Here is a 115,343-nt window from a genome sequence, read left to right on the forward strand (position 1 = left end):
TTTTTAAGGACGACAGAATTTTTATGGCAAGAAGGGCATACGGCACATTCAACGGCTCAGGAGGCTATTGAAGAAACTGAACGTATGCTGGATGTATATGCTGACTTTGCAGAGAATTACATGGCTATGCCGGTAATTAAAGGTTTAAAGACAGCCAATGAACGTTTTGCGGGTGCTTTAGATACTTATTGCATTGAAGCCTTAATGCAGGACGGAAAAGCCCTGCAGGCTGGCACTTCGCATTTTCTCGGACAAAACTTTGCGAAAGCATTTGATGTTAAATTTACCAGCAAAGAGGGTAAAGTTGAACATGTCTGGGCTACTTCATGGGGTGTTTCTACCCGTTTAATTGGTGCCTTGATCATGGCCCACAGTGATGACGCCGGACTGGTTCTACCTCCGAAGCTTGCACCCATCCAGGTGGTGATTGTTCCAATCTACAAAAGTGAGGATGACCTTAAAAACATCACTGCTTTTGTGGATGAGTTAATGCCAAAGCTTAAACGCATGGGCATTTCGGTTAAATATGACGACCGTGATACCCAACGTCCGGGATTCAAATTTGCCGAATATGAATTAAAAGGTGTACCCATCCGTATGGCTATCGGTGGCAGGGACATGGAAAACAAAACGGTAGAGATTGCCAGAAGAGATACCCGTGAAAAATTTACGGTTATTCAGGACGGCCTGGAAATCTACATCCCTCAGCTTTTGGAAGATATTCAGAACAACATTTATAACAAGGCTTTAAACTTCAGAGCAGATCGTATTACTGAGGCAAATTCATACGATGAATTGAAAACGCTTTTAGATGGTAAAGGTGGATTTATTTCTGCACATTGGGATGGCACATCAGAAACTGAATTAAAAATAAAAGAAGAAACTAAGGCTACAATCAGATGTATTCCGTTAGATAATAAACAAGAAGAAGGTATTTGCATATATTCGGGAAAGCCTTCAACACAACGTGTATTGTTTGCCCGCGCTTATTAATTAATATAAAGCAGCTTGCTGTTTATTAAACATTTTTACTATGAAATTTGCAACAAAAGCTATTCATGCCGGTCAGTCACCAGATCCAAGTACAGGAGCAGTAATGACCCCCATTTATCAAACTTCTACCTACTGGCAAAAATCGCCGGGGGATAACCAAGGATTTGAATATTCGCGTGGTACTAATCCCACCAGGAAAGCGCTTGAAAGCTGTCTTGCTGCCTTAGAGAATGCTAAATACGGACTTGCCTTCTCCAGTGGAATGGGCGCTACAGATGCTGTTTTAAGGTTGTTAAGGCCTGGTGATGAAGTGATTACTGGTAATGACTTGTATGGCGGTTCATACCGTATTTTTACCAAGGTTTATGAGAATTATGGTATTAAGTTCCATTTCCTGGACTTATCAAATCCTGAGAACATTTTACCATATGTAAACGATAAAACAAAGTTAGTCTGGATCGAAACCCCTACCAACCCAACAATGCAGATTGTTGATATTGAAGGGGTCGCGAAAATAACAAAACAACACAATATTTTACTTGCAGTAGATAATACTTTTGCTTCACCATACCTACAAAATCCAATGGATTTAGGGGCGGATATCGTGATGCACTCGGTAACAAAATATATCGGCGGCCACTCTGATGTAGTGATGGGTGCTTTAATGGTAAATGACGACCAGTTATATAAAGATCTTTGGTTTGTATACAATGCCTGTGGTGCTACTCCAGGGCCACAAGATGCATTTTTAGTGTTAAGGGGAATTAAAACCCTGCACCTGAGAATGAAAGCACATTGTGAAAACGGTGAAAAGGTTGCTCATTTCCTGAAAAACCATCCTAAGATTGATAAAATCTACTGGCCAGGATTTGAAGATCACCCTAACCATGATATTGCCAAAAAACAAATGCGTGGTTTTGGTGGAATGGTTTCCATTACGTTGAAGGATGCTGACTTGGCTGAAACATACCGTATAGCTTCTTCCTTCAAAGTATTCACTTTGGCAGAGTCGCTGGGCGGGGTAGAATCATTGATCAACCACCCAACTTCCATGACTCATGGATCGATTCCTAAGGAAGAGCGTGAAAAAGTAGGCGTAACGGAAAACCTGCTTCGCCTGAGTGTAGGCGTTGAGGATATTGATGACTTATTAGCAGATTTGGAACAGGCACTTAAATAACCTTTCTTTTGGATTTTTTAGAACTTAAAGATTTTCTGGATTTTAAAGTTACCCAATACAACCGGCCCTCGTTTATCGAAAACGATCCGGTTTGTATTCCTCATCGGTTTTTGATTAAACAGGATATTGAAATTGCCGCATTTTTTGCGGCAATTTTAGCTTGGGGGCAACGAAAAACCATCATCAACAAGTGCACAGACTTGCTGCAAAGAATGGATAATGCGCCATACCAGTTTATGTTAAACCATAGCGATCAGGACCTCAAAGGTTTGCTTGGTTTCAAACACCGGACCTTTAACGATACAGACCTTTTATACTTCGTTGAATTCTTTAAAAACCACTACCAAAACGCTGCGAGTCTGGAAACCGCTTTTATTCCTCCGGGATTTTCACAAACTGGCGAATTCAGGGAAGAGTTTCTAACAGAACAACCATCATTATCGCAGGAAAAGCAATATGCTTCTTCGGCATGTTTTATCCAGGATTTATCCAGGCCACCGCTTGAAATTGAGCAATCACTTAATTATTTCAGGTCATATTTCTTCAGTTTACCGGATTTCCCATCCAGGACGATCAAACATGTGTCGTCTCCCTTGCAGAAGTCCACTTGTAAGCGCTTAAATATGTTTTTGAGGTGGATGGTTAGGAAAGATGATTGCGGCGTTGATTTCGGCCTCTGGCGTACCATTAAACCATCAGCTTTGATTTGCCCCTGTGATGTGCATGTAGACAGGGTAGCCCGCAAGCTTGAGCTGATTTCCAGGAAACAAACGGATTGGCAAACTGCACTTGAACTGACCACCGCGTTAAGGAAGTTTGATACTGAAGATCCTGTCAAATATGACTTTGCTTTATTTGGGCTGGGCGTAGAAGAGAAATTTTGATAAATTTATCTATTTATATTCCATGGTGAGTTTTAAAGCTGAAATAGAGAAGTTTGAGCAGATGGGAGAGAAGACTGGCTGGACTTATATTTTCGTCCCCCAGGTTATTGCCAATCAGATCAAACCAGACTGCCGAAAAAGCTTCAGGATAAAGGGTAATTTAGACCAGGTTCACGTGGAAGGGCTGTCGTTGGTGCCTATGGGTGGGGGCGACTTTATACTTGCCTTAAAATCCTCCTTAAGGAAGCAATTAAAAAAGAAGGAAGGGTCAGTGCTGCAGGTTGAATTGCAAGAGGACCTTGATTTTAAAATTGTGATGCCTCCTGAAATGGAGATGTGCCTGGAAGAAGAGCCTCATTTATTGAAGAACTTTTTGCGGATGCCTAAATCGCACCAGAACTATTACATCACCTGGTACAATTCTGCTAAAACGGAACCTACAAAGATCAAGCGGTTAACGATGCTCGTTAAAGCCATGGATCATCAAATGGATTTTGGAGAAATGCTCCGCAGTAGCAAGTCAGATAAACCTCAATAGCACAAGGAAGAAATCCGATGACAGCAGTTAAATTTTAAGGGAGTTAATTTTTTTTGTAATCCCTGAAAAAGCTACTGAATTTCATCTGAATGACGCCTAAAAAAGCTTCTCGGAATATTTTAGTACTCATTTTGGAAACACCTTCTGTACGGTCAGTAAAAATAATAGGGACTTCAACCACCTTAAAACCGTAACGGATGGCCGTAAATTTCATTTCTATCTGGAAGGCATAACCAACGAACTTAATTTTATCAAGCGGAATGGTTTCCAATACAATTCTGCGGTAACATTTAAAACCTGCAGTGGCATCCTGGATGTCAATCCTGGTGATCAAACGGACGTACATTGATGCAAAATACGACATCAACACCCGGCTCATTGGCCAGTTCACTACATTCACGCCATTTACATACCTTGAGCCAATGGCCACATCGGCACCATTCACACAGGCAGTTCTTAATTTAATCAAATCATCCGGATTATGCGAGAAATCCGCATCCATTTCAAATATGAATGCATAATTGTGATTTAAAGCCCACTTAAAGCCATGGATATAAGCCGTTCCCAGGCCCAATTTCCCTACCCGTTGTTCAATATGCAATCGACCGGAAAACTCGGTCTGCAAAGCCTTAACGATATCAGCAGTGCCATCGGGAGAACCGTCATCTATAATTAGAATTTCAAAAGAAAAATCAAGAGAAAACACCTTTCTGATGATCTTTTCTATATTTTCCTTTTCATTGTAGGTTGGGATGATAACTAAGCTGTCTGACACGTATGAAGGTTATGAATGTTTATAACGGTACGAAAGTATTCATTATTATTAAAAAACCCGCAGGATAGGAATCCTGCGGGTTAAATATTGTTAAATTTTAGTTAGGAGGTAGCAGTCATTGTTTTTTGTAACCATTTGGTCAGGAAGAACAAAATGATGGAAGCAATACCAGCCATGAATACAAATAACATGAAGAAATCATTCAGGTCATGCATTTGATACCCAGCAAAACTTGTCACTTTGGTTCCATCAGGATATAAAGCGCTCAATTTTCCGGCAAGTACATTGGACCCGGCATTCGCCAGAAACCATACAGCCATCAATAAGGAAGCAAATTTAACCGGTGATAACTTATTCACCAGGGATAAGCCAATCGGTGATAAACACAGTTCTCCCCAGGTGTGGAAAGCATACATCCCGATTAACCAGATCATACTCACTTTAATACCGGGACCAATATCTTTCACACCTACAGCAATCACAAAGTAACCTATTGCCAACAGCAATAAACCTAGGGCCATTTTAGTAGGAGCCGAGGGTTCTCTTTTCCCAAGTTTAATCCATAACCATGCAAAAATAGGGGCAAAGATGATGACGAAGATAGAGTTCAATGACTGGAACCAACTTGCAGGTACCGTAAAGAAGCCAAGATCACGCTGTGTTTGTTCTTCTGCAAAGAAGGTCAAAGAAGCACCGGCTTGTTCAAAAGCACTCCAGAAAAATACCACGAAAAATGCGACAATAAAGATCACGGAGATTTTCTTTTTCTCTACCACAGTCAGTTTCTTATCACCAAAGATCAAGAAGCCCATTCCTACCATTGCTAATATTAATAAATAGCTCAGGTAGCTGTACACCTTTGCATCGATATAAAGCATCCCTACACAAATCGCCACAAAAGCCGCTAGTGCAAGGTAAACGAACACGGGATTGGGTTTTTTAGCATCGGGATGCAGAGGAGACAAGCCTAGGGGTTGACCATCTGGATGGCGTACATATTTATCCTTTAGATAGATGAAAACGATCACACCAATGGCCATTGCAATAGATGCACAAAGGAACGCCCATTTAAAGTCTGCAGGATCTCCCGTATCACCAAAATAACCGCAGATAAATGGCCCTAAAGCACCACCAACGTTGATCCCCATGTAGAAAATGGTATAAGCTGAATCAATTCTTCTGTCGCCTGGCGCATATAACTGTCCGACCATGGAAGAAATGTTTGGCTTAAAAAAACCGTTTCCGGCAATCATTAAACCTAAACCAGTAAAAAAGAGAAAGGCAGAGAGCTGTAAATTGGTTTGATACATGGAAGCACAGGCAAACATGATCAAGTTACCCAACGACATTAATACACCGCCTGTGATAATGGACCTGCGGTTTCCCCAAAACCTGTCGGCAACAAAACCACCAATTAATGGCGTTAAATAAACCAGACCTGTATAACTACCATAAAGATTGGAAGCAAAAGCTTTATCGAAAAGCAAAGCTTTAGTCATAAAGAGAACTAAAATGGCTCGCATGCCATAGTAGTTGAAACGTTCCCACATTTCGGTGGCAAACAAAACATATAATCCTTTAGGGTGTCCCTTCGAAGAAGCGTCTAGCTCTTCCGGCTTAAGGATTTCAGATTGATCCATATAAATTTATATTATGTATTGATGTTTAAATTATGCGTGTTTGTTAATAATCCCCCTCAACCATTTTAACATGGCAAATATCACCAGTCCGGCTAAAATACAGGCAATACAATTGACCCAGAAGAAGTTTGCTTTTTGTTCATAAGTATCCCATAAAGAGGCTAATACGCCGGAGAGCTTATTACCAATGGACGTAGCCAGAAACCAGCCACCCATCATTAACGAAGTCAAGCGAGCAGGAGCTACTTTTGATACCAGTGAAAGGCCAATTGGAGAAAGGAACAGCTCGCCAATGGTAATTACTGCATAAGAAGCGATCAGCCACCATGCTGAAGATTTCTCCATCGTAATATCTGTCGAATAGATGGCGAAGGCCATGATCGAAGTGGATAACCCGGTGATCAACAAACCATAACCTATTTTTGCAGGTGTAGATGGTTCCTTGCCTCTTCTTCGCAGAAAACTGAAAAATGAAATGACCACTGGCGTCAGTAATATGATAAAGAAAGGATTTACAGATTGAAAAATTTCTGTAGAAATTAATTTTATAGGTTCCTTCTCCTCGGGCCAATCTGCTTTCGGCAGATTTTGGAAATACGGGTCAGGAGCGACTTCCATTATATTTTCGCCATTATCATCCTTTATGATTTTAAAAAAAGGATCATATTTAGGAAAGCTATCCGGTGCAGTGGTTAATTCCATCACCATCCCAAAAGGCTGTACAAAACTTGCTGTTTGATCATTGATCTGGCGGTCGGTATAGGTATCAGCATAATTAGTTAAAGCGGAAGAATTTTGCTTAAACACAGCCCAAAACACCACTACCACAGCGAAAATAGCCAGAAGGGCACCGATACGGGATTTATCTTCTTTATTAGATTTAACCAGGAGGTTGATATAAAAAGAGATCACCGGGATACAGGCAACGATAAATGCATCGGTAGAGTCTGAACCGAAAATATTACCCGGAATAAACCAGCCTATAATTCCAAAAACAAACATAGGAACGATGACCAGCCACATTACTTTACTAACTGACATGTCTTCAGGGTTGGCAGGTTTCATTACATCAGCATGCTTAATGTGCTTAGAACCAGCAATAAACCAGACAATACCTAGTAACATTCCAACGCCGGCAGCGCCAAAAGCATAACCCCATCCATATTCATTACGCATATAGGCCGCAACGAAATTACAGATGAAGGCCCCCAGGTTGATCCCCATGTAGAAGATGTTGTAACCTGAATCTTTCAGTGATTTGTTTTCCGTTGAGGAATATAAATTACCTAATAGGGTGGATATGTTGGGCTTAAAAAATCCGTTACCGATCACAATCAATATCACGGCAATCCAAAACATTTCAATGGAAGGGAACGCGAGGCAAAAATAGCCTGCAGACATGAGGACTCCACCCAGAATGATCGACTTTCGATAACCCAATATCCTGTCGGCAATTAAACCACCAATAAAGGGGGTTAAATAAACCAGCCCTAAATAAGTTCCAACGATATCTGCAGCTTCTTTGTTATCAAAGCCAAATCCGCCTTTAGGGTCCTTTAAGTAAAGCAGAAGGATGCCGAGCATTAAATAGTAACCGAAACGTTCCCACATCTCGGTAAAAAATAAAACGGGCAAGCCTTTGGGATGCCTCGCTTTGTTCGATTCAGTCATCAATTAGTTAGTTTGCGTGTATTGTCAAAGTTATGTAACCGCGCAAGTTACTTATCGGTGAGCAAAGTATCAAATTTTTTCTATCACCATCGCACTCGCACCACCACCGCCGTTACAAATACCCGCAACGCCAATCTTTCCACCATTCTGCGACAGTACAGAAAGTAAGGTTACCAGGATCCTCGCGCCAGATGCACCTAGGGGATGACCTAAAGCAACTGCTCCGCCATTTAGGTTAACCTTTTCATTATCAATATTTAATAGTTTATTGTTTGCTAAGGAAACCACAGAAAACGCCTCGTTTATTTCAAAATAATCCACGTCTTTGATGTCTATGCCAGCTCTGTTCAAGGCTAAAGGGATAGCTTTTGCCGGAGCCGTAGTAAACCATTCTGGTTCTTGTTGCGCATCGGCGTAGGCAATAATTCGGGCCAAGGGTGTTAAGCCTAATTCAGCGGCCTTGTCAGCACTCATTAATACCAATGCTGCGGCACCATCATTCAGTGTTGAAGCATTTGCTGCGGTAACCGTTCCATCTTTCTTAAACACAGGCTTTAAACCAACAATTTTATCAAACTTAACCGTGGCAGGTTCATCATCGACACTGATTAAAGTAACTATACCTTTTCGATCAGTCGACTCCACAGGAACTATTTCCTCCTTAAACTTACCGTTCTGCTGGGCATGCTGCGCTCTTTTATAAGAAGAAATGGCATGGGCATCCTGATCCTCTCTGCTGATGTTACAGGTTGCTGCACAAAGTTCCGCTGCAGAACCCATGTGGTAATCATTGTAAACATCCCACAATCCATCCTTCAATAGACCATCCGTTATTTCGCCATTTCCTAAACGGTAACCTGTACGTGCCTTAGCCAGGTAATAAGGAACATTGCTCATGCTTTCCATGCCGCCGGCTACAACAATATCATTTTCACCTAAAGCGATACTTTGTGCAGCAAACATAATGGCTTTAGTACCAGAGGCACATACTTTGTTAACTGTGGTAGCTGGTATATCTGGAAGCCCTGCGTATTTTGCAGCCTGGGTTGCTGGCGCCTGCCCCAGGTTGGCAGACAAAACATTACCCATATATAATTCCTGAACCTGTTCAGGCTTGATTCCTGCTTTTTCAATGGCTGCTTTTATGGCAATACCGCCTAATTGTGTGGCTGAAAAGCCAGCCAGAGAGCCACCAAAACTACCTATCGGAGTTCGGAGTGCTGAAATGATCACTACTTCTTTCATCGTACTTTATTTGTTTTTCACTGGTTTCAATTGTTGATTTATGATTTGGTTGAAACAAAGTTAAAGAAGATTATGCGAAGACGGCTATGCTATATTTTCCTTTACATTACTTCTTTTTTTGTCATTCCTTTTCACTAATTTAAAGTAATATTCCTTTATTCAAATAAATAAACAAACAGGTCGAGGTGTGGTTGCTTCATAACTGCCCAAATAATGTCTGATTCGAAACCTTAAAAGGTAGACAATTGGTTTTCACAACATTGAATAACAAACTAAATATTGATGAAAATGACAGGGCGTTGAATGAACTAAGCATCTGTGCTGTACCTACGTTTATACACAAAAAGGTAGATACACCGTACATCCATGGTAGATCCACCCTAGATCCAATATCAACTTACCATCACTTCATTACCACTAGAATTGTAGTCATATGAAAAAGCTTTTAATGTTAATGACAGGACTAATGTGCAGTTATTATGCCTTTAGTCAGGATGGCGGGAAGTTTAATGGATTAGACATGAATTTAGGCAATCTTTCCCGCTTATCGGATGCTAAAACAAGGTCTATTAGTCCTGAGAATTTTACTGGAGAAAAGGGGAAAGGTGGAATGGCAGACCCGGTAAAGAGTAAAGGCCAAAGGAATGTCGCGAATGCAGCAAACGAGGCAAGGGATTTGGGCATAGGATGGAAGGTCAATCCATTTATCATTGTTAACAGTGGTGAAACGATTACCATTGCAGAAATGGAAGGGCCGGGAGCCATTCAGCAAATCTGGATGACGCCAACGGGAAACTGGCAGTTCTCCATTTTGCGTTTTTATTGGGATGATGAAACAGAACCCTCTATAGAAGCACCCGTTGGCGCATTTTTTGGGATGGGATGGGGCGAATATGCCCACTTAAATTCTTTGGCAGTGAGCGTGAACCCGGGCAGCGCCTTTAACTGTTATTGGAAAATGCCCTTCCGGAAAAAGTGCAAAATCACTATTGAAAATATAAACAGTAAGGAGCCGATGAGGCTCTATTACCAGGTCAATTATACTTTGACTTCTGTGCCGGATGATGAGGCTTATTTTCATGCGCAATACCGAAGGTCAAATCCTAATACAACTTCTTTACATACGATCATTGATGGCATAAAAGGTAAAGGTCATTATGTAGGGACTTATATGGGGATCGGCGTAAACAACAATGGCTGGTGGGGCGAAGGGGAAATTAAATTCTTTATGGACGGAGACAAAACGTTTCCTACAGTAGCAGGTACTGGAACTGAAGATTATTTCCTTGGTTCGTATAACTTTGACCGCGAAGGCAAATATACCTTATACAGTACCCCTTATGCTGGTTTGCATCAGATCGTCCGCCCTGATGGTAATTACAAGGCACAGCAAAGATTTGGTATGTACAGGTGGCATATCATGGACCCGGTACGTTTTGATAAAGATTTGCGGATTACCATTCAGGATTTGGGCTGGCGGGACGCAGGAAGGTACCTCCCTCAAAAATCTGATATCATCACCGTGGCATACTGGTACCAGCAGGAACCGCATGCAAGGTTTCCGAAGTTGCCTGCAAAAGATGACCTGGAGGTTTACTAAATAAAAACCGGATTTATTTTTTTGTTACTTTGACCTTTTTAGCATCCTTAGCGGAAGTTGCCTCCTCAGGTTTGGCGCCTTTTGGTTCTTTATCCGCTGTTTCCTTTTTTTCGGTTGGATTTTTCTTTGTTTTCATCTGTATACGATTTTTTGGTTAACTGATGGAGCCATCCTGAAATGGCTCCATCAATTTTCAATTAGTCTTTTTTTTGTTTAGGAACTTTAGCACCTTCTTTTCTTGCTTCTGAAAGTCCGATGGCTACTGCTTGTTTTTTAGAGGTGACTTTCTTTCCGGTTCCGGTTTTTAAGGTGCCTCTCTTTTCTTCATGCAATGCTTCTTCGACTTTTTGAGAAGCTTTTTCTGAATACTTTGCCATAGCGATGTGTTTAAATTCTTACTGAATTAACTCATCAACTATAAAAAAAGTTTTAAATATTATAGTTTCTCTGGAAGCTCCCTGATCCAGATGTTTCTAAAGCTTATAGGTTCACTTTTATCACCATGTGATTGTAATTTGATAGGGGATGGTCCATGTGCTTGTCTGTATGATGCCTGTCCAATATATTGTGTAGGCCCTTTCAATTTGAAGTTGTTTTGAATAATAACACCATTGAACAATACTGTAACCTTTGCCGGAGTTTTTACAGAGCTATCTGCGTTAAATGTTGGTGCTGTCCAGATCACGTCATAGGTTTGCCATTCTCCCGGTTTTTTTGCTGCATTAAATAAGGGGGTAGTTTGCTTATAAATACTGCCTGCCATTCCGTTGGTATAGGTTTTATTGTTATATGAATCCAGGATCTGTAATTCATAGCCCAGATCACCTTTGCCTATAGAGGCCAGGAAAAGGCCACTGTTGCCTCTCGACTGCCCTTCGCCAGTAATGTTTGCGGGAATTTGCCATTCCAGGTGCAGCTGATAATTAGTGAAAGCCTGTTTAGTTTCAATGTTCCCGGTTTTTTTATCGACGGTAAATACGCCATTTTGAACCTTCCATTTCGCAGGTTTCGTTCGGTCATCAGCCATCACCCACTGGTCGAGATTTTTCCCGTCGAAAAGAATAATAGCATCCGATGGAGCGGATATATTGGTTTTTCCGGGAGCAACTACCTTAGGTACGGGTGTATAAAATTCAGTATCCTCTGGTTTGGCTTCTACTTGTGCAATGGCAAAGCCTGAACCAACCAGGAGCAGGGTTGTGGTTAATAATGCTGTTTGAATTTTCATTGATGTATAGTTTGTGTTCGGTTATACTGATCTTCTAATATAGTTATTCGTTCAATTAATTGAAATTATTCACCGTTTAATGTTGATATAAATTATGCGATTAACAATAATTCAGCGGAAATAATTTTCCAGCCCATTTTGTGATTCCTTGCAAATTATATGTAAGTTTAAGACAAGTTACACTAACCAATAACCCTTTTCTGTATGAACAAATTTTTACCACCAAGAAATTGGTATGTCTCCCTGGGCATGCTACAATTTAGCATATTACAGAGGATAGTCCTTTGTAGTGTTGTTCTACTCTTTTTTAGTTTTTCTTCTTTTGCGCAGACTGCAATACGTGGTGTAGTTACCGATAGTGACCAAAACACTTTACCTGGTGCTACTGTAACAGTTACCGGTACGAAGCTGACTGTTTTGACTGATGCAGAAGGAAAATTCGCCATCAGTGTGCCGGAAACCGCATCACAGCTGACCATCAGTTATGTGGGATTACAATCTCAAACGGTTCCCATAAATGGCAGGACCACAATAAATATTACTTTAGCGGAAGCGCAGGACTTGGAACTAATTACAATCATTGGCTATGGTTCTGTTAAAAAAAGTGACCTTACTGGTGCGGCAACAACAGTTTCTTCAAAGGATTTTAACAAGGGGCCACTTATCTCACCCGACCAGTTGATCCAGGGAAAGGTGGCTGGTGTTCAAATGATCAACAACAGTGGCCAGCCCGGTGGCTCTACGACTGTAAGAATAAGGGGTAATACAGCGATTACAGGTACAGGTCAGCCCTTGTATGTGGTTGATGGTGTTGCCTTACCAGGTGGATCGGCAAGACCATCTGAAAGTGGCGGTATCGGTACAGTTCCTGGTGGAAACCCGCTTAACTTTATCAACCCGGCAGACATCGAGTCTATGGAAGTTCTGAAAGATGCTTCCGCAACTGCAATTTATGGTTCCAGGGCAGCTTATGGGGTTGTTTTGATCACAACAAAAAGAGGCAAAAGTGGTGAAACAAAATTAGACGTCACTGCCTCAGCCGGCGTAAGTAACCTGGCCCGCCGGGTAGACATCCTTAACGGAGACGAATACCGTGCAGCCTTAACTAAGTATGGCTTGACAGCCGGTGACTATGGATCGAGTGTCGATGCGCTTGATGAAATTACCCGTACTGCTTATAATCAGAATTATTCTGTCGGTTTAAGTGGTGGCACAGATGGCAATACTTACCGTGCTTCTTTAGGTTACCAGGACCAGCAGGGTGTTATTCGGAAAACTGATTTTACAAAATATAGCGGATCCTTTAATGGTAATTTTAAATTTCTAGAAAGTAAAAAGCTAGGTTTGGATGTTAGCCTCATCAGTAGCCAATATTTAGAAAATATTGCACCCATTACAACGGATGCCGGTTTTACAGGAAGTTTGATCAGTCAGGCTTTATCCTGGAATCCAACACGTCCTTTAAGAAATTCAGACGGATCATTGTTTATTGAACAAGGGTCTACCATTAACCCGCTGGTGATGTCAGAGGCTATTAGTGACAAATCGAAAGTGAGTACAATATTAGGAACTTTTTCTCCTTATTACAAAATTGCGCCATGGTTGGAATACCGCATGCTGGTAAGTTTAAATTATAGCTCAGGAGTGAGAAGATCTTCTGCTCGTAGCTTTTTAAATTTACCAAATATCCAAGCAAACGGAGACTTTTTAGGTGGTTACGCGAATATAGGACAAAGCGAATTACTTACCCATCAGTTTACGAATACATTAAACTTCAATAAAGAAATTGTTAGTAAATTGAATCTAAATGCGATTCTTGGTTATGAATACACCAATTATGTAAGCAAAGGACTGAATAGTAATTCGAAAGGTTTTGGAGACATTGCAGTAGATTATACAGATGCGATGGCCGCTACAGCTCCTGCAAACCGGGTGATTAATTCGTATAATAACCCTACGACAGAGTTACAGTCTTATTTTGCAAGGGCAATCTTTAATTATGATAACAAGTACATTTTAACTGCTACTTTTAGAGCGGATGGTTCTACACGTTTTGGAGAAGATAACAGATATGGTTATTTTCCTTCTTTTGCAGCAGCCTGGAATATTAAAAATGAAAGTTTCCTAAGTGATGTCGCCTGGCTAAACCAGTTAAAGATCCGCGCCGGCTATGGTAAGACCGGTAATCAGGAATTTCCTTCAGGAGCATCACAGTCCAGGTATAATATTACTTATTCTAATGGACAGCAGTCGCTGGTTAGTGTTAATAATGCCAATCCAAAACTGAAATGGCAGGCAGATGAGCAGACAAATATTGGTGCTGATTTCACCTTGTTTGGAAATAAGATCAGTGGATCGATGGATTATTTTAAGAAAACCACTACTGATTTATTGTTTCCTCAAATACCATTGGTTCCTGCAAATGCCGGGGTTACAATTACATGGGTGAACTTACCGGGCCAAATTGTTAACAAAGGTTTCGAGTTTTCTTTGAATGCGAATGTTATTGAAAAGGAAGACATGTCCTTAAACTTAGGAGGTAATGCAACTTTCATTAAAAATGAAGTGAAGGATATTATCGGAATAATAAAGACGGGTGCCTTAAGCGGACAAGGATTAAGTGGTGTGACTTTAGAGGTGATTCAAAATGGTTTGCCTTTGTTTGCGATGATGACCAGAGAGTACAATGGGTTAGATCCACAAGGTTTCTCTATGTACACTGATGAAGGATTTACCAATTATTATTTAGGTAATCCCAACCCAAGCGTCATCTTAGGTTTTAGTACCAGTTTCAGATATAAAAAAGCGACGCTAACGGCCAACTTTAATGGTTCACTGGGTCAGGATATATACAATAATACTGCTAACTCTGTATTGCCAATTGCTAACCTGGGAACAGGAAGAAATGTTGCGGCAGAACTGTTGAATTCTCCAGTTCAAGAATCTTTAGCTAATCCAATTGCTTCTTCTTCCAGGTACATTGAGAAGGGTGATTATCTTAAGCTAGCTAATGCGACCTTAAATTATAGCCTGGGAAATATAGGGAGCTCTATAAAAGGACTAAACTTATTTGTTAACGGACAGAATCTCTTTGTAATTACGAAGTATAAAGGTTTTGACCCTGAAGTAAACGTTGATAAAAATATCAATGGCGTACCATCAGCAGGTATTGAATACGTTTCATATCCTGCTGCAAGAACGTTCAATTTCGGCGTAAACTTTTCTCTTTAATTTTTAATACTAACAGACATGAAAAAGAATTATATTATAGCTTTTGTAGCCTTTGCATTATCGCTAACAAGCTGTACAAAATTAGACGAGGACTTAAACGGGCAGATTGGTAATCAGGGGATAACAGCCGGGAACGTTCCTGCTTTGTTAAATGCAAGTTATACAGCCATGCGCAACCCATACCAGGGTCCATGGGGTTGGTGGTCTTTACAAGAGTTCACTTCTGACGAAGCCATTGTTCCAACAAGAGCAGGGGATTGGGATGATAACGGCGCGTGGAGAGCTTTGTTTTTGCATAAATTTGGACCAGATCATTCCCGTATTTCAGATACCTTCAGAGATTTGAATAGTGTGAGTTTTGTAACCACTAATGTGTTGAATTTTAATCCAACGCCAGAACAGGCAGCGCAGGCAAGATTCCTTCGTGCCTTTGCCCAATTTTCCATATTGGATGGCTGGGGGCAGGTACCTTTTCGTGAACCCGGAGAGGATATTACCCAACCTTCGAAAGTTAGGCAAGCACCGGAACAAATCGATTACCTGATCAAAGAGTTAACGGAAGTGATACCACTGTTACCTGACGGACCAATTTATAATGCGAATAAAGATGCAGCACGTGTATTATTAATGAAGTGTTACCTTAATAAAGGAGCTTTCTTAAACCGTACTGCTCCAACTTTTGATGCCGCTGATATGGCTCAAGTGATCGCATTGGCTGATGTGATCATTAACTCCGGAAAATTTTCTCTGACCGACCGGTATTTTGATAATTTTGCTCCAACAAATCATATTTTATCCAAAGAGAATATTTTTACAGCTCAAAACATCGGAGGATCTGATGCTGGTGGTCTGAAAGATATTTGGGTGCCAGGCTTGCATTATAACCAAAATCCTAGTGGTTACAATGGTTTTTCCACACTTTCCGATTTCTATGGTAAGTTTGAAGCTGCTGATGAACGCAGGGGTGGGTCATATGAAGGAATGACGAATGTTTCAGGTATTAATGTTGGCTTTTTAATTGGCCAGCAGTTCAATGGGGCTGGGGTTCCCTTGAAAGACCGTAAAGGTAACAACCTGATTTTTACGCCTGAAGTAAGTATTATTGAACGGGATCCTAATCACCTGGAAGTGGCGGGTATACGTGTGGTGAAGTATCCTATAGACTATGCAAACTCAGCAACAAATCTTCCTGAAAACGACTGGGTATACTATCGGTATTCAGATGTTTTAATGATGAAGGCAGAGGCGTTATTAAGAACTGCAGGAGCAGGCCCTGCCTTAACTATTGTCAATAGCATCAGGGTTTCCAGAGGAGCAACACCATTTGCGACGCTTACGCTGGATAACTTGTTGGATGAGCGTGGAAGGGAATTTTTCTGGGAAGGCGTGAGAAGACAGGATTTAATTCGTTTCGGCAAATTTCTTGAACCTTGGCAGGAAAAACCTACCGATGATCCTAAATATTTACTCTTCCCGATCCCGGATAATCAATTGGGGAATCCTAACTTTATACAAAATCCAGGATTTTAATTAGGGGTAATGCATCGTTGGAAACGTTAAAAGACGCCAATTATGATAACATAAAAAAGGGTTAACTAAAGCCAATCTGCTTTAGTTAACCCTTTTTTATGTTATCTTCTTATTTACTTGTTTTTAAATCCTTATTTACCGGATATCCTTTATCGATCCAGTCGGCCTTCAGACTCGTTGGCAAATTAAGAATCTTAGTTTTTTTATAACCTAAATCCTGTAAGAGTTGATAAGCAGGCCGAACGTTAGGACAATTTTCAAATGGGCAACAGCCACAATAGATAACTACCATGCGGTCTTTTGAGACGCTTTTTACCGCGTTTTTCAGCTTCGCCAACCCAGACTGATCTCTTGCGGCACCTAAATTTACTGATCCCGGAATATTACTCACGAAACCAATATTGTAGAGTGGGGGCTTTTTTGCATTTGGATTTTTTAATAGCGCCATCATTGCAGAGGGTTCAATAAGCTGGCTTTTTTCCCAAACTGGTTTTTTTCCGAAAGTTTGCCCTGTAACCGTACCGCTGAATAAAATACCTGAACAGAACAGGATGAAGAAACACTTGAAATATTGATTCATTGGATAAGAATTGACTGTTAATTTTATGATTAGCAATAAAGGTACAATATTCTTCCAAATTAGCAGGTTTTACAAAGTGCGTTGTGGAACCGCACTAAAACTTGTTCTTTCTGCTATTAAAAGATTAGTAATAAACCATTTAAAGAAATCACAGTGATGGATTGTTGTCAATTTCTGCGAGTAACTGTTCAAGGTCCAGGGGTTTGGTGTACATATCCAGCGACCCGTCACTTTTCTTTGGCCACAATTCTTTGGGTCTGTCCCAATACAATTCCACGCCATTACCATCAGGGTCTTTGAGGTATAAAGCTTCCGACACACCATGATCAGACGCCCCGGTAAAGGGGTATTGCGCCCTGCTTAACCTGTCGAAAATGATAGCGAGGTCTTTCCTGGTGGGGTAAACTATAGCGGTATGATAAAGCCCCACAGATTTTACGGGTGCTGGAGGCGCATTTTTGCTGTACCAGACGTTTAAACCAATGTGATGGTGATAACCTCCGGCTGAGATAAAAACAGCATCACTGCCATAAGTGGTTGTGATTTCAAAACCGAGCAAACCACTGTAAAAATCAAGCGAACGCTGCAAGTCAGCTACTTTAAGATGAACATGGCCAATCCGGGTTTGTTCGGGGATTTTATAATTTTCCATTTAAATTTATAGTAAAATACGAAATATGTTATCTACACTTATGACAGCAATATATCTCATGTCAGCAATTGAGCTCCTCATGATCGTTACATCTCCTTGAAAAACAGTTATATCCTAAAGAAAATATCAAATAAATGCTGTTATTTAAGAAATCAACAATGAAAGAAGATGATGGTTTTACTAAAATTCTTAATTATCGTCACTAATGGTTAAATTTATAAAGTGATTAACTAAAAATCATGATATGGAAAACCGATGGCCCGCCTTATCCTACGAGCAAGGAAAGTCCACTTATGAAACCTTGCATTTGTGGACACAAATTGTTGGGAAAATCAGAATGGCAAGTCTTCCCTGGGTTAACCATTCCTGGCATGTAGCCTTGTATATTACCCCAGTTGGTTTAACTACCCAAAGCTTGCCCTATAAAGAAAGGAATTTCCAGATCGACTTTGACTTTAAAATTCATCAGCTAAAGATCATCACCAGTAGAGGGGAGGAGCGGCAATTTGGTTTAGATGGACTTTCTGTTGCTGATTTTTATTTGAATTTAATGTCGGTCTTGAAAGAATTGAATATCTATATCCGGATCAGAACGATTCCCGCTGAAATTGCAGATCCCATTCCCTTTGAATTAGATTTTAAACATGCAACCTATAATCAACAACAGGTAAGCGACCTGCATCAGGCATTATTGAGTATACAAGATGTATTCATGCAGTTTCGTAGTGAATTTAAAGGGAAATGTAGTCCTTTTCATTTATTTTGGGGAAGCTTCGATGTTGCCCTTTCTTTTTTCTCGGGTCGTGCCGCACCCAAACATCCCGGAGGCATAATAGGTTTGCCCGACTGGGTGGCAGAGGAAGCTTATTGTAAAGAAGTAAGCAGCTTTGGCTTTTGGCCCGGCAATGATATGCTTCCCGAGCCCGTGTTTTATAGCTATCTGTACCCGGAGCCTGAGGGATATAAAACAGCAAATGTCAGGCCCTATGACGCATACTATCATAAAACGCTCGGAGAATTCATTTTACCCTATGCAGCCGTACAGTCCGCAGTATCGCCAAAGTTTAAATTGCTTGAATTCCTGCACAATTCATTCCGCACGGGGATCATTTTGGCAAACTGGGATAGAGATTCTTTCTAAATTTCGTCTTTTCAAACAATCTTAACCTCGCTCTTGTTAAATTTATATGATTTGAAGCTTTACTAAGCTCCTGGAACCATTTAATGAAGAAGCATGGAACAATTTAAAATCGAAATCGCAAACGAAGGTTTAGGTTACTTTTATGATATTAAATCATTAGGAAACCGACTGTATGAAATCTATGATCGGGAGGTGAAGGTAGGTATCATAGAAATTGATGGTGAAGACCATGAACACTGCAGGACTGTTGATTGTGAGATAGACCTGCCTTTAATGAATGCCATCAGGGAAGGAATTGTTTTACATGAACATATGAATCAGCGCCCTAAATAAAGAGAGCTCCTGCTGTGCATGCATCAGGAGCTCTTTTGTATTGCTGATATAAATGATGTTTCTATTTAGCTGAAGCTCCTGCAGCAGCTACTTCATGATCCTGCTCGACAGAGCCACCGGATACCCCTACGGCGCCAATAATTTTTCCACTGCTATCTTTCAGTAATACACCACCGGGAAAGGTGATCAATCCTAGGTTCGAATGCTCAATCTGGTAGAGTGGTCCTCCTGGTTGAGAAAGTTTCCCGATTTCTCCAGAATCCATGTCAAAAAAACGTGCTGTTTTAGCTTTTTTTATGGAGATATCAATTGAGCCTAACCAGGCATTGTCCATTCTGTGAAATGACACCAGGTTGGCACCTTCATCTACGATGGCGATATTCATCGGTACGCCAATTTCCTGTGCCTTTGCTTTTGCAGCTACTGCTATTTTCTCTGCTAATTCTAATGTCATGCTCATAATTGTGATCTTTAATATTTTTAACCAAACATACTTCGAATTGTTTGAAAATACCTGCATCAAAATAATGTTGCCATTGCATCACCTAAACTTTGGCCTTTTTCTGAAAGCTATAAATCAGGTAAAATAATGCAGGCAAAATGAAAAGGCTGCCCAGAAGTAGGGCCCAGCCAAGGGATTCCATGGTTTTATGATAGCCCTGGTGTTCAAGCAGCGAAAGATACCCGCCATTTTTTAAAATGACAATGTTAGGGAAGTGGTTAAATGTTACAGCGAGCAAGATCATAGTCACCTGGAAGCCCGCAAGTATCCTGATGATGATGGTTTTACCAAGGTATATCAAATACCACAAGGCAATTAAAGAAAGTGTAGCCAGACCCACCACAAGGATACCCGTTATATTCCCAAATATCCATTTCCCCAAAGGGATGCCTTGCACGTAAGCAGCAAGAAAAACCAGGCCGCCGCAGATAACCGCCGCTATATTCAGCGTCAAAGCCTTTTTAATGAACTGCTGTTTTTCCTGCTCATTATCTGTTTCTCCGATTAAATAGATGGCTGCAAGAAATCCACAGATGCAGACTGTGAAAAAGCCGACTGCCACAGCGAACCAGTGGAGCCAGCTAAAAACAAAAGCCGATAGAAAATCCCTGGCGGTGGTGTCGATTTCTCCCGAAACGGCACTTCCAGCAATGATGCCCAGGAACAGTGGCGTAATGAAACTGGAATAAGCAAATATCCGGTTGTAAATTTCCTGCATATCATCCACCACCGCATCATAGTGCCTGAAGGCAAAAGCAGTGCCTCTTGCCACAATACCCAAAAGCATGATCACCAATGGGATGTGAAGGTGGATAGACATGGTGGAATAAATAACAGGAAAGCCGACAAATAGGATCACGATGGCAATGATCAGCCACATATGGTTGGACTCCCAAATAGGACCAATGGCCCTATATAATGTTTTACGGGTTTGTGTTTTGTTTTTCTTTGCGGTAAAAAGTTCAATAATTCCAGCCCCAAAATCTGCACCACCCAGGAGCAGATAAAATAGAATAGAGAGCCACAGAAATACAATTACAACGTACGTCATTTATTAACCATTTTAATTTGTCTGTAAAGCATAAAGGTTACCACAAAAGCAAGGGAAATATAGACTGCGGTAAATAGGTAAAAGGAGTAAACGATGCCAGGCATGGGTGTAACGGCATCTGCAGTTCTCATTATTCCATGAATGATCCAGGGTTGCCTGCCCACTTCTGTAACAGTCCAGCCCGCTTCAACGGCTATGAAACCCATCGGGGTGGCTATCACAAAAAGCTTCAGCAGCCACCTTTTTTCGAGCCATTCTTTTTTTCTCCATAGACTGAAAAAATAAATAATGGCAAGCGTCATCATGAGCATGCCTAAAATGATCATGATCTGGAACGCATAGTGGGTAACGGCTATAGGTGGATGATTTTCCGGTGGTGCACTGTCCAGACCCTTCACTTCTGCATTGAAATCGCCGAAAGCGAGAAAGCTGAGCATCCCTGGGATTTCAATGGCATAATCCACTTTTTTGTTTTTTTCATCAGGAATGCCACCCAAAATAAAGGGTGCAGATTTCTGCGTATGAAAATGTGCCTCCATCGCCGCTAGTTTTATTGGCTGACGTTTGGCAACATCTTTAGCAGAAATATCACCACTTAAGGGTTGTATGAGGGCAGCAACGGCACCAAATACGGCTGCTATTTTAAAAGCCCTCCGATGAAATTGTACGTTTTTACCTTTTAATATCATCAATGCATGGACCCCGGCAACTGCGAAACCAGTGGCTACGAATGCTGCAATAGACATGTGCAGCGCTTGTGAAAACCAAGCATCATTAAACATGGCAGCAATGGGGTCAACGTTTAAGTATTTTCCGTTTACATAATCAAAGCCAGCCGGACTGTTCATCCAGGCATTTGCCGCCACTACTAAAATACCCGATAAAAGTCCACTCACACCAACCACTACCCCGGTAAACCAGTGAAACCAGGGATTAAACCTATCCCAACCATAGAGGAAAAAACCCAACGCAATCGCTTCAATAAAAAAAGCCGTCCCTTCCAGGGAAAATGGCATACCAAAAATGGGCCCTGCATGTTCCATGAATTCAGGCCATAACAAGCCCAGTTCAAAAGATAATACGGTACCCGAAACAGCTCCTGTAGCAAAGAAAATGGCAACACCGCGGCTCCAGGCTTTCGTTATCGTCTTATAAACAACATCATTGGTTTTTAACCAGTAATAATGAGCCACAGCCATAAAAAAGGGCATGACCATACCTATACAGGCAAAAATGATATGGAACCCCAGGGAGAGTGCCATTTGTGAACGGGCAGCTAGAAAATCATCCATACTGATTTTTTCTGGTGAACGATAAAGCCAATTTAAGTAAAGATATCATAGCTTGGATGTTGAGCAACGATTTTAATTGGTTACTTTATTGAACTCTAAATCCTGGAAATCAAAACTGAAATCCGTTAAAGGTGAAATAGCTTCCATTTTATAACCTGCAGGTTTCGCATGATGGTCTAAAGTAAAGGTTACAAAAGCATCTGCTTCCAGGCTTCTTTCATTCCATTTCACGATGTAGGTGTTTCCTTTGTAAAAGAACATCTTGCCTTGTAGTTTAGGCGAATTTTTAGAGGTATAATATAATCCGCCATCTTTTTCTGAAATCGTAACATCTCCAAACCATTTATCCCTATAGAGGCCTTTTACGTCTGGCAAAGTGGTTTTTATGGACGTTAGTTTCTGCTGGGCTTCAATGTCGGCCCAGATTTTACTGGTCATTTCTTTGGCGTCTTTCTCCGAGACAAGTCTTCGATCATTATACATTTTAATACGGTCTATTCCTTTGATGCCAAAATAACCGTCTTTAATGGAATTAGTGATGGCCGTAAAAGCAGCACCAGACTGTTGGTTGGTCAGCACAATAATGCCTAGTTTTAATTCTGGTAAAATAGTTACCTGGGTAACGATGCCCGCTAAACCACCGGTATGAGATGCCTGGAAATAGCCTTTTACATCACTTAAGAACCAGCCTAAACCGTAACTGCTAAAATGAGTATGATATGGAGAGCCACCCTTGATGATGGTTTGAGGGCTCCACATTTCCTGATGAACTTCCTTACTGAAAAGTGATCTATCAAGCTTTTCGCCATATTTCCCCTCATTAATTTGCGCGATCACCCATTTACTCATATCGGTAATATTGGAATAAATGCCGCCGGCAGGGTTGGCCAGTTCTGTAAAACTTAATCCGACGGTAACCAGCGAACGGTCATCAATTGGCGCATGTCCGTCGATAATATTAGTTTTATCTTTTAAACGGTACCATGAAACTGCAGACTTTTTCATCTCCAGTGGCTTCATGATCCTGTTTTCTACGAAATCTTCAAAAGACATTTTTGAAACCCGGGTAACTATATCTCCTGCTACGATATACAATAAATTATCGTAATCGTATTTAGACCTAAACGATGAAACCGGTTTAAGGTACCTTAAATTGTGTATCAATTGAGATTTCGTCACTTTGCTCGAGTCTGGCCAGATCATTAAATCTCCCGCCCCCAAACCCAGGCCGCTTCTGTGTGTCAATAAATCACGGATGGTAAATTCCTGGGTAACATAGGGGTCATATAATTTAAATTCAGGAATGACATCGGTAACCCTGGTATCCCAGGTAATCTTCTTTTCATCTACCAGCATACCGAGAGCGGCAGCAGTGAAGGCTTTGGTGTTGGAGGCTACACCAAACAAAGTGTTTTCATCTACTTTTGCCCTGCCTTTAATAGAGCGGATGCCATATCCTTTCGCGTGAATCAGCTTCCCATCTTTCACAATTCCTACGGCGATGCCCGGAACATTAAAAGTGTCTAATGTTTTATTGACCAGGCTGTCTATTTGAGGAGAGGTCAGTACCTGGGCCTTTAGCGAATAACCTAAAAGTAAGAAGGCAGAAAAAATAAAGTAAAATATCGGTTTCATAACAGCGGAATAGGAGTGATAATGAGCTATAAAATGCAGGTGCAATATCAGAAAAAAATGATCATCCTATCGCTCCGTCCTGCTAAAAAAAGCTGTTTAATATTCCAGCTGTAATTCCTTTTTTTGAGGCGACAAGCTATAAAATTTCTTGATCCTCATCAGGTTCCAAAGGGTATAAGAATGATTTCTGCCTAGATTAAGGTGTTCATGAACCAATTGATTTACATATCCCTTTTGAATGAAGTCTGGCAAACCCTGGGTTAAATCCATCAATTCTGATTTAAGCTGATTTCTAAACCATAAACTCATTGGAACACTAAAGCCTCTTTTTGGCCGGTCGAACAATTGTTTAGGAACATGTTTGGCAAGGATATCCTTTAGGATCGATTTCTTGACGCCGCCTTTTAAGAGAAGGTCATTGGGGATAGCCCTGGATATTTCCATTAAATTGGCATCCAGAAGAGGAACCCTCAATTCCAATGAAAACCGCATGGAGGCACGGTCAGATTTTGTCAGCATTTCATCAGGAAGGTTCCATAAGATATCAATGTTCGATAGATCCTTTTCGTTTTCGATTTTAAAATCAGGTGCGATATCTAAAATATCCTGTATGTTGATGTCTTCCTTTCCATAAATTTCGCGGAGAAAATCTTTGTCAATTGCCTGACCGATATCCCATGGTTTGAGCGAAGTAGCGTATACCTGGTAAAAATTCAAAAGAGAAGGATTGCTAATCGGATAAACCATTTTTAAGGCCTTTTCATTTTTGGAAAGCTTAAGCCCTTCAACTAATAGTTGTCGCATTAACTTCGGCTGATTCTTGAAAAGATGGTAATAACGTGTTGCAAAGGAATAACGTTCATAACCTAAAAAGAGTTCGTCTCCACCATCCCCGGATAAAGCAACGGTAATGCCATGTTCCCGTGCTTTTTTGCATAATATGCTCAATGGCAGGGACGCAAAATCGCCAAAGGGCTCATCAAAGTAATAGTCAAAATCATTAACCAGTTCCAGTAAATCGTCCGGACTAAAGGTTAAAGTATGGTGATCTGTTTTTAAGTGTTTGGCAACCTCCCTTGCATAACCACTTTCATCAAATCCTTTCTCCTTAAAAGCCATAGCATAGGTCTTGATGGGTGTTTTGGAGTTCTTCTGTGCCAGGGCTGCAATGAGGGAGCTGTCGATGCCGCCACTTAAAAAACAGCCAACATTTACATCTGCCACCATCTGCATTTTCACCGCCCGTTGTAAAACCTGTTCTACCGTATCCAGGGCGTTTTCATAACGGGTAATATGGTAATGCTGGTGTGTTGATTTGTCGATGGGAGACCAATATTTAGTGATGCGCAGCTGTGCATCTTTATATTCAAGGTAACTTCCAGGCTCCAGCTTAAATACATTTTCATAAGCAGAAGCGGGTGCAGTAATATAACCCAGTACTAAAAACTGCAGTAAAGCTTTTTCGTTTTTTCTGGCTAGAATCGTGTTTGGAAAGACCTTAAGCTCACTTCCGAAAGCGAAAATATCGTCTTTATGGTAATAGTACAGTGGTTTAATACCAATTTTATCCCTGGCTATAAAAAAAGACCGGGTACTGGTATTATAAATGCAAAAAGCAAACATGCCGTTGAATTTCAACAGACATTTATTGCCCCAGCAATCAAAGGCTTTAATGATCACTTCTGTATCGGAATTTGAATCAAAAGAATAGCCATTGCTAATGAGTTCTTGTTTTATGGCCTGGAAGTTATAGATTTCACCATTAAAAGTAATGATCAGGTCTTTGTAAAACATGGGCTGATGACCGCCTTCAGATAAATCAACAATTGCCAAACGCCTGTGAACCAGACAAATGTTTTCTTGTTCATAAACCCCAAAACTGTCCGGTCCTCTATGCGTTAATACTTCCCTGGCCTTTTTAATTTCCGGCAAATTGACTGCCCCTGCGATACCACACATATGCTCTTTATTTTAAATAAACGGTTCGTGCTTTTTATAAATAAAAGTACTTTAAAATACAGTAAACTAAAATTTTAAATTAAAAATTATAGCTAATGTTGAAAATTAGCTTGCTTCAGACAAGTTATGATCACTTGATATTACTTAATATGATAATTTAGATAATTACTGATACAATCTCCAGTGGGGCAGAAATAATGTTGAAAAAATTCTTTTTTCGTACAAAACAATTTGATTTATAGGTGGTTGTAAAAAGTCAAATGTATATCGTGCAAGGAACTAGAAAAATTTTTAGCGTTAATTTTTAAAACATAGTCAATGAAGACACCTGATCAGTCCCCAATGGATGAACAAAATAAAGTTATCCTGGTAAAGTAAGAACAGAAGATATTCCTGGCGAAGAAACAAAAAGGCGTAATGACCTTGATGTATAACAAATCTCGATGTATAACATCAGTAATCCATAAAAGAAAGGCTTCAGCAAAATTGAAGTCTTTCTTTTTATTCCAATAGCAGTTCCTTTAATAGTATATAAATGCCCATGACCAACACAAACCACCCAAAACCTTTCTTCAGTTTCTGCCCGTCAAATTTCTTATTTAGATATCCGCCAACAAATACCCCTGCAATTGCTATGGCGGTTATAGTCAGCAAAAAAGGCCAGTCGATCTTAAAATGACCTAAATCGCCGGTAAAACCAATCAGGGAGTTTAAAGAAATAATCAGTAATGAGGTTCCTATTGCTTGTTTCATGGAGAGCCCTACCAGCAGTACTAATGTAGGGATCAGCAAAAAACCACCTCCCGCACCCAAAAAGCCGGTGGTCAAACCTACAGCGACGCCATAGCCAAACAGCCTAGGGATATTAATTTTTTGAACATTTGCAGGCTCAATTTTCTTATTCGCATTGCTGATCATGGCTATTGAAGCTGCAATCATGAGCAATGCAAAAAGAACCATGGTTAATATGTGCTCCGTAAGTATGAAATCACCGATGGTGATCAAGTTTTCAGGAATTCGAGGAATGATAAACTTACGGATGAGGAAGACCGTTGTGATGGAGGAAGTGCCGAAAAGTAAAGCTGTTTTTATACTGGTAAAGCCTTTTCTATAATTATCGAAAGCGCCCATTAAGCTGGTTGAACCGACAATGAAAAGGGAGTAGGAGGTAGCGAGCAGCGGACTGATGCCAAACAGGTAAACCAGCACAGGAACGGTGAGGATAGACCCTCCGGCGCCGATTAATCCTAATGAAATACCAATTAATGCCGAAGCTAGATATGCAAAAAATTCCATGTTGAATAATTAAATAAAAAGATGATGCAGGGTGATTTATGATAAGGATCGGTAACAAGCTTGTTAAATCCCGGCAGCAACACTTTTGAAGTTAGCAATGTTTTGATTTTAAAAGCAAAGAAGGCCTGTTTTTTATTAAAAATAGCCTACTTCTCCTAATAAGTAAGGCTATAGAAAACTTGTAATCAGGCTGCGTTATAAATAAGAACTTAATCTACATTATATGTATTTATATAAATCTAAGTCACTAAAAAGATGTGCTTCGGCTGTGTTTTTAGTGACTTCTTGCTTTTTATTACCATTAGAATTAAAAGCCCAGGCTGCTTCTGCAGCACCATCAGCAGAAATCACTGCCATGGAAAAACAAATTCAAACACGTGCAGCAGCTGTAGAGAAAAAACTGATTGGCTGGAGAAGAGACATTCACCAACACCCGGAATTAGGCGACTTTGAAACCAGGACTGCTGCATTGGTCGCCAAGCACTTAAAAAGTCTCGGTATTGATGTAACTACCGGCATTGCCCACACAGGCGTCGTTGGCATCCTCAAAGGCGGTAAACCGGGCAAGGTTGTCGCACTGCGTGCGGATATGGATGCGCTGCCGATTAAGGAACCTGCGGGTTTACCCTTTGCTTCCAAAGCCACCGGTCAGTCGCAAGGAAAAGAAGTAAGTTTGATGCATGCCTGTGGACATGATGCGCATACTGCCATGTTGATGGCTACTGCAGAGGTCTTATCCGGTATGAAAAAAGACATCCCCGGCACGGTAATGTTTATTTTTCAACCTGCAGAGGAAGGCTCCCATACCCCCGGCGCTACCACCTGGGGGGCTAAAATGATGCTGGAAGAGGGCATCTTTAAGAAAAATAAACCGGATGCTGTTTTTGGTATACATGTCATGATGGGCAAAAGTGGAGAGATCTTTTATAAAAGCGGCGCTACGACTGCAAGCAGCGATGTCCTAAATATTGTGGTAAAGGGTAAAGGTGGTCACGGCGGCATGCCATGGAGCACCCTTGACCCTGTGCCAGTAGCGGCTTCCATTGTTTTAGGGCTACAAACGGTGGTCAGCAGAAAGGCAGATCTTACTGCTTCGCCTGCGATCGTTAGCATCGGCTCCATTCAAGGTGGTTCAAGCCAGAATATTATACCTGATTCTGTAGAAATGACCGGTACCATTCGTGCTTATGACGAAAAACTTCAGAAAAAGCTGCATCAGGACATTACCCAAATGGTTACTGGTACGGCCGAAGGTGCAGGTGAAACAGCAAAAGTGACCATAACCCCAAATTACCCCGTGACCATAAATGATGACGGTCTTTCTTCTGAAATGTTGCCTGTTCTACAACGAGTTACGGGCAATAAAGTGAGCGAGGCGCTATTACAAGGTGCTTCTGAAGACTTTTCTTATTACGCCAACCAGGTTCCTGGTTTGTATGTTTTCTTAGGCGTCACTAAAAAAGGTGAGGATCCTGCCACAGCAGCACCAAATCATAACCCTGGATTCTTTGTGGAGGAAAGTGCCCTCGTTGTCGGTGTACGTGCCATGTCATCCATGGCCCTGAACTTTCTGGCTGCTCCCGACACGGAAAAAAAAGCCAGTAGCGCTGCTGGAAAATAAATAAATGAAGTTAATTGCCAATGACATTACCCGTATCGACAGCTCACTGGCAATTAACTTCATTGTTCTTTACTTAGGCGTTCATAAGAGCCACCTGTTTAGCCATAAGCGTTTGACTGCCCTCCATCAACGGCAATCGTTTGTCCGTTCACATAGGAACAATCATCACTCAATAAAAATACAACCAGCCTGGCAACTTCCTCAGGTAGGCCGAGTCTTTTGGTGGGGTTGCCCTGTGCAAAATCATCTTCTGCTTTTTTAGGATCTGCAGGATTCATTTCCCTGAAGGCTTCCGCTACCATAGGTGTTAAAATAGCACCAGGAGCAATGGCATTAGTGACGATGCCATCACGCGCATATTCTAAAGCGGCATTTTTTGTCATTCCGACTACTGCATGTTTACTGGCCACATAAGGTGCCTGGTTCATTACACCTCTGATACCACCAACAGATGCGGCGTTTACAATTCTACCATATTGCTGTTGCTGCATCACCGGAATAATATAACGCATACCATAATAAACCCCCATCAGGTTAATGTCAATTACCTTTTTGAAAACAGCTAAATCATAGTCAGCAGTTAAAGCCTGCCGCCCTTCAATACCTGCATTATTATAAAACCCATCGATCCTTCCATAGGCTTTCACCGTTTCATCCACGTAATTTTTTACTGCAGCTTCTTCAGAAACATCTGCCACTAATGTAAGAACTTCAGTGCCGGGTACTTCCTGCTGTATTTTTTCTTTAGCTTCCGCTAACGCTTCCGCATTGTAATCTACAAGGGAAAGTAAAGCACCGTTTTTCGCCGCTTCAATGGCGGTTGCCAATCCAAGGCCTAAGGCAGCACCTGTAATGATAATAACTCTCTTTTCAAGTTTGTTCATAAATTTGGACTTAACTGTTATGTATGTTTTTGTTTTATAAAGATAACAAAATAAGGAGCGCCTACCTTGTGTATAAAACTGTTATAAACAAAACAAAAGAAAGCATCAGGTGTTTTTTAAAACAATTCGACTGCCTTTTCTAATCTGACATAGCCTAGTTTTTATGTGCAGCTGAGTTCAATTTGTGCCTAATTCGGGGAAATATATGATGGATACTGATTATAAAAAAGTCGTTGTTGTAGGTGGCGGTTTCGCTGGAATGAATTTTATTAAACGCTTGTCGGGCGAAAGCAGATTCCAGGTCACGCTGGTCGATTCCAACAACTATAATTTTTTCCCTCCTTTACTCTATCAGGTTGCAACAGCATTTATTGAGCCCTCAAATATCAGCTATCCCTACCGCAGGATGTTCCAGCAGAAAAAGAACCTTCGTTTTCATTTAGGTTCTTTGCTTCGGATCCATCCGGAAAACAATACCATCGAAACAGATACGGGTACATTGGAGTACGATTACCTGGTGATCGCCGTCGGCACAGAAGCCAATTACTTTGGTATGGAGCAGGTACGGGCAAATGCCCTGCCGATGAAAACCATCAGTGATGCGCTTAACCTCCGCAACCATATCCTGCTTTCTATGGAATGTGCAGTACGGACTAAAGATCCTGCCGAAAAAGAAAAGAATCTTACTGTTGTCGTTGCGGGCGGCGGTCCCTCCGGTGTGGAGATTGCGGGAATGCTGGCAGAACTGGGACGAAATGTAGCTGCTAAAGAGTACCCCGAAATACCAAACTTACAGACCTATATCCACCTGGTTGATTCATCGCCGACATTGCTGGGGCCCATGAGTAAAATGGCACAAGAGGAAGCCCTGGAGGTATTAGGAAATCTAGGCGTACACATCAGACTGAACACCTTGGTAAAGGATTACGTGGATGACCGCGTATTATTGGGTGATGGTACCGCTATTGATGCAAATACACTGATTTGGACAACAGGCGTAATCGGAAGAGAGTTGCCGGGCATACCTGCTGATGTAATCGGAAGGGGCAGGAGGGTAATGGTGGATGAATTTAATCGCGTGAATAACACCAACAATATCTTTGCACTCGGCGATATTGCACTGCAAACCACAGATGTAAATTACCCCAATGGCCATCCTCAGCTGGCACAAGTAGCCATTCAACAGGGAAGATTGCTGGCTGACAACCTCGAAAAGCTCTTCCAAAATGAAGCGCTAAAGCCTTTTAAATATCACGATAAAGGAACCATGGCCATTATTGCCAAATACAAAGCAGTTGCTGACCTTCCCAATTTTTCTTTTAAGGGGTTTTTTGCCTGGCTCATCTGGTTGTTTATCCATATCATTCCGATTGCCGGTTTCAGAAATAAAGTTAAATTAGCATTTAGCTGGCTTTGGTCGTTTATTACCAATAATCCTACACTGCGGTTAATCATCAGGCCCAGGGCACAAGATTAGTATTTTTAGAAATTAATGTTACTTTCGTTGTAGAAAGTACAATGACCAGGAATATTCCCCCAAAAGAATTTTATACGCTTATTAAACAACTGTTGCGTTGGACCATATTCGTTGTGCCTGTATCTATCGTTATTGGCAGTGTCATTGCCTTTTTCTTATGGCTGCTTCATGCAGCAACACAATTTCGTTTTAATCATTACTGGCTTTTGTATTTCCTGCCACTTGCCGGCTTGCTGATACATTTTATTTACCATTATTTTGGTCAGCCGGCAGCAAAGGGCAATGACCTGATCCTGGAACAAATTCATGTTTCGGAAGGGAAGATTCCTAAAAGGATGGCACCAATCATATTGTTTACGACCATCATTACCCATTTATTTGGTGGCTCAGCAGGCAGGGAGGGAACAGCGGTGCAAATTGGCGGAAGTATCGCTTCGATGTATGGTCGCTGGTTCAAGTTAAAAGGTATCGATATGCGGATGATTTTAACTGCTGGTGTGGCTGCAGGTTTTGGTGCTGTATTCGGAACCCCTGTAACAGGTGCAATTTTTGCCATTGAAGTGATCACCATCGGCCGTATTAAGTACGATGCGCTCTTGCCAGCTTTGCTAGCGGCGGTGGTAGGTGACCTCACTATAAATGCATGGCAGGTGTCTCATACCCAATACCAGGTTGCGGCCTTATCGCATTTCGACATCCTGCTGGTCGGTAAAGTTATGGTTGCTTCTGTCGTTTTCGGACTGGCCAGTTATCTTTTTATAAAGATGATATCGGAAGTTAAAGGCTTTTGCAGCAGCATATTCAGTCATAAATGGATGGCGCCTGTTTTCGGGGGGGTCATCATCATTGGGTTAACCTTGCTGATTGGCAAACCTGATTACCTTGGTTTAGGTGTTGATGCACCATATCCCGGTGCTGTGACCATCAACTCCGCGTTTGAAGGCGGAGCTGATACCTGGAGTTGGTTATGGAAGACGGTTTATACCGCCATCACCCTTGGCACGGGTTTTAAAGGAGGTGAAGTAACACCTTTATTTTATATCGGTGCTACTTTAGGAAATACCCTGGCGGCAATTTTAAATGCACCCCTAAGTCTATTTGCTGCCCTGGGCTTTATTGCGGTATTTGCTGGTGCAACCAACACCCCTCTGGCTTGTACCATGATGGGTGTAGAGCTATTTGGTGCTGAACATGTGCTTTTGTTTGCCATTGCTTGTTTTACCGCTTACTTGTTTAGTGGGCATTCCGGAATTTATGGCTCACAGCGAATCACAGTATCAAGATCCAGGTATATCCACCGGAAGTTAAGGAAGTACAAGCTTCCCTTTAAGAAAAGGTATTGATGGGAATACCTGCCGTTCCACTGCACATCCGCTATCCTATTAATAATTTACTAACTTAAGGCCGGTCATAAATAAACGTTTAAAATGGAAGATTACAAAACTATAGAAAGCTCTCAGACTACATTAACAGAATTGATGATTCCTTCTTACTCAAATTTTGGGGGTAAAATACATGGTGGAACAATTTTAAACTTAATGGACAAAGTAGCTTACGTATGTGCAGCCAAGCATTCGGGTGGTTATTGCATTACAGCATCGGTTGATGTGGTGAATTTTCTTGCACCGGTAGAAGTAGGTGAACTTGTTTCTTTAATGGCCTCTGTAAACTATGTGGGCAACTCCTCGATGATCATCGGTATCAAGGTGGTTTCCGAAAACCTGAAAGATCATGTCATCAAACATACCAATACCAGTTATGTCACCATGGTAGCCATTGGTGATAACAATAAGCCCAGAAAGGTGCCGGGCTTGATATTACAGAGTGATGATGAACTCAGGCGTTTTACCCAGGCTCGCAATAGGAAGGAACTAAAAAGGGCTTACCTAAAAGATGAAGCCCTCATCAAGAAGAGTTATGAAAAAGATCAATGTGTAACTGATCTTAAAAGTGAACGCTGCGAGATTGCTTTTTAAGCATTTCAAAAGGCTTCGGTTGCTTCCACATGTTTCTTGAAATTATCCAGGATTGCCTGCCAGCCACCCTGCTGCAACTCAAGGGGATTTTGGCGCTCTGCCTCAAAAGTTTCCACCACTTTGGTCTGATTTCCCTGGTCACGAAAAGTTACGGTTACCTTTCTGTCGTCACCAAGCGTGTAAGCAATCAGTTCGTTGGTTTTAACTTCATCGTAAACACCCTCAAAATCAAAACCCATGCTGCCATCTTTTGCTTCCATTCGGGAAACAAAGCGGCCACCCGGGCGTAAATCATTTTCTGCTGTGGGCGAATGCCAGCTGTCGGCAGCAAAGTTCCATTGCGTAATGTGTTCTGGTGTCGTCCAAAACTTCCAAACTCGATCAACCGGCGCATTTACTGTAGTTTCTACAGTGATTTTTGTTTTGCTTTCCGTTTCCATAATTTAAGGATTGAGGTTTAAACAAATAATAGGTTGTATGTTATTCAAATATAATTGGAATATTTTAAAAGGTGATGAAGCAGCCTAAGCTTTCAGCAAGGTCTTTATCAATCACAATTTACTTTCCCTTTTTTTATGCTAACTCTTTTCATTTAAAGCTGGTTTGAAACCCTTGTAATAAATGATGAAATATCACTAATGTTTTATTAAATTCAAATTCGCCAATTGATGAAGGGTATCCTTTTGGCAGATTACCCTTCTATAGCCAATAAGATATTTGTTTTCACTAAAGTTTAGGGTATGGATACAGCAGAACTAAGAAGCCGGGGCTGGTTTGGCCGCGATGGCAAAGACGGTTTCATCTACCGGGCCTGGATGAAAAAACAAGGCATTCCTGCCCATCTGTTTGATGGCCGGCCGGTTATCGGAATTTGCAATACCTGGAGTGAACTCACGCCATGCAACTCTCATTTCAGGGAGCTGGCCCAAAGCGTTAAAAACGGTATTTATGAAGCTGGCGGTTTTCCGGTTGAATTTCCGGTCATGTCACTTGGTGAAACTTTGTTGAAGCCAACCGCCATGTTATACCGTAACCTGGCCAGCATGGATGTCGAAGAAAGCATCAGGGCTAATCCATTAGACGGGGTAGTGCTGCTTTGTGGCTGCGATAAAACAACCCCTTCGCTGGTGATGGGTGCCTGTAGTGTAAACATACCCACCATTGTCGTGAGCGGTGGACCCATGCTGACCGGCAAATACCGGGGGGCAGACATCAGCACTTCAGATTTGTGGCGTTTTAGTGAAGAGCAGCGTACCGGGCTGATTGACCAGCAAGAGCTGTTTAACATTGAAGCTGGTATGTGCCGAAGTAGTGGCCACTGCGGCGTAATGGGTACCGCTTCCACCATGGCCTGTATGGTGGAGGCCTTAGGCTTATCCCTGCCAGGGAACGCAGCCATCCCCGCACCCGATGCACGGCGAAAGGTGCTCGCACATTTATCAGGCATACGGATTGTAAACATGGTGAAAGAGAACCTCAGGCTCTCAGATATCCTGACCAGGGAAGCCTTCGAGAATGCCATCATGGCAAATACAGCCGTTGGGGGCTCCACGAATTTTGTGATCCATTTATTGGCTATCGCAGGCCGGATAGGAGTTCCGCTTAGTCTTCAGGAGTTCAATCAGATTGGTGAAAAGATACCCCTGCTAGCTAACCTCCAGCCTTCAGGGAAATATTTTATGGAGGACTTTTACTATGCCGGTGGCCTTCCAGCGCTATTGAAGGAGCTGTTGACTCATTTGCATACTGGCTGTATCACCGTGAATGGCAAAACCATCATGGAAAATTATACCCATGCCCCCTGTTACAATGAAGAAGTGATCAGCACACTCGATAAACCTGTAAACCCCATTGCAGGGGTGGTGGTGTTAAAAGGTAATCTGTGTGAAGATGGCGCAGTGATTAAACCTTCGGCAGCGAGCATGCACCTGTTGCAACATACAGGGAAAGCAATCGTATTTGAAGATATGGATGATTATAAACAAAGGATCGATGATCCGGATCTTGATGTAGACGAAAACAGTATCCTCGTATTGAAACATGTGGGGCCTAAAGGTTATCCCGGTATGCCTGAAGTGGGTAATATGGGGCTGCCGACAAAACTATTGGAGAAGGGGGTTACAGATATGGTCCGTATTTCCGATGGCAGAATGAGTGGTACTGGTTTTGGGACTGTTGTTTTACATGTTTCTCCCGAGGCTGCCCTGGGGGGCACTTTTGCCATTGTGCAGGATGGCGACCTCATTACCCTCGATGTCTTTAACCAGTTACTGCAGCTTAAGGTTTCAGATGAAGAGATCGCCTTGCGGAAAACTAAACTTGTGCCATTTAGCATTACCTGCGACCGCGGTTATGTGAGCTTATATCAAAATACAGTTGAACAGGCTCACCTTGGGGCTGACCTCAGTTTCTTAAAAGGTTGCTCTGGCAGCCTGGTCACTAAAGATTCTCATTAATTAAATCAATATCACACCATGACCTACAGTTCCATATTTAATGATCAGGTTGCCATTGTAACCGGTGCCGGACAGGGGATCGGTTTTGAGATTGCTAAACAATTAGCACTTAGCGGGGCCGCCGTTGTTTTAAATGATGAAGATGCGGAACTGGCCAACCATGCTGTTGAAAAGATCACTGCTGCCGGCGGTCAGTGTATCGCTGTTGTTGGTGATGCCTCTGCTGTTACTTTCCTAAAAGAAATGGTCGCCACAGCTGTAGCGAAGTTTGGACGTGTTACTTTGGCTGTAGCTAACGCAGGACTTTCCCTTTATGGGAACTTTTTTGATTTTCCTGAAGCCGATTTCGACAGGGTGATGAAGGTAAACCTCGGTGGAAGTTTTTTTCTGGCACAGGCCGTTGCCAACCAGATCATCCGGCAGAAAAGCGGGGGCAGTATCTTGTTCTTGGGCAGTGTGACAGGGCACAGGGCAATGAAGGAACTTGCGGCCTACTCCACTACAAAAGCTGGCTTAGAAATGTTGGCTAAAAACCTGGTTATTGAACTTTCACCCTATCAAATTACGGTCAACACGGTTGCCCCCGGTGCAACTTTAACCGAACGTACATTGACTTTTGATGATTATAAAAATGGCTGGTCAGCAATGACGCCCATGGGCAGACCTGCCACTGTAGCGGATATCGCCAATGCCGGATTGTTCTTGTTGTCGCCTGCTTCCCGGCATATTACTGGTCAAAGTCTTATTGTAGATGGTGGCTGGAGTACCATTAGTCCCATTCCGCCGAATGCTAAATAAAGGTTGTTATTTAATTGTTAATGATGGATCGAAGGATTTTTATTAGACTTTCAAGTTTGGGTGTAGTGGCTTGTGCTGCGGGGCATAGTTTGACTGCTTTGGCCGGGTCAACAGCTGATGGCTATTTAATGACGGTGACCGGCAGGTTGAAATTACCGGAAAAGGGTGTTTTTCTACCTCATGAACATGTGCTTACTGATTTCACCGGGGCTGAGAAAATTGTTCAACCTCAGTATAACCGCACTATAGCTTTCAAGAAAATGCTTCCCAATTTAATAGCTGCAAAAAAGGCCGGCGTTAATGTTTTAACAGAGTGTACCCCAGCTTATATCGGACGCGATGTCATCCTGTTAAAAATGCTTGCTGAAGCCAGTGGGATCGCTATCTTAACGAATACGGGTTATTATGCCGCTGCCGGTTTAAAGTATTTGCCCCGCCATGCTTATAGGGAAAGTAGTCTGGTATTGTCGGCAAGATGGTTGAAGGAATGGGAAAATGGTATTGAAGGCACGGGCATCCGCCCGGGCTTTATTAAACTCGGTGTTGATGGCGGGCCATTGAAAGAAGTGGAACAAAAGCTCATACAGGCGGCTGCCTACACGCATTTGAAAAGTGGATTAAAAATAGCCATACATAACGGAAATTCGTCGGCTGTTGCAGCAGAAATAGCGATACTAGAAAAAATGGGGATAGACCCGAAAGCAATGATCTGGGTACATGCACAAAATGCAAGCAATAGCGACGTGCATATGGCCATGGCGAAAAAAGGTTGCTGGATAAGTCTCGATGGTGTAAGCGACGAGCCTGCCTCGCTTGAAAAATATCTTGCTTTTATTAAGGTGCTGAAGAAAGAAAGCTTACTGCACAGGCTCTTACTTTCTCATGATGATGGCTTCGCCGTAGAAAATCACGGTGGTGAAGTTACATTCAAAGCTTACAAAGATGGGAATCACCAGCCTTATACTTCTTTAATGCGGACATTAAAACCAGCATTATTGAAAGATGTGATTAGTGAAGAAGAATATGAACTCATCACGGTAAAAAATCCTGTGCAGGCATTTAAAATTGAAGTTTGTCGCTCCTTTTCTTCCATTTAACGGCCTCATACCATATGACGGAGATCAAGCCAGTGATCATACAAAAGAGCAGGTTGGAAATATTTAAACTTTCAAAGCCAAAGAACCGGGCGAATGGTTTGACATAAATCAATAATCCCGTAATGGCTGCAGTAATGCTGATAATCAGGACGACAAGGTTGTTTTTGTATTTCAAGGTCGTCCATAGGGAATAATAAAAAGAACGGTTGACTAAGGTCAACACTATATTTGCAGAAATGAGCACTGTAAAAACCATGGTACGAGTAAGCGGTTCTGTATATCCTTGTTGTACTGCATATTGATAAGTAAACAAGATGCCGGCGGTAATCAATAGCCCTTGTATGACACTCGTCATCAATTCCCGCCATTTGAAGAAAGTAGTGGTAAACGGCCTTGGTTTTTGAAGCATGGTGTTCTTTTCCATCGGTTCATTTTCATAAATGATAGAACAGGTGGGCCCCATAATCAACTCTAAAAAGATCACATGCATGGGAGAAAAGATATTTGGATAAATCCATCCCAGTGCCAGTGGAATAAATACAGTTAAAATGATGGGGATGTGGATAGAAATGATGTATTGAATAGCCTTTTTGAGGTTTGCATAAATTTTCCTGCCGGCAGCTACTGCATCCACCATTTTTTCCAGGTCATCTTCCAGCAGAATTAAGGAAGCAGCCTGCTTAGCAATTTCTGTCCCTTTCTTGCCCATGGCGATCCCAATATGTGCTGCTTTTAGCGATGGCCCATCATTTACCCCATCTCCGACCATCGCAACAATTTCATTGTTGGCTTTCAACGCATTAATGATCTTTAATTTTGCTTCAGGAAACATTCTTGTGAAAATATTGGTGTCTTGTACTGTTTGCCGAAGTTCTGCAGGGCTTAATTTCATCAGTTCATCACCGGTCAGGCTTTTCTCCGCATATTTAAAACCAATCTGACGGGCTATCGCTGCGGTGGTGGTCGTATTATCGCCAGTTACAATTTTCACCTTCATACCCGCTTTATAAAAGTTCTCCAATACAAATTGGATATTTTTCTTTGGGGGATCATAAAAAGCGACAATGCCCTTAAAAACAAATTTAAATTCTTGCTGAAGTTTAGGGAAATCATTTCCGGAAAAGGCTGCTTCTCCTACGGCCAGCAAACGGTAACCCTGTTTTCCAAAGGAATGGATAACACCTTCTATTCTTTGTTTTTCGCTTGTTGTTAGATTTGATACTTGAATTAAAGCTTCAGGGGCTCCCTTTGCTGCTATAATTCTATTTCCCTGATGGTCCTCAAAAAGATGCGTCATCATGGGTGGTTTACCCCCAAGGGGATATTCATGGATCATGTGGTACTGTGGCCTTTCATCCTGCGAAGTCCTTTCAGCATAGGCCTGGTGCAGCGCTATTTCCATCGGGTCGAATGGAATGGGTTCACTTGCCCACATGGCCAGCCGTATAAGTTCCTTTTCCTCCACATCCTTATCGGGTCCTGCATAAAGCCCGGCCAGGCTCATTTTGTTTTCTGTGATGGTTCCGGTTTTATCGGTACAGATGACAGTGGCGCTGCCTAAAGTTTCTACTGTTTTCATCTGTTTAACAATGATGCCATTGTTCATCAGCCTCCAGGCTCCCATGGCCATAAAAGTGACAAATGCCACAGGTATTTCCTCCGGTAAAATACTGATTGCCAGGGTAAGGGCCATTAAAAGACTGGAAATCATGCTACCGGTGTTCATATAATTGATAGCCCAGACAATCAGGAAAACGATAGCTCCTGTAATGACCATCTTTTTTACAAAATTCCCTATCTGCTGTTCCAGCGGGGTTTTTTCTTCTTTTATGCTTTCCAGGCTCTTTCCAATTTTACCCAGCTGGGTGGCGCCGCCTGTTTCGGTGACCGTAGCAATGGCCAGCCCGCTGGCCACCGTTGTTCCCTTGAAAATGAAATTATTGAGGGTATCCTGATCTTTATAAACTGGAAGTGACTCCCCGGTAAGGATAGATTCGTTTACCGAAAAATCATTGGAATGGATAATTTTGCCATCAGCAGCAATTGAATTACCTTCTTCAACCAGTAAGGCATCTCCGGGTACCAGTTCGTCACTCTTAATGAATACAACTTCACCATTGCGAATCACCCTGGCACTGTTTTGTGTGAATTCTTTCAGATTTGCGAGCGCTTTCCTGCTTCTTGAATCCTGGTATAATGAAATTACCGAAACCAGCACGATGGCTGAGGCAAGGAAAATGCCATCTCCCTCATTTCCAGTGATGAAGTAGATGGTAGATGCCACCAATAATAAAAGAACCATCGGCTCCTTTGCCAGGCTCTTTACGGCATCTGCAAATCTGTTTTCTTTTTTTTGATGGAGCGTGTTATTGCCATGTTCTGACCTTAATTGTATAACCTGTTCATTGGTTAATCCCTTGATATTGAAGTTGTCTACAGTCATGAAGATGAAGGGTTTCGAAAAAGAATATTTAAGTATTTCCCATTAAAGGATCGGTAAAACTTTCTTTTAAATGCTCCACATGACCGGCAAACTGCTGACTAAAATGAGCATGATTTACTGCACTCAGGCTGAAGTCGTACCAATGGTGACTGGCTTTTAATTCAACAGATACCATTTTTTCCATTTCGTTTTTACCGAAAATAATTTCTTTGTGGGCGTTTCCATAAGCATTATTTTGTAATACCAGTTTCAGGCTCTCCCCAGTACCTGAACGTTTAATCAGGAGAGCTATATTTCCATTATACCGGTCGTTTTCTGTTTGGTAATTCAACTCGACTGAGATATCAGGGTCACCGGCATCACCTCTGTATTCCCTGAAAAAGCCATTCACACTATGGATCCTTAGTTGGTATTGGCGGTTTTTAAAATCCTTTAAGGGCCAGTTATACTTGATGGAATCGCCCGCATCTACCGTGAATGACCAGTTTCTATCGCCTGCATAGACATTAAAACCAACGCCGCTGCTCAGCTTTCCGAAAATCTGGTTGCCTGCTTTAAAATCGACAGTAAATGTTTCATTTTCAAGGTCCAGTCCTCCATGTGCATAAATTTCGTAAGGAATTCTATTTGCCCTTTTGATGCCTTTTTCCTGCTGTGGGAGGTGTTCATTGTTCAACGGCTTTTTAAGAATTTCTTCAATGGCGGTTTGCGTAAGCTTTTTGAAGTTATCAGGTGTTTTAGCAAACTTAGCCTGGTGAATGCTTTCCATAAAAGGTTCTTTAATAATGCTTTCAGGAAGCGGTGTTGGTTCGCCATTGTAGGGCCTGAAAACGGAACTCAGGTCGCCGCATAAACTCCGGCGCCAGGAAGTAATGTTATCCTCATGGATCAGCTGACCAGTTTTATGGCTGAGAAAGTTCTCTAAAAACTGTATCGAAGAGGTGTGATCAAAAACCTGTGAGTTTACATAACCACCGCGTGTCCAGGGGGAAACCACAATCATGGGTACCCGGTAACCTAGTCCAACAGGACTTTCCCGCTCGCTTTGATTTTTGGGGATATATTCAGCCTTGATGTCCAGTGATTTGGAAACAAGGCCCGTGTCCGGATCTTCCGGGTTAGGTGCAACAAATGGTGGCACATGATCAAAATACCCGTCATTTTCATCGTAAGTGAGAATGAAGATGGTTTTTTTCCATACCTCAGGATTTTTAGTTAGTATATCCATGACTTCTGATAAATACCAGGCACCATACCAGGGTGCACCAGGATGATCTGAATAATTACAAGGGGGAACGAGCCAGGATACAGTTGGCAGTTTTCCTGCATCCACATCTGCACGAAACTGGTGCAGAACATCACCTGCCGGTACTTTTGTTGTTCTGGTTGTTCCATGATCCTGATAGGTGATGCTTTCCAACTGATGGTATTTAGGATCGTCCCTGTTGGTTACAAATGCCCGTTGATGCAAATCCTGTGCTGCTGGTGTTAATTTTTCCAAAGGATTTTCTTCCAGGAAATGCAAAGCTTCTTGCACCTTCTCCAGTTTCCTGCGCAGCTTTTTATCTGGCTTTTCTTTTAATTGGGCCGCGAGTTTTATGGATTCTCTTTTCAGGTGGGCAAGGTGTTCCGGATGTCTAAGGACATGGTATTGTTTAAAGAATTCAAGTGTATTGTCTGTAAAGTTTGCCAGCCAGTCTTCTTCCTCATTTTCGAGACCTACGCCTACACTTAATTCATTCTGGTAGACTTTCCAGTCGACATGATGTGCCGACAAACGTTCGGGAAAGGTATTCCAGGAAATGCGCTCAGAACCGTCGATATCTCCGTTTGACAAGTGGGCCTTAGCGGCTGCCGTTTGCTCTTCTTTGATTTTTCCGGTCCAGAAAAAGCTTCGGTTAGGACTGGTGCCTGTGAGTGAGGAACAAAAGTTATGGTCGCAAACTGTAAAAGCATCTGCAAGGTCATAGTAAAAAGGAATATCCTTCCGGTTATAATAACCCATGGTTAAGGGAAGGTCAGCATATGCTTTATTGCCGGATTTTTTGGCTTCCAGCCATCCGTCATATTTGCCATTATTTCTGGCGTCGACCTGGTTTTCCCAGGAATGTGGAAGAGAACTCATCCAGGTAGCCTTGGTATCTTTAATATCCAGACGAAATGGGCCGTAAGTTTCGCCTTTTTTATTGCTTTGCAGCCATACAGGATATTGATTAGGGAGTTTTATAGCCCTGGGGTCGTTGAAACCACGTACACCTTTTAAGGTGCCGAAGGTATGGTCAAATGAACGGTTTTCCTGCATTAAGAATACCACATGTGCTGCGTCCAGATAGGTAGTCCCCGGTGCAGCACTGATCGCTAATGCCCTTTGTATTGATTCCGGTAATATGCCCGAAAGACCAACGGCCCCGGTTAGTAAAGCTGCTTTTTTAATAAACGCTCTTCTGTTATCCATGTTAAATTATGCCTTTCTTAAAGGTAAAAATTAATGGCTAACATTTCTGATTATAAAAATTTTTGTGAGCGCTACACTTCATAAACAAATGAATATGATCAAGGAAGATCCCGGGTGGTTTTCGATGCTGTTTTTGCATGTTACGTTATTAAATCAACTTATACCTTATATTCGTTTTAATAACGCAACTTAAAACGCTTCTAACCAAAATTTATGAAATCCACTATCATTCTTCTTTTTAGCCTTATCATAGGCTACAGCACTTCTTCAGCCCAAGAAATTACTAAACAGGAAAAGGGTTATTTTAACCTGACGGAAGTTGGATACTTCTTCTCTCGTAACATCATTAGTCAAACACCCGCGGGAGGTGCTTTTAGTCATAAAAATGGCGCCCATGCCCTTAGCCTAAGAAATATTAATGGTTTTTTTATTGGGAACAACCTTTCTTTGGGCATTGGTGTAGGGTTAGATGGTTATACCTTTAATGGTGGTGGTTCTCGTTTCGACAACACCTTTCTTGTTTTTAGTGATGTAAGGTATTACCTGCACAATGAAAAGAATACCTTTTTTGGATATGGCGATTTAGGAAGTTCGGTATCAATTGACGATAACATTGCCCAAGGTTTATTTTACAACATAGGCATGGGTTACAAGTTTATGGTGGCCACCAGGACTGGAATGAATGCGAGTTTTGGTTATAACCATCAGAAAATTAACCACGATTCGTCTAACTTAAAAGAGAGTTATTCCAGTCTTGCACTTAAAGTGGGCCTGATGTTTTAATCGTTAAGTGATGAGTTGTCCACACTTATTTTGCTGGTTTTTCTTTTTGCTGTGTACAAAACGAATGTTGCAACCGAATGTGGAATCTTAAGGTGTATATGTTTATTCGATATGTAATTATTTAGATTTAGTTTACTGATGGTGAGAACATTATCAATTATTGATTGTTGAAAATGAAAGTCATTCAGTGTATACCTAAATTTTATTTATGGAAGAGCGTACTCCTGAAACAAGTCTGCCAAAACAACAATTAAGTCTGATCGACGCCATCGCAATAATTGTGGGAATTGTCATCGGCGCAGGCATTTTCAGAACGCCATCACTGGTCGCAGCTAACACTGCCAATGACACCCAATTTTTGCTGGCCTGGATCCTGGGCGGTATGGTTTCCTTGATTGGTGCACTCTGTTATGCCGAACTGACCACTGCTTTTCCAAATGCGGGCGGAGATTACCATTTTTTAAGAAAAGCCTATGGTAAACGCGCTTCGTTTATTTTCGCCTGGGCAAGAATGAGTGTCATACAAACAGGTTCTATTGCCGTACTGGCCTTTATTTTCGGCGATTATTTTACACAAATTTATAGCCTGGGAGATTTCTCTTCTGTCATTTATGCTGCGTTGGTCGTGATCATCATGACGGCTATCAATATTGCTGGTGTTAAAATGGGTACAGGCACACAAAAGTTGTTTACCATAGCAGAAGTAAGCGGGGTAATGATTATTGTCGCCGCAGGTTTGTTTTTTGCACCTGCGCCTGTTGAAACGCTGAATGCTGCACCGGCGACAGCTTCAGCAGCTGGTTCAGCCGGCAGTTTTATCGGTCTGGCTATGGTGTTTGTGCTGCTCACTTTCGGCGGATGGAACGAAGCAGCCTATATCTCCGCAGAGTTGAAGTCTGGACGTAACAGAATGGTTAAAGCATTAATCATCAGTCTGGTTATCATCACCCTAGTTTATTTACTCATCAATATCGCTTTTTTAAAGGCCTTAGGCCATCAGGCAATGGCACAATCTGATGCAGTAGGGGTAGACCTGATGAGAATTGTATGGGGTCCAACGGGTGTATGGCTTATATCTGTGCTCGTGGCCATTTCTGCATTAACTTCTGTTAATGCCACCATCTTTACTGGAGCACGTACCAATTATGCATTAGGGAAAGACTATAAAATGTTTTCCATGCTCGGGAAGTGGAACAGCCAGGCATCAGGACCTGTAAATGCTTTCATCGTGCAAGCCCTCATATCGCTTGCATTAATTAGCCTTGGTTTAGTGACTAGGAGTGGATTCGAGACAATCATTGAATATACGGCGCCTGTATTTTGGTTTTTCTTTCTCCTTGTTGGCATTTCCTTATTTGTATTGCGAAGGAAAGAGCCTAATGCAGTCAGGCCTTTTCGTGTTCCCTTATATCCGCTTACGCCGCTGATATTTTGCCTCAGCAGTGCCTATCTTTTGTATTCCAGCCTGGTGTATACGGGCATTGGTGCTCTTGTTGGTATCGTGGTGTTGCTGCTTGGTGTTGTCGTTCACGTTGTATTTCAAAGAAGTGAAGCTATACCGCTGAAACAAAAGGATAAGGTCATTATGAATGAGTTTAAAAGTTGAAATTTCTTCAGTTAATTAATACCAGTATGGTCACCTTAAATCAAAAGAATATGAAATCAGTGAAAATCTTAATGAGTTTAATGGTCTTATCTGTCTGTGGCAGTACACTATTGAATGCACAAGTAAAAACAGAACCAAGGGCAAAGGAAAAGCCAGTGCTGGATGTTCCTTATGTGCCCACAAGACAAACTGTTGTCAACAGCATGCTGAAGATAGCCAACGTAAAAAAAGGCGATGTTTTGTATGACCTGGGTTGTGGCGATGGACGCATCGTTGTTACCGCTGCCAGGGATTTTGGCGCAACGGGTAAAGGATTTGATATTGACCCCCAGCGTATTGAAGAGGCGAATGCAAATGCTAAAAAGGCAGGTGTGAGTGATAAAGTGAAATTTGTAAATGCCAACCTGTTTGAAACAGACCTCAGTAAGGCTACCGTAATTACCATGTACCTGTTACCAGATGTGAACATGAAATTGCGACCAAAAATTCTTGCACTTAAACCGGGTACCAGAATTGTATCACATGCTTTTGATATGGGTGACTGGAAACCAGATAGAACTGAAGTAGTGGATGGTGCTACCATTCACTATTGGACCGTGCCGGCAAGAAAGAAGTAAGATGAGGCTTGAAAATTTCCAACAATTAAGGACAGTTCCCTAATTGTTGGAAATAACTAACTCCTGTTGAGCTTAATTATGTTTAAGTACTTTGGCTTCCAGATAGAAGATAATTTCCTCAGCTATATTTGTACTCTGGTCACCCACTCTTTCCAGTTTCCTGATAATAGAAAGTATATTCAGCGCCTGTTCGGTTTTATCGATATTCTCCCTGATATAGGCAGAAACAGTATGGTTGGCTTCAATGTTAATTTCATCCAACATTTCATCTTTTTTGAAGACGGTTCTTGCAAGTTTCGTGTCCTCATTTTCATAAGCTTTAAGAACATCCTCTAAAATGGCTATGGCTGCATCAAACATCTCGATAAAATGCGTTTGTTTCAATAGGGCCGGATCATAAGCTTCTTTTTCAAGAACAATAAACTTTGCAATTCCTTCAGCGATATCACCGATACGCTCCAGGTTGTTATTTATTTTTAAGGTGGCCAGAACCAGCCTAAGGTCTACTGCAACAGGATTGAACAAGGCAAATATGTTTTCACAGTCCCGGTCAATTTGGAGTTCCATGGCATTCACCCTTTTTTCAGTCGAAATCACTTCCCTGGAGAAGTCTTTATCGAATGACTTCAAAGAATGAAAAGCCTTGTTGAGCTGTGTTAATACAAGCTTCCACATCACGAGTGTGTCTGCTTTTAATATTTTTAATTCTGCCTCTAAGTGTGTCATATTATTTTTTTTTGTTCAACCTCCTAAGTTATCAACAATTATCCGAATCTGCCAGTAATGTAGTTTTGAGTTGCGTCTTTAGCCGGATTAGTGAAAATCTTATCTGTTTTGTCGAATTCTATCAATTCTCCCATATAAAAGAACGCAGTTTTGTCACTCACACGTGCAGCCTGTTGCATGTTGTGTGTAACGATAACAATGGTAAACAGGTCCTTCAGGTCATAAATAAGCTCCTCGATTTTTGCTGTTGAGATTGGATCCAAAGCCGAGGCTGGTTCATCCATCAACAATACGGAAGGCTTAACAGCAATGGCACGGGCGATACAAAGACGTTGCTGCTGTCCACCAGACAAAGCCAGGGCAGATTTATGCAAGTTATCTTTTACCTCATCCCATAATGCCGATCTTCGGAGTGAACCCTCTACAGCTTCATCTAACACTGATTTGTTACTTTCGCCATTGATACGCAATCCGAATGCTACATTTTCATATATCGATTTAGGAAAGGGGTTTGGCTTTTGAAAAACCATACCTATTTTTTTGCGGTATTCATAAACATCAACCATGTTTTTGTAAACATCCACATCATCGATCATGACTTCACCTTTAATCGTTACCCCTTCAATAAGGTCGTTCATGCGGTTAAAGCACCTGAGAAAAGTAGATTTACCACAGCCTGAAGGGCCGATAAATGCCGTTACGGTATTAGCTTCAATGTTTATGGATATATTTTTAAGGGCTTGTTTCTGCCCGTAGAATAAGTTAAGGTCTTTAGCTCTCAGCTTATATGTTCCAAAGCTCTCCAATATTATATTGCTGTTTTCTTGTACCATCTGTTTCTTAAATATATTGCCACGCCATTAAGTATAAAAGTAAATAATAATAATACAATTATACCAGCTGCGGCATTTATTACAAATCCCTGTTGTGGACGGGAGGTCCAGTTAAATATCTGTATGGGTAAAGTAGTATATTGATCCATTGGGCCTTCTGGTATAAAGGGTACATAGGCCAGTGCACCTACCACAATCAAGGGTGCAGTTTCTCCCAATGCCCGGGAAGTGGAAAGGATAATACCGGTTAGGATACCTCCAAAAGCCGCAGGTAAAACTACTCTGCTTGTGGTTTGCCATTTTGTTGCGCCCATTCCAAATGCTGCTTCCCTTAAAGAGTAAGGTACAGCTTTAATCGCTTCCCTGGTGGACACAATAAGTATGGGCATAATAAGCAGGGATAGGGTGAGGGCACCGGCAAGGATACTGTTGCCAAAACCCGCCAGGCGTACAAAAAGCTCCAATCCCAATATCCCGTATATCACCGACGGAACTCCGGCAAGGTTTGATATATTGATTTCTATAAAATTAGCCAGGCGGTTTTTCTTGCCATATTCCTCCAGATAAATTCCGGATAAAATACCAATCGGCAAGGCAATCAGCAAGGTAAACAACAGTAAACTCACCATACCGGCCAGTGCTGTATAAATACCCGACTCATCAGGATGCCTGGAGGGTAAATTCGTAAAGAACGACCAGTTAATTCTGGTAATACCTTTTATAGTAATATCAACCAGCAGGATCAATAAAGTTGCCAATCCCAGTGTTGTACAAAATATGGCAAAGATTCTGAATAAAGTATCCTTTACTTTCGGACTCATAAAATGTTTTCTACTCATAACGTTGTTGATATTTTTTTCTGATCCAGAAGCTCAGGTTATTAAGGATAAAGGTGAAGACGAAAAGGGTCATGCCGGCCGCAAATATGGTACGGTATTCCATTGAATCCTGTGGCACATCACCCATACTCACTTGTACAATATAGGTGGTTATGGTTTCTACGGATTCCAATGGATTGAAAGTTAATTTTGGCTGTTGTCCTGCTGCGATGGCCACGATCATGGTTTCACCCAAGGCCCTTGAAACAGCAAGGATGATAGACACCACAATACCGGAATTGGCTGCGGGCACCATTACTTTAAATGCCGTTTGAAAACGGTTGGCACCCAGGCCATAAGAGGCTTCGCGGAGTGAATTTGGAACTGCCCTTAACGCATCTTCACTTAATGAAGTGATATAAGGGATAATCATGATACCCATGACCAGACCCGGTGATAAAGCATTAAAACCTGATAAGCCAGGGATAATTTTCTGAAGCATGGGGGTTACAAACTGTAAGGCAAAAAAGCCATATACAACCGTTGGAACTGCAGCTAATACTTCCAAAAGGGGCTTTACAATAGATGTAAATCTTTTAGAAGCGTATTCGTTCAAAAATACGGCGATGGAAAGTCCTACCGGTACTGCCACTAAAATCGCTATCGTGGTAGTGAGTAATGTTCCTGAAAGCAGGGACATGATCCCGAAATGTTTGTCTTCAAAAAGTGGTGTCCATTGTTTGTCTGTTAAAAAATCTATAAAAGAAACTTCTTCAAAGAATTTAAAAGTATCAATGGAGAGCACCAGGATGATTCCTATAGTTGTTAGAACCGAAACCATGCTGCAAAGAAGCATCGTCCATTCTATTAACTTTTCAGATTTAAACTTTTTACTTGCCATAATTATTTTTGAGTGGATAAAAGTTGTAGCAAGTTTGCACCTACTGTGGATTTGTTTTCAAATACAGAGCCTGTATGTCCTTCGGTAAATCTTTGGTAAGACAAGCGGTAAGCTTCTACAGGTAGGGGAACATAGCCAACCTCCATTGCTAGTTTCGCAGCGTTTTCCATATAAAACTTAACAAAATCTTGAACATGTGGCAGTTGTGCTGATTTAAGGTTTACATAAATAAACTCTGGCCTCGAAAGCGGCTGATAGGAACCATCCTGTACAGTGGCATTAGTTGGATATATAGCTTCACTGTCTTCGGTGAGTTTAACAGGAACCAATTTTAGCTTGGATTTATTTTCTGTGTAATAAGCAAGGCCGAAATAACCAAGACTACCTCTGTCGGAAGATACACCCTGAACCAATACGTTGTCATCTTCACTGGCTGTATAGTCACCTCTGGAGGCCTTGGCTTTTCCGTTGATGGCTTCTGTAAAGTAATCATAAGTACCGGAAGAAGTGCCTGCGCCATAGAGATTCAGCGGCAGATCCGGCCATGAATCACGTACCTGTTTCCAGGTCTTGATTTTACCCTGGCTTTCCGGCGACCACATTTTCTTAAGTTCTGCAACAGTAACATAATCAACAAAGTCGTTTTTTGGACTGACTACAATAGCCATCCCATCATAACATACGGGGATTTCTACAAACTCTATTCCGGCAGCTCTGCTGCCTTCAATCTCTTTAGTACTGATGGGTCGCGAAGCATTACTGATATCAGTTTCACCCCTTAAAAATTTCTTAAAGCCACCACCTGTGCCTGAAACTCCAACGGTAACCCTGATATCGGGATCAATCTTTCTGAATTCTTCAGCAACGGCTTCCGTGATCGGGTAAACACTGCTTGAACCATCAATATTTATTTTTCCTTTATATTCTTTGAAACAGGAGCTAAATATTAATACAATACCCAGAAGGACAAAACTATATCTGGACAGGTCCGGCTTTTTGTAAATCATTATATATTAATTAAACTGGGTGTAGAATATTTCTTTTTGAACCAATAGGAGAGGTTAAATAATGCAATCAATGCCGGAAACTTCGGTAACGTCACATAAATGATCGGGAAATAGATAAATAATGAAATAGCTGGAATAGTAAAAAGGAGGGTAATTCCAGGGTAGATGCCTACACTTTTTGCGATTTCTGATAGGATTATATTTACTTCGAGTGATTTCAAATCAAAGAGGGGTGGAAGTATAGTTATAAACAGATAGGCGAAGATACTGTAAAAAAACACTTGAACTGTCCCATCCCTAAAGCTAAATTCATTTCTCTCCCCAGCTGGTGCCAAAATTGTTAACATATTTAAATCTTTTTCATGACCGAAATGCAATGTATCCGGCCTTCAGCAACGGCTGCAAAGTTAAATAATAGGGATTGTATTTAAAGACTTAAAAGGTTAAGAATGTATTATCCTAATGTTAAATTAATGTTAAGTATCTGTTCTTTGAAAATCGAATTGCATACGTCGAAGTGAGTATAGTCAAAGGTGTCAATTCCAGTGTTAATTCTTTAATAAGCATTACATAATAGATGTTAGCAGGACACATTATAGCATGAGACAGGTTGTGAGGCCCTTGTCAGGGCGTTGGTAGGGGGTTGGTAGGGCGTTGGTAGGGCTATTTGCCCTCGCAAGGCCCTACCAACGCTCTGGTAACCCTCGCTTAATGCCCGGTTATTTTTCAAGTTCTCGTACAACTGTTACCTAAAACGTCATAGGAAATAGTTTGAATCAAATAAAACTTACTTAAGTTTGCTGTAGAATTAACGAAATATACCAAAAACTTATTTAAGGTTTGTCGCAGCCTTATTTGTACTGAGTTATACCTGGTGGATTACGGACTTTTTTAGAAGAGCATTATATAAACAACCAATGAAGAAATCTGTGTCTATAAAAGATATTGCAAAACTCTCTAAAGCTTCAATTACAACGGTTTCATTCGCTTTGAATGGAAAGGGGCGGATCAGTGAAGCAACAAAAAAGAGAATTTTGGAAGTTGCAGCGCAACAGGGCTATCATGCTAATCGCATGGCTGTGGGACTAAGAACAGGTGTTTCCAATATCATCGGGTTGGTAGTGGAAAACATGGGCGGACAATTTTTCGGTGTCATTGCCAAGATTTTGGAAGAGGAAGCGGAGAAGTTTGGTTATAGAATTATTTATTGCAGTACCAATAATAATTTGCAAAAGGGCCAGGATGCCATCAGGATGCTTTCGCAGCAATTGGTGGATGGCTATATCATCACTCCTTTAAAAGGTTTGGAAAAAGACATTCTGGAATTAACTTCCGCTCATAAACCGGTGGTATTGATTGATGGTTATTTCCCCGAGCTACCTATTCCATATGTTCTTGTAGATAACATTAATGCAGTTAAAGATGGAATTGAATGTTTTGTCAAATCCGGATACCAACAAATAGGTTTTGTGACCAAGGATCTTGACCTGATCCAATTAAATGAACGTCTGAGGGGATATACAGAAGGGATAGCTGCACATCATTTAAAGCTGAAAAAGAAAAATATACTGAATTTATCACCCAAATTAAATGATGAGGAAGCTGTTCAAGCGATCAAAGAGTTCATCGTAAAGAATAAGAAGATGGATGCCATTTTCTTTTCCACCAATTACCTTGGTGCATTAGGTTTGCAAAGTTTAAAAGACTTGAACCTCAACATCCCTGAGGATATTGCGGTGATCAGTTTTGATGATAACGAACTGTTTAACTTATATCCTCCCGGTATAACTTCTATTAAACAGCCTACTTATGAAATTGCTAAGTCTGCCATTGATCTTTTGTTCTCACAAATCAGGCAAAAGGATACAGAGGTGTTGGCAATTGGCGTTCAGTTGCCGGCAACATTAATTGAAAGGGGCTCCACATGTGCTAAAACTGTAAATATGAGTTTACGATAATTTAATCTATTAAATAAGTGGAATTTATTTAATAAAGCTATTTTAGCGGAAATTTTTTCAGTATGCCGCATCAGTATTTTCGACTATTTATTGCTTTTTCCCTTATTTCCAGTTCATTATTTGCACAAACAGCTTCTTTAAAAGGAGTGGTGAAGGACCGTGAAAGTCAACTGCCTATTGAATACGCCAGTGTTGCATTATTTGATGTAAACGATTCAACAACTGTAGCCGCGGGAAGTGTCACTAACAAGGATGGAAGTTTCGAGTTTAATAAAATTAAACCAGGAAACTATAGAATGAAAGCTTTATTCATTGGTTATGATACCAAAGTTTTAGATCTCATTAAATTAGGAGCCGGACAACAGTTAAATTTAGGAAGTATCAGCTTAAATGCCGGAACTAAACTTTTAAATGAGGTGATGGTAAGCGGACAAACCATGACTTCCCTAAATAAAATAGATAAACAAAGCTATAAAGCTGGTCAGTTTGAAGCTGCAAAGGGTGGAAACGCAATTGATGTGTTGAAAAATCTACCTTCGGTATCTGTAAATGGAGAAGGAGATATCAGTGTAAGGGGCTCTTCAGGATTTCTTGTTTTATTGAATGGTAAGCCTGTACTTACCGATGCCCAAACGGTTTTAAGTCAGCTTCCGGCAAACGTAGTGGAAAACATTGAATTAATTACCGCCCCATCTGCCAAGTATGATCCTGATGGAAAAGGCGGAATCATTAATATCGTCACGAAAAAAGGTGCTACAGACGGTTTCTCATTGGCAGCAAATGCAATGGGTGGCTTTCCAAGTACAAAAGATTTCGGGAACAAAGAAGAGCAGCAGCGTTTTGGTGGTGATTTAACATTAAACTTTAAACAGGATAACTGGGATATTTCCGTTGGTGGTAATTACAGCAGGAACGATAATGCTGGTTACAGGGATGGAGATGCCTATACCAAAAACTTTAACAACAATACCATCACGAGGTTTCCTTCAAAAGGTGAAAGAAGCTTTGACAAGCGCAATTATGCTGGTCGTGCTGCTGTAGCCTTCACTCCAAGTCAAAGTGATGCGTTTTCAGCTGGATTTTTTATCGGCCAGAGAAACCAGACGCGTGTAGCTGATATATTATATCACAACACTACATCAAATTTATCAACCGGGGCATTACTTAAGGGTACCACTTATTTTAATTCTAATCATCAAACTAAAGAAGGTGATTTTATTTTAGGGAATTTTGACTACTCGCATACTTTTAAAGATAAATCAAAGATTACAGCGGCTTTTTTATATGAACGTGCAGATTTGTACGGAAATACAGTGAACAGAAATCTAAATTACCCAAATACGACTGAAGTGATTCAGGATGTAATTAATACCTATAAAAATCCGATTGAGGGATACCGGATTAAATTAGATCATGCCATAAATATTGGCAAGGGAAAGCTTGAAAGTGGATACCAGTACAGGTATGATACTCAAAATGGTTTCTTTAATTATTTTGTTACTCCTGAAAGTTCCCAGTCAGATAATGACTTGTTTAGTGGTTCAGCAAAGGTAAAAAACCAAATCAACTCCATTTATTCCCAGTATTCGGGGAAACACAATAAGTTGGAATATGTGGGTGGATTAAGGTATGAATATGCCACAAGAACAGTGAATCTTTCCAATGACACAAATCCTCACCATTTAGATCTGTCTAATCTTTTTCCTTCTGCCAGTGTATTATACACTTTCAATGAAGGATGGAAAGCTAAAGCCGGATACAGCAAAAGGGTACAACGTACAAACAACTTTGAGTTAAATCCAATTGCGGAAAGAGAACACAGTGAAACATTAGAACAGGGAGACCCTGATTTATTACCGGAATTTATCGACCTTGCTGAACTTGGTCTGATTCATAATTTTAACAAAGGTTCTTTCTTTACAACGCTTTACTACCAAGGCATTAAAAATCCTATTCAAAGGGTTAACAGCGTTTATGCAGATACCATTTTGAACCGCGTATATACCAATGCAGAAGAAGCACGTTCTTTTGGTTTGGAAGCTGGTACCACTTTACAGCCAGTAAAATGGTGGACGGTTTATCTTGGCGCTAATCTTTACAATTATAAAATAAGCGGTAACCTGAATATCCTGGGCGAAAGTTCTATGGTGAATAATGCAGATTGGGTTTATTCGGTAAATGCCAATACTAATTTTAACCTTGGTACCAATTGGAGTTTACAAGCCAATGTTAATTACCGTTCTAAAAGACCTACCGCACAAGGAGAGGACTCCATGTTCCTGGTACCCAATACCTCAGTTAAGAAAACTTTCTTTGACGGCCGTCTTTCGGCTACCCTCCAATGGCAGAACATGGATCTTGGTTTAAATAAAACGCAGCGCCAACGGATTACTACCATGGGCGCTGATTTTTATACCACTACCAATTACATCTATGAAACGGATGTGATCTTATTGAACCTCAGTTTTAACCTTAACAAATTAACAGGTAAGAAGCTCCCGGCTAGTGAATTTGGTGATAAGGAGTTTTAACATCGGTATTAGGGTTTCATATACTTATCTAAGAACTGAAGCGTAACCTTTGCCGCTTCTATCTGGTTTTCTCTTTTAATAAAACCATGGCCTTCGTCGGGAAATAGCACATACTCTACCGGCGTGCCGTTTCTTTTTGCACCGGCAACGATTTCATCACTTTCGACTTTTAAAACCCTAGGGTCGTTAGCGCCTTGCAATACCAATAGTGGCGTTTTTATCTTATCCGTATTGAACAGGGGAGAAATGGATCTTAACCTCAGGCTGTCCGTTGCAGGGTCACCCATTTCATCATACAAGGCAGCTTTGAAACTTTCCCAATAAGGAGGGATACTCTCCAAGGTACGAACCCAATTGGTAACGCCGAATAAATCTACGCCCACAGTAAACTCTTTTGGATACTGAATGATACCAGCGAGCGCCATGAAACCTCCATAACTGCCCCCATAGATGCCGATCTTCGCAGCATCAATATCCGGCTGCGCAGCTAACCATTTTTTTCCCCACACGCAATCCTTCAGATCCTTATCGCCATGGTTTTTGTTGTCCATTTTATAAAACGTTTTCCCGTAACCGCTGCTTCCCCGGTTATTTACGGCGAGTATTGCATAACCATTGTTTACATAATATTGAATAGCCTGTGAGAAACCGGCCCTGCTTTGACCACCGGGACCACCATGCACCCATACCAAGGCAGCAGCTTTTTGATTCGGTGATGCATTCTTAGGCTTATAGTAAATTGCTGGAATCTCCAGTCCATCGAATGATTTAAAGCGGACAACTTCGGATTCCACTAAATCATTTGGATCGATCTCCGGATTGAGGGCACGGGTTAATTGTTTAAGTGCTTTGCTGCTGAAGGCATAGTGATATAAGTTGGCCGGGCTTCGGTCACTGGCGATCACCAACACCATATTTTTTTCAGATGGAGAGAATCTCACCCCATGAACATATCCATCTTTTAGTGGTGGAAAGGGGATTTCTTTTCCCGTTTGATGATCAAACAGCATCACTTTGTTGTGGCCGTCTTCATTGATGAAAATGGCATGGTACTTTCCGGTTTCACCAATAGTCATTCCGACAACATCCCAGTTTGTATTAAAGAACTTTTCTTTTTCACCCGTAGCCAGGTTATATTTTATAATATAGCTGAATTCACTTCCCTCGTTGGTTGCATAGTAGAGGGATTTTTGATCGGGATCAAACTCCAGGGAATTATAATTAGCTTCTTCACCTTCTTTGGAGAGCCTGGTATAGGTTTTCTTATTGACATCGTAAAGGTATAACTCGTTTTTGTCTGTTGTTATCGCTTTATTAAACGTAATATACTGCTCATCTTTTGACACCATTTCAATGTCATAAGCTTTATCATTCTGGAAAATGAGCTGTGGTGCCCAGCTTTTGATATTCATTTTATATAAATCAAATACTTTCGGGTCCCTCACATTGCTGCTGTAATAAAATGCGTTTTTTTCCTTATTCCAGTTGAGGAAGGCTGCTTTTTCAGCTTTGCCAGGCGTAAGGTCTTTCACCTTACCATCAGCAGCCATTAGGTAAATATGTGTATTTTCATTACCCCCCTGGTCGGCACCGTAGAGAAACTGACTGCTGCCCGGAATGTAATCAATGGAAAAAAACGATTCCTTGGTAGATTTGGTCAAGGGCTTTTTAGCGTTGGTCGCTAAATCCAGTTCGTAGACATTGTAGATGCCCGTACTGTTGTCATGAAGCAGGATCTTATCTTCCTTAGGATGAAAAGTTCCTCCCCCGAAGTTGATGGTTTTATAAAACTGCTCAATGGTATATTTCTTTGGCGCTTGCTGCGCTTGCGCGGTTAAAAACAAAAACGTAGCCAATAACAGTACCGTAATTGATTTGTAACCTGCTGGAGGTGTGTTCAATAATTTCATAGGTTTAAGAATGAGAGGTGAAACCTTTACTTTTTCGGTTACCTAAATGTATGCATTTGGCGGGTAAAATAACCAGTAAATTAAACATCAGCCGGGATATAACAAATAATCGAAATTATATAAAAGAATCTGTAAGCTATTCTTTATTTTTGCCATTACATGAAAAGGATACTGTTGATCATTCTTGCCGTTTTCTACGTTGGTGTATCCAACGGGGCGACAGTGTATTTTCATCATTGCATGGGCGAATTAGTCCAGTTGGGTATTACAGAATCCAAGCAAGATGGTTGTGATTTTTGCGGCATGCCTCCTGAGGAAGCTGGAAAAAAATCCTGCTGCAAGAACGAAACTAAGCTGGTAAAGGTTGATGACTCCCAGAAGATGGCCCAAAGCCACTTCCAATTTGAACTAGCACCTGTCATTATTGCAAACAACATACCTTGGCTGATCAGGGATATTTCGATCCCGCTCCAATCCAATAAAGCTGCATTAACCAATGCCCCTCCGGAAGGACCACCTGTTCCCGTCTTTCTCCGTAACTGTACCTTTAGAATATAATACCCTTTCTTTCCTGCACATTCGTGTAAGGTGATGGCTTTGCTATAGCCAGAAATTTCTATATAATATTTTTTTACCTATTTAAAGACCATTGAGATATTCTTGATGGCTGCATTGGCTGATCAGCAATCACTGATCAAAGTATAAAAATACATGGTACACAAACTAATAGAATGGTCGCTAAGAAATAGATGGATCGTCCTGATGCTCGCTACGGGCATTTTTATATGGGGTGTAATCTCTATAAAGAATAACCCTATTGATGCGATCCCTGATTTGTCGGAGAACCAGGTTATCGTATTTACAGAATGGATGGGCCGTTCGCCTCAACTCATAGAAGACCAGGTCACTTATCCCCTGGTCACAAATTTACAGGGCATTCCCAAAATTAAATATGTACGCGGTTCTTCCATGTTTGGAATGAGCTTTATCTATGTAATCTTTGAAGATGATGTCGATGTTTACTGGGCAAGGGAACGTGTATTGGAGCGTTTAACGACGGTCAGCAACAGCTTGCCGGCAGGCGTCTCCCCGCAGTTAGGCCCCGATGGCACAGGTGTAGGCCATGTGTTATGGTATACCCTTGATGCCCCCAATATAGATCTTGGTGAGCAGCGGGCCATCCAGGACTGGTATGTTAAATTCGCCCTGCAGAATGTACCTGGTGTGAGCGAAATTGCCTCCTTTGGGGGATTTCAGAAGCAATACCAGATTGCTGTAGACCCTAATAAATTACTTTATTACAAATTAACTGTTCCGGAAATCATTGCGGCGGTGCGTGCCAATAACAATGAATCCGGGGGAAGGAAATTTGAAATGAGTGACATTGGTTATATCATCAAAACATCGGGTTACCTGAAATCCCTCGAGGAGGTTGCAAATATTCCTATTAAAACTCAAAATGGAATCCCCATTAAGGTGTCGGATGTCGCGGCTGTACAAATGACAGGTGAAACCAGGCTGGGCATTTTTGACCAGGATGGTGAGGGGGAACGTGTTGGCGGGATTGTGGTGATGAGGTATGGTGAAAATGCCGGAGAAGTCATCGAAAAGGTGAAAACGAAAATGAAAGAGGTGTCAAAAGGCTTACCCGAAGGTGTAAAGTTTGAAATTGTTTATGACAGAGGCGAACTGATCCAGGAATCGGTTAATTCGATTACAACCACCCTGATTGAAGAGATGATTGTGGTATCCCTGGTTGTCATCGTCTTTTTATTTCACTGGCGCAGTGCTGTAAGTATTATTATCCAGATCCCGATAACCATCGCTGCCAGTTTTATCTTATTAAATGCTTTCGACATTTCTTCCAATATCATGTCCCTTACCGGAATTGCACTTGCCATCGGGGTAATTGTTGATAACGGAATTGTGATGAGTGAAAATGCTTACAAACACCTGTCGGAACGCTATGAACTGTGGCAGAATGAACAACAAAACAAAAATGAGCTATGAGAACCTGGTTTAAAAAATTATTCAAAAAAAGTCCGGACTGGATTTCCGAAGAGGAAAGACTGAAGGTTATAGAAAAGTCCAGCAAGCAGGTGTCCAGAGGGGTGTTTTTTGCCACGGTAATTATCATTACCTCTTTTCTTCCGGTATTTATGCTTACCGGTCAAGAAGGCAAAATGTTTCATCCGCTTGCCTACACGAAGACTTTCATCATGATTGTGGATGCTTTATTGGTGTTAACCTTAGCACCTGTATTGATTTCTTTTTTCATGAAGGGAAAATTCAAGCCTGATCGTCAAAATCCGGTTAACAGGTTCCTGGAGAAATTTTATGAGCCTATCATCAGGACCGTGCTCAACTGGCGTAAAACAACCATCGCAATTAATGTCATCGCCTTGCTGATTACCATTCCGCTACTCAAAAACCTGGGCACTGAGTTTATGCCGCCCCTGGATGAGCAGAGCATTCTTTTTATGCCAGTAACCTTGCCCGATGTTTCAAATAATGAAATTAAACGCATCTTACAGGTACAGGATAAGATTATTAAATCAGTACCTGAGGTAGATAAAGTTTTAGGTAAAGCCGGTCGTGCCAGTACTGCGACTGATAATTCGCCAATGAGCATGATAGAAACGATCATCATGCTGAAACCAAAAGCACAGTGGCGGGAGGGGATGACTAAAAAAGGCATTATTGATGAACTGGACAAAAAGCTCCAGATTCCCGGTGTGGTCAACGGCTGGACGCAGCCGATCATTAACCGCATCAATATGTTAGCTACAGGTATCCGTACGGATGTGGGGATAAAAATATACGGTCAGAACCTGGATACCATTGCTTCTGTTTCTGAAAAAGTAAAATTAGCGCTGGAAGGTACTAAAGGAGTCAGTGACCTTTACATTGATCCCATTACTGGGGGTAAATATTTAGCTGTTGATGTAAAGCGGGACGAATTGTCCCGATACGGTTTAACGGTAGATGATGTTAACCAGACCGTAGAATCGGCTTTGGGTGGCGCTACTATTGGTAATACCATCGAAGGAAGACAGCGTTTCTCCATCAGTGTGCGGCTTGGACAAGAATTCAGGAACAGCGTGGAAAGCATTAAACGTATTCCCCTGCAATCCTCAACCATGGGAGAAATTCCTTTGTCGGCCGTAGCCGATATCCGCTTTGAGGATGGTCCGCCAATGATTAATTCTGAAAATGCTTTGTTAAGGGGAGCGGTGATGTTTAATGTGCGCGACCGGGATTTGGGAAGTACTGTAAATGAAGCAATTGAAAAGATTAATGAAGCCAATGGCATTTTACCTGAAGGCTATTTTCTGGAGTGGAGCGGGCAATATGAGAATATGATTCGCGGACAGCAGACTTTAATGTGGATTGCTCCAATTGTACTGGTCGTCATTTTCTTCTCTCTTTATTTTGCTTTTCACTCGCTCAGAGAAGCATTTTTAAGCCTGATCACGGTTCCATTTGCCCTTATCGGAGGTGTGTTTATTATATATTTCTGGGGGGTCAGCTTGTCTATAGGTGTGGCCGTCGGTTTTATCGCCCTTTTTGGGGTTGCTGTGGAAACAGGAATTGTGATGGTCATTTACCTGAATGATGCCATGGACCAGTTGATTAAACTCAAAGGCAATTCCATTGATACCATTAGCAAAGAAGACCTGCGGGAATATGTGGTTAGGGGCGCAGCCAAGCGTCTTCGTCCGAAACTGATGACGGTCTGCGTGTCACTGTTTGGTTTGATACCAGTGCTGTGGGCAACGGGTGTAGGTACTGATGTAATGCAACCTATTGTATTGCCTATGATTGGCGGTGTGCTGACCTCATCTACGCATATTTTACTGGTGACGCCATTAATCTTCTTAATGTCAAAGGAATACGAATTAAAGAAATATGGAAAATTGGAGGTGCATAATGCGCAACATTAAAAGATGGGTGCTGCTGCTGCTGGCCATTTTGCCGGTGCAGCTTTATGCCCAGCAACAAACGGTGTCTTTGGATACAGTTTTAAAACGAATAGAGAATAATAACCTGTTATTGCAGACTTATGCTTTGAAAGCAGAAAGCTATAAACATAAGGCTAAGGCCGGTACAGCGTGGATGGCGCCAATGGTCGGTGTGGGGACTTTTATGACACCTTATCCGGGGCAGCAGGTAATGGAAAATGGAGACAAAGGGGCTTTGATGTTCCAGTTGGAGCAGGATATCCCCAACCCAGCGAAACTGAATGCCCAAAAGCGCTATGTGGAATCCAAAGGGGCGGTTGAACTGGCAGGTCGTGCCATCGCATTGAATGAGTTAAAAGCACAGGCGAAATCGCTGTACTACACGTGGATTCTGGCTACTGAACGCATTCAGGTATTGAAGGAAAACGACAAGATTATGCAGATGATGAAAAAGATTGAACAAATCCGCTATCCGTATAACCAGTCGCAACTCTCCGGTGTTTTTCGCGCAAATGCAAAAATAGAAGAGAATAAAAACATGATCAGGATGCAGGAAGGTGATATTTTGAAAGCTAAGGCCTGGCTCAACAGCCTGATGAACCTTCCGGGGAATCAGGAACTGGAGATTGATTCTACCTTCAAACCTGAGTTTAAACCCCAGGCTGTACTGGATACGGCCGTATTAGCCAGTCAGCGTAAAGATATTCTGCAAATGGAACAGAATATTAATTCGATGAAATTGGGTGTTGATGCCATGAAAGCGCAAAGTAAACCGGATTTTAAAATTCGCTTTGACCACATGTCCCCTTTAAATAAGATGATGCCGAATGCTTACAGCGTCATGGGGATGATCAGCATTCCAATCGCCCCATGGTCTTCAAAAATGTACAAATCTGAAGCTAAAGCGATGGATTATGAAATCCAGGCCATGGAAAAGGAACGCTCAGGTATGCTTCAGGAAAGCCAGGGAATGATCTACGGGATGCAGTCTCAGATACAGACGATGGAAAAGAGGATAACAGCGATGGAAGACAAGATCATTCCTGCATTAAAAAAGACACTGGATGCTGATTTTGTCAATTACCAGGAGAATAAATTACAGCTACCAGCGGTCATCAGTTCATGGGAAGCCTTGACCATGATGCAGATTGATGTGCTGGATGAAAAAACAAAATTATATCAAATGATTGTCGATTATGAAAAGGAATTATATCGTTAGGTTGTTATTGTTTTTAGCGATCGGGGTTTCTTTGGCTGCCTGTCAGCGTAATGAAAAGGGTTCCGGTGCAGCTGAGCCAACGCATGCTGTAAGGGATACCAGTTTAAATTACTTGCTGAAGCCTGTCAACGAGCAGGTTATTGCGCGTATTCCTCTGATCCGTGCACAGAAAGGGTCAAGCATTTACATGCGCGAAGTACAGGGACGGGTAACCTATGATACACGTAACCAAATCACGCTGGCAAGCCGGGTTTCGGGCCGCATTGAAAAGTTGCACATCAAATACAATTACCAGCCAGTTAAAAAGGGGCAACTGATCATGGAAATTTATTCTCCGGATTTAGCAGCGGCTCAGCGGGAATTGTTATTGATTCAACAGTCTGGAGATGAGGATGGCATGTTGCAATCGGCCAAACAAAGGCTGATGTTGCTGGGCATGGACCAAAGACAGATCAGCAAAGTATTGCGTACAGGCCAGGTCAATTACACCATTCCTGTTTACAGCAATGCCACAGGGTTTATTCTTGAAAAACAGGCTGCCAGTGCTGTTCCGTCGCCAGCTCCAATGTCATCCCCGGCTGCTAGCACAGGAATGGATAATATGGCCTCAGGTAGTGCCACACAAAGCACGCAGTCAAGCCAAACAGCGCCAACGGAAGTGAATTCGGCCGTTATGATTCGCGAAGGACAGTACCTCAATGCCGGCCAGAATATATTTACCATTTACCGTACCGGCGACCTGGTGGTTGAATTCTCCTTATCGCCATCGGTTGTTTCTAAATTGAATAAACAGGCAAAAGTGCTCATTCAGAGAACCGCTAATAAGAAGCAAACGCTAACCGGTAAAATCGGACTGATCCAACCTGTTTTTAATGCTGGTGAAAACTTTGTCATTGCAAGGGTTTACCTCAAAAGCAGTGGGCTGCAGCCGGGAGAACTGGTCACAGGTCAAATTCCATTTGTAACTGAAAAAGGATTATGGTTACCAAAGGAAGCGGTAGTTTCAATCGGGAACCAGTCGGTCGTTTTTAAAAAAGAAGGACGGGTTTTTATTCCTAAAACAGTTAAGACAGGCATTATCCAAAATAATAAGATCCAGGTTTTCGGGGAACTTAGTGAATGGGATCTTGCTAAAAATGCTTATTACCTAATTGACAGCGAGAGTTTCATTAAAACACTGAACAAGGGGGTTTAATTCATCACCATTAAAAAACAAACTATACACTGATGAAAACGAAAGATTTTATAAAAAGGTTAGCGATAGTTTTATTAGTCCCTGCTTTGTTTCTTACGGCTTGCAGCGATGATAAAAATCAAGGCGACAAGAATGCAACTGTCAAATCGCAGACCTTTACTTGTCCGATGCACCCCCAGGTGGTGCAGGATAAAATGGGCACATGCCCTGTGTGCGGGATGGATTTAGTTCCTTTTGAGAAAAACTCAGCTGAGGCAGCCTTGCACCTGGATGAAAGCCAGAGGGCCTTAGCGAATATTACCACCATGGCTGTAGGCTTGAAGGGTTTCAATACCTATAAGCAATTGAACGGGAGACTGGTTGTTAACCCAGAAAAAACGGAGTACATCTCCAGCAGGGTAAGTGGAAGGCTGGATCGCTTATATGTGCGTCAAACAGGGGAGAAGATTAGCAAAGGACAACCATTATATCAGATCTACTCTGAGCAGCTGGCGTCTTTACAGCAAGAGTATCTGCTGGCACTGGAGCAGGTCGCACAATTTCCTGGCGACAAGACTTTCGGACAAATACTAAAATCTTCCAGGCAAAAACTGAGCCTGTATGGACAATCTGAGGGTCAGATCAAAGCCATCAAAAACAGCAAAAAAGCCAACCCGAATATCACCTTCATGGCCCCCGAAAATGGTGTTGTTGCAGAATTATCGGTTACTGAAGGGCAATATGTTAGCGAGGGAAGTCCCTTAATGCGACTGGAAGGCTATCAGTCTTTGTGGGTGGAGGCAGATATCTACCCTGCTGAAGCGGGGAGCATCAAGGAAGGCCAACAGGTAAAAGTGGTTATTCCGGGTTGGGAAGACCAGCCGCAAATGGTGACCATTAAATTCATGAACCCTGCTTTACAGACAAGTTCCCAGGTGATACAACTCAGGGCTGCTATGCCCAATCCTAATAATCAATGGCAACCTGGCTTGCAGGCTAATGTATTTCTGCCCGTTGAAAGTAAAGGAGAAGTGATCAACCTTCCGCTGGATGCGGTGATCAGGGATGGAAAGGGAGCACATGTCTGGATTGAGAGGGCGAAGGATAAGTTTGAGCCTCAGATCGTAGAGACCGGCGGGGAAAGTTTCGATACCATTGAAATCAAAGAAGGCCTAAAAGTAGGAGACCAGGTGGTTGTCTCAGGTGCTTACCTGCTTTATAGTGAGTACATCCTTAAAAAAGGAAAAAACCCGATGTCGGGTGTGAAAATATAAAACAACAATTAAAATATATAAATAAATTAAATCATGAACACATCATTAAAAACTGTTTTAGCATTAAGTTTCGCAGGCTTACTAGCTGCTTGTGGCAATAATCAACAACAAGAAGATAGCCATGAAGGTCATAACCACGGTTCGGTCACAACGGTTGAAGCTCCTGCTGCTGCCAAGGCAGCTGTCGTGATCAAGGATGATAACCTGAATGCAGTATATCAGCAATATCAGAAATTAACGGAAGCATTGACAGAAGGAAATACAACTACAGCAAAAGTAGCGGCTGTTGCTTTTGAAGCCGGTGCCAAAGAAATTAAAGGCGGTTCTAATTTGGCTGCCACAGCTGCGCAAATCACCAATGCAGCAAATCTGGACGCCCAAAGAACAATTTTTGCCTCTTTAAATGACGAATTTATTGCGCTGTTGAAACAAACAGGGATGAATAGTGGTAAACTTTTTGTTGCTCATTGCCCAATGGCTTTAAATGATAAAGGAGCATCCTGGGTAAGTAATACAAAAGAAATCCGCAATCCTTATTACGGTGAAAGTATGCTGACTTGTGGTTCTGTGAAAGAAACATTAAAATAAACCACTGAAAGCTTGAAATATAAACAGATATAAGCTGGGAAAAAACCCGACTTATATCTGGCTTTCCTTAAAGCATAGCAATTATATTATTGTGCCTTATCATTATTTATACATTAAAATCAATCACCATGAAAAAGATATTTTTATTTCTTGCTTTCATGTCAACTACTTTTGTGCAAAAGAGTTATTCCCAGGAAACTACAACACAGGCTCAAACACAGCTTTCACAACTGCTGGATTCCTACTATGACATTAAAGATGCATTGGTTGCAGGTGACGCGAGCAAGGCAGCTTTAAATGCAGGACAATTTGTTAAAGCAGCCAACGCCATTGATTACAAAGTCATAGCTGAAGGCAACATTCATGCCTTACTCAAAGATGCCGGTACCATTTCAGATACCCAGGACATCAAAAAGCAGCGTGAACAATTTGTCAATCTTTCTGCCAATATGATTGCCGTTGCCAAGGGAACTAAGTTGGGGGCGCAACCCATATACGAAGCCTATTGCCCCATGAAAAAAGCTTCCTGGCTTAGTAATAATAAGACAATCCGAAATCCGTATTATGGCAGCGCTATGCTGAGTTGTGGCAAAGTGGTGGAAACTCTCAATCAATAATTTATTGTTAGCGGCTAATTTCAGGGACATTGAAGCCTTTGTTATTTAGCTAATATAGGGCAATGAATAAGCTTTTGATAACTTCATTAGCTATCAAAAACAAATATATACACTGATGAAAAAGTTAACACTGATAGCTGTAATTTTTCTTTGGTTTGCAGCATCCGCCCAGCAAATGCTTGGGATGAAAATGTCAGAACAAATACAAGAAAACACCAAACAGACACAGCAAGTAATATATACTTGTGTGATGCATCCTGAAGTGAAAATGGATAAACCTGGCAAGTGCCCGAAATGCGGAATGACACTGGTAAAAAAAACTGTAAAAAATGCTATCCCAAAGTCGGCTTCAAAAAAACAAGCAGCGCAAAAAAAGAGAAAAGATTCGACGCCCCACAAAATGGACGGGAAAGACAAGCCAGAAATGGACATGCCCATGGACCATAAAATGAATACGGATAGCCTAAAAAGAGATCCGGATAAACAGGTCGGAGACAAAGTGTTCATCGGTGGGGGCGAAACTGTTCGTTATGATTTGTATGTTACCGATACCATTGTAAATTTTACCGGAAAGCAAAGACATGGTATTGCACTAAACGGCTCTATCCCTGCACCAACGTTAACTTTTACTGAGGGTGACACCGCTGAAATTTATTTACACAACAAACTCAAAACGGCCACCTCTTTACATTGGCATGGGGTCATTTTACCTAACGAGCAAGATGGAGTGCCTATGCTAACCACTTCAATGATACCAGGAGGCGCTACACATTTATATAAATTCCCCGTAGCACAAAACGGTACTTATTGGTATCATTCACATTCAGGCTTTCAACAACAGGTGGGTACTTATGGCGCCTTGGTTTTTAAAAGTCGTGAAAACAAGGCAATCCCCGGCAATAAAAAAGCTGAATTCCCATTGGTATTGAGCGACTGGACTGATGAAAATCCAGCGCAGGTGCACCGACGTCTTCGGGCAGGGAATGATTGGTATGCAATTAAAAAAGGTAGTGTGCAGGGTTATGCAGAAGCCATTAAAAAGGGGCATTTTACAACTAAAATAGCCAACGAGTGGAAGCGCATGAATGCCATGGATGTAAGTGATGTGTATTACGAAAAATTTCTGTCTAATGGTAAACCGGAAATCCATGCGCCCCAGTTTAAAGCTGGAGATAAGGTGAGGTTACGTGTCGTAAATGGGGGATCTTCTTCTTATTTCTGGTTGCAATATGCCGGTGGAAAAATAACTGTAGTTGCCAATGATGGCAACGCTGTAGTGCCGGTTGAAGTGGACCGATTAATCATAGGTGTGGCAGAGACTTATGATGTCATCGTTACTATTCCCAAAAATATGAGCTATGAATTTCGATCTACACCAGAAGACCGGAGCGGGCACACCTCGTTATGGTTAGGCAGCGGCATGAAAATGCCAGCGCCTACATTGCCTAAGCTGAAATATTTCGAAGGAATGAAAATGATGAACGGGATGATGAAGATGAATGGCGACATGAAACCCATGGAAGGGATGCGAATGAGCCTGCAATCTATGGACATGAACAATGTCATGTATCCTGAAATTACGGGTAGTGAAAACGAGCAAAATGGTAAGGAAAAACAGGATATGAAAGGCATGAACATGGAAGGGATGAAAAGTATGGATATGCACAACCAAAGCACTGATATTACAACGCTTAATTATGCCATGCTCCGGTCGCCGGTCAAAACTACGCTACCGGATATACCAACAAAAGTATTGCATTTTACGCTTGAAGGAAATATGAACCGTTATATATGGTCCATCAATAATAAAACAGTTGGGGAATGGGATAAAGTGCTGATTAAACAAGGAGAAAAAGTACGTATAGTTCTGACCAATAATTCGATGATGCGCCATCCCATGCACTTGCACGGACATGACTTTAGGGTGTTAGGCGCACAGGGCGAATATGCGCCTAATAAGAATACTCTGGATATTATGCCCATGGAAACCGACACATTGGAGTTGGCGGCAAATAAAAGTGGTGACTGGTTTTTTCATTGCCATATTTTATACCACATGATGGCAGGCATGGGCAATGTGCTCAGTTATCAAAATTCGCCGCCTAATCCTCAGCTACCCGACAAAGAAATGGCTTTTAAACATTTTAAACGTCACGAACAAATGATTCATTCTGTAGCTTCTATTGGACTTGAAAGTAATGGTAGTGATGCCACATTTGCTTTAGCTGGTAACCGTTTTGAAGTGCAAGGATTGTGGCACCTTGGCCTAAAACCTGAAAACGGCTATGAAGCTGAAATAAATGTAGGCCGCTATATCGGGAAAATGCAATGGTTGTTTCCTTATGTAGGTTTTGATTATCATTATAAAAAGGGCGTACCTGAAATAGAAAAAAATGTCTTCGGACAGATCAGTAATAAAAACGATCGTAAAACATTTGTTGTCGGCGTGCAGTATACCTTGCCCATGCTTGTTGTAGCAGAGGGAAGAGTAGATGGTGATGGAAAATTTCGTTTCCAGTTGAGCAGGGAAGATATTCCGCTTAGCAGTCGTGTGCGGTTAAATATGATGTGGAATACGGATAAAGAATATGCAGCAGGACTTAAATATGTATTAACAAATTCATTTGCTTTATCTACTCATTATGACAGTGACTTTGGCTATGGTGGTGGTATTACCTTAAATTATTAAATTTTACCTTTAAACTTGTATTAATCTTAGATCATTATGCAATATACACAAGCGGAAGGTGGTAATAATTATGTATATTATTTACAGAATTATGTAAGTTAAACACAAGAATACAGATTATTTTTGATAGTGCCTTATTGCCTATTATGACAGTGATATGGGCTATGGCATGATCTTCAATTATTAAATTGAATACGCTAAAGGTTGTATATTAAAATTTGTACAATGAAACATACTTATAAAATAAGTGGAATGTCCTGCGATGGCTGCCGCTCAAAAGTTGAAAATGCTTTGAACCAGGTTAAGGGTATATCTTCAACGGTTACTTTAGATCCACCACAGGCTGTTATTACTATGGACAAACATGTGTCGACCGAAAATTTACAAGAAGCTTTATCAGCAGTGGGGTCTTATTCGATTGCGATGATCAATCATCAGTACGCTGATATGGATGATCACCCCAGCCATCCTCATGAAGCTACTAAAGCACCCGTTCACCGGCATCACGGAACTACGACCAGATCAGCTAATCATGGAAACACTGGTGATATCTACGAATGTCCGATGCATTGTGAAGGTGATAAAACCTATAATCAACCTGGAAATTGTCCGGTTTGTGGTATGGACCTGGTCAAACGGCCTTCCTTAAAAATAGCTGCTAAATATACCTGCCCTATGCATCCCGAAATCGTTCGCGATGAACCTGGAGCTTGCCCCATTTGTGGGATGGATTTAATCCCCATGAATGCAAACACAGATGAAGAGGATGCAACTTACGATAAGCTGCTATTTAAGTTTAAAATAGCTGCCACGTTTACCATTCCGATTTTCATTATTGCCATGTCAGAAATGATTCCGGGCAATCCCTTGTTTAAGTTAATGGACTTAAACAGCTGGAACTGGGTTCAGTTTGCTTTTTCCATTCCTGTAGTATTTTATGCCACCTGGATGTTTTTTGAACGTGCCTGGCGTTCTATTGTTACCTGGAACCTGAATATGTTTACGTTGATTGGTATTGGCGCCGGTGTAGCCTGGTTATTCAGTGTAGTTGCCCTCTTGTTTCCGGAGGTATTTCCAGATCAGTTTAAGACACATATGGGGACTGTATATGTGTATTTTGAAGCGGCTACTGTTATCTTAACCCTCGTTTTATTGGGACAGTTGCTGGAGGCACGTGCGCATGGCCGAACCAATAGTGCTATTAAAGAGCTGTTGAAATTAGCCCCCAATAATGCCACGAAAATTATTGACGGAAAAGAGATGGAAGTTACCATCGATAGTATCCACCAGGGGGATTTGCTAAGGGTAAAGCCCGGTGAAAAAATCCCTGTTGATGGAAGTATTAAGGAGGGGGAAACGACCATCGATGAATCGATGATATCGGGTGAACCGATCCCTGTGGATAAAAAAATAGGCAATAAGGTCATCGCCGGAACGATCAATGGAAATAAATCCTTTGTAATGGTTGCTGAAAAAGTAGGTGCAGAAACTTTACTTTCTCAAATTATTGAAATGGTGAATTCCGCCAGTCGCTCGAAAGCACCCATTCAGAAATTAGCTGATAAAATTTCAGGTTATTTTGTTCCCGTTGTGGTGTTGATCGCCGTCATTACCTTTATCGTTTGGGCAATTTATGGTCCTGAACCGTCTTATGTATATGCATTCGTCAATGCAATTGCCGTTTTGATAATTGCTTGTCCCTGTGCGCTTGGACTTGCTACCCCAATGTCGGTCATGGTTGGTGTGGGTAAAGGTGCAAAATCAGGCGTGCTGATTAAAAATGCTGCATCTCTGGAAAAAATGGATGCCATCAATGTGGTCATCATTGATAAAACCGGAACGGTTACCGAAGGTAAACCATCTGTAGAGCAAGTGATCAGTGGCAGCGCTGCTTACACCGCGGACCAGGTGCTGGAAAGGATTATTGCCGTGAACAGCAGCAGTGAACATCCACTGGCACAGGCGACCTTACGTTATGGTGAAGAAAAAAACCTGCGTCTGCAACCTGTTTCAAGCTTTGAAGCCATTACCGGAAAAGGCGTTGTAGGTGTGCTCAACGGAGAAAAGCTGGCTCTGGGAAATCAAAAATTAATGGAACAGGTAAATGCTGTAATTGCCCCTGAATTAAATGAGCAAGTGAAGGCAGCACAGAAACTAGGTAAAACAGTGTCTTACTTAGCCGTTGACAATGCTGCTGTAGGTTTTGTGGTAATCTCAGATAAGATTAAAACATCGAGTAAAGAAGCCATCCGCAAATTACAGCAGGAAGGTTTGAAGGTGCTGATGTATACCGGCGATAACGAGGATACAGCAAAAGCGGTGAGTGAAACCTTGAATCTGGACGGCTATAAGGCACAAATGCTTCCTGAGGACAAAATGAATGAAGTTAAACGTTTGCAGGCCGAAGGGAATAAAGTAGCCATGGCCGGCGACGGTATCAACGATGCCCCTGCATTGTCTCAGGCCGATATAGGTATTGCAATGGGCACCGGAACAGATGTGGCCATCGAAAGTGCTGGTATAACACTTATCAAAGGTGATTTAAATGGTATTTCGAAAGCCCGGCTGCTGAGTGAAAAAGTAATGGGCAACATCAAGCAAAACCTGTTTTTCGCCCTTGCCTATAATGTACTGGGCATTCCCATTGCTGCAGGGGTTCTTTATCCATTTTTTGGAATTTTATTGTCGCCGATGATCGCTGCACTGGCGATGAGCTTTAGCTCTGTTTCAGTTATTGTGAATTCTTTACGACTGCGAAATGCTAAGCTCGAGTGAACGACCATCGGTAGTTAACAACAGATAAATCAGGTTTGGTTTATGGTTAATCTCAAATATACCTGTTGATGAGGTTTTCCATAAACTCCTGTTTACCACTAATAATTTTAGGTTCACCCAGCTGTATAGCATAATCCCGGAGATCTTCGAGGCTGAGGAGTCCGTTTTCAAATTCTTTCCCTTTACCACTGTCGAACGAGGCATAACGTTCTGTTCTTATTTTTTTATAGTCAGAATGGGAAAGGATATTGTCGGCAATGATCAGGGCCCGTGCAAAAAGATCCATTCCACCAATATGTGCATAAAATAAATCAGCCGGATCTGTCGAATTCCGTCTTATTTTGGCATCAAAATTTATTCCTCCACCACTAAACCCACCCGCTTCCAGGATAATCAGCATTGATTCTACTAATTCTGTAATGTTGTTTGGGAACTGATCTGTATCCCAGCCATTTTGATAATCGCCTCTGTTGGCATCAATTGAACCCAGTTTACCTGCATCAACGGCAACCTGGAGTTCATGTTGAAACGTATGGCCGGCCAAAGTAGCATGGTTTACCTCGAGGTTGAGTTTAAAATCATCCAACAGATCATATTTTTGAAGAAAGCCCAGCACTGTTGCTGCATCATAATCATACTGGTGTTTGGTAGGCTCACAAGGTTTCGGTTCAATAAAGAAGTTTCCTTTGAAGCCATTATTCCGGGCATAGTCTTTTGCAGCATGGAGGAAACGCGCCAGATGGTCCTGTTCTCTCTTCATATCGGTGTTCAACAGCGTCATATACCCTTCACGGCCACCCCAGAATACATAATTTTCACCACCGAGCGCTATGGTGGCATCCAGTGCAGCTTTCACCTGTGCAGCACCATGGCTAAGTACATGAAAATCAGGATTTGTGGCAGCACCGTTCATGTAGCGTCTGTTCGAAAAGAGATTGGCTGTGGCCCATAAAAGTTTAATGCCTGTTTCTTCCTGCTTTTCTGCAGCATAATCAACCATCGCCTTTAATCTTCTGTCGTTTTCGTGAATGTCATTGCCGTAGTCTACAAGGTCAACATCATGGAAACAGTAATAAGGGAGGTTTAATTTGCTAAGAAATTCAAATGCTGCGTCCATTTTGTCTTTAGCGCGGTCAACTGCATCGGTTCTGATATCCCATGGAAAGCGGTGTGTAGGTTCACCAAATTGATCTGAACCATTGCCGCAGAACGAATGCCAGTAAGCACCAGCAAAGCGAAGGTGTTCTTTCATTGGTTTTCCGGCTACTATCTTTTCAGCATTATACCACCGGAAAGCAAGTGGATTATCACTTTCTGGTCCTTCATATTTCACAGGACTGATTTCTTTGAAAAATTCAGTTTTTAGGTTCGATGTATTCATGTTTATATCGGTTAAGTGATTGATGAAAAGGTGTTCAATTGTTGCTGGAGTAACTTTTTCCAGTGTGCGTAGGTGTCTTCAAGATTTAGACCTGAAGGTTCAATGACCTTCAATGGTTTTTGATGATGGAAAGCTTCGGCGGGCGTTTTATAGATTCCCATTCCTATTCCCGCACCAATGCAAGCACCGGAACTCCCGTTGCTGTCAAAAAGTTCAACTGCTATGCCAGTGATGTCCACAAAAGTTTGCGAAAACAGGTCGCTCAGAAACAAATTTGTTTTACCTGCCCTGATGATGGAAGGACGCATACCATTTTCTCTTAGAATATCTAGTCCATAACGGAAAGAAAAAGCAATACCTTCTTGTACTGCGCGAAAAACATGTGCGGGCGTATGTATGTTGAGATCGATCTGCTGAAGGTGGGCACCAACGATTTTATTGCCCAACATTCTTTCTGCACCATTACCGAAAGGAAGAACATAGAGCCCATCGCTGCCTGGACGTACTTTCTTTGCAGCATGATTCATGGTAGTATAATCCATGCCCGCGCCGAAAAGATTTTTAGTCCAGCGGTACATACTCCCTGTACCATTAATACACAATAGTACACCCAACCTTTGTGAGGTGAGCGTATGATTTACGTTAGCAAAAGTGTTTACCCTGCTTTGACTGTCGCACAAAAGATGATCCGTAATGCCATAAATTACACCTGAAGTTCCTGCGGTAGCAGCTACTTCACCGGGTTGAGTAACGTTTAATGAAAGTGCATTGTTCGGCTGGTCACCGGATTTATAGGTTACCGGAATACCGGATCTTAATCCTAAATGTGCTGCAACAGCTTTTTTAACCTGGCCATGTGATGAAAATACAGGCCTTATTTCCGGAATAAGACTGTTGTCGAAGCCAAAATAGTCCATGACATCTTTGGAAAGGCAATTAAGTTTGAAGTCCCAGAAGATGCCTTCAGAAAGTGCCGAAATACTAGTTGTGATTTCCCCGGTGAGCTTCATCGCAATATAATCACCCGGCAACATCACTTTTTTTATTTTGGCATACACTTCAGGTTCATTTTGCTTTACCCAAGCCAGTTTAGCGGCAGTGAAATTACCAGGCGAATTAAGCAGGTGCGCCAGTGTGTTTTCTTCCCCCAAAGTCTGTAAAGCTTGTTCGCCAATGCCAACAGCCCTGCTGTCGCACCAGATGATGCTGTTTCTTAAGCTGTTCTGATGTTCATCAACGATGACAAGCCCATGCATTTGATAGGCGATGCCTATAGCCGAGATAGCTAAAGGGTCATATTTTTTCTGCTGGTTGCAAATTAAGATTGCTTTTTGCACATGTTCCCACCACGTATCTGGTGATTGTTCAGCCCAGCCATACTGCTGTGTTAATATCGCTGTCTCTGCTTCAGGGTATTGCGCAGTAGCAAGGATTTGTCCGCCTGTTGAGTCAATTACGGAAACTTTGATGGATGAAGTGCCTACATCAATACCTAGTAAAAGCATGGGAGTTCATTTAGAGGTTGAGCTATTTGGTCTGACTAAAATAAACAAATCATTGTTAAATAAAGCTTAAATTTAAGATGACTTTCCAGTTCATACAAAGCGATGTCCAAACTCCAAACCATCAATGAACTTTTTTTAGAAGATATCCGGTCGGCGAGCCAGCTGACGAATCAATTGCCTGATGATGGGGTAAGGGATGTCGCTGCACTTCCCCTAATTCTTCAGCATTTTCTCCGGGATTGCGGTGTTAAGGAGGACGAGAGCATCAGCAAAGCGACGATCAAATGGAAGGACACGATGCTTCGTTTTTCTCCGGACTCCGGCTGGGAAAATATGTCCTGTACGCAAGTTAACTTTCTAAATATTCCTGTGAGGCTGGTCTATATGAAATTAAAATTCTGGAAACTATTTCTTGTGGAGGCATACGACAGGTTCATTCACAACCAGGGCAATATGCTGGTTAAGCTTTTCAAATATATCAACATTACAGATGCTTGGGGAAAGGAAATGGATGAAGCAGAATTGGTCACCATCCTGGCAGAAACGATCATCATTCCTTCCTATGCGCTACAAAAGTATGTTTCCTGGACTGTTATTGAGGAGTTCACCTTAAAGGGAGTTATTAATTTTAATGGGATGTCTGTCTCTGGTTTCTTTTACTTTAACGGCCGGAATGAAATCCTTCGGTTTGAAACTTATGACCGTTACTATACCCTAAAAGGAGGCGGTTATCAAAAGATGAAATGGACCGCGACAGCGGAAAACTATATTCAAAGTGAAGGCAGAAAGTTCCCTTCGTATTTTAAAGCGAGCTGGAATACCGAAGAAGGAGAATTTGAATATTTCAGGGGAAGTATTGACTCCATTGAATTTAATCAACGTGCTCCTCATTAACTGATTTATTCAGCAGCTTCCATTCGTCAGATCAAAAATTCCTGATCAAGGAAAGCATTGAAAGGGATGATGCGAATCAGTTGAATCACATCACCCTTTGAACAATTTTTAACGGTTATGAAGCCATCTCCTGATGGTGTTTTATTGTGGTTTTTTAAACACTAAAATAGGAATATCAATGATGGAAGCATATTCTGCAGAAATGCTCGAAACAAAGAGCTTTTCAAAGAATGTCCTTTTCTGTTGTGTAAACATGATCAGCATGGAAGTATCTGACTGTTTAATGACACCATCAATATTTTCTATAAGCGTTTTCTCATAATTTAGATTTTCTACATGAAATTTTCCAGGAAAGTCTGGTGCAGTAGACTTTATTAATTCATCTCCTGGCGTTTTAAAATGTAATACTTCCAACTCCGCATTTATTGATTGAGAAAATTCAAGGACTAATTTTAGTTCCTTGTCGATATTGTTCATGTCAGAAGCATAGGTGACCTTCTCAATTTTAGTTTCGCGGTAGTTGTCAGGTACAGCAATCACAGGGACCTGCGATTTTGTGATCAGATGTGAAGTGATCGAACCAAACAATTTAATGCTTTTACCATGGCCTGTTCTTCCAATGCAGATGTAATCATACTTATTTTTTGCAGCAAATTCCATGATATTTAAATCAGTCTCTGTGCCATTATGAATCCGATAGTCAAAATGTTCCGGCATAGGAGCGGAGCCTGTGTAGCTCGATTTCACGAATTCTTGCAGCGATTGTTCCTGCTTACTTAACTCATTCTGTTCAAAAGTTGCATAAACAGAATCTTTCCATGCAGTGGGCCTTTGGATATGACAAGAGTGAAAGAAGGTAAGTGCAAAATTATTTTGTGAAGCTAGCTGTATGGCAAATCGGATGGCAGATGCAGAGTTGCTGGAGAAGTCGGTGGCAACCAAAAGTGTTTTCATAGTCTTTTATTTTTATATACTTGCGCTCTGTGTGAACGAAAGCAAGATAAACATTATAATACAGGAGGTCAATATAATTCATGTCCTGTTTTTTCTCACCCTACGGCTTAAAAGGATGTTTAAGGGTTTCCATTCTGGTACATGCTCGCTGATTATTTTCAAGATGGCTATAAAGGGCATGAACAAAATCATTCCGGCCATCCCCCATACAATTCCACCGGCAATAAGGGCAACCAAAATTGCCCAGGAGCTTACATTCAGTTCCACGCCCACTACTTTTGGAAATATGATACTGTTCTCCAAATATTGAACAAAAGTGAAAATGCCGACTACAGCTAGGGGATAGAAAAGTGTACCGGTTGTGATCCAGGCAACGGATATGGGCAACAAGGAGCTGATGATGATTCCAACATAGGGCACCATGGTCATGAAGGCGGTTAGCATACCAAATAAAATAGCGTGTTCGATACCCAGGATCAATAAACCAATGCTGTTAAGTATGCCTACGATAATATAGACTTTTAAAAGTCCGATAATATATTTATGATAGATATAACATACTTCATGCAAAATGCGGTGTAAACTTCCCTGTTGATCTTCACTAAACAGCGATTTGATAAATGCAACAAATTGCTGCCGGTGGAATAAAAATAGCGCTGTAAAAACAGGAATAATGAACAAAGTGAACAATGAGCTTCCTAAGCCTTCCGCAACTTTTTGAATTAACCAATTTGTACTTCCAAGTGAGCGTTTAGCTGCATCCTGCAGCCAATCCTTGTCTAACCGCAGTGGAGAGCCAATATTCGTATGGAACCATTCCTGTAAGTGCTGAGAAGCGTTCTGGAATCTATCGGTTAACGTGGGGATCTCATTTTTTAAAAAGTTCAACTGCCATACCAAGATCCAGATAACGCCTACAAATAAAACAATAAGAAGACTTAAAGAAATAAAGATGGCTATCCCACGAGGGCATTTATGGGCCTCCAGCCAAACGCAGAAGGGATATAATACCAAGGCAATCAACAGGCCGAAAGATAGTGGAATAAACAAGATACGGCCGAGATACATTAGTATAACCGTTGCAAGGACCATCAGCGTATAGGACAAATAGGTAGCTGAGAATTTTTGATTGCCATCCATTGTATTTGTTGTGTAAATAAATTTAAGCGTTTATTGTTCTCTTCGTTGTTCTCCTTTATAGATAATAAATATACCATATTCAAACCAAGAATGTAAAAGAATTTGTTGTCACCATTAACTGATATGTAAACTTATTTTCTATCAAATTTTTCTATAAATTAGGAGTAGTGTGATTCCCTAAATAATGTTAATCTTTTTTAACCCTAAATTGATGAAGATATCCATATATACCAATTACGCGGAGATGTGTAGTGCGGCGGCTGACCTGGTTGTTGCTCAGCTCGCTGCAAAACCAGCGTCGCTCCTTTGTTTTCCATCGGGCGATACCCCCACGGGAATGTTAAAACAGCTGGTGCAATATGCTGGAGCGGGAAAGATAGACTTTAGTGCATGCTTTTTTATTGGGCTGGATGAGTGGCTGGGTATGGATCAAAGTATGGAAGGAAGCTGCAAGCATTACATGTATACCCAATTTTTTAATCTTGCGGCAATTCGCCCTGAACAGATCGTGTTTTTTGATGCAATGACGACAAATGTTGATCAGGAATGTGGCAGGGTAAATGATTTTATCAACGCGCATCATGGCCTTGATCTGATGATCGTGGGTATCGGTATGAATGGTCACCTGGGTTTAAATGAACCAGGAACTGATTTTGATACATATGCACACCGTTCTTCTTTAGATCAGGTAACTGTAAAAGTAGGCCAGAAGTACTTTAAAGAGGATACTGTTTTGAAAGAAGGAATTACGCTTGGATTGGCGCATTTAAAAGAGGCTAAGAAAGCGGTATTAATTGCATCTGGTACGAAAAAAGCGTCGATTGTAGCAGCTGCATTACAGGGGGAGGTGACTATTGAAGTTCCGGCAAGTATGTTGCAGGGTATTCCACATGCACATATTTTATTAGACAAGACTGCAGCTTCGGCATTGAAGAAATCACCATATATTCAAGGCATACATGACTGAACAAGCCAGGCTATTGAACGAGGAGAAATTAAGATTTATACAGGAGCGGCTGCAAAAGGCTGCGACAATGCTAGATTCAAAAAGTGTTTTGGCTGGGTTTGATGGTTTTATTGACTCCATTGTTAAAGTAATCGCCTCTCAAGCTGAGGACGGCAGTCTTGTTTATTTCAATACCATTGAGGAGTTTGGTGCTTATATTTCCGAAAAAAAGGTTCGGGTTTTAGCCTCGAAACGGAGGAACTGTTTCAACGGCTTGGCGGCAATATGCCCATTATGGCTAATGCCATGGCGCAAATGGGCCCTAAAGTTAATTGTGTCGGTGCCCTGGGCATACCTGATATTTCTCCCGTTTTTGCGGCGATGCATCCTCACTGTAACCTGTATAGTTTTACTAACCCGGGCTTCACTACAGCCATTGAATTTACTGATGGCAAGATGATGCTGGCGCGGATGTACTTTACTTATCCATACTGCTAAGATCTCATTGGCATGGGATCATCAAGGGACTTACTCCAATGTTCCGGACTTTATTGATGACCCGTTGATGTTAACGGGGGCCGGAGATAATTTCAATGCCGGTTATTGTATCGCTCATCTATTAGAACTAGATACAGCGTCATCACTTATCGTTGCAAACATGGTTTCAAATATTTATATAAAAACCGGTAAAAGCCCCGATTTGCCTACCCTAAGCACTTATATGATTGAAAATTATCATCACCCAGATAGAACATTTAATAGAACATTAACCAAATAGAAGATGGCTATTCCTATTTTTGATGCTATTGTCGTCGGTTCAGGCATTAGTGGTGGCTGGGCTGCCAAAGAGCTTTGCGAACTGGGACTGAAAACCCTTGTTTTGGAACGTGGCCGCAACGTGGAGCATAATAAAGATTATCCAACGGCAAATATGAATCCTTGGGATTTTAAGTACCGGGGGCGTATGAGCGAAGCCTTTTACAAGGAAAATCCCCTCATTACCAAGTCTGCCGGTTATGGTGAAGATTGCGCTCATTTTTTTGTCAAAGATAAGGACCATCCTTACATACAGGAAAAACCCTTTGATTGGATCCGTGGTTACCAGGTTGGGGGAAGATCACTTACCTGGGGCCGGGCAACGCAACGCTGGAGCGAATTTGAATTCACCGCGCCCGAGCGCTTTGGCTATGGCATTGCCTGGCCGATCGGTTATGACGATATTGCACCCTGGTATTCACATGTAGAGAAGTTTATTGGTATCTGTGGCAACAAAGATAATTTACCTGCTATGCCCGATGGTGAATTTTTGCCCCCCTTTGAAATGAACTGTGTATTAAAGGACATCAAAGAAAAGTTAAAAACTAATTATACAGACCGGCACCTGGTGCATGCACGCTGGGCACACCTTACCGAACCAGCACAAATTCATTTAGCACAGGGACGGGGCAAATGTGTGGCACGAAACTTATGTATGCGTGGTTGTCCCTATGGGGGCTATTTCAGCTCCGTAAGTTCCACATTGCCCTGGGCAGAAAAAACAGGCAACCTCACCATCCGTCCTTTTTCTGTGGTACATTCGGTTATTTATGACGAGAAACTTGGTAAAGCTTCAGGGGTGAGGGTTATTGATACCAATACCAAGGAGGTAACGGACTATTATGCACGAGTTATTTTCCTGAATGCCTCTGCCTTAAACACCAACCTTGTGCTAATGAATTCAAAATCAAAGCGTTTTCCAGACGGATTAGGTAATGATAATGGGTTGTTGGGCAAATACATCTCTTTTCACAATTACCGGGGCTCTTTAACCGCAACAATAGATGGTTATTTGGATCAATATTATTTCGGGAGGAACCCTACAGACCTGATCCTGGTCAATTATCGGAACCTGTATAAGCAAGATACCGATTATTTTGGTGGCTTCACCACTTTTGTGAATGCCTACAGGGCACAGCATCCGACTGATACTGCCGAGGGCCAAGTTGGTGCAGCTTACAAGGATGCGCTTTCTGAACCAGGTGGGTGGCATTTATACATGTACCTTCAGGGTGAAACTGTACCTAAGGAAAGCAATCATGTGCGTTTAAGTGAAACGGAAAAAGACCAATGGGGTATCCCTTTACTCATTACTGCTGTGGAATATGATGAGAATGATGAAAGGATGGTAGAAGATTTTCTAACGCAAAGTGCTGAAATGCTGGAGAAATCTGGTTGCAAGAACATCGAAACCAATAACAATAAACAGGCACCGGGATTGGATATTCATGAAATGGGTGGAGTACGCATGGGAAAAGATCCAGCAACCTCCCTGCTGAACAAATGGAACCAGCTCCACGAATGCAAAAATGTATTTGTGACAGACGGCGCCTGCATGACCAGTAAAGGTAACCAAAGTCCGTCCATTTTGTATATGGCACTAACGGCCAGAGCGGCGAATTATGCAGCAGCCGAAATGAAAAAAGGTAATTTATAATAAAGCATTGACTAGTAAATCATCGACATGAATAGGAGAGAGGCGATCAATAGGGTTGCAATCATATTGGGAGGATCCGTCATCGGAGCGGATTTCTTTTTATCAGGATGTAATTCCAACCCTAATCAGGAGAATAATCTTTTTACAACGGATGATATTGCCTTTCTTAACGAAGTGGCAGAAACCATTTTGCCTGAAACATCTACACCGGGTGCCAAGTCAGTAAACGTTGGCAGCTTTATGGCTTTAATGGTTCAAGACTGTTATACCCCAGAGGAACAGCAAGTGTTTGTCAAAGGAGTGGCTGACCTTCAGAGGCGAAGTGAAGAGCGGTTTGATGCAAAATTTATGGAGCTCAGTGCAGGCCAGAAAAACGAACTGCTGACCAGCCTGGATAAGGCACAAAAGGAAGCTTTAAAAATTCAAAAACCTGGAGATACTGTACATTATTTCAGGATGATGAAGGAGTTGACTTTATTAGGTTATTTCACTTCAGAAGCTGGCTGCACTAAAGCATTACGTTATGTGCCCGTCCCAGGCAAATACATTGGCTGTATTCCCTACAAAAAAGGAGAAAAAGCATGGGCGACTTAGTCGCCGCCCTTACAATAAGCCTTACTTCGATCTGCTTTATTTATTTTGAAGCCAAAGGTCAACAGGTTTTTCCACATCAGCATTAAAAGGGAGGTGTATTTTCTGTCCGGTTCCTGCAGCAGCATAAGCCGCATAGATGATTTCTAAAACAGCGCGGCCGTCTTCACCGGTTAGCAATGGTGTTTTATTTTCCCGTACACATTCAATGAAGTGCTTCAATTCATGGGGGTATCCCTGGTTGAAAACCTCTTCAAAAATCGGAAAACTCCAACCCTGTGTGGTGTCCGCTTTTTCTGCAGCATAACCATAGCCCTGTTTACTATAAGCTAATGATGCGTTACCCATAAAAAGATCTGCATAAATGACGCCACCAGTACCGTGAATTTCACAACGGTCGTCCATTCCACCGTGTTTTGCCCAGCTATTTTCTGCAACGCCTATGGTGCCGTTCTCAAACTCGACGATGACCACCGAATTATCTTCTCCTTTAGTTCTTTCAGTATGTAAGACTGTGTTCATGGTACCCATCACACTTTTTACTTTAGCATTGCCCAGCATCCACCTGAACCAACCAAAAGCATGGCAACCCATGTCCATTAGTACACCGCCTCCCGCCAAATCTATATCGTAAAACCAATCAGAATGAGGCCCGGAATGCTTTTCCGACTGCTTCAGCATGTAAACTGAACCTACGGCACCATCTTTTACCATTTGCCGTGCACGTTCATATTTTGGAGCAAAACAAAGTTCTTCTGCATACATCAGTTTTACGTTGTTCCTTTTGCATGCTGCAATCATTTCGTCTGCTTGTTTTAATGTAACAGCCAAAGGTTTTTCAACGATCACATGTTTACGGTTTTCTGCAGCGATCAGTGTGGCTTCGGCATGTAAAAAGTTAGGCAGGCAAATGTCAACAATGTCACAATCTGATGCAGAAATCGCCTGATGGATATCTGTATACCACTGCGGGATATGGTGCTTTTCAGCAAAAGCCTTTGCTTTTTCGGCATCACGTGCATATACTGCCACAACTTCTGCTTCGGGAATAAACCGAAGGTAACTTTCTAAATGAATATCAGAAATAAACCCTGCTCCAAGGATGGTGATTTTAGTTTTGCTCATCAGGTTTCGTATAGTTTATGGTTATCTCCTTTCATCCTTCCAGATGAGTTTTTCGTTTTTCCGGTTAGTGAAGAAATCAGGACACTTTCCATCACCTTTGCCTGTGAACCCACCATCCGGACTACAGATGATATTACAATTTTTGTCGAAAAGCTTGCTTTCTATATCACAGCAATAGGCAGGGACGTAATAAACCGTTTTTCCGTTGTACTCATATTGCCAGATACTTCCTGGTGGATTTCTCACCTCTTCTGCTTGAATTTTTTTAATTTGCTCATAGATGCACGCAGGAATATCGCTTGAAAGGCCCTTTTTCTCGCAGCCGCCGAGCACTGAAATCAGAATTGTGATAATTAAAATAATGGTTTTCATCAGTAAATAATTTGTTATATAACAGTGAGGAAGCTGTCATAGTTCAATCAAAGATTGTTTTTTAATATCTCGTTTTTTATCATATCTGTAAAGACCATAAATAACCATACCAAATGTGATTTCGATTAAACCACCTGTCAAGGCAGTGCGAAAGTCTCCTGCTTGCATTTTGAAAAGAGTATAAGCTGCTAATCCAAGAACAGTTCCTAAAACCCAATAGATGCGTATGCCATAAATACTTGCAAAAGTTAGGTATCTGCCAGCAATGATCATCAGCATCCCTTGAAAAAACCATTCTGCTTTAGTCAAAGACAAACCATAAGCCAAGGGGATACACATAATCATCCATATTGTACCTTCCATAGCAAGCTTTCCAAGAGGATTATTCTGGTTATGTCCTCCTTTAATGCCGATTAGCTTTCCAATCAATGTTGCCAATGGGAAGATGAAAATTCCCCCAATAATTAGAGTCCAAATAGCTCTTTCCGATGAATGAGCATTCGCAATAAAGCTAGAAAGCAGCCATACTATTCCTGATACAAAAACTCCGATTGCGCCATAGCCGTAGCCATTTCTCATATCGCCTTGAGCATCTTGTAAATTATTCATATTTAAATTTTCATTTGCCATATTTCTTTAGATTCTTGAGTTTGTTTTTTTGCTTGCAGATAACAACACAAATTAACCATTCCACCGGCTGCTCTTATTCCTGGTTGAAAATAATTTCCTTTGAAGGGAGGTGACATGATGAAATATCAAAAGCAGGTGATTTAGAGAGCGACGAGATTTCGTAAGTCACCTAGCTTCGTTTTTCTATTGATTTGATCTAAGATGTTTTCTGCTTTTGAAGAGAGTTTCATATCAATCTTTTGATTTGTTTATGCGAGACAATAAATAATTCTGTCTTAAGTAATCGTCCGTTTCCTCCGTGGAGTACACATAATTGTTTTAGTTAGTAATGATGCGTTCATAAAGCCAGTAAATCAAATATCCAACTGCAATCAATCTCACTACTATGCTAAAAGGTGAATGTTTTACTTGTCCATTTTCAAGTGTCAATGGAAGTCGCTGTTGATTTGTCCACTCAGGGTTTACTTGCATTCCAAATTGATAGTTTTTTTTGTCATTAGTCTGAACTTTTAAAACTTGTCCACCACCAAACAAAGAATTGATTTTTACTAATTGAGCAGTCGCAACGGTGTCAAGCGGAATTGTCCACTTGCCACAAATAATTTTCTTGTCTGTCAACATAACTACAGCCCTTTGCGAAGTCACCCAGTCAGGTCCACGCTGAATGCTTTGATTAGTTGTTGTCACGATACCTTTACTTGCGTCAGCCACCAAAACTTTTTCGTTAGAGTTGTTGAGTTCAAACTTTCGTTTTACTCGTCCAGTCCCATAAATCTGGTCAACAAGACCTTTTAATAGTTGATTTATCATTGTCGTTATGTCGTCTTTTAATTGCAAAGCTGCTGTTGGCAACTGGTCATCCTGTTGATTTTATAGGATTTCTTTCAACTTGTCCCAATTATCATTAGTCAAAATGGTTTCATACTTTACATGTTTGTTTCTGCTTTGTTCGATGATATACTCAGCCCTTTCTTTTGAGTCTGGGTGGGTACTTATCCAGGTCAGGTACTTTGTGGTTTCTTTTTCTTTGTTAGAAAGTTTGTATAAAAAATCAGCGAATGGCTCAGGATTTATTCTTGCTTTAACAAGATACTCAACGGCTTTAATGTCTGCTTCTTTTTCCAAGCTTCTGTCAAATGCAGAAGAGGAAAGCATTTTTGCTGTCTCTTTAACAATTTCAGAACCACTATTGCCTGTTGCGATAGAGATTAAAACAGAAAGGCCGATTTCTTTTACTAGCTTTTTCATTACATGATTAAGCTGTATATGAGCTATCTCATGACAAATAACACCGCTTAATTCTTCTTGATTATCGGCGTTTTTAATTAAACCACTATAAATAACTAAACGTCCATTTGGTAAGGCAAATGCATTGATCTCGTCTTTATCAAGGATGTGAACACTTATTAAATCTCTGTCTATTTTATTTGCTAAGCAAATTTTAGTAACAATACTATCAACTGAACTTACGACGAATGGATTCTTGTTCTCTTTTTCGGACTTTTGAAATGCCTCCCAAAACAGTTCACCTAATTTCGCTTCAGTTTTGTCAGTTACTTTTTCAATTCTAAAATAAGTAACCCAATCTATTTGTGCCAAAACAAACCATGTTGCAAAAAATAAAGCTGCTGCGATGCTCCCCTGAATTAAAGTCTTCTTCATGGTTTTTTATTAGTATTTAGTGTGATTTTTATTGAAGCTATCATAAGCTTATTTTCACAAGTTTTTATTGTTCTTTAATTGTGATTAAGAACTCGCAAGCTCGGTTTATTGCTTTTAGTAAGCAGCAAGCTTATGATGGTTTTGATTAATATTTAAAGGTCATGAAGCTGCTTATGATGGTTTCTTTTGCAAATTAAATGTGTTAAATTGCCGTAGAACCACCATTCTACATGGATCCCTTTTCTTGTCTGAATTGCGGTGTAGACTGTCGCAATGAATTCAGTCAAATTGAATATTAAAGCAGAGATGATGTAGGCTATGAACTTACTCGTTATTGTTTCACTGGTAAATATGATCGATATCGTCCACCAAAATCCAAAGCTATTAATGAAAAGCATTGATAATTGCGACAATAAGGCTTGTGTGCAATGCCAACGAACGAAATAAGATGCCTTGCGGTTTCCTAAATAAAATACCAGCGTAGCGATGAGGTTGATAATTGGCAAAGGCAGTCCTGCTATTATTGCAATTAACGACATTAAATAGCTGTTTGAGGCTGTTTCTGCCTCATGTTCACCTGGGTTATAGCTAAATTCTGTTACGTTTATCATATTCCTTTTGTGATGTTCCAAATCCAATTGATAATGACGAGTAATACTAGTGGTATTGCGTATTGTGGTCTCTTTAAGAATGTCTCTGTTTTTCGATAAAAATCGAACAATGTTTTCCTTCTGGTTATAGTGTCTGCAATAATCCACAATGGGGAAAATAACATAATGATTGCAACTACAACGCCCATGGGGTTCAAAGTAAGAGATTGAAGGAAGTCGCCATCTGTAAATGAAATGATGGAACGGGTTGTGCCACAGGAAGGGCAGGGTATATTTGTGAAGTGCTTTATTAAGCAAACTTCAATCTGTTTATCTTCAGCGTTTTCATTTGAAAAATTAAAGTAAAGCCAAATATACCCTACTATACAAGCTATAAATAGGATCGAATACAGCTTATTCCTGTTGAGGTTCATTAATACAAAAATTGTTGAATTTTTTGCATGTTTTTTTCTCTTGTAGCCTGTTGTATCATAAACCAATCGACAATTGCCCAAATTCCTAAACCACCACAGGTTAAAAGTTTACCAATACCAAGCCCGGTGTCGCCAATAATGAACCGGTCAATACCCAGAGAGCCTGCTAAAATTGATACAATTAGACTTGTGGTTGGGTCCTTTAGTTGTAAGGTGGAAATCATAGGCCAGTTAGAATCATCAATTGCAATCAGTCTTTCTCTAACTGCATTAATGTGATGACTCTCTAAATACTTTGCATTTGTCATGATAAACATGTCTACTTTTTGTGCGTCCATTATTTTTATATTTGTTTAATTACTACTCATTTGGTTTTTCGTTTTCCGTTCAACTTGGTTGGAATCAAATTAGCTGGCCATTACGTGAAATTTTTAATATTTCTGTTTTTGTCAATTGCTAATCTGCGCATAGGGTGCTCTTCATCCTGTAGGAAGAATTCCCTTTTGAAAGGAGGTGAAAGGACAGCAACATATAGATGATGTAGAGAGCGAAGCGTATCATTAAATAATTTAATTGAGTTTGATGCATATTTTATGATTTAACATAAATTATTATGCAGGCACTAATGTCAATAAATATTAGTGTAATTACAAATACTAATTTTAAAGAAAAACACGGTGTACTTTACCTACAGATATAAACTTTACTGATAATGTAAGAAGGCTAAAAATAACTGTAAGCGATGTGTTTTTCCGGCAAGAAAACTAGTTGCATTCAATTTGTTTTCATCAGTATATTACTTGTCCTTTAACGGTAATGAAGCTATCACAAGTTCGGTTCATTTCTAGTTGTGCGTATTTTCATGTTGGTTTCATAAATAGCTAAACAAAACACTTTTTTTTCTTGTTATTCAAACTTTGATAGCAAAAATTGAAATTAGTGTGAACGATGTTATCCCTGGTAACTCAAAAAACAGTTCAAGATGAAAAAAAAGTTTATAAATGCGAAAATATATCGCAACGCTGAAGCGACCGAAATGGTGGTAGAAGACGGAAAAATCACGCAGATCGGGACTAATTTGCCAACATGTGAAGAGGAGATTGACCTCCATGGAAAACTTGTTTTACCACCTTACGTAGATCCTCACTTGCATTTGGATTATGCATACACCGGACGCAATGACGGCTGCAAAATTAAATCCGGAACGCTTTTCGAAGGTATTGCACGCTGGCATGAAATCAAAAAATCCCAAACGGTGGAAGATGCCAAAGAAAGAGCATTGGCCGCTATAAGGGAAGAGGTTTCTCAGGGAGTACAATTTATCCGCACACATATCGACGTTACAGATCCGAAACTTTTAGGGATGAAAGTGATGCTTGAGTTGCAGGAAGAACTAAAAGATATCGTAACTATCCAGATTGTATCTTTTCCACAAGAGGGAATGTATGCCTATAAAGGCGGCTATGAATTGGTGGAAGAAGGGCTAAAGATGGGAGCGGATTGTGTGGGAGGAATTCCGCATTTTGAATGGGCGCGGGAGATTGGCGAAAAATCGCTGCGCAGCACGGTTGAGCTTGCCCTGAAATATGACAAGATGATTGACGTGCACTGTGACGAAACAGATGATGTGATGTCGCGCTTCCTGGAATTACTGAATGCATTGGTGATGACAGAAGGTATCGGTCACAAAACAGCAGCCAGCCATACTTGCTCTTTTGGAAGTGCAGACAATGCATATGCTTTTCGTATGATGGGATTGTTGAAAGCCAGCGGAATCAACTTTATTTCTCTTCCTACAGAAAACGCCTATCTGCAGGGTCGTCAGGATACTTATCGGAAGCGTCTTGGAACGACCCGCGTAAAAGAACTTCTGGAGGCGGGTATGAATGTGTGCTTTGGACAAGACTCCATCAACGATCCTTGATATCCGTTAGGAAACGGAAATATGATGAATATCCTGGACAACGGTATTCACTTGAGCCAGGTTGCCTCTTACGAGGAATTAGAAACTGCTTTTGACCTGGTAACTATCAACGGTGCAAAAACCATGATGTTAGATCAGCAATATGGATTGGAAGTCGGTAAACCAGCCAACTTTATTGTCCTTAATGGATATTCTGTTTTTGAAGCGATCCGTAAGAGAGCAGATGTATTGGCATCGGTACGAAACGGCAATTTCTTATTCCGTAGAAATGAACCTGCATATGAAATCCCTTTAAACCTCTAAAACGCTAACGACTTCAATAATATAAAAAGAAATAATAATGAGCGAAAAATATTTCCCATGGCTGATAATGATTTTGATGTCTTCTGTGACTTTTGTCGGAATTCTTTCTGAGTTGATGCCCTCGGGTGTCCTTCCACAAATGATGGCCGAATTGAATATCAGCGAGGTGCAAACGGGCAACCTGGTGGGTTATTACGCTATTGCATCTGCTATTTTTGCAATCCCCCTGGTTTCAATGACCATGCAATTCAACCGAAAAATGTTGTTGTTGATCTTACTTGCTGGTTTTGCGGTTTCTAATATTATTGCCGGGCTTTTACATAATTATACAATTATCATTATCCTAAGGGTATTGGGAGGGGTTTTCGCTGGGGTGATGTGGCCAATGATTGCAGCCTACGGAATGCGTCTGGTGGATGAAGCGCAACACGGAAAGGCTATTGCAGTAATCATGGCTGGGAATACTTTAGGTATCAGTGTGGGGATGCCTGTAATGACCTATATTGGAAATGAATATGGCTGGCGAACCGAATTCATAGGACTTGGAGTAGTCATTATTGTTATTGCCTTGATCAGTGTTTTTGCGCTTCCCTCAACACCCGGAGAGAAACTTACAAAAAGTTCATCGCCATTTGCACTTTTAAAAATACCGGCAGTTTTACTTGTCTTGTTGCTTACCCTTTTGGGGGTATGTGCTCATTATGGTGTATATGTGTACATCACCACCCTGGTTGAAAATATTAAGCTGGCCGGTGGAATAGAAAGCGCATTGTCTATTTTTGGAATAGGGTCTTTGATCTCTGTTTTGATCGCCATTAAATATACCGATAAATACCTGCGGCTGCTTACCGTAGGTATGTTTGCGCTATTGGTTATTTCCATGATTATTATTCTGATGTTTGGAGGCATTACCGGAATAGCTCATTTTGCCTTCTTTTTATGGGGACTTTCGTTTGGTCCACTGGTGACCTTGCTGCAAACGGCTGTAAGTAAACAAGCCGAAACGGCTAAAGATGTTGCAACCTCGGTTCAGTCCTCTACATTCAATTTAGCCATTATGGTTGCTACTTCTGTTGCGGGTTTGTTGCTTGGTATATATTCTCCCATGAGCCTGGCTTATTTTGCCATCGCTTTAGCTATTCCGGGTATGATCATTTCCATTTTGGCCAAAAAGGCTTTAAGTTAATAAGTTATTTCAGCTGTTATTCAGCTCTCCCCACGCCGTAGTAAGCAGCTCCTAAAAGGGCAGTTTTATCATTTAAAATAACACTTACAGAAATGCCGGACAGTAATTCGCTCATGCGGTCAAAATCTCGGAAATAAATCATAAATTGGTCCTTATCCACGTGCTCGAGAATTTGAGGGATGATGCCTCCACCTATAAACACACCACCTGTCGCTTTCATTTTTAGTGCAAGATTACCAGCCTCAGTAGCAAGGTAACGAAGAAACAGATCAATGGTTTCGCGACAAATGCTATAGTTATTTATATTATCCGTTATTACTTTCGGTTTGTCGCCCAAAGTTAGCACCTCTTTTAATTCGCCCGGTACGTTTCGGCATTTTTCATCAGCCAGAAAATCGAATATGGAAACAATTCCATTTCCACTGATAACACGTTCCCAGCTTACCCGGCCAAACTGTTTGTTCAGGTGCAAGTATAACTCATGGTCCAGCAAAGTTCTCGGTGCAAAGTCTGAGTGCCCGCCTTCGGTTGCAAATGGATGATAAGTGACGCCGTCATCATATACACCTGCCTCTCCTAATCCTGTGCCAGGAGCGATCAAAGCCAAATTACCCCTGGCTTCTTTGCCCGAATTGTAAAACGAAAATAGCTCGGCAGGAGTTAATACAGCCAGTCCATAGGCCGTAGCCTCCAGATCATTGATCAGGTAAACAGGGGTGCTGTTATACTGTTTGGAAAGTTCTACACCATCTATGCCCCATGACACGTTAGTAAGCTTTACACGGTTTTCTGTAACTGGACCCGCTATCCCAAAAGACATGACAGCTGGTTTTTCATCTGCGGATAAAAATGATGCAATCATCTCTCCCAAGTCATTAAAATCCTTTGTTTTGAACCTGGTTTCTTTAAGAATTGAATATTTGCCTGATGAAAAGTCGAACAAAGCCAGATTGGTTTTCGTGCCGCCAATGTCGCCCGCAAGGATCTTGACAGGCGATGAAGTATCCAGCGGATTGTTATTTCCAAAAGCTATGGGTATATGCATCGATGTAACAGTTTTAAATTCGCCAAGACACAACGTATGGCGCCAAAGCCAAAGATAAAAATTCAAATGGGTTAGGGCGCTGCAAATGACGCAAATCTCAAATTGATGTGACTGTCATGATGTTAATAAAGAATAATAGCATAAACTTCAATATGAAATTAATAGGATGTTCACATTCCTTAATTCGGCTACAAATGTCCTTGATTTGGCTACAGCAATAATTTAAGTAAAGTGGAATTTTGTTGTATTGAATTAAATAAAATAAAATTATGCAGACAAATGAAAAGAAAGTAGCACTTGTGACGGGAGCCAATACAGGTGTGGGTTTTCAGATAGCAAAAGCCCTTGCAGCTAATGATTACACGGTGTATTTAGGTGCTCGTGATCTACAAAAAGGAGAAGCTGCCGCAACCGAAATTGGCAAGCGGGCAAAAGCCATTCAATTGGATATCACAGATAACGATTCAATCAATACCGCAGTAGCGAAAATAGAAAATGAATTCGGATACCTTACCTTGCTGGTCAATAATGCAGCCATATCACACGCTGGGAAAGCGGGGCGAACAATGGAAGAAATACTGGGATCCCAACGTGCCAGTATTGCACCGATAAATGAGATGAAAACTGTTTGGAATACCAATGTATTTGGCACTCTTGCTGTTACACAGCGCTTTCTGCCCTTATTGCGGAATGCACCTGCGGCACGTATTGTCACTATTTCAAGTTCATTAGGCTCACTTTCACTTAATTCTAATTCTGACAATCCTTATCGATCAGGATTTGATGCGGTTTACGGCGCGTCAAAAACAGCACTTAATGGTATTTTCCTATCTTTAGCTATAGAATTGGAGGATTCTAACATAAAAGTTAATCTGGTTAGTCCTGGTTTCACCGCTACGGCACTCAACAATTTCCAGGGAACCGATACCGTGGAAGAAGGCTCTCTTGAACCTATTAGAGTAGCATTGGAGGAGGGTATGTCTACAGGAAGTTTTACAGGGCCTATTAATTATTACGAAGGAGATAACAGTATTCCCTGGTAACCTTTAGCTGTTTTAAAAACCTATGGCTTAACTATCGTCATAGGTTTTTTTAATAAATTTAGGAAATGAAATGAGGTAGAATTCCACTTAACTTAGAAACAAAAAGAAATAAGCACATGAAAAATAAAAAAGATAAACTTATACGGTTTATTTCAATATCGGAAAGTCATAAGGCTTTTGGCTTACCAAAGCCTCAGCATCCGTTAATAAGCCTTATGCATTTCAATGAAAACAATCCGTTCAATACTGAAATGGCTCCAATTTATGATGTGTTGAATTTTTACAAAATCACTTTCATTACCCAAAATAGCGGAAAATTAAAGTATGGGCAGGATTATTATGATTTTAACGAAGGCAGCATGTTGTTTTTAGCTCCCAACCAATTGGTAGGAACAACTGAATATAATAAAAATACCTACGCCTATTTATTGCTCATTCATCCGGATTTCTTATTGGGTTCTCCACTGGCAAAAAAGATCAAAGAATATGGTTACTTTTCCTATTCGGTTAATGAAGCGTTGCATTTATCAGACCAAGAAAAACAAACCATCCTTTCAGTTTACCAGATCATGGAACAAGAGCTAAATAGCCGTGTGGATGAATTCAGTCAGGAAGTAATGATTGCCCAGATAGAGTTGCTGCTCAGTTATGTTAATCGATTTTATAAACGTCAGTTCATTACGCGTAAAGTCGTAAACGATGATATTCTTCAAAAAATTGAAACTATTTTGAATAATTATTTCAATAGCGAGCAGCCACTGCATCAGGGTATACCTACAGTGCATTTTATTTCTGAGCAATTACACATCTCGCCTGGTTATTTAAGTGATTTACTACGTTCACTTATCGGACAAAATGGACAACAATACATACACAAAAAGTTAATCGAAAAAGCAAAAGAAAAGCTTTCTACTACCCAATCGACGGTAAGCGAGATCGCATATGAATTAGGATTTGAACATTCGCAGTCGTTCAGTAAACTGTTCAAGACAAAAACCAATCTTTCGCCGTTACAATTTAGAGCTTCATTTAATTGATGGTCAATTTAATTTTTAATCTCCTTTCCCAATCCAACCTAAATGGGTATTTTTAAAATTGTCATCGAATTTTAGTCCATAGCCAAACATTCTATCGAATGATGAATGACCGAATAAAACCACTCCTGCTAAGGTGAGCAATGAAATATTGAAACAAAACCCAGAAATCAAAATAACAATAGCTACCAATTTATGATGGAAGAAATTATAAGACCAAGCACCTGTTTTGGTATTGATTAAATAACCAATCATTGATAAATCGGGCAATAGAATACAGATCGGGAAAACCCACCAGGAATAGTCTAGTTGACTAAACAGGATTATAGAAAGTATTAACTGTCCGAATTCTTCCAGTTTCAAAAGATTACCCATTACGTTTGTCATATTTACTGAATATATTATTATAAAACAAAAGTGTATAATTTTACTTCAGCAGCTCTTGACAAAAATCATGAATTTTCAGTCTGATGTTGTCTTATCCTACTAAATGTTTCGGGTGTCATTCCCAAAACGGAGGCAATGTATTTCCGTAATCATGAAATTTTCAGTAGAATTAATTCCCTAAAGTCTTTCACGGTAAGATTTGAAATTGTTATAAACCAATTACGAAGTACAAAATAGCTATCGGTGTTTAGAAGCCTAAACCAAACACTGCCTTTGAATACCAATAGTTACAACATTTCGCTTATAATTATCTTGATGGTGTATGAGATCGAAATCAAGGATAAATCAAAAAAGAAAGAAACACTAAAGCTTGCGTCTTGTTATTATAAGTTGACACATGAAAGAGTGCAGTTTTAAAACAATAAATACTCATGAATAAAGTAATCCTGTTAAAAAACCGACCCGTAGGCAAACCTACCTTAGAAGATTTTAAATTTTTAGAGGAAGAAAATCCTGTAACACAGGAAGGACAAGTACTTTTGAAAACCCTTTACGTTTCTGTTGATCCCTATCTGAGAGGAAGGATGAGCAGTGCAAAATCATACGTTCCGCCATTTGAACTTAATAAACCAATTCAATCGGGAATCATTGCTGAGGTTGTAGAATCCAAACTATCGGATTTTAAGGTTGGCGATTGTGTTTCAGCGATGTTGGATTGGAAAGAATTACAGGTTTCTGAAGGACGAGGTCTTATCAAGGTTGATGGCAATGTTGCCTCTCTATCAGCTTATTTAGGTGTTTTAGGAATGACTGGATTGACAGCATATTTAGGCTTAACTGAAATTGGGAAGCCCAAATCGGGCGAAACAGTCGTTGTTTCGGGTGCTGCAGGTGCCGTAGGTAGTATTGCGGGACAAATCGCTAAGATTTTAGAATGCCGGGTTATTGGCATTGCTGGCTCGGATGAAAAGACTTCGATGTTGACGTCTAAGTTTGGCTTCGACGCCGCGATCAATTACAAAACCACTACAGATATGAAAGCGGCCATTGCAAATGCTGCTCCTAAGGGCGTCGACATCTATTTTGATAATGTTGGCGGTGAAATTTCTGATGCGGTGCTCGCAAATGTAAACCAATTTGCCCGCATAGCCGTATGTGGTTCAATCTCTGGATACAATGATACAGAAATCTCAATGGGCCCAAGAGTACAAGGCATATTGATAAAAAACAGTGTCCTGATGCAAGGTTTTATTGTCTCTAACTACAAGAATAAATTCCCTGAAGCCATCACACAATTAGCTAGCTGGCTACAGGATGGTAAATTAACTTATAAAGAAACAATCGTTGATGGTTTTGATAATATTCCCCAAGCCTTTATAGGTTTATTCGAAGGAAAAAATGAAGGCAAGATGATTGTTAAGGTATAACATGGAAATAAAAATTTATGCTACACATTTGACCCAATGGGGTGTTGAAATATATTCTAGGATAGCTCGGATAACTTAATGGTATAATAAAGTTGAGAAATTCCTTTTAAACAAAAAAACCTCTAATTTTTAGAGGCTTTTTTTGTCCAGATGAACTGGTTTAAGTCGGGGTGGCAGGATTCGAACCTACGACCTCCTGCTCCCAAAGCAGGCGCGATACCGGGCTACGCTACACCCCGAACTTTAATGGACAACTTTGGAGATGTTTTTCCTTCGTTGTTGGGATTGCAAATGTACGACATTAAATGTATTATGCAAATTTATTTTTAAATTATTTCTTAAGCATTTAACTACCTATATTTAAAAGCGATCCTTTTTAGCAGAAAGACAGTTGTTGAAAGCAAAAAAGTATACCGGTAATTACCTTATAGCAAGTGTATTAACCTAGTATTAATCCATCATATCTATAAACAAATGACAATTATAAATAGCCAGCCTGGTGATTTGAACACCATATTTCATTTTTACGATTTAGCAATTGCACACCAGAAAAAGGTTTTCAGTAAGCATTGGCAAGGCTTTAGTAAGGAGTTAGTGGAAAATGAGATCGCTGAAAACAGGCAATACAAGATCTTAGTAAATGGAGAAGTAGCAGCTATTTTTGCGGTAACTTTTAGCGATCCTTCCATCTGGAAAGAAAGAGATCAGGATGCTGTTTATATTCATCGTATTGTAACACACCCTGATTTCAGGGGATTTTCATTTGTGAAACACATTGTAAAGTGGGCAAAGAAATATTCGAAAATCCATCAGCTAAAGTTCATCCGCATGGACACCTGGGCAGATAATGAAAAGCTTTTAAAGTACTACACCAGCTGCGGTTTTAGCTTTGCCGGAACCGTGTCTTTGGAAGCTACTGATGACCTGCCTAAACACTATGAGGGTATAAGCCTTAATCTTTTTGAAATTAAAGTTTAAATACCGTCATTCCCACTCGTGCTTTCCAATATACTGAAGTTTATCTTACGTTAAATACCATTAAAGGAAGGGTAGGTGTAAATTAACGGATAGGTAAACAATGTCGGTTACTGGAGCCTTACCTGGCAGGGATCTGAGTCGGGATATATAGCGGATTTCCGGCACGAGGTCGGTAGCAGGTCGGTCTTAGGTCCCTGTTAGTAACGCCTTATAGTTTAGAATAGATTAAGCTTAAGGCAATGGATTGGTTACTCTTGGCTATCAGTTCTAAAAGGCCTACCTTCGCATTTTATTTATTCATTTCGCTGAGGCACCATTATTTTTTTAGTTCGATTCCGAACATTGTTACATGAAAATCGTAACTTAAATAAATAGAAAGTTATACGTTGGAATTGAGCATTGCATCAGCGATTGATTTCAGTAAAATCAAAAATCTATGTCAAAACATTCGTTGAACCCCTCCGGAAATAAATTATTTCCGAGATTAATTGTTCATAAACCCGTATTTTATCCTTCATTAATTATTATAATTCTGAGTGTTGTCTTCGCGCTTCTGTTTAGCGAACAGGCTCAAACTAGTCTTGAAAATGCGCAAAAGATTGTTTCAGAGAAAACCGGATGGATTTATACCATCGCAGTAAATACATTCATTGTATTCTGTCTTTATATGGCCTTCGGAAAATATGGTTCCATACGCATTGGAGGGCCACAAGCGAAACCTGAATTTAAAGTATATGCCTGGTTTGCCATGCTTTTTAGTACGGGAATCGGGAATGGTTTAGTCCTCTTCAGTATCGCAGACCCTGTACGGGATTTTATGAATCCTCCCAGACTTGCTGCGGATTCCCCTCTAGGAGCCATCGCACAAGAAGCAATTAATTTTTCTTTTCTTCATCACGGTATTCATGGCTGGGCAATTTATTCAGTAATCGGTCTTTCATTGGCCTATTTTACTTATAACCGTAAGATGCCGCTCACCATCCGTTCCGCATTCTATCCGCTGTTAGGAGATCGTATTTACGGCTGGATGGGAAACCTGATTGATATTTTGGCTGTTGTTGCTACATTGTTTGGATTAGCCACCACAATGGGATTTGGAGTGGGGCAAATTAATGCTGGATTTACCCACGTATTCGGCATACCAACCAACCTTACCATCCAGTATTTAATCATATTAGGCATTACCGTTATTGCAACCATATCGGTTGTGTCTGGCGTCAACAAGGGAATTAAGTTTTTAAGTGAAACCAATGTTAATGTAGCCTTACTTATATTTATCCTGGTGTTGATTTTGGGTCCGACTGCATTTATATTGAAGAGCTATGTTCAAAATATAGGTAGTTATCTTTATCATTTTATTGATCTTTCTACCTGGTCTGGGTCCTATGGTACCAGCTCCTGGCATAACAACGTTACGCTCATGTACTGGGGTTGGTGGGCATCATGGTCACCTTTTGTCGGTACCTTTATCGCTCGGATTTCTCGGGGCAGAACCATTCGTGAATTCATTTTGGGTGTGCTCTTCCTTCCTGCACTGGTTACTTTTTTGTGGTTTTCGGCCTTTGGCGGAACAACGATGTTAGGATTGATGGAGGGTGATTTATCGCTAGCCAACGCTGTAAATGATAATATCTCAACAGCATTGTATGTGTTTTTCGAAAAGTTTCCTTTTTCTGTCGTTCTTAAAATATTAGGAATGATCCTTATCTGCAGTTTTATCATTACCTCTGCAGATTCCGGAGCGCTTGTTGTAGATGGTATTACCTCTGGAGGAAATCGAAAAACACCCGCTATCCAAAGAATTATATGGGCTTCTTTAGCAGGACTTATTGCTGCGGCCTTATTGACAGGGGGAGGGCTTGGAACTTTGCAGGCAGCAGTGACTATTTCGGGGCTTCCTTTTGCGATCTTATTATTATTGATGTGTCTTTCACTATATATGGGAATTAAGGAAGATTCAGAGTCGATTGAACGACGCTCTAAATTAAAATATGATGAATCTTATAAAGCTGCATTGAAGAAGTTGTTAGAGGAAGACAATATGCTTGAAGAAGACGACAAGGAAGAAGGAGTTAATGAAAGAACACCTGACAAGGCCATAAATAAAAGTAGTGAAACCGAAGGGAAGGATTCATTATAATTCAATCATGCAATGAATGGTTATGATAGCTTCATCACCTTTAAATAACAAACTATATACTGATGAAACCATCATAAGCTTGCAGCTTACAAAAAGCAATGAATAAGCTTATGATAGCTTCATCACCTTTAAATAACAAACTATATACTGATGAAACCATCATAAGCTTGCAGCTCACAAAAAGCAATGAATAAGCTTATGATAGCTTCATCACCTTTAAATAACAAACTATATACTGATGAAAAACCTATTAGTCGCAGTAGACCTTACAGAAATGGATGAAACCGTCATCCGTTACGCACATTTCTTAAAAAATCACCTTAAACTAGCTACTGTTAATTTTGTGCATAATATCAGGATCTTTGATGTTGATGACTCTATCAAAGACCTGCTAGGAGCGAAAGATATAAAGACTATCATAAAGAAAAACCTTAGGTCCAAAATATCCAGACTTTTTAAAGAGGATAGCACCTATACGTTAGATATACTGGAAGATGAAAATACAGAATACAGTTTGAAAAATTATGCGGAAAAAAACGCCCTTAGTACGATCATGCTAGGATTCAAACAAAAGGATTCTGGTACAGCGGCCATGTCACAAAAGCTTATCCGGATATTTAATGGTGGCATAATTTTGGTTCCGGCTGCTGCTACATTGCGTTGGAACCGTATTTTGGTGCCTACAGATTTAAGTGCTCCATTTCAGTTGATCATTAAGAAACTGCAATTGTTCAAAGAACTTGAGCCACAGCCTGAAGTGCGTATCTTAAAATCGTTTAGCATACCTACTTTGTACTTCCCATTTATAGATGATGAGAAAGCTATTGACCAAACCCACGAACACATTGAAAAACAATTTGCAGAGGTTAAGAAAAAATATTCCATCAATGAAGCCTATACTTTTATTGCCAGCTATCAGGATGATCAAAGTGTAGTTGATATTATTCAGAAAGAAAGCAAGAAATTTAATGCGGATTTAATTATAATGACCGCTAAAGGAGCTAATAAAATAGCTACAATATTCATCGGTAGCACAATCAACGAATTAATTAATACAAATCCCTTTCAGGTGATCTATATCCTTAAATAAATATTTCACCTTTTTGTCGCCACGAGCGGAGGGATACGGCAGTATGGACAAAGATGGTTTAAAGCAAAAAAACCTCTAAATTATATGATTTAGAGGTTTTTGAACCCAGATGAACTGGTTTAAGTCGGGGTGGCAGGATTCGAACCTACGACCTCCTGCTCCCAAAGCAGGCGCGATACCGGGCTACGCTACACCCCGAACTTGATTTTTTTAATCTTACGGTATCTTTTCGGATGCTGTGTTGCAAATGTAGATAAATTCATGGTATAACAATGGTATTTATCAAAATAATTCTGATAAATCTTGTAAAGTATTCTTTCTCAGTGAGAAAAAATTAGACAATATATTTAGGGAAACGATTTTGCGGCCCAACAATGTGATTTTATTCAATTAAGCAGTTTAAAAGCCAGATAAAAAGCCCTGATGATGCTTTTATGATTTATATCAACTCATATCATAGCTATATCACGATTAATAAGGTGATAATCAGTATATTTATGTGTAAAGTAAGCAATAAAACGCCTTTATTCCCTATGAAAATAAAATTAGCTACAAGATGAAAAAGATTTTAGTTCCCACCGATTTTTCACTACCCGCTGAAAATGCTGCTGTATATGCTTTAAATCTCGCTAAAAGTATTGCGGCAAATATCTTGCTTTGTAATGCGATTAGGGTGCCCGCCAATGCACCGTTGGCAGCACAAGTAACATTGCCTTTGGTAGATTATAATATCTTAAAAGAGGAGGTTACAAGAGAGTTGGGGGAGTTGTCTCAAAAATTGAGAACGGATGATGTTGATGCCAGCCTTCCTGTTTACCCTGTTATACAATATAAAAGTCAGGCAGGGTCGGTTACGACGGTGGTAAGTCATATTTTTGAGCAGGAAAAGGCATGTCTGGTCATCATGGGATTGTCTGGCGAAGGGGCGGTTAGCCGCTTTTTCTTGGGAAGCAATAGTCGCGATCTCATTGATAAGGCAAGCTTCCCTGTATTATTAGTGCCGGCAAAGTCAAAATTTAATGGTGTCCGGAAGATTGCTTTTGCAACAGATTTGAGTGAAAAAGATATAGAGGTAATCCATAGCATCGCTAGGTTCGCTGCTCATTTTAACGCGGAAATCTTACTAGCCCATGTTAGTGAAAATAAAGCTGAGGATACAGTGCATCAACGTAAAATAACGGCTTTCTTGAGTGATGTGACCTGTAAAATCAATTATCCACATATCTATTACCGTCATATTAACCAGCGCGATGTTGATCAGGGATTAGACTGGCTGGCAGAACATGGTTTGATTGATATATTGGTGATGGTTCATCGCCACAATAATCTGATTGGCGATTTGTTTCATCGGAGTCATACCCAAAAAGTAGCCAGGCACATCGATATTCCGCTACTTGTTTACCCGGGCCAGGGGAAATATTTCATCTAATATCGTAGGGAATGATTAATATAGTAGGGAATGATCGATGTGCAGCGGATACTTATTACTCCGGAATGATTAAAATAGACATTTTTGATTCCGATATAAACTCTTTTGAAACACTTTCGTGAAAAATGTTCCATAAAAATGAACGTCTTTTTTGCACAATCGCCAGCAAGTCCGCAGGGAGCTGAGCGTTAAATTCAACCAATTCTTCGATCACGTTTTCTCCGATTAAGTTGTGAAAGGAAACATTTTCTGAAGCCAATTGATTGATTTTTGTTGTAAAATGCTTAACTCTTTCGTCTTCTTTTAATCCATCTGCATGAGGAGCAACATGCGCTACATGGACCTGGAATTGCAATTTATGAGACAGACGGTTCAAGCATTCAACAACTTTAAAGTCTGATACTGCAAGATCTGTTGTTAATACGATGTTTTTTATCTCTTGCAAGTTAAAACCTTCATTTACGATGAGCACTGGTTTTTTGGATTTTTTTAAGACATCGGTAATGTCATCTCCGAAAAGGATGTGGTTCTGCTGTTTTTTGCGAGCACCCATTACCACAAACTCTATATTTCTTTCATCAATTATTTTATAAGTGTTATCCCCTAAATCGCCAAATGCACTTATGTATTGTATATCCGGAGTAGGTGTGCCCGGCATACCATTTTTAAATAGCTCAGTTAAACGTGCAGCTTCAACTTGTAGTTCTGTTTCACTTTCTTTTTTAAACACGTCATAACTTTTTGACCATGCATCGTTTATCCCAGCAGGAACAATCGGAACAGAGAAGTAGACATTGAAAAGCAAGATCTTCAGTTCAAGCTTACCAGCCAAAAACACCGCTGTTTGGGCTGCTTGTTTGGCGTTGGTTGAAAAATCCGTAAGTACTAAAACTGTTTTCATTAGTAGATATTTTGATTTTTAACAGTAATGAAGCCATCATAAACTTAAATGATGGCTTCATAGTCTTAAATTTTTGATGTTAAAGCCAAGATTCAATATTTAAACAACAATATACGCATGATCTCGAAATTAAGAGTAACGATTAACGTGTATTGTAGAAATATTTCCTTTAGCGCTTTCATGCACAGGCGGATTCTGAGTCTAAAGGAGGGCTGTCATGGCCTAAGGTAAATGTCGCCAGGGCTATAATACCATAGCTTAGTACAGACCAGAGCCAGTTTAACGAAGAAAAATTGCTGGCAGCCAAAGTAAAAGCGAGTATAGCTGCGCAATTGGATAGCAGAAACAGGTCTGCTGTGGATGGAGTAGGTAAGTATTTCATATACATGGTTAAATAATTTAATCGAATATATCAAAATTTTGTCAATACACTATTATTATGAAATATAATTTACTAAAGATTATCATTTTTAATATTATGTAGGCGTAATGCCTTCTTTTTGAAGTAATTATGTAATAAGTTAAGGGTGTATATTTTTCTTTACAAGTTTGTCTTAAACTCTGTTGTGGTAGTTTAAAGGTTACCTCTGGTGCATTTTGCTTAACTGAAAAATTAAACTTTGTAATTTATTGTTATTAAAAGAAGTTTAATTTTTTTGTTAAAACTCCTTTTGAAGTTAATGTTTGGGCTAATTATTTGGGGAGCCCGGTGGTTAGATAGTATAGAATACGTTAAAACTTTAAGCGGCTGGCTGAAAATCAGAGGTAAAAGAAAGTTCGTGGGGGCTCGTCGGCAATAAATTGACTAAGCAACGAACTGCTAAATAGCGCTAGGGGTGAAATAAAAAAAAACCTCTAACTAGGAAGTTAAAGGCTTTTTTTTATTGAAGCGGAGAGAGAGGGATTCGAACCCTCGGTACCGTTGCCAGTACGACAGTTTAGCAAACTGTTCCTTTCGGCCACTCAGGCATCTCTCCAATTCCACTCAATTACTTGTGTTGAGGGAGTGCAAATATAGCAATTCATTGATATTTGCAAAAGAAAATTACACAGTTTGTAGATAATCTATGCGAACATGATAGATACTCATCAGCATTGTCTTGAATATCAGCTTAATAGTTTCAAGATCTTTTAACGTTAAATCGCAATTATCTAACTGGTTTTGTTCCAATTTGTAATTAATGATGCGTTCAACCAGGTCATTGATGCTTTGAGCATCCGGATTTTTAAGACTTCTGCTCGCTGCTTCTACCGAATCGGCCAGCATTAATACTCCTGTTTCTTTGGAAAAAGGAATAGGGCCGGGATACCTGAAGATATTTTCATCAACAAATTTTTCAGGTGAGTTCTTTAAAAAGGACTGATAGAAATAATCCACCCTGGTATTGCCATGATGGGTCCTGATGAAATCAACCACACTTTCTGGTAATTGATGTTTACGAGCGATCTCTATCCCTTTAATTACATGTTTAATGATGATCTGCGCACTCTGTTCATAGGGCAGCTTATCATGCGGGCTTTTACCGGTATTTTGATTCTCTATGAAATATTGTGGATTTTCTATTTTTCCAATGTCGTGATAGAGCGCACCAGCCCTTACCAGCAGCGAGTTTCCCCCGATCTTAAATATAGCCGCCTCGGCCAGGTTAGCCACTTGCAGCGAATGTTGAAATGTGCCTGGTGCTTTAAAGGCAAGGTCCCTGAGTAATTTATTGTTTGTATTGGTGAGTTCTATCAAAGCAACATCAGAAGTGATTCCAAACAGCTGCTCAAATGCATAAATTAACGGATAAGCCAATAGCGAAAGCAAGACGCTGACAACAAAGGGAACAAAGTTTTCCCATTCCATGGTGCTGAATGATCCTTCCCTCAACAGACCTATTCCAACAAAACAGATGAGATAGGCGGACAAAATAAATAAGGCCGATAACAGTAGTTGTTCTCTTTTGACCAGGTTCCTGATACTGTAAATCGCCACCATACCTGCTGTAGTTTGAAAGAAAACAAATTCAAAGCTATTGGGTACAAAAAAACCTGCGATTAAGATCACTAGTAAATGGAGGTACAAGGCAAGGCGGGTATCGAACAAGATCCTGATGATGATGGGGACTATACAAAATGGAATATAATATAAGCTGGGTAGATTTAATTTTATGGCCCAGGTTAAAGCCAGTAACATGGTTGTAATGACCAAAAGTAATAAGGAAAGCTGTCGGTTATCTGAAAAAATATCTTTTCTAAACATGTACAGAAAGACCATCAGCAAGGTTAAATTGAAGCCCACTAATAAAAGCTGGCCAATATAGACAAGCTTTCTGTCGCCAATGATTTTTGTCTGTGCTTCATAGGTGGCCTTGAATGATTGCAGCTTCTGGTAAGTTTCCTCATCTATCACATTATTTTTAGCGATAATAAGTTCCCCTTTTTGTACCATTCCGTGTGTAGTGGAAATGCTGTTAACCGTATTTCGTTCTACAATATTGGTCAGCCGTTCATCAAAAATGATGTTGGGCCGTAAATGGTCCTTCACTAAATTCAGTACCATCTCCATCACCTCAGGGTTGGAGGCTTTATAGCTTTTCTTAAAATATTCTAAAGCAGACTGCGCTGTAAAAAGATCCTGGGTGCTATAAGTTTTAGAAGTGTTGTTGTTTAACAAGGAGATGTCATAAGGCTTGTCACCTTGTTGATGTTTAGCATTCAATGCTATAATCCCCTTGGCGTAAATGTTGGATAATAATTTATGGGATGCGCTTTTATTTTTCTGCCTTTCATTTTCTGGCAAAGCTGAGGACTTCCATTTTACATCGAACTCATTCAGATAGGCGTCCTCGATACCACTAAACATTTCAGGGTTATACTTGTAGATGGGCAGGATGTTTTCTAGCGCATCCTTTTTATCGGTTAAAACCTGCGGGTTTGTTTTTAAAATTGCAAAACTAAAAGGCGAAATCAGGTCTTTGTTTAACCATACTTTGCCTTTCTCAAATTCGTACCTGAATCTGGGTTGTTTTGGTAAAAAGAAGGTAATGATCAAGACAGTAAGCACCATCATCACATATTTGATATTGGATGAATACTTCCTGTAAAGTACTTTATGGGAATTCTTTTTGATCTTTGCCAAAATATAAAAATTGATTTGTATCAAAATTAACATTAAAAAATTAACAATGTTAATTAATTAATGTAAACGCTTCATAATCAGTTAGTTTTTCTCCGTTATTTACTGATTTATAGGTTGCGTGTCTACACTGCCGAAAGTTCGTTGTAGGGTAAGAAAAAGATTCTGATTTGATACCTTTGGCAACGAAAAATAAAAATCATATACCTAGTGATAATCATCAAATGAACCGCAAGAACTTCCTTTCCTCTATTGCCCTGGCAAGCGTTTCTGTACCCTTATTAAGCAGTTTGACTACGGCTGCACCTGCTGCCACAAAAAGGGTGCGCTCGTACAAAATCCCACCCTATTTAAAAATAGGTGACGTGATTGGGATCACTTGTCCGGCGGGTTTTATGACCATGGAAGCGGTCTTGCCCGCTGTACAGTTAATAGAAAGCTGGGGTTATAAGGTGAAAATCGGTAAAACTGTTGGAGCAAAAGATTTCACCTTCGGCGGTACGGACCAGGAGAGGGCTGCCGATCTGCAGCAGATGCTGGATGATGTAGAAGTTAAAGCAATAATGTGTGCCAGGGGAGGCTATGGTGCAGTAAGAATTGTTGATTATCTTGATTTCAAACGCTTTGAGGATGACCCAAAGTGGATCATAGGATTTAGTGATATCACCGTACTGCATAGCCACCTGGACAAGAACTTCAGAATAGCTTCCATTCATTCTAAAATGTGTAATAGTTTTCCGTCCGATTGGAGCCTGGCGGAACCCATTCAGATTGAAACGATCTTATCTATCCGACAGGCGCTCGCCGGACAGGACCTGAGGTATTCGGCACCTTTTAATGCGTTTAATAAAATGGGGAAAGTGCAAGGGGTGTTAGTAGGCGGTAATTTGAGTATGATTGAAACATTGGCAGGCAGCGATTCAGACATCAATACCGATGGAAAGATCCTCTTCCTGGAAGATACTGGTGAGTATTTATATAGCATCGACCGGAAGTTCTGGAATTTAAAACGCAGTGGTAAATTAGAAAAACTAAAAGGGTTGGTTATAGGCGGTTTTAGAGTTAAAATGGAAACGGGTGATGATCAGTTTGGTAAAACCATACAGGATATTGTACTCGAAAAAGTTAAGGAATACACCTATCCTGTATGCTTTGATTTCCCTGTTGGTCATCAAAAAAATAATTATGCATTAAAATGTGGTGTGAAACATATTCTGGATATAAATCACGAGGGGACTACATTAACTTCTATTCTCTGATTAACTTTTCATCGTCTCTATCCTCCTTTTGCTGACCGTTGCCAAGGTCGGTTTTTGGAGCATCCCCATGCATTGAGTCGTCATTTCCAGATATAAGTTGTTCATTTTCGTCCAACTGTGAATTTAAATTTTCAGTTCCGGGTTTGTCTCCACTGTCCCGGCGATCGCTATCACTCCGGAAGCTTGGTTTGGTTATATTTTGCGGGTGATTAACGTCATAACCCTCATTACCAGGTGCTTTAGCCTTCTTGCCTTGTTCTTCTTTTTTCATCCTTTATAAAAATTAATGCTACAAGAATTAAACAAAGCTGCCTGTTAATGGTTTTAAAAGGTAAAGATAATATACGGTATCACTTGCAAAAACGTTATTCATTTGTTTAAAAACCAATATTTATTATCTTTAAACCAATAATTACCTTAATAATTACCTTAATAATTACAAGAAACCCATGGAAAAATTTTTGAAACTAAAAGAACTAGTAGCCGGAGCTGAAGCAGATGCAGAAAAATTCTATAACTCTGGAAATGGTGCTGCAGGTACAAGAGTTCGTAAAGCAATGCAAGATTTAAAGACATTAGCTCAGGATATCCGTACCGAAGTAACTGAGAAAAAAAATAATGCGAAGTAAGCATTACCCGCATTAATAAGAAGGTCTGCATCTGTGGACCTTTTTCATTTTTTATGGATATCATTGAGGAAAAGCATTACCGTAAAATAATTCATGTGGACATGGATGCTTTCTATGCATCTGTAGAGCAACGTGATTTTCCTGAATACCGCGGCAAAGCGATCGCCGTAGGAGGCTCTCCTGAAGGTCGTGGTGTGATTGCAACAGCAAGCTATGAAGCCCGGAAGTTCGGCATACATTCAGCCATGTCATCTAAAAGAGCGTTGCAGCTTTGCCCATTCCTGATTTTTGTCCGACCGCGATTTGACGCTTATAGAGAGGCTTCCCGACACATCCGCGAAATTTTTAGTCGTTTTACTGATCTCATACAGCCCCTTTCACTCGATGAAGCCTATCTTGATGTCACGGAGGATAAAATGGGTATCGGCTCGGCCCTGGATATTGCTAAAATGATTAAACACCTGATCCGGGAAGAGTTGCAGCTGACTGCTTCTGCCGGTGTTTCCATCAATAAATTTGTGGCAAAAATCGCTTCCGATATCAATAAACCCGATGGTTTAACATTTATAGGCCCTTCCAAAATTGAAACTTTCATGGAACAGCTTCCTGTTGAAAAGTTTCATGGCGTCGGAAAAGTTACCGCAGAGCGGATGAAACTCCGGGGCTTGCATACTGGTGCCGATCTAAAAATGTTGACAGAACCTGAACTTGTCCATCTTTTTGGCAAATCCGGCCATTTTTTTTATAAAATTGTTCGGGGAATTGACGACAGAAAAGTGGAAGCTAACCAGGAAACTAAATCGGTTGGTGCTGAAGATACGTTTTCTGAAGACCTCTTTCGCCCGGAAGAAATGTACCAGGAATTGGAAAAATTGGCTCTGATAGTTGAAGGTAGAATTAAGAAACACCAGCTTAAAGCCAGAACAATCACCGTAAAAATAAAATTCAGTGATTTTAAATCGATCACACGCAGTAAATCTTTTCCAGATCCTGTTGCAGATTATCATGCGATCTTAATTGCCGCAAAAAACCTTTTGGATTCAGTTGAACTAAAAGACAAAAAAGTGCGTTTACTAGGCATAACCACTTCAAATTTTAGTGATGAAATGCTAAACAAGAGGAGGGATGGCTATCAAGGAAAATTATTTTTCTAATGATTATAAAAAAGTCATTTTTAAGTAATAGATTAAGCGCCAATTGATTACTTAATTTTTTTTATTACCTTTGTATAAGTTATCCATTGAGGACGTTAAACAAAGCGTCCTTCTGTCCATTGTTCAACGCACCACTAACCTTGATATCTATGAAAAGATATGCTTTAGGAATAGCAGGAATTCTTGTAATTGTTTTTGCGCTAACTTCCATCAGCTGGAAATCAACAGGCCATTCAAATGCTGTAAACAAATTAAATTCGCCGGCTAACCCAGACTTGGCTTACAACACTTATCTTAAAGACATTTACAATACTGCGCAATTAGAACAACATGGCTTATCCCTTGATGTGTTTGAGAAAGCAGTAACTGGATTTTTTAACCTGAAATTGTCCGGTAAAATCTCGGCTGATAAAGCTATCCTTTCTATTGCTGATTTTGATCAGAGCAGTAAAAATAAACGTTTGTGGATCATCGACCTTGCTAAAAGAGAACTGATCTTAAATACATGGGTTGCACATGGTCAGCATAGTGGTGGCGACAGACCCACAAAGTTCTCCAATATTAATAATTCTTTCCAGAGCAGCATGGGATTCTATGTGACAGGAGAGATTTATAATGGACAACACGGTAGGTCATTGCGCCTGGATGGCATGGATGAAGGTTTCAATTCTAATGCCCGTAAAAGAGCTATCGTTGTGCATGGTGCATCTTATGTTAGTCAGGGTACAATTAATGCACTGGGTAGGCTAGGTCGCAGCCAGGGATGTCCTGCAGTGCCTGCTGAGTTATCAAATGAGGTGATTAACACCATAGGTGGCAAAACAGTGCTTTTCATCAATGTAAGTGATGTGGATTATAATTCTAAATACCTTAATGAAGGTCTGGCTGCTCAGTTGGCCAGTAACTTTTATGGAATGGATAACACTTTAGACACTGTTTCTAATATTTAAGTTTAAAAACTAAATCTTAAATTCCAGCGGTATAAATTTTGCTTGTTTTCGATTCATTTAATTATATCATAAATCTCAATAACGTAGAAAGGGGTCACACTGTAATTTATACAATGTGACCCCTTTCTACGTTATTGTCCTGCGGAATTAAAAGCAGTTAAAACATTAGGATTTGCCTAATTTTTGAAGGTAGGAGTAGAGCACTACATCCAGACCATAAACATCTTTTCTAAATTGTAATGTGCCATCTTCTGCTTTCCAACTGGTAAAATAAGTTAAATAGACAGGGATTTGTTTCGGCAACGCGATATCTCTTGCCTGCTGGCCTTCTGTTTGAGCCATATCAGTTTTGATCTGTTCGTATTGTTTGCTATCACCGAATAATGCATGGGCAAGTTCAAGGGGTTTCTCCACCCGCACACAGCCATGACTTACAGCCCGCATGGATTGATTGAAAGCTGCCTTGGCTGGGGTATCATGGAGATAAACAGCAACTTCGTTTTTGAAGAGGAATTTAATTTTACCTAATGAATTTCCATTTCCAGAACGTTGTTTAAAGAAATAGTTTTTTCCCGCATTAGGATCTGACCAATCAATTAACTCCGGATCTTCGATTTTTTCACCATCCTTAAACACATCTATATTGTTGTTTGACAAGTAGTACCTATCGGCAGCCGCATGTTTAGTGATCTCTTTTGTGGCAATACTTTCTGGGATATTCCATACCGGGTTTACCTGTACGCTGTGGATCATACTTCCCAGTTGTGGTGTTTCCCTCGAGAACGGGCGGTCTTTTTTCAGGTCAACTTCATCATATTCCTTTAGTAAGTCTGTAGTTTTTAATTCACGGCCTTCACCCACACAAACTTTCATGTTTAAAATAGATTTCTCATTTTCTATGACATCCAATCTAAAGTCCGGGATATTTACAATGACAAATTTCTTATCATCCTTTCTGTTTTTCCACCTCAGGCGTTCCAGATTTACTTGTAACATGCGTGATGTTTCTTCGGCAGTATGGCCAGGAGCAGCAGTACCACTGGCTAATCCTTGTTGTAGGGCAAGGTATTGGCTGCCTTTCGGCTGGATACTGTCTAAATAGCGCTTGAGGTCATTTACTTTTAAAACTTCAACCATTGAAGTGCTATCCGGACGTTTGGTTTCCGTATAATAAGTGGCATAAATCTTCCTCGGACTGATCATTCCGAATTGCAAGGCATTGCTATAGTCAATTAAAGAGTTAGCAGCCATTATTTCCAGCTCAGCTATTACTTTGTAAGCCTCGTCTACAGTCTTTATTGCGTTCTTGTCATATACTTTTTTCAGTAGATCTGCCAGGGAGTTTGCGGCAAAAATCTGTGGATCAAGACCATGGCTGCCGGCTTTTGATAAATAGTCGGCCATTACCTTCAACTGTTCTTTAGGTAAATGGCGCGTCATGAGTACGGGCTGATATTCATTACTTTCATAATAGGCGGCAATGAATTTTGGATTTCTCAAGCTTGACTTTTTCTCTTCGAGTGTTTTTTTGAATACCGAAATGAAGGCTTCATTTTGAACTTCTTTAAAAACCTTATTTTTGGTTTCTTTGAAGAAAACCTGACCTATTTCTGAATCACTTTTTTTACAAGCCTGTAAGGTAAATATCGCTGTCATCAAGATCAGCAGCGAGTGGATTTTTATTCCTGTAGCGTTATTTTTTTTCATTTGTATCTATTGTTTTTTCATAAGTATGTTGTGATGTTTTCATCATAATACATGTATAATAAATTCCATGCCCCTTTTTTGTTTTTACACATATTTTCAGTAAATTTTCCTGAAATTAATAGTGATGTGAAGACTTATCCACAATTTATTTTGTAAAGGTGTTCCTATGGTTGTGCAAATGAATGAGTTAGAAAAAAGACAAAATATTCTTACTCAATGTTAGTAAAATTTGTGATCTTCGCAACCCCAACGATAAGGGAAAACTTGTTGTCTCGGGAATAAAGAAATCAATAAAATTAAGAATAATATGAATAACACTTGTACACAAGTATGGAATAACTGTCTTCAAATAATTAAGGATAATATCCCGGCCCAGAGCTTCAAAACCTGGTTCGAGCCGATAGCACCACTTAAATTAGAGGATAAAGTTCTGACGATACAGGTGCCAAGTTTATTCTTTTATGAGTGGTTAGAAGAGCATTACGTAAGCTTACTTCGACGAACAGTGAAGCTGCAACTGGGGGATGAAGGAAGACTGGAATATAACATCGTAGTTGATCAGAGTTCGAACGGGGTTTTACCTTACACCACAAGGATGCCTTCGAGCGGAAACGGCTCAGACAACCGCAAACAGAGCATGCCTGTTCCGGTTAACATTAACCGTGATATTAAAAACCCTTTTGTCATCCCTGGATTAAAAAAGATACAAGTTGATCCACAATTGAATCCTAACTATACCTTCGAAAATTATGTTGAAGGAGATAGCAACCGTTTGGCACGTTCAGCAGGTCATGCAGTAGCGGCAAAGCCGGGGGAGACATCCTTTAATCCTTTAATGATTTACGGACCTTCAGGGATGGGGAAAACCCATTTAGCCCAGGCAATTGGTAACCAGATCAGACAAACACTTCCGGATAAACTGGTGATCTATGTATCCTGTGAAAAATTCTGTCAGCAGTTTGTTGAATCTTTAAAAAACAACACCATTAACGACTTCGTTAATTTCTACCAGGCAATGGATGTGATCATCATGGATGATGTGCATAACTTCGCCGGCAAAGAAAAAACGCAGGATATATTTTTCCATGTATTCAATCACCTGCACCAGTCGGGCAAACAGATCATCATTACCTCGGATAAGGCTCCAAAAGATTTATCCGGTTTGGAAGAGCGTTTGTTAAGTCGTTTTAAATGGGGACTTTCAGCTGATCTGCAATTACCTGACTTACAGACAAGGATTGCTATTCTTAAAAAGAAGATGTACGTTGATGGTATTGATTTGCCTGAAGAAGTGGTAGAATATGTAGCGCACAACATTAATAACAATGTAAGGGAGCTGGAAGGTGCTATGGTATCCTTGCTCGCACAATCTACACTAAATAAAAAAGAAATTGACCTTCCATTGGCAAAGGCGATGATGAAAAACTTCATCAAAAACACCAATAAGGAAGTTTCCATGGACATCATTCAAAAATTGGTGTGTGAGTACTTTGAAGTGCCTATGGATTTACTCAAAGCCTCTACACGTAAAAGAGAAGTGGTTCAGGCCCGTCAGATTTCAATGTACCTGTCTAAAGCCATGACCCGCTCTTCCTTAAAAACTATTGGTGCATTTTTTGGTGGCAGAGATCACTCTACCGTTATCTATGCTTGCCAGACGGTAGAAGACCTTATCCAAACTGATAAAAAGTTCAGAACTTACGTAAATGATATTGAGAAGAAACTGAAAATGGGATAACTATCCCTTTTTAGTCCTGATGATCTGGCTGATGACTATTGCATCTTCAGCAAGTCCTAGTGCCAGATCAGGCGCATTGGTTGTAGCTTTTATTTTTTTGCGAAGGTAATACATGGTATAGGTAGAAGCTACAGCCACCGTGCTCGCAATTAATGCACCTGTAACAGGGTTGCGCCTCGCCAGACTATAAATTACTGCACCAGATAAAGCCCCCATCAAAGCGCGTCCTGTTAAAGGAACGGGTTTAATTCGGTCGGGCGTTGCGGGTAATTTATCTCCCACCATTTCCCCAGCTGCTAAAATATAAGAAGTAATCTGTACAGCAGGCTTTTTAAGGAAGCGTATCAAGGGTGTTTTGGGTTTAAAAAAGCCTGCATGACTAGCCAGGTTTGCACTGATCGCCAATGCGGAAACACTTCTCATTCCCGCTAACCAGCCAGTTGCAATGGCCTGGTATAGATATTTATGTTTCATAGGATTCAGGTATTAGCCGTTCTTTTGACCAACAGGGGAATGCTTGCTTTTGTTCTGGATACATTGCAATTGTAATTTGCTTTTTATGCAGATGATTTACATTCGCCTTTGATACGTGGTTGTTTGTAAACCTCAGCGTTATGATTCCTTTACTAGCTTTTAGATTCAATACGGAGGCAACTAGAGCCGCCACTTTCGCCTAATAACCCCGTTTCAGATCCACAAGGTCTTGAATTTTGTTGCCCTTCATGAAATGCTGAATATTAGCGATAAACTGATCAAGCTTACCTTCTGTTTCGTTTTCATCACCACCACCGCTATGTTGGGTTAAAATCACATTAGGCATTTCCCAGAGCACATTATTTGCAGGCAAAGGTTCAACTTCAGTTACATCCAAAACCGCGCCCGCTAGTTTTCCAATTTCCAACGCATGGATTAAAGCGGTTTCATCCGTTGTGTTCCCCCGGCCAACATTTGCGTAGAGGCTTCCCGGTTTAAGGACATTGAAAAATGCTGTTGATACATAATTGTCTGCTGTACCAGGCAGTGTGTTAATCACAAGGTCAATCTCCGGCAAAACTTCAAGCACTTTATTAAAATCATGGAGGTCTGCTGATGGATTTTTCCTGGCTACTGTCATCACCTGACAATCAAAGCCCGATAGCATTTTCTTTACCGCTGAAGCAATAGCGCCTGCGCCAAGAATAAGTACGTTTTTGTTGGTTAATCCTTGTAGTACAGTCCGGATTTGTTTTCCTTCCCATTTCTTTTCCGCCTGTAAACGAACAAGTTGGTGTATTTGTCTATAAAAACATAGAATGCCGGAAACAATAGTTTCTGCACAACTTTGCGCAAAAAAAGCTCCCATATTGGCAACAGGAACGTTTAAATTGAGCTGCTGGTATTGGTCAATACCAGCAGAATCAATGTGCCAAAAGAGAAGTTTAGAGGAACCCCTGTTAAAATCAGTTGCAGGAGGATTACCCAATATTATTTCCGCATTTTCAAACGCTGGAATCAACTCCGGTGCTGTTAAATCAGCTTTAAAAAGCAATACCGAACCTTCGGGCAGCGCCTTGTTTAACCGTATTCGTTGTGCTTCATTAAAATTAGTGTAAACCAGAATATTCATTTATTATTTTTTACCGATCTTATATAATTTACCACCATCAGTTACGGCATAAAGCGCACCATCTTTTCCTTCGGTAAGTGCGCGGAAGCGTTCGCCAAGGTCGTGTGCCAATCTTTCTTCACCAACTACTTTATTATCTTTAATCACAAGACGCGCAATGTGTGTACCACCAAGGCAACCTATAAATAAGTTTCCTTTCCATTCTGGAACCGCGTTGCTGCTGTAAAAGGTAACACCTGAAGGCGATACACTAGGATCCCAGTAATACACCGGTTGTTCCATTCCTTCTTTTTGCTGTATACCTTCTCCAACTTTTTCACCGCTATATTCTAGCCCGTAGGTGATTACCGGCCAGCCATAATTTTTACCGGCCTGTACGATGTTAACCTCATCACCTCCACGAGGGCCGAATTCCACTTCCCATAAATCACCTGTTTCTGGATTCCAGGCCATTCCCTGAGGATTACGGAAACCATAAGCATAAATTTCCGGTTTGGCATTCGGTGTATTAGCGAAAGGGCCATTTGGAACCGGCTTTCCATCTTTAGTGAGGTGCAGTATTTTCCCTAATGAAGTGCTTAAATCTTGTGCTTTTACGCGTGTTTCCTTTGATGAACGCTCACCAGAACTTACAAAAAGATTCCCTTGTTTATCAAATAAAATCCTTGAGCCGTAATGAAGATTGCCATTATAAGCGGGAGTAGCCTGGTAGATCACCACCTGATTTTCCACCTTAGTTTCATCTGCAGATAAGTTTCCTTTAGCAACGGCCAGTAGATTACCCCCAGGAGTCTGTTGTGAAAAACTCCAGAAAATTAATCTGTTCGTAGCAAATTGCGGATCAATATTTACATCTAATAAACCACCTTGACCATCAGCCACAACAGCGGGTAAACCGGTTATTTTTTTGTCTGAACTTCCATCAGCTTTGACGATACGCATGGTGCCGCTTTTTTCAGTAATTAAAAAACGGCCGTCCGGCAAACTGCAAATTGCCCAGGGTTGTTTCAGATCACTGTTGATAACGGTTGCCGCAATAGGTGTCGTTGTTTTTACTCCCGGTGCCCGCGTTTGACCAGGATTAGCCGGCTTATAATCCGTGTTGGGTTTCTGCGTTTCTACCGAAGGTCCGGAACTTACCGTGTCAGCAGGACTTTGTTGGGTTGCCGAATTTACTTCACTGTTGTTACAGGCAGTTAATCCTGCCGTTAAGGCAATCCCTAACATTAAGGGTTTGTAAGGAATAGATATCATAGAAAAACGATTAAATGTATTTAAAGATATAGTTTTTTCATGCCAAATCAAGCGAAATTTGATGTGTAAGAATTCTTTTACTTAGGTATCAAGTGGAGCTTCCTCAATTAATTATCCTTATTAAACTTTTATACTTAGAATATGTTTATAAAAACATAAAGATCTGTTCAGCATGTTTAAAGCTTCAAAGACCTCCTGTAAAAATACTATTGGATTAGTTTTGGCTATTATCATGTTAAGATTAGCCATGCCTTCGCTGGTTATCCCTTCTCGGAAATAGTTCATACAGACCTGTCGTTTGAATGGAAGTCAATTTGCAGATGGATTCAAGCTGCTATTTTTCTTTGCTTAAAACGCCTTAATTGACCACAAATACAGCAGAAAATCAATTAAATATATTTAATCATAAGCTTATGAAACGTACAGCAAAAGCAAATTGGAATGGTACTTTAAAAGAGGGTAGTGGTAAATTAACCACCCAAAGTACCGTGTTAAACTCTACCCAGTATTCTTTTAAAACGAGGTTCCAGGATGGGATAGGTACCAATCCGGAGGAATTGATTGCTGCAGCCCATGCAGGCTGTTTTACCATGGCGGTAGGTGCTGCGCTTACTGAAGCAGGTTTTACACCCGGCGATTTAAATACCGAGGCAGTTGTAGACCTTGATATGGTTTCGTTGAGTATTAAAGGTATCCAATTAAACTTAAAAGGCTCCCAGATTGATGGGGTAGACGAGGAACAATTTCAACAGATTGCAGAAGGTGCTAAAGCCAATTGTATCATTTCCAAAATTTTAAGTGTTCCAATAACCTTAGAAACGGTTTACGGTCAATAATTTTACCCACATCAGGCTATTTTTCAACAGCCTGATGTGGTATCCTTTTATTTCCTTTTGCTTTCGATGTTTGGGAGGAAGCCTGTGATGATTCCGATCAGCGGTAAAAATGAGCAGATGTAAAAAACATATTCAATATTCGTTCTATCTGCCAGATTACCCAAAAGGGCAGAACCTATACCTCCCATACCAAAAGCAAAACCAAAAAATAAGCCTGATATCAAACCCACCTTTCCGGGGATCAGTTCCTGCGCATACACTAGGATAGCCGAGAAAGCAGAAGCTAAAATAACTCCGATGGGTACTATTAAAATACCGGTCCAAAATAGATTAGCGTGAGGAAGCAGCAAAGCAAAAGGAGCTGTACCTAAAATAGAAAACCAGATGACATATTTTCTTCCAAATCGGTCCCCAACTGGTCCACCGATTAAGGTTCCTGCGGCAATAGAAAATAAAAATACGAACAGGTATATTTGTGAGGTCTGCACCGAAACATTGAATTTATCCATCAGGTAAAAGGTGAAATAACTCGTCAGGCTGGCCATATAAAAGTACTTTGAAAAGATAAGGACCAACAAAATACCAACAGCGAAAACAACCTTTCTTTTTGAAAACTGCGAGGTTAAAACAACATGCTGACGTGCTTTTTTGAGTTTACCCATCACACCTTTATACCAGTTACCCACATATGATAAAACCAGGATAGCTAATAATGCAATGGTGGAGAACCAGATTACGCTGAACTGACCGTAAGGAACGATGATCCATGCCGCAAGTAAAGGGCCTAAAGAACTGCCTGCATTACCACCCAGCTGGAAAATTGATTGTGCAAGTCCTCTTCTCCCTCCAGAGGCCGCATGGGCCATTCTTGATGCTTCAGGGTGGAAAATCGAAGAGCCAAAGCCAATCAGGGCTACCGACACCAACATCATATTATATTGCTTAGATAAGGAAAGTAATACGAGTCCCATCAAGGTGAAACCCATTCCCATAGCTAATGAGTAGGGCTGTGGTTTCTTATCTGTGTATAAGCCAACGAAAGGTTGCAGCAGTGATGATGAAAGTTGGAAAACCAATGTAATTATGCCAATCTGCGAGAAAGACAGGCTATAACTATCTTTAATTACAGGGTATATTGCCGGAATAAGTGATTGTAAAGTATCATTTAATAAATGCGAAAAACTGATAGCGAACAGGATGGGGAATACCGTCTTATTTGCTAAATCTGATTCTATAGATGGATTTTTCATGTAAAAATTTGGAAAGCTAAGGTAACCTTTATCTTTTATTTCGTCTCCAGAATAGGAACCATTTCTTATTCTTCGGATAACTACGATGGGAGGTTCTGTTATTG

Annotated in this window: 100 protein-coding genes, 3 tRNA genes and 1 pseudogene (2 of these 104 cut by a window edge); 52 read left to right on the forward strand and 52 right to left on the reverse strand. The window is 40.7% G+C overall.

Going from position 1 to position 115,343, the window contains the following annotated elements:
• The 4 genes in view from proS to WG905_RS13540 are tightly spaced (at most 40 nt apart) and all read left to right on the forward strand, a layout consistent with a single transcriptional unit that may run on beyond the window.
• A protein-coding gene (proS, locus tag WG905_RS13525) for a proline--tRNA ligase (RefSeq protein ID WP_339592265.1) crosses the window boundary here: on the forward strand, nucleotides 1-993 show its 3' portion. The gene continues 480 nt to the left of window position 1, outside the view; 993 of the gene's 1,473 nt are visible here — the last part of the coding sequence; the start codon falls outside the window, past its left edge; it ends in the stop codon at nucleotides 991-993.
• A gap of 40 nt (nucleotides 994-1,033) precedes the next feature.
• The gene (locus WG905_RS13530; RefSeq protein ID WP_339592266.1) at nucleotides 1,034-2,173 is read left to right on the forward strand and encodes a cystathionine gamma-synthase; all 1,140 of its coding nucleotides are present in this window, start codon (nucleotides 1,034-1,036) and stop codon (nucleotides 2,171-2,173) included.
• 8 nt (nucleotides 2,174-2,181) lie between these two features.
• Nucleotides 2,182-3,057, forward strand: a complete 876-nt coding sequence (locus tag WG905_RS13535) for a TIGR02757 family protein (protein ID WP_339592267.1) — start codon at nucleotides 2,182-2,184, stop codon at nucleotides 3,055-3,057.
• A gap of 22 nt (nucleotides 3,058-3,079) precedes the next feature.
• On the forward strand, nucleotides 3,080-3,595 hold the full coding sequence (locus WG905_RS13540) for a YdeI/OmpD-associated family protein (RefSeq protein ID WP_339592268.1): 516 nt from the start codon (nucleotides 3,080-3,082) through the stop codon (nucleotides 3,593-3,595).
• Nucleotides 3,596-3,638: 43 nt separating this feature from the next.
• Here WG905_RS13540 and WG905_RS13545 read toward each other — a convergent pair whose 3' ends face one another.
• From WG905_RS13545 to WG905_RS13560, 4 genes are all read right to left on the reverse strand, one after another.
• The gene (locus tag WG905_RS13545) at nucleotides 3,639-4,370 is read right to left on the reverse strand and encodes a polyprenol monophosphomannose synthase (RefSeq protein ID WP_339592269.1); all 732 of its coding nucleotides are present in this window, start codon (nucleotides 4,368-4,370) and stop codon (nucleotides 3,639-3,641) included.
• A 101-nt stretch (nucleotides 4,371-4,471) separates the two neighbouring features.
• Complete coding sequence (locus WG905_RS13550; protein WP_339592270.1) at nucleotides 4,472-6,010, reverse strand: peptide MFS transporter; 1,539 nt, start codon at nucleotides 6,008-6,010, stop codon at nucleotides 4,472-4,474.
• Between the two features lie 30 nt (nucleotides 6,011-6,040).
• Nucleotides 6,041-7,681, reverse strand: coding sequence for a peptide MFS transporter (locus tag WG905_RS13555; protein WP_339592271.1), 1,641 nt, complete (start codon nucleotides 7,679-7,681; stop codon nucleotides 6,041-6,043).
• 69 nt (nucleotides 7,682-7,750) lie between these two features.
• A complete protein-coding gene (locus WG905_RS13560) occupies nucleotides 7,751-8,926 on the reverse strand; it encodes an acetyl-CoA C-acyltransferase (protein WP_339592272.1) in 1,176 nt (391 codons plus the stop codon).
• A gap of 433 nt (nucleotides 8,927-9,359) precedes the next feature.
• Between WG905_RS13560 and WG905_RS13565 the strand changes: the two genes are divergently transcribed.
• A complete protein-coding gene (locus WG905_RS13565) occupies nucleotides 9,360-10,526 on the forward strand; it encodes a glycoside hydrolase family 172 protein (RefSeq protein ID WP_339592273.1) in 1,167 nt (388 codons plus the stop codon).
• A gap of 13 nt (nucleotides 10,527-10,539) precedes the next feature.
• Here WG905_RS13565 and WG905_RS13570 read toward each other — a convergent pair whose 3' ends face one another.
• From WG905_RS13570 to WG905_RS13580, 3 genes are all read right to left on the reverse strand, one after another.
• Nucleotides 10,540-10,662, reverse strand: a complete 123-nt coding sequence (locus WG905_RS13570; RefSeq protein ID WP_339592274.1) for a hypothetical protein — start codon at nucleotides 10,660-10,662, stop codon at nucleotides 10,540-10,542.
• Between the two features lie 61 nt (nucleotides 10,663-10,723).
• Nucleotides 10,724-10,903: a DUF6496 domain-containing protein gene (locus WG905_RS13575; protein WP_339592275.1), complete on the reverse strand. Its 180-nt coding sequence runs from the start codon at nucleotides 10,901-10,903 to the stop codon at nucleotides 10,724-10,726.
• Nucleotides 10,904-10,962: 59 nt separating this feature from the next.
• Complete coding sequence (locus WG905_RS13580; protein WP_339592276.1) at nucleotides 10,963-11,754, reverse strand: 3-keto-disaccharide hydrolase; 792 nt, start codon at nucleotides 11,752-11,754, stop codon at nucleotides 10,963-10,965.
• A 204-nt stretch (nucleotides 11,755-11,958) separates the two neighbouring features.
• Here WG905_RS13580 and WG905_RS13585 point away from each other — a divergent pair, with 204 nt between their 5' ends.
• Both WG905_RS13585 and WG905_RS13590 read left to right on the forward strand, forming a co-directional pair.
• Complete coding sequence (locus WG905_RS13585) at nucleotides 11,959-14,985, forward strand: SusC/RagA family TonB-linked outer membrane protein (protein ID WP_339592277.1); 3,027 nt, start codon at nucleotides 11,959-11,961, stop codon at nucleotides 14,983-14,985.
• Nucleotides 14,986-15,003: 18 nt separating this feature from the next.
• Nucleotides 15,004-16,515, forward strand: a complete 1,512-nt coding sequence (locus tag WG905_RS13590) for a RagB/SusD family nutrient uptake outer membrane protein (RefSeq protein WP_339592278.1) — start codon at nucleotides 15,004-15,006, stop codon at nucleotides 16,513-16,515.
• Between the two features lie 109 nt (nucleotides 16,516-16,624).
• Here the strand turns inward: WG905_RS13590 and WG905_RS13595 are convergent, their stop codons facing one another.
• Nucleotides 16,625-17,095: a rhodanese-like domain-containing protein gene (locus WG905_RS13595; RefSeq protein ID WP_339592279.1), complete on the reverse strand. Its 471-nt coding sequence runs from the start codon at nucleotides 17,093-17,095 to the stop codon at nucleotides 16,625-16,627.
• A 148-nt stretch (nucleotides 17,096-17,243) separates the two neighbouring features.
• The gene (locus tag WG905_RS13600) at nucleotides 17,244-17,747 is read right to left on the reverse strand and encodes a VOC family protein (RefSeq protein WP_339592280.1); all 504 of its coding nucleotides are present in this window, start codon (nucleotides 17,745-17,747) and stop codon (nucleotides 17,244-17,246) included.
• A gap of 244 nt (nucleotides 17,748-17,991) precedes the next feature.
• Here WG905_RS13600 and WG905_RS13605 point away from each other — a divergent pair, with 244 nt between their 5' ends.
• Together WG905_RS13605 and WG905_RS13610 are read left to right on the forward strand one after the other, a co-directional pair.
• Complete coding sequence (locus WG905_RS13605) at nucleotides 17,992-18,888, forward strand: DUF5996 family protein (RefSeq protein WP_339592281.1); 897 nt, start codon at nucleotides 17,992-17,994, stop codon at nucleotides 18,886-18,888.
• A 93-nt stretch (nucleotides 18,889-18,981) separates the two neighbouring features.
• Complete coding sequence (locus WG905_RS13610; RefSeq protein WP_339592282.1) at nucleotides 18,982-19,221, forward strand: hypothetical protein; 240 nt, start codon at nucleotides 18,982-18,984, stop codon at nucleotides 19,219-19,221.
• Between the two features lie 61 nt (nucleotides 19,222-19,282).
• On the opposite strand, the gene WG905_RS13615 is transcribed toward WG905_RS13610, so the two are convergent.
• The 6 genes from WG905_RS13615 to WG905_RS13640 all read right to left on the reverse strand — a co-directional run bounded on the left by WG905_RS13615 (nucleotide 19,283) and on the right by WG905_RS13640 (nucleotide 26,956).
• Complete coding sequence (locus tag WG905_RS13615; RefSeq protein WP_339592283.1) at nucleotides 19,283-19,681, reverse strand: GlcG/HbpS family heme-binding protein; 399 nt, start codon at nucleotides 19,679-19,681, stop codon at nucleotides 19,283-19,285.
• A gap of 85 nt (nucleotides 19,682-19,766) precedes the next feature.
• Entirely contained in the window at nucleotides 19,767-20,774 is a 1,008-nt protein-coding gene (locus WG905_RS13620) for a cytochrome d ubiquinol oxidase subunit II (RefSeq protein WP_339592284.1), read from the reverse strand.
• Entirely contained in the window at nucleotides 20,771-22,066 is a 1,296-nt protein-coding gene (locus tag WG905_RS13625) for a cytochrome ubiquinol oxidase subunit I (RefSeq protein ID WP_339592285.1), read from the reverse strand. Before WG905_RS13625 ends, WG905_RS13620 begins: the two co-directional genes overlap by 4 nt.
• A 72-nt stretch (nucleotides 22,067-22,138) precedes the next feature.
• Entirely contained in the window at nucleotides 22,139-23,701 is a 1,563-nt protein-coding gene (locus WG905_RS13630) for a serine hydrolase (RefSeq protein ID WP_339592286.1), read from the reverse strand.
• A gap of 96 nt (nucleotides 23,702-23,797) precedes the next feature.
• On the reverse strand, nucleotides 23,798-25,660 hold the full coding sequence (gene asnB, locus WG905_RS13635) for an asparagine synthase (glutamine-hydrolyzing) (RefSeq protein ID WP_339592287.1): 1,863 nt from the start codon (nucleotides 25,658-25,660) through the stop codon (nucleotides 23,798-23,800).
• A gap of 501 nt (nucleotides 25,661-26,161) precedes the next feature.
• Nucleotides 26,162-26,956 carry a sulfite exporter TauE/SafE family protein gene (locus tag WG905_RS13640; protein WP_339592288.1) on the reverse strand — a complete coding sequence of 265 codons (795 nt, stop codon included), beginning with the start codon at nucleotides 26,954-26,956 and terminating at the stop codon, nucleotides 26,162-26,164.
• Nucleotides 26,957-27,179: 223 nt separating this feature from the next.
• On the opposite strand from WG905_RS13640, the gene WG905_RS13645 reads away from it, so the two are divergent.
• Nucleotides 27,180-28,577 carry an amidohydrolase gene (locus WG905_RS13645; RefSeq protein WP_339592289.1) on the forward strand — a complete coding sequence of 466 codons (1,398 nt, stop codon included), beginning with the start codon at nucleotides 27,180-27,182 and terminating at the stop codon, nucleotides 28,575-28,577.
• Between the two features lie 98 nt (nucleotides 28,578-28,675).
• On the opposite strand, the gene WG905_RS13650 is transcribed toward WG905_RS13645, so the two are convergent.
• Complete coding sequence (locus WG905_RS13650; RefSeq protein WP_339592290.1) at nucleotides 28,676-29,461, reverse strand: SDR family oxidoreductase; 786 nt, start codon at nucleotides 29,459-29,461, stop codon at nucleotides 28,676-28,678.
• Between the two features lie 205 nt (nucleotides 29,462-29,666).
• Between WG905_RS13650 and WG905_RS13655 the strand changes: the two genes are divergently transcribed.
• From WG905_RS13655 to WG905_RS13665, 3 genes are all read left to right on the forward strand, one after another.
• Entirely contained in the window at nucleotides 29,667-30,938 is a 1,272-nt protein-coding gene (locus tag WG905_RS13655; RefSeq protein WP_339592291.1) for an NAD(P)/FAD-dependent oxidoreductase, read from the forward strand.
• A gap of 41 nt (nucleotides 30,939-30,979) precedes the next feature.
• Nucleotides 30,980-32,281 (forward strand): voltage-gated chloride channel family protein, encoded by a 1,302-nt coding sequence (locus WG905_RS13660; RefSeq protein WP_339592292.1) that lies wholly within the window; start codon nucleotides 30,980-30,982, stop codon nucleotides 32,279-32,281.
• A gap of 84 nt (nucleotides 32,282-32,365) precedes the next feature.
• On the forward strand, nucleotides 32,366-32,914 hold the full coding sequence (locus WG905_RS13665; protein WP_339592293.1) for an acyl-CoA thioesterase: 549 nt from the start codon (nucleotides 32,366-32,368) through the stop codon (nucleotides 32,912-32,914).
• Nucleotides 32,915-32,919: 5 nt separating this feature from the next.
• Here WG905_RS13665 and WG905_RS13670 read toward each other — a convergent pair whose 3' ends face one another.
• Nucleotides 32,920-33,354 carry an SRPBCC family protein gene (locus tag WG905_RS13670; protein WP_339592294.1) on the reverse strand — a complete coding sequence of 145 codons (435 nt, stop codon included), beginning with the start codon at nucleotides 33,352-33,354 and terminating at the stop codon, nucleotides 32,920-32,922.
• 300 nt (nucleotides 33,355-33,654) lie between these two features.
• On the opposite strand from WG905_RS13670, the gene WG905_RS13675 reads away from it, so the two are divergent.
• The 3 genes from WG905_RS13675 to WG905_RS13685 are packed head-to-tail and all read left to right on the forward strand — an operon-like array spanning nucleotide 33,655 to nucleotide 37,265.
• Nucleotides 33,655-35,370 (forward strand): IlvD/Edd family dehydratase, encoded by a 1,716-nt coding sequence (locus WG905_RS13675; RefSeq protein ID WP_339592295.1) that lies wholly within the window; start codon nucleotides 33,655-33,657, stop codon nucleotides 35,368-35,370.
• Nucleotides 35,371-35,388: 18 nt separating this feature from the next.
• Nucleotides 35,389-36,168 (forward strand): SDR family NAD(P)-dependent oxidoreductase, encoded by a 780-nt coding sequence (locus WG905_RS13680; protein ID WP_339592296.1) that lies wholly within the window; start codon nucleotides 35,389-35,391, stop codon nucleotides 36,166-36,168.
• A 20-nt stretch (nucleotides 36,169-36,188) separates the two neighbouring features.
• Nucleotides 36,189-37,265: a phosphotriesterase family protein gene (locus tag WG905_RS13685; protein ID WP_339592297.1), complete on the forward strand. Its 1,077-nt coding sequence runs from the start codon at nucleotides 36,189-36,191 to the stop codon at nucleotides 37,263-37,265.
• Here the strand turns inward: WG905_RS13685 and WG905_RS13690 are convergent.
• Both WG905_RS13690 and WG905_RS13695 read right to left on the reverse strand, forming a co-directional pair.
• Nucleotides 37,228-39,708, reverse strand: a complete 2,481-nt coding sequence (locus WG905_RS13690) for a cation-translocating P-type ATPase (RefSeq protein WP_339592298.1) — start codon at nucleotides 39,706-39,708, stop codon at nucleotides 37,228-37,230. The genes WG905_RS13685 and WG905_RS13690 overlap by 38 nt on opposite strands.
• A 28-nt stretch (nucleotides 39,709-39,736) precedes the next feature.
• Entirely contained in the window at nucleotides 39,737-42,163 is a 2,427-nt protein-coding gene (locus tag WG905_RS13695) for a phosphocholine-specific phospholipase C (protein ID WP_339592299.1), read from the reverse strand.
• Nucleotides 42,164-42,376: 213 nt separating this feature from the next.
• On the opposite strand from WG905_RS13695, the gene WG905_RS13700 reads away from it, so the two are divergent.
• From WG905_RS13700 to WG905_RS13710, 3 genes are all read left to right on the forward strand, one after another.
• A complete protein-coding gene (locus WG905_RS13700; protein ID WP_339592300.1) occupies nucleotides 42,377-42,946 on the forward strand; it encodes a DUF3575 domain-containing protein in 570 nt (189 codons plus the stop codon).
• Nucleotides 42,947-43,154: 208 nt separating this feature from the next.
• Nucleotides 43,155-44,552, forward strand: coding sequence for an APC family permease (locus WG905_RS13705; RefSeq protein WP_339592301.1), 1,398 nt, complete (start codon nucleotides 43,155-43,157; stop codon nucleotides 44,550-44,552).
• A 50-nt stretch (nucleotides 44,553-44,602) separates the two neighbouring features.
• The gene (locus WG905_RS13710) at nucleotides 44,603-45,169 is read left to right on the forward strand and encodes an SAM-dependent methyltransferase (protein WP_339592302.1); all 567 of its coding nucleotides are present in this window, start codon (nucleotides 44,603-44,605) and stop codon (nucleotides 45,167-45,169) included.
• 72 nt (nucleotides 45,170-45,241) lie between these two features.
• Here WG905_RS13710 and phoU read toward each other — a convergent pair whose 3' ends face one another.
• The 5 genes from phoU to WG905_RS13735 are packed head-to-tail and all read right to left on the reverse strand — an operon-like array spanning nucleotide 45,242 to nucleotide 49,454.
• A complete protein-coding gene (gene phoU / locus WG905_RS13715; protein WP_339592303.1) occupies nucleotides 45,242-45,895 on the reverse strand; it encodes a phosphate signaling complex protein PhoU in 654 nt (217 codons plus the stop codon).
• Between the two features lie 38 nt (nucleotides 45,896-45,933).
• Nucleotides 45,934-46,728: a phosphate ABC transporter ATP-binding protein PstB gene (gene pstB, locus WG905_RS13720; RefSeq protein ID WP_339592304.1), complete on the reverse strand. Its 795-nt coding sequence runs from the start codon at nucleotides 46,726-46,728 to the stop codon at nucleotides 45,934-45,936.
• Nucleotides 46,704-47,567, reverse strand: coding sequence for a phosphate ABC transporter permease PstA (gene pstA, locus WG905_RS13725; protein WP_339592305.1), 864 nt, complete (start codon nucleotides 47,565-47,567; stop codon nucleotides 46,704-46,706). Before pstA ends, pstB begins: the two co-directional genes overlap by 25 nt.
• Nucleotides 47,560-48,447 (reverse strand): phosphate ABC transporter permease subunit PstC, encoded by an 888-nt coding sequence (gene pstC, locus WG905_RS13730; RefSeq protein WP_339592306.1) that lies wholly within the window; start codon nucleotides 48,445-48,447, stop codon nucleotides 47,560-47,562. The genes pstA and pstC overlap by 8 nt, the downstream gene beginning before the upstream one ends.
• 2 nt (nucleotides 48,448-48,449) lie before the next feature.
• Nucleotides 48,450-49,454: a PstS family phosphate ABC transporter substrate-binding protein gene (locus WG905_RS13735; RefSeq protein WP_339592307.1), complete on the reverse strand. Its 1,005-nt coding sequence runs from the start codon at nucleotides 49,452-49,454 to the stop codon at nucleotides 48,450-48,452.
• 917 nt (nucleotides 49,455-50,371) lie between these two features.
• On the opposite strand from WG905_RS13735, the gene WG905_RS13740 reads away from it, so the two are divergent.
• Both WG905_RS13740 and WG905_RS13745 read left to right on the forward strand, forming a co-directional pair.
• Nucleotides 50,372-51,412 (forward strand): LacI family DNA-binding transcriptional regulator, encoded by a 1,041-nt coding sequence (locus WG905_RS13740; RefSeq protein WP_339592308.1) that lies wholly within the window; start codon nucleotides 50,372-50,374, stop codon nucleotides 51,410-51,412.
• Nucleotides 51,413-51,474: 62 nt separating this feature from the next.
• Nucleotides 51,475-53,943: a TonB-dependent receptor gene (locus WG905_RS13745; protein ID WP_339592309.1), complete on the forward strand. Its 2,469-nt coding sequence runs from the start codon at nucleotides 51,475-51,477 to the stop codon at nucleotides 53,941-53,943.
• A gap of 8 nt (nucleotides 53,944-53,951) precedes the next feature.
• On the opposite strand, the gene WG905_RS13750 is transcribed toward WG905_RS13745, so the two are convergent.
• Nucleotides 53,952-55,853, reverse strand: coding sequence for a S9 family peptidase (locus WG905_RS13750; protein ID WP_339592310.1), 1,902 nt, complete (start codon nucleotides 55,851-55,853; stop codon nucleotides 53,952-53,954).
• 159 nt (nucleotides 55,854-56,012) lie between these two features.
• Between WG905_RS13750 and WG905_RS13755 the strand changes: the two genes are divergently transcribed.
• The 10 genes from WG905_RS13755 to WG905_RS13800 all read left to right on the forward strand — a co-directional run bounded on the left by WG905_RS13755 (nucleotide 56,013) and on the right by WG905_RS13800 (nucleotide 70,151).
• Nucleotides 56,013-56,411: an HYC_CC_PP family protein gene (locus WG905_RS13755; protein ID WP_339592311.1), complete on the forward strand. Its 399-nt coding sequence runs from the start codon at nucleotides 56,013-56,015 to the stop codon at nucleotides 56,409-56,411.
• Nucleotides 56,412-56,564: 153 nt separating this feature from the next.
• Entirely contained in the window at nucleotides 56,565-57,863 is a 1,299-nt protein-coding gene (locus tag WG905_RS13760; RefSeq protein WP_339592312.1) for an efflux RND transporter permease subunit, read from the forward strand.
• Nucleotides 57,860-59,797: an efflux RND transporter permease subunit gene (locus WG905_RS13765; protein WP_339592313.1), complete on the forward strand. Its 1,938-nt coding sequence runs from the start codon at nucleotides 57,860-57,862 to the stop codon at nucleotides 59,795-59,797. The genes WG905_RS13760 and WG905_RS13765 overlap by 4 nt, the downstream gene beginning before the upstream one ends.
• On the forward strand, nucleotides 59,784-61,034 hold the full coding sequence (locus WG905_RS13770; protein ID WP_339592314.1) for a TolC family protein: 1,251 nt from the start codon (nucleotides 59,784-59,786) through the stop codon (nucleotides 61,032-61,034). Before WG905_RS13765 ends, WG905_RS13770 begins: the two co-directional genes overlap by 14 nt.
• Complete coding sequence (locus WG905_RS13775) at nucleotides 61,012-62,229, forward strand: efflux RND transporter periplasmic adaptor subunit (RefSeq protein WP_339592315.1); 1,218 nt, start codon at nucleotides 61,012-61,014, stop codon at nucleotides 62,227-62,229. The genes WG905_RS13770 and WG905_RS13775 overlap by 23 nt, the downstream gene beginning before the upstream one ends.
• 32 nt (nucleotides 62,230-62,261) lie before the next feature.
• The gene (locus WG905_RS13780) at nucleotides 62,262-63,482 is read left to right on the forward strand and encodes an efflux RND transporter periplasmic adaptor subunit (RefSeq protein WP_339592316.1); all 1,221 of its coding nucleotides are present in this window, start codon (nucleotides 62,262-62,264) and stop codon (nucleotides 63,480-63,482) included.
• A 33-nt stretch (nucleotides 63,483-63,515) separates the two neighbouring features.
• A complete protein-coding gene (locus tag WG905_RS13785) occupies nucleotides 63,516-64,070 on the forward strand; it encodes a DUF3347 domain-containing protein (RefSeq protein WP_339592317.1) in 555 nt (184 codons plus the stop codon).
• A 128-nt stretch (nucleotides 64,071-64,198) separates the two neighbouring features.
• Complete coding sequence (locus tag WG905_RS13790; RefSeq protein WP_339592318.1) at nucleotides 64,199-64,687, forward strand: DUF3347 domain-containing protein; 489 nt, start codon at nucleotides 64,199-64,201, stop codon at nucleotides 64,685-64,687.
• A 115-nt stretch (nucleotides 64,688-64,802) separates the two neighbouring features.
• Nucleotides 64,803-67,376 carry a multicopper oxidase domain-containing protein gene (locus WG905_RS13795; RefSeq protein WP_339592319.1) on the forward strand — a complete coding sequence of 858 codons (2,574 nt, stop codon included), beginning with the start codon at nucleotides 64,803-64,805 and terminating at the stop codon, nucleotides 67,374-67,376.
• A 225-nt stretch (nucleotides 67,377-67,601) separates the two neighbouring features.
• A complete protein-coding gene (locus tag WG905_RS13800; protein WP_339592320.1) occupies nucleotides 67,602-70,151 on the forward strand; it encodes a heavy metal translocating P-type ATPase in 2,550 nt (849 codons plus the stop codon).
• Between the two features lie 52 nt (nucleotides 70,152-70,203).
• Here WG905_RS13800 and xylA read toward each other — a convergent pair whose 3' ends face one another.
• Nucleotides 70,204-71,532 (reverse strand): xylose isomerase, encoded by a 1,329-nt coding sequence (xylA, locus tag WG905_RS13805; RefSeq protein ID WP_339592321.1) that lies wholly within the window; start codon nucleotides 71,530-71,532, stop codon nucleotides 70,204-70,206.
• An 11-nt stretch (nucleotides 71,533-71,543) separates the two neighbouring features.
• A complete protein-coding gene (locus tag WG905_RS13810; protein WP_339592322.1) occupies nucleotides 71,544-73,037 on the reverse strand; it encodes a xylulokinase in 1,494 nt (497 codons plus the stop codon).
• A gap of 102 nt (nucleotides 73,038-73,139) precedes the next feature.
• Here WG905_RS13810 and WG905_RS13815 point away from each other — a divergent pair, with 102 nt between their 5' ends.
• On the forward strand, nucleotides 73,140-73,931 hold the full coding sequence (locus WG905_RS13815; RefSeq protein ID WP_339592323.1) for a DUF6920 family protein: 792 nt from the start codon (nucleotides 73,140-73,142) through the stop codon (nucleotides 73,929-73,931).
• Nucleotides 73,932-74,072: 141 nt separating this feature from the next.
• Here WG905_RS13815 and WG905_RS13820 read toward each other — a convergent pair whose 3' ends face one another.
• Both WG905_RS13820 and WG905_RS13825 read right to left on the reverse strand, forming a co-directional pair.
• The gene (locus WG905_RS13820; RefSeq protein ID WP_339592324.1) at nucleotides 74,073-74,885 is read right to left on the reverse strand and encodes a universal stress protein; all 813 of its coding nucleotides are present in this window, start codon (nucleotides 74,883-74,885) and stop codon (nucleotides 74,073-74,075) included.
• A gap of 78 nt (nucleotides 74,886-74,963) precedes the next feature.
• On the reverse strand, nucleotides 74,964-76,025 hold the full coding sequence (locus WG905_RS13825) for an AI-2E family transporter (protein WP_339592325.1): 1,062 nt from the start codon (nucleotides 76,023-76,025) through the stop codon (nucleotides 74,964-74,966).
• Between the two features lie 211 nt (nucleotides 76,026-76,236).
• Here WG905_RS13825 and WG905_RS13830 point away from each other — a divergent pair, with 211 nt between their 5' ends.
• The 5 genes from WG905_RS13830 (at nucleotide 76,237) to WG905_RS13845 (ending at nucleotide 80,038) form a co-directional block, all read left to right on the forward strand.
• Nucleotides 76,237-76,992, forward strand: coding sequence for a glucosamine-6-phosphate deaminase (locus WG905_RS13830; protein WP_339592326.1), 756 nt, complete (start codon nucleotides 76,237-76,239; stop codon nucleotides 76,990-76,992).
• Between the two features lie 273 nt (nucleotides 76,993-77,265).
• A complete protein-coding gene (locus WG905_RS19565) occupies nucleotides 77,266-77,469 on the forward strand; it encodes a hypothetical protein (protein WP_489737904.1) in 204 nt (67 codons plus the stop codon).
• Complete coding sequence (locus WG905_RS19570; protein ID WP_489737905.1) at nucleotides 77,456-77,749, forward strand: hypothetical protein; 294 nt, start codon at nucleotides 77,456-77,458, stop codon at nucleotides 77,747-77,749. Before WG905_RS19565 ends, WG905_RS19570 begins: the two co-directional genes overlap by 14 nt.
• 3 nt (nucleotides 77,750-77,752) lie before the next feature.
• On the forward strand, nucleotides 77,753-79,444 hold the full coding sequence (locus tag WG905_RS13840) for a GMC oxidoreductase (protein ID WP_339592328.1): 1,692 nt from the start codon (nucleotides 77,753-77,755) through the stop codon (nucleotides 79,442-79,444).
• 27 nt (nucleotides 79,445-79,471) lie between these two features.
• Nucleotides 79,472-80,038, forward strand: coding sequence for a gluconate 2-dehydrogenase subunit 3 family protein (locus WG905_RS13845; protein WP_339592329.1), 567 nt, complete (start codon nucleotides 79,472-79,474; stop codon nucleotides 80,036-80,038).
• Nucleotides 80,039-80,074: 36 nt separating this feature from the next.
• Here the strand turns inward: WG905_RS13845 and WG905_RS13850 are convergent, their stop codons facing one another.
• The 8 genes from WG905_RS13850 to WG905_RS13885 all read right to left on the reverse strand — a co-directional run bounded on the left by WG905_RS13850 (nucleotide 80,075) and on the right by WG905_RS13885 (nucleotide 85,186).
• A complete protein-coding gene (locus WG905_RS13850) occupies nucleotides 80,075-81,160 on the reverse strand; it encodes a Gfo/Idh/MocA family protein (RefSeq protein WP_339592330.1) in 1,086 nt (361 codons plus the stop codon).
• A gap of 21 nt (nucleotides 81,161-81,181) precedes the next feature.
• Complete coding sequence (locus tag WG905_RS13855; RefSeq protein ID WP_339592331.1) at nucleotides 81,182-81,532, reverse strand: DUF6970 domain-containing protein; 351 nt, start codon at nucleotides 81,530-81,532, stop codon at nucleotides 81,182-81,184.
• A gap of 36 nt (nucleotides 81,533-81,568) precedes the next feature.
• Entirely contained in the window at nucleotides 81,569-82,162 is a 594-nt protein-coding gene (locus WG905_RS13860) for a DUF7010 family protein (RefSeq protein WP_339592332.1), read from the reverse strand.
• Between the two features lie 318 nt (nucleotides 82,163-82,480).
• Nucleotides 82,481-83,014 carry a hypothetical protein gene (locus WG905_RS13865; protein ID WP_339592333.1) on the reverse strand — a complete coding sequence of 178 codons (534 nt, stop codon included), beginning with the start codon at nucleotides 83,012-83,014 and terminating at the stop codon, nucleotides 82,481-82,483.
• A gap of 18 nt (nucleotides 83,015-83,032) precedes the next feature.
• Entirely contained in the window at nucleotides 83,033-83,824 is a 792-nt protein-coding gene (locus WG905_RS13870) for a M48 family metallopeptidase (protein WP_339592334.1), read from the reverse strand.
• Nucleotides 83,825-83,976: 152 nt separating this feature from the next.
• Nucleotides 83,977-84,435, reverse strand: coding sequence for a magnetosome magnetite crystal formation protein family (locus tag WG905_RS13875; RefSeq protein ID WP_339592335.1), 459 nt, complete (start codon nucleotides 84,433-84,435; stop codon nucleotides 83,977-83,979).
• Nucleotides 84,432-84,848 carry a DUF2752 domain-containing protein gene (locus WG905_RS13880; protein ID WP_339592336.1) on the reverse strand — a complete coding sequence of 139 codons (417 nt, stop codon included), beginning with the start codon at nucleotides 84,846-84,848 and terminating at the stop codon, nucleotides 84,432-84,434. Before WG905_RS13880 ends, WG905_RS13875 begins: the two co-directional genes overlap by 4 nt.
• The gene (locus WG905_RS13885) at nucleotides 84,848-85,186 is read right to left on the reverse strand and encodes a TM2 domain-containing protein (protein WP_339592337.1); all 339 of its coding nucleotides are present in this window, start codon (nucleotides 85,184-85,186) and stop codon (nucleotides 84,848-84,850) included. The genes WG905_RS13880 and WG905_RS13885 overlap by 1 nt, the downstream gene beginning before the upstream one ends.
• Nucleotides 85,187-85,884: 698 nt before the next feature.
• Between WG905_RS13885 and WG905_RS13890 the strand changes: the two are divergent.
• Together WG905_RS13890 and WG905_RS13895 are read left to right on the forward strand one after the other, a co-directional pair.
• A pseudogene (locus WG905_RS13890) lies at nucleotides 85,885-87,075 on the forward strand (amidohydrolase family protein).
• A gap of 37 nt (nucleotides 87,076-87,112) precedes the next feature.
• Nucleotides 87,113-88,261, forward strand: a complete 1,149-nt coding sequence (locus tag WG905_RS13895) for an MFS transporter (RefSeq protein ID WP_339592338.1) — start codon at nucleotides 87,113-87,115, stop codon at nucleotides 88,259-88,261.
• A gap of 16 nt (nucleotides 88,262-88,277) precedes the next feature.
• On the opposite strand, the gene glk is transcribed toward WG905_RS13895, so the two are convergent.
• Nucleotides 88,278-89,306: a glucokinase gene (gene glk, locus WG905_RS13900; RefSeq protein ID WP_339592339.1), complete on the reverse strand. Its 1,029-nt coding sequence runs from the start codon at nucleotides 89,304-89,306 to the stop codon at nucleotides 88,278-88,280.
• Nucleotides 89,307-89,575: 269 nt separating this feature from the next.
• On the opposite strand from glk, the gene WG905_RS13905 reads away from it, so the two are divergent.
• Nucleotides 89,576-90,349 (forward strand): SDR family NAD(P)-dependent oxidoreductase, encoded by a 774-nt coding sequence (locus WG905_RS13905; RefSeq protein ID WP_339592340.1) that lies wholly within the window; start codon nucleotides 89,576-89,578, stop codon nucleotides 90,347-90,349.
• Between the two features lie 215 nt (nucleotides 90,350-90,564).
• Nucleotides 90,565-91,386 (forward strand): helix-turn-helix domain-containing protein, encoded by an 822-nt coding sequence (locus WG905_RS13910; RefSeq protein WP_339592341.1) that lies wholly within the window; start codon nucleotides 90,565-90,567, stop codon nucleotides 91,384-91,386.
• 15 nt (nucleotides 91,387-91,401) lie between these two features.
• On the opposite strand, the gene WG905_RS13915 is transcribed toward WG905_RS13910, so the two are convergent.
• Nucleotides 91,402-91,770, reverse strand: coding sequence for a DUF4260 domain-containing protein (locus WG905_RS13915; protein WP_339592342.1), 369 nt, complete (start codon nucleotides 91,768-91,770; stop codon nucleotides 91,402-91,404).
• Nucleotides 91,771-92,201: 431 nt separating this feature from the next.
• Between WG905_RS13915 and WG905_RS13920 the strand changes: the two genes are divergently transcribed.
• Entirely contained in the window at nucleotides 92,202-93,197 is a 996-nt protein-coding gene (locus tag WG905_RS13920) for an NADP-dependent oxidoreductase (protein WP_339592343.1), read from the forward strand.
• Nucleotides 93,198-93,362: 165 nt separating this feature from the next.
• Here the strand turns inward: WG905_RS13920 and WG905_RS13925 are convergent.
• Nucleotides 93,363-93,436, reverse strand: a tRNA-Pro gene (locus tag WG905_RS13925).
• Nucleotides 93,437-93,671: 235 nt separating this feature from the next.
• Here WG905_RS13925 and WG905_RS13930 point away from each other — a divergent pair.
• From WG905_RS13930 to WG905_RS13940, 3 genes are all read left to right on the forward strand, one after another.
• Nucleotides 93,672-94,175: a GNAT family N-acetyltransferase gene (locus tag WG905_RS13930; RefSeq protein ID WP_339592344.1), complete on the forward strand. Its 504-nt coding sequence runs from the start codon at nucleotides 93,672-93,674 to the stop codon at nucleotides 94,173-94,175.
• A gap of 436 nt (nucleotides 94,176-94,611) precedes the next feature.
• Nucleotides 94,612-96,315, forward strand: a complete 1,704-nt coding sequence (locus WG905_RS13935) for a BCCT family transporter (RefSeq protein WP_339592345.1) — start codon at nucleotides 94,612-94,614, stop codon at nucleotides 96,313-96,315.
• A 238-nt stretch (nucleotides 96,316-96,553) separates the two neighbouring features.
• Nucleotides 96,554-97,405: a universal stress protein gene (locus tag WG905_RS13940; RefSeq protein WP_339592346.1), complete on the forward strand. Its 852-nt coding sequence runs from the start codon at nucleotides 96,554-96,556 to the stop codon at nucleotides 97,403-97,405.
• Between the two features lie 124 nt (nucleotides 97,406-97,529).
• Here WG905_RS13940 and WG905_RS13945 read toward each other — a convergent pair.
• Nucleotides 97,530-97,603: transfer RNA gene (locus tag WG905_RS13945), tRNA-Pro, on the reverse strand.
• A 358-nt stretch (nucleotides 97,604-97,961) separates the two neighbouring features.
• On the opposite strand from WG905_RS13945, the gene WG905_RS13950 reads away from it, so the two are divergent.
• Nucleotides 97,962-98,834, forward strand: coding sequence for a universal stress protein (locus WG905_RS13950; protein WP_339592347.1), 873 nt, complete (start codon nucleotides 97,962-97,964; stop codon nucleotides 98,832-98,834).
• A 55-nt stretch (nucleotides 98,835-98,889) separates the two neighbouring features.
• On the opposite strand, the gene WG905_RS13955 is transcribed toward WG905_RS13950, so the two are convergent.
• The 4 genes from WG905_RS13955 to WG905_RS13970 all read right to left on the reverse strand — a co-directional run bounded on the left by WG905_RS13955 (nucleotide 98,890) and on the right by WG905_RS13970 (nucleotide 102,859).
• A complete protein-coding gene (locus tag WG905_RS13955; protein WP_339592348.1) occupies nucleotides 98,890-99,735 on the reverse strand; it encodes a universal stress protein in 846 nt (281 codons plus the stop codon).
• A 178-nt stretch (nucleotides 99,736-99,913) separates the two neighbouring features.
• Entirely contained in the window at nucleotides 99,914-100,117 is a 204-nt protein-coding gene (locus tag WG905_RS13960) for a hypothetical protein (RefSeq protein WP_339592349.1), read from the reverse strand.
• Between the two features lie 508 nt (nucleotides 100,118-100,625).
• A tRNA-Ser gene (locus tag WG905_RS13965) sits at nucleotides 100,626-100,712 on the reverse strand.
• 68 nt (nucleotides 100,713-100,780) lie between these two features.
• Nucleotides 100,781-102,859 carry an HD family phosphohydrolase gene (locus WG905_RS13970; RefSeq protein WP_431844521.1) on the reverse strand — a complete coding sequence of 693 codons (2,079 nt, stop codon included), beginning with the start codon at nucleotides 102,857-102,859 and terminating at the stop codon, nucleotides 100,781-100,783.
• Nucleotides 102,860-103,080: 221 nt separating this feature from the next.
• On the opposite strand from WG905_RS13970, the gene WG905_RS13975 reads away from it, so the two are divergent.
• The gene (locus WG905_RS13975; protein ID WP_339592350.1) at nucleotides 103,081-104,115 is read left to right on the forward strand and encodes a S66 peptidase family protein; all 1,035 of its coding nucleotides are present in this window, start codon (nucleotides 103,081-103,083) and stop codon (nucleotides 104,113-104,115) included.
• On the opposite strand, the gene WG905_RS13980 is transcribed toward WG905_RS13975, so the two are convergent.
• The gene (locus WG905_RS13980) at nucleotides 104,105-104,386 is read right to left on the reverse strand and encodes a hypothetical protein (RefSeq protein WP_339592351.1); all 282 of its coding nucleotides are present in this window, start codon (nucleotides 104,384-104,386) and stop codon (nucleotides 104,105-104,107) included. The genes WG905_RS13975 and WG905_RS13980 overlap by 11 nt on opposite strands.
• A gap of 178 nt (nucleotides 104,387-104,564) precedes the next feature.
• Here WG905_RS13980 and WG905_RS13985 point away from each other — a divergent pair, with 178 nt between their 5' ends.
• From WG905_RS13985 to WG905_RS13995, 3 genes are all read left to right on the forward strand, one after another.
• The gene (locus WG905_RS13985) at nucleotides 104,565-104,744 is read left to right on the forward strand and encodes a histone H1 (RefSeq protein WP_339592352.1); all 180 of its coding nucleotides are present in this window, start codon (nucleotides 104,565-104,567) and stop codon (nucleotides 104,742-104,744) included.
• 53 nt (nucleotides 104,745-104,797) lie between these two features.
• On the forward strand, nucleotides 104,798-105,898 hold the full coding sequence (gene dinB / locus WG905_RS13990; protein WP_339592353.1) for a DNA polymerase IV: 1,101 nt from the start codon (nucleotides 104,798-104,800) through the stop codon (nucleotides 105,896-105,898).
• A 149-nt stretch (nucleotides 105,899-106,047) separates the two neighbouring features.
• Nucleotides 106,048-106,848 (forward strand): murein L,D-transpeptidase catalytic domain family protein, encoded by an 801-nt coding sequence (locus WG905_RS13995; RefSeq protein ID WP_339592354.1) that lies wholly within the window; start codon nucleotides 106,048-106,050, stop codon nucleotides 106,846-106,848.
• Between the two features lie 165 nt (nucleotides 106,849-107,013).
• Here WG905_RS13995 and WG905_RS14000 read toward each other — a convergent pair whose 3' ends face one another.
• Nucleotides 107,014-108,555 carry a L,D-transpeptidase scaffold domain-containing protein gene (locus tag WG905_RS14000; protein WP_339592355.1) on the reverse strand — a complete coding sequence of 514 codons (1,542 nt, stop codon included), beginning with the start codon at nucleotides 108,553-108,555 and terminating at the stop codon, nucleotides 107,014-107,016.
• A gap of 307 nt (nucleotides 108,556-108,862) precedes the next feature.
• Here WG905_RS14000 and dnaA point away from each other — a divergent pair, with 307 nt between their 5' ends.
• A complete protein-coding gene (gene dnaA / locus WG905_RS14005) occupies nucleotides 108,863-110,293 on the forward strand; it encodes a chromosomal replication initiator protein DnaA (protein WP_339592356.1) in 1,431 nt (476 codons plus the stop codon).
• On the opposite strand, the gene WG905_RS14010 is transcribed toward dnaA, so the two are convergent.
• The 3 genes from WG905_RS14010 to WG905_RS14020 form a co-directional block, all read right to left on the reverse strand.
• Nucleotides 110,294-110,767, reverse strand: a complete 474-nt coding sequence (locus WG905_RS14010; protein ID WP_339592357.1) for a DUF4126 family protein — start codon at nucleotides 110,765-110,767, stop codon at nucleotides 110,294-110,296.
• A 199-nt stretch (nucleotides 110,768-110,966) separates the two neighbouring features.
• A complete protein-coding gene (locus WG905_RS14015; protein ID WP_339592358.1) occupies nucleotides 110,967-111,899 on the reverse strand; it encodes a D-2-hydroxyacid dehydrogenase in 933 nt (310 codons plus the stop codon).
• A 3-nt stretch (nucleotides 111,900-111,902) separates the two neighbouring features.
• Nucleotides 111,903-113,153, reverse strand: coding sequence for a PQQ-dependent sugar dehydrogenase (locus WG905_RS14020; RefSeq protein WP_339592359.1), 1,251 nt, complete (start codon nucleotides 113,151-113,153; stop codon nucleotides 111,903-111,905).
• 413 nt (nucleotides 113,154-113,566) lie between these two features.
• Between WG905_RS14020 and WG905_RS14025 the strand changes: the two genes are divergently transcribed.
• Nucleotides 113,567-113,989: an OsmC family protein gene (locus WG905_RS14025; RefSeq protein ID WP_339592360.1), complete on the forward strand. Its 423-nt coding sequence runs from the start codon at nucleotides 113,567-113,569 to the stop codon at nucleotides 113,987-113,989.
• Nucleotides 113,990-114,036: 47 nt separating this feature from the next.
• Here WG905_RS14025 and WG905_RS14030 read toward each other — a convergent pair whose 3' ends face one another.
• Nucleotides 114,037-115,239, reverse strand: a complete 1,203-nt coding sequence (locus WG905_RS14030) for an MFS transporter (protein WP_339592361.1) — start codon at nucleotides 115,237-115,239, stop codon at nucleotides 114,037-114,039.
• A 28-nt stretch (nucleotides 115,240-115,267) separates the two neighbouring features.
• A protein-coding gene (locus tag WG905_RS14035; RefSeq protein WP_339592362.1) for an HPP family protein crosses the window boundary here: on the reverse strand, nucleotides 115,268-115,343 show its 3' portion. 506 nt of this gene lie beyond the right edge of the window; the window shows 76 of its 582 coding nt (coding positions 507-582); its start codon lies beyond the right edge, outside the window — the gene reads right to left on this strand; its stop codon occupies nucleotides 115,268-115,270.

The sequence above is a fragment of the Pedobacter immunditicola genome (assembly GCF_037482985.1).
GTDB lineage: Bacteria > Bacteroidota > Bacteroidia > Sphingobacteriales > Sphingobacteriaceae > Pedobacter > Pedobacter immunditicola.

Bases quoted from the DNA above. Each gene is read 5' to 3' on its own strand.
- WG905_RS13975 (WP_339592350.1), top strand. From the start codon at position 103,081: ATGAACCGCAAGAACTTCCTTTCCTCTATTGCCCTGGCAAGCGTTTCT.
- WG905_RS13775 (WP_339592315.1), top strand. From the start codon at position 61,012: ATGAAAAGGAATTATATCGTTAGGTTGTTATTGTTTTTAGCGATCGGG.
- WG905_RS13885 (WP_339592337.1), bottom strand. From the start codon at position 85,186: ATGGACGCACAAAAAGTAGACATGTTTATCATGACAAATGCAAAGTAT.
- WG905_RS13985 (WP_339592352.1), top strand. From the start codon at position 104,565: ATGGAAAAATTTTTGAAACTAAAAGAACTAGTAGCCGGAGCTGAAGCA.
- WG905_RS13580 (WP_339592276.1), bottom strand. From the start codon at position 11,754: ATGAAAATTCAAACAGCATTATTAACCACAACCCTGCTCCTGGTTGGT.
- WG905_RS13930 (WP_339592344.1), top strand. From the start codon at position 93,672: ATGACAATTATAAATAGCCAGCCTGGTGATTTGAACACCATATTTCAT.
- WG905_RS13700 (WP_339592300.1), top strand. From the start codon at position 42,377: ATGAAATCCACTATCATTCTTCTTTTTAGCCTTATCATAGGCTACAGC.
- WG905_RS13595 (WP_339592279.1), bottom strand. From the start codon at position 17,095: ATGAATCAATATTTCAAGTGTTTCTTCATCCTGTTCTGTTCAGGTATT.
- pstC (WP_339592306.1), bottom strand. From the start codon at position 48,447: ATGGCAAGTAAAAAGTTTAAATCTGAAAAGTTAATAGAATGGACGATG.
- WG905_RS13880 (WP_339592336.1), bottom strand. From the start codon at position 84,848: ATGAACCTCAACAGGAATAAGCTGTATTCGATCCTATTTATAGCTTGT.
- WG905_RS13920 (WP_339592343.1), top strand. From the start codon at position 92,202: ATGAATAAAGTAATCCTGTTAAAAAACCGACCCGTAGGCAAACCTACC.
- WG905_RS13555 (WP_339592271.1), bottom strand. From the start codon at position 7,681: ATGACTGAATCGAACAAAGCGAGGCATCCCAAAGGCTTGCCCGTTTTA.
- pstB (WP_339592304.1), bottom strand. From the start codon at position 46,728: ATGGTACAAGAAAACAGCAATATAATATTGGAGAGCTTTGGAACATAT.
- WG905_RS13950 (WP_339592347.1), top strand. From the start codon at position 97,962: ATGAAAAAGATTTTAGTTCCCACCGATTTTTCACTACCCGCTGAAAAT.
- WG905_RS13625 (WP_339592285.1), bottom strand. From the start codon at position 22,066: ATGGATGATTTTCTAGCTGCCCGTTCACAAATGGCACTCTCCCTGGGG.
- WG905_RS13540 (WP_339592268.1), top strand. From the start codon at position 3,080: ATGGTGAGTTTTAAAGCTGAAATAGAGAAGTTTGAGCAGATGGGAGAG.
- WG905_RS13905 (WP_339592340.1), top strand. From the start codon at position 89,576: ATGCAGACAAATGAAAAGAAAGTAGCACTTGTGACGGGAGCCAATACA.
- WG905_RS13645 (WP_339592289.1), top strand. From the start codon at position 27,180: ATGTATTTATATAAATCTAAGTCACTAAAAAGATGTGCTTCGGCTGTG.
- WG905_RS13780 (WP_339592316.1), top strand. From the start codon at position 62,262: ATGAAAACGAAAGATTTTATAAAAAGGTTAGCGATAGTTTTATTAGTC.
- pstA (WP_339592305.1), bottom strand. From the start codon at position 47,567: ATGAGTAGAAAACATTTTATGAGTCCGAAAGTAAAGGATACTTTATTC.
- xylA (WP_339592321.1), bottom strand. From the start codon at position 71,532: ATGAATACATCGAACCTAAAAACTGAATTTTTCAAAGAAATCAGTCCT.
- WG905_RS13850 (WP_339592330.1), bottom strand. From the start codon at position 81,160: ATGAGCAAAACTAAAATCACCATCCTTGGAGCAGGGTTTATTTCTGAT.
- WG905_RS13785 (WP_339592317.1), top strand. From the start codon at position 63,516: ATGAACACATCATTAAAAACTGTTTTAGCATTAAGTTTCGCAGGCTTA.
- WG905_RS14020 (WP_339592359.1), bottom strand. From the start codon at position 113,153: ATGATATCTATTCCTTACAAACCCTTAATGTTAGGGATTGCCTTAACG.
- WG905_RS13615 (WP_339592283.1), bottom strand. From the start codon at position 19,681: ATGAGCATGACATTAGAATTAGCAGAGAAAATAGCAGTAGCTGCAAAA.
- WG905_RS13855 (WP_339592331.1), bottom strand. From the start codon at position 81,532: ATGAAAACCATTATTTTAATTATCACAATTCTGATTTCAGTGCTCGGC.
- WG905_RS13690 (WP_339592298.1), bottom strand. From the start codon at position 39,708: ATGACTGTAGACAACTTCAATATCAAGGGATTAACCAATGAACAGGTT.
- WG905_RS13590 (WP_339592278.1), top strand. From the start codon at position 15,004: ATGAAAAAGAATTATATTATAGCTTTTGTAGCCTTTGCATTATCGCTA.
- WG905_RS14030 (WP_339592361.1), bottom strand. From the start codon at position 115,239: ATGAAAAATCCATCTATAGAATCAGATTTAGCAAATAAGACGGTATTC.
- WG905_RS13755 (WP_339592311.1), top strand. From the start codon at position 56,013: ATGAAAAGGATACTGTTGATCATTCTTGCCGTTTTCTACGTTGGTGTA.
- dnaA (WP_339592356.1), top strand. From the start codon at position 108,863: ATGAATAACACTTGTACACAAGTATGGAATAACTGTCTTCAAATAATT.
- WG905_RS13650 (WP_339592290.1), bottom strand. From the start codon at position 29,461: ATGAACAAACTTGAAAAGAGAGTTATTATCATTACAGGTGCTGCCTTA.
- WG905_RS13895 (WP_339592338.1), top strand. From the start codon at position 87,113: ATGAGCGAAAAATATTTCCCATGGCTGATAATGATTTTGATGTCTTCT.
- WG905_RS13735 (WP_339592307.1), bottom strand. From the start codon at position 49,454: ATGATTTACAAAAAGCCGGACCTGTCCAGATATAGTTTTGTCCTTCTG.
- WG905_RS13630 (WP_339592286.1), bottom strand. From the start codon at position 23,701: ATGAAACCGATATTTTACTTTATTTTTTCTGCCTTCTTACTTTTAGGT.
- WG905_RS13765 (WP_339592313.1), top strand. From the start codon at position 57,860: ATGAGAACCTGGTTTAAAAAATTATTCAAAAAAAGTCCGGACTGGATT.
- WG905_RS13655 (WP_339592291.1), top strand. From the start codon at position 29,667: ATGATGGATACTGATTATAAAAAAGTCGTTGTTGTAGGTGGCGGTTTC.
- WG905_RS13840 (WP_339592328.1), top strand. From the start codon at position 77,753: ATGGCTATTCCTATTTTTGATGCTATTGTCGTCGGTTCAGGCATTAGT.
- WG905_RS13825 (WP_339592325.1), bottom strand. From the start codon at position 76,025: ATGGATGGCAATCAAAAATTCTCAGCTACCTATTTGTCCTATACGCTG.
- WG905_RS13935 (WP_339592345.1), top strand. From the start codon at position 94,612: ATGTCAAAACATTCGTTGAACCCCTCCGGAAATAAATTATTTCCGAGA.
- WG905_RS13605 (WP_339592281.1), top strand. From the start codon at position 17,992: ATGGAAAACCGATGGCCCGCCTTATCCTACGAGCAAGGAAAGTCCACT.
- WG905_RS13560 (WP_339592272.1), bottom strand. From the start codon at position 8,926: ATGAAAGAAGTAGTGATCATTTCAGCACTCCGAACTCCGATAGGTAGT.
- dinB (WP_339592353.1), top strand. From the start codon at position 104,798: ATGGATATCATTGAGGAAAAGCATTACCGTAAAATAATTCATGTGGAC.
- WG905_RS13675 (WP_339592295.1), top strand. From the start codon at position 33,655: ATGGATACAGCAGAACTAAGAAGCCGGGGCTGGTTTGGCCGCGATGGC.
- WG905_RS13600 (WP_339592280.1), bottom strand. From the start codon at position 17,747: ATGGAAAATTATAAAATCCCCGAACAAACCCGGATTGGCCATGTTCAT.
- WG905_RS13740 (WP_339592308.1), top strand. From the start codon at position 50,372: ATGAAGAAATCTGTGTCTATAAAAGATATTGCAAAACTCTCTAAAGCT.
- WG905_RS13670 (WP_339592294.1), bottom strand. From the start codon at position 33,354: ATGGAAACGGAAAGCAAAACAAAAATCACTGTAGAAACTACAGTAAAT.
- WG905_RS13585 (WP_339592277.1), top strand. From the start codon at position 11,959: ATGAACAAATTTTTACCACCAAGAAATTGGTATGTCTCCCTGGGCATG.
- WG905_RS14015 (WP_339592358.1), bottom strand. From the start codon at position 111,899: ATGAATATTCTGGTTTACACTAATTTTAATGAAGCACAACGAATACGG.
- WG905_RS13830 (WP_339592326.1), top strand. From the start codon at position 76,237: ATGAAGATATCCATATATACCAATTACGCGGAGATGTGTAGTGCGGCG.
- WG905_RS13790 (WP_339592318.1), top strand. From the start codon at position 64,199: ATGAAAAAGATATTTTTATTTCTTGCTTTCATGTCAACTACTTTTGTG.
- WG905_RS13610 (WP_339592282.1), top strand. From the start codon at position 18,982: ATGGAACAATTTAAAATCGAAATCGCAAACGAAGGTTTAGGTTACTTT.
- WG905_RS13705 (WP_339592301.1), top strand. From the start codon at position 43,155: ATGGAAGAGCGTACTCCTGAAACAAGTCTGCCAAAACAACAATTAAGT.
- WG905_RS13695 (WP_339592299.1), bottom strand. From the start codon at position 42,163: ATGGATAACAGAAGAGCGTTTATTAAAAAAGCAGCTTTACTAACCGGG.
- WG905_RS13815 (WP_339592323.1), top strand. From the start codon at position 73,140: ATGTCCAAACTCCAAACCATCAATGAACTTTTTTTAGAAGATATCCGG.
- asnB (WP_339592287.1), bottom strand. From the start codon at position 25,660: ATGTGTGGTATCGCAGGGGCAGTCAATTTGCCGGAAATTAAAAAGGCC.
- WG905_RS13565 (WP_339592273.1), top strand. From the start codon at position 9,360: ATGAAAAAGCTTTTAATGTTAATGACAGGACTAATGTGCAGTTATTAT.
- WG905_RS13710 (WP_339592302.1), top strand. From the start codon at position 44,603: ATGAAATCAGTGAAAATCTTAATGAGTTTAATGGTCTTATCTGTCTGT.
- glk (WP_339592339.1), bottom strand. From the start codon at position 89,306: ATGCATATACCCATAGCTTTTGGAAATAACAATCCGCTGGATACTTCA.
- WG905_RS13760 (WP_339592312.1), top strand. From the start codon at position 56,565: ATGGTACACAAACTAATAGAATGGTCGCTAAGAAATAGATGGATCGTC.
- WG905_RS13530 (WP_339592266.1), top strand. From the start codon at position 1,034: ATGAAATTTGCAACAAAAGCTATTCATGCCGGTCAGTCACCAGATCCA.
- WG905_RS13550 (WP_339592270.1), bottom strand. From the start codon at position 6,010: ATGGATCAATCTGAAATCCTTAAGCCGGAAGAGCTAGACGCTTCTTCG.
- WG905_RS13620 (WP_339592284.1), bottom strand. From the start codon at position 20,774: ATGACGTACGTTGTAATTGTATTTCTGTGGCTCTCTATTCTATTTTAT.
- WG905_RS13960 (WP_339592349.1), bottom strand. From the start codon at position 100,117: ATGAAATACTTACCTACTCCATCCACAGCAGACCTGTTTCTGCTATCC.
- WG905_RS13870 (WP_339592334.1), bottom strand. From the start codon at position 83,824: ATGAAGAAGACTTTAATTCAGGGGAGCATCGCAGCAGCTTTATTTTTT.
- WG905_RS13795 (WP_339592319.1), top strand. From the start codon at position 64,803: ATGAAAAAGTTAACACTGATAGCTGTAATTTTTCTTTGGTTTGCAGCA.
- WG905_RS13955 (WP_339592348.1), bottom strand. From the start codon at position 99,735: ATGAAAACAGTTTTAGTACTTACGGATTTTTCAACCAACGCCAAACAA.
- WG905_RS13570 (WP_339592274.1), bottom strand. From the start codon at position 10,662: ATGAAAACAAAGAAAAATCCAACCGAAAAAAAGGAAACAGCGGATAAA.
- WG905_RS13745 (WP_339592309.1), top strand. From the start codon at position 51,475: ATGCCGCATCAGTATTTTCGACTATTTATTGCTTTTTCCCTTATTTCC.
- WG905_RS13575 (WP_339592275.1), bottom strand. From the start codon at position 10,903: ATGGCAAAGTATTCAGAAAAAGCTTCTCAAAAAGTCGAAGAAGCATTG.
- WG905_RS13660 (WP_339592292.1), top strand. From the start codon at position 30,980: ATGACCAGGAATATTCCCCCAAAAGAATTTTATACGCTTATTAAACAA.
- WG905_RS13800 (WP_339592320.1), top strand. From the start codon at position 67,602: ATGAAACATACTTATAAAATAAGTGGAATGTCCTGCGATGGCTGCCGC.
- WG905_RS13820 (WP_339592324.1), bottom strand. From the start codon at position 74,885: ATGAAAACACTTTTGGTTGCCACCGACTTCTCCAGCAACTCTGCATCT.
- WG905_RS13875 (WP_339592335.1), bottom strand. From the start codon at position 84,435: ATGATAAACGTAACAGAATTTAGCTATAACCCAGGTGAACATGAGGCA.
- WG905_RS19565 (WP_489737904.1), top strand. From the start codon at position 77,266: ATGGCTAATGCCATGGCGCAAATGGGCCCTAAAGTTAATTGTGTCGGT.
- WG905_RS13680 (WP_339592296.1), top strand. From the start codon at position 35,389: ATGACCTACAGTTCCATATTTAATGATCAGGTTGCCATTGTAACCGGT.
- WG905_RS13995 (WP_339592354.1), top strand. From the start codon at position 106,048: ATGAAAAGATATGCTTTAGGAATAGCAGGAATTCTTGTAATTGTTTTT.
- phoU (WP_339592303.1), bottom strand. From the start codon at position 45,895: ATGACACACTTAGAGGCAGAATTAAAAATATTAAAAGCAGACACACTC.
- WG905_RS14010 (WP_339592357.1), bottom strand. From the start codon at position 110,767: ATGAAACATAAATATCTATACCAGGCCATTGCAACTGGCTGGTTAGCG.
- WG905_RS14025 (WP_339592360.1), top strand. From the start codon at position 113,567: ATGAAACGTACAGCAAAAGCAAATTGGAATGGTACTTTAAAAGAGGGT.
- WG905_RS13810 (WP_339592322.1), bottom strand. From the start codon at position 73,037: ATGCTTTTACTAGGTATTGATGTAGGCACTTCATCCATCAAAGTTTCC.
- WG905_RS13845 (WP_339592329.1), top strand. From the start codon at position 79,472: ATGAATAGGAGAGAGGCGATCAATAGGGTTGCAATCATATTGGGAGGA.
- WG905_RS13980 (WP_339592351.1), bottom strand. From the start codon at position 104,386: ATGAAAAAAGAAGAACAAGGCAAGAAGGCTAAAGCACCTGGTAATGAG.
- WG905_RS13750 (WP_339592310.1), bottom strand. From the start codon at position 55,853: ATGAAATTATTGAACACACCTCCAGCAGGTTACAAATCAATTACGGTA.
- WG905_RS13665 (WP_339592293.1), top strand. From the start codon at position 32,366: ATGGAAGATTACAAAACTATAGAAAGCTCTCAGACTACATTAACAGAA.
- WG905_RS14000 (WP_339592355.1), bottom strand. From the start codon at position 108,555: ATGAAAAAAAATAACGCTACAGGAATAAAAATCCACTCGCTGCTGATC.
- WG905_RS13770 (WP_339592314.1), top strand. From the start codon at position 59,784: ATGCGCAACATTAAAAGATGGGTGCTGCTGCTGCTGGCCATTTTGCCG.
- WG905_RS13860 (WP_339592332.1), bottom strand. From the start codon at position 82,162: ATGGCAAATGAAAATTTAAATATGAATAATTTACAAGATGCTCAAGGC.
- WG905_RS13910 (WP_339592341.1), top strand. From the start codon at position 90,565: ATGCATTTCAATGAAAACAATCCGTTCAATACTGAAATGGCTCCAATT.
- WG905_RS13685 (WP_339592297.1), top strand. From the start codon at position 36,189: ATGATGGATCGAAGGATTTTTATTAGACTTTCAAGTTTGGGTGTAGTG.
- WG905_RS13915 (WP_339592342.1), bottom strand. From the start codon at position 91,770: ATGACAAACGTAATGGGTAATCTTTTGAAACTGGAAGAATTCGGACAG.
- WG905_RS13640 (WP_339592288.1), bottom strand. From the start codon at position 26,956: ATGGAATTTTTTGCATATCTAGCTTCGGCATTAATTGGTATTTCATTA.
- WG905_RS13940 (WP_339592346.1), top strand. From the start codon at position 96,554: ATGAAAAACCTATTAGTCGCAGTAGACCTTACAGAAATGGATGAAACC.